Annotated in this window: 115 protein-coding genes, 1 pseudogene, 1 riboswitch and 1 other annotated feature (2 of these 118 only partly in view); of the genes and pseudogenes, 17 read left to right on the top strand and 99 right to left on the bottom strand. The window is 28.6% G+C overall.

Features of this window, described 5'->3' with window-relative positions:
- The 34 genes from TEGL_RS08860 to TEGL_RS08695 all read right to left on the bottom strand — a co-directional run.
- Nucleotides 1-245, bottom strand: the 5' portion of a protein-coding gene (locus TEGL_RS08860) for a hypothetical protein (protein ID WP_018591170.1). It extends 214 nt beyond the left edge of the window; the window shows 245 of its 459 coding nt (coding positions 1-245); the start codon lies at nt 243-245; its stop codon lies beyond the left edge, outside the window.
- A gap of 124 nt (nt 246-369) precedes the next feature.
- Nucleotides 370-912: an NADH peroxidase gene (locus TEGL_RS08855; protein WP_018591171.1), complete on the bottom strand. Its 543-nt coding sequence runs from the start codon at nt 910-912 to the stop codon at nt 370-372.
- A 109-nt stretch (nt 913-1,021) separates the two neighbouring features.
- Nucleotides 1,022-2,254: a VanW family protein gene (locus TEGL_RS08850; RefSeq protein ID WP_018591172.1), complete on the bottom strand. Its 1,233-nt coding sequence runs from the start codon at nt 2,252-2,254 to the stop codon at nt 1,022-1,024.
- A gap of 93 nt (nt 2,255-2,347) precedes the next feature.
- Entirely contained in the window at nt 2,348-2,845 is a 498-nt protein-coding gene (locus TEGL_RS08845) for a GNAT family N-acetyltransferase (protein WP_018591173.1), read from the bottom strand.
- 178 nt (nt 2,846-3,023) lie between these two features.
- Entirely contained in the window at nt 3,024-4,331 is a 1,308-nt protein-coding gene (locus TEGL_RS08840) for a protein kinase domain-containing protein (protein ID WP_018591174.1), read from the bottom strand.
- Between the two features lie 146 nt (nt 4,332-4,477).
- Nucleotides 4,478-5,452, bottom strand: coding sequence for an alpha/beta hydrolase (locus tag TEGL_RS08835; RefSeq protein WP_018591175.1), 975 nt, complete (start codon nt 5,450-5,452; stop codon nt 4,478-4,480).
- Nucleotides 5,453-5,560: 108 nt separating this feature from the next.
- Entirely contained in the window at nt 5,561-6,958 is a 1,398-nt protein-coding gene (locus TEGL_RS08830) for a protein kinase family protein (protein WP_020573095.1), read from the bottom strand.
- Between the two features lie 165 nt (nt 6,959-7,123).
- Nucleotides 7,124-8,503 (bottom strand): YjiH family protein, encoded by a 1,380-nt coding sequence (locus tag TEGL_RS08825; protein WP_018591176.1) that lies wholly within the window; start codon nt 8,501-8,503, stop codon nt 7,124-7,126.
- A 75-nt stretch (nt 8,504-8,578) separates the two neighbouring features.
- Nucleotides 8,579-9,703 (bottom strand): alanine/ornithine racemase family PLP-dependent enzyme, encoded by a 1,125-nt coding sequence (locus tag TEGL_RS08820; RefSeq protein ID WP_018591177.1) that lies wholly within the window; start codon nt 9,701-9,703, stop codon nt 8,579-8,581.
- Between the two features lie 255 nt (nt 9,704-9,958).
- Nucleotides 9,959-10,198 (bottom strand) — a binding site (T-box leader).
- Between the two features lie 110 nt (nt 10,199-10,308).
- Complete coding sequence (locus TEGL_RS08815; protein ID WP_018591178.1) at nt 10,309-11,619, bottom strand: DUF2812 domain-containing protein; 1,311 nt, start codon at nt 11,617-11,619, stop codon at nt 10,309-10,311.
- Nucleotides 11,606-11,932: a PadR family transcriptional regulator gene (locus TEGL_RS08810; protein WP_018591179.1), complete on the bottom strand. Its 327-nt coding sequence runs from the start codon at nt 11,930-11,932 to the stop codon at nt 11,606-11,608. The genes TEGL_RS08815 and TEGL_RS08810 overlap by 14 nt, the downstream gene beginning before the upstream one ends.
- A gap of 297 nt (nt 11,933-12,229) precedes the next feature.
- Entirely contained in the window at nt 12,230-13,348 is a 1,119-nt protein-coding gene (locus TEGL_RS08805; RefSeq protein ID WP_018591180.1) for an aldo/keto reductase, read from the bottom strand.
- A gap of 309 nt (nt 13,349-13,657) precedes the next feature.
- Nucleotides 13,658-14,008 (bottom strand): hypothetical protein, encoded by a 351-nt coding sequence (locus TEGL_RS08800; RefSeq protein WP_018591181.1) that lies wholly within the window; start codon nt 14,006-14,008, stop codon nt 13,658-13,660.
- Between the two features lie 431 nt (nt 14,009-14,439).
- Nucleotides 14,440-14,832 carry a hypothetical protein gene (locus tag TEGL_RS08795; RefSeq protein WP_018591182.1) on the bottom strand — a complete coding sequence of 131 codons (393 nt, stop codon included), beginning with the start codon at nt 14,830-14,832 and terminating at the stop codon, nt 14,440-14,442.
- Between the two features lie 93 nt (nt 14,833-14,925).
- Nucleotides 14,926-16,449: a murein biosynthesis integral membrane protein MurJ gene (gene murJ, locus TEGL_RS08790; RefSeq protein WP_018591183.1), complete on the bottom strand. Its 1,524-nt coding sequence runs from the start codon at nt 16,447-16,449 to the stop codon at nt 14,926-14,928.
- Nucleotides 16,450-16,611: 162 nt separating this feature from the next.
- Nucleotides 16,612-17,793 carry a S41 family peptidase gene (locus tag TEGL_RS08785; RefSeq protein ID WP_018591184.1) on the bottom strand — a complete coding sequence of 394 codons (1,182 nt, stop codon included), beginning with the start codon at nt 17,791-17,793 and terminating at the stop codon, nt 16,612-16,614.
- Between the two features lie 48 nt (nt 17,794-17,841).
- On the bottom strand, nt 17,842-18,045 hold the full coding sequence (locus TEGL_RS08780; protein WP_018591185.1) for a hypothetical protein: 204 nt from the start codon (nt 18,043-18,045) through the stop codon (nt 17,842-17,844).
- Nucleotides 18,046-18,551: 506 nt separating this feature from the next.
- The gene (locus tag TEGL_RS08775) at nt 18,552-18,965 is read right to left on the bottom strand and encodes a hypothetical protein (protein WP_018591186.1); all 414 of its coding nucleotides are present in this window, start codon (nt 18,963-18,965) and stop codon (nt 18,552-18,554) included.
- A gap of 114 nt (nt 18,966-19,079) precedes the next feature.
- Entirely contained in the window at nt 19,080-19,247 is a 168-nt protein-coding gene (locus tag TEGL_RS08770; RefSeq protein ID WP_018591187.1) for a hypothetical protein, read from the bottom strand.
- Between the two features lie 22 nt (nt 19,248-19,269).
- Nucleotides 19,270-19,812 (bottom strand): hypothetical protein, encoded by a 543-nt coding sequence (locus TEGL_RS08765; protein ID WP_018591188.1) that lies wholly within the window; start codon nt 19,810-19,812, stop codon nt 19,270-19,272.
- 60 nt (nt 19,813-19,872) lie between these two features.
- Nucleotides 19,873-21,369 carry a WD40/YVTN/BNR-like repeat-containing protein gene (locus TEGL_RS08760; RefSeq protein ID WP_018591189.1) on the bottom strand — a complete coding sequence of 499 codons (1,497 nt, stop codon included), beginning with the start codon at nt 21,367-21,369 and terminating at the stop codon, nt 19,873-19,875.
- Nucleotides 21,370-21,835: 466 nt separating this feature from the next.
- Complete coding sequence (locus tag TEGL_RS08755; RefSeq protein ID WP_018591191.1) at nt 21,836-22,603, bottom strand: 4Fe-4S binding protein; 768 nt, start codon at nt 22,601-22,603, stop codon at nt 21,836-21,838.
- Nucleotides 22,604-22,640: 37 nt separating this feature from the next.
- Complete coding sequence (locus TEGL_RS08750; protein WP_018591192.1) at nt 22,641-22,988, bottom strand: TIGR04076 family protein; 348 nt, start codon at nt 22,986-22,988, stop codon at nt 22,641-22,643.
- Nucleotides 22,989-23,297: 309 nt separating this feature from the next.
- A complete protein-coding gene (locus tag TEGL_RS08745) occupies nt 23,298-24,155 on the bottom strand; it encodes a hypothetical protein (protein ID WP_018591193.1) in 858 nt (285 codons plus the stop codon).
- A gap of 80 nt (nt 24,156-24,235) precedes the next feature.
- The gene (locus TEGL_RS08740; RefSeq protein WP_018591194.1) at nt 24,236-24,676 is read right to left on the bottom strand and encodes a helix-turn-helix domain-containing protein; all 441 of its coding nucleotides are present in this window, start codon (nt 24,674-24,676) and stop codon (nt 24,236-24,238) included.
- A 215-nt stretch (nt 24,677-24,891) separates the two neighbouring features.
- On the bottom strand, nt 24,892-26,679 hold the full coding sequence (locus tag TEGL_RS08735) for an aminopeptidase P family N-terminal domain-containing protein (protein WP_018591195.1): 1,788 nt from the start codon (nt 26,677-26,679) through the stop codon (nt 24,892-24,894).
- Nucleotides 26,680-26,931: 252 nt separating this feature from the next.
- Nucleotides 26,932-27,444 (bottom strand): hypothetical protein, encoded by a 513-nt coding sequence (locus tag TEGL_RS08730; protein WP_018591196.1) that lies wholly within the window; start codon nt 27,442-27,444, stop codon nt 26,932-26,934.
- Nucleotides 27,445-27,599: 155 nt separating this feature from the next.
- Nucleotides 27,600-27,746, bottom strand: a complete 147-nt coding sequence (locus tag TEGL_RS08725) for a hypothetical protein (RefSeq protein WP_018591197.1) — start codon at nt 27,744-27,746, stop codon at nt 27,600-27,602.
- A gap of 27 nt (nt 27,747-27,773) precedes the next feature.
- A complete protein-coding gene (locus tag TEGL_RS08720) occupies nt 27,774-28,181 on the bottom strand; it encodes a DUF3885 domain-containing protein (protein ID WP_018591198.1) in 408 nt (135 codons plus the stop codon).
- 243 nt (nt 28,182-28,424) lie between these two features.
- Nucleotides 28,425-29,570 (bottom strand): AI-2E family transporter, encoded by a 1,146-nt coding sequence (locus TEGL_RS08715; RefSeq protein WP_018591199.1) that lies wholly within the window; start codon nt 29,568-29,570, stop codon nt 28,425-28,427.
- Between the two features lie 166 nt (nt 29,571-29,736).
- Nucleotides 29,737-30,615 (bottom strand): DUF4085 family protein, encoded by an 879-nt coding sequence (locus TEGL_RS08710; protein WP_018591200.1) that lies wholly within the window; start codon nt 30,613-30,615, stop codon nt 29,737-29,739.
- Between the two features lie 97 nt (nt 30,616-30,712).
- Nucleotides 30,713-32,827, bottom strand: a complete 2,115-nt coding sequence (locus TEGL_RS08705) for a leucine-rich repeat domain-containing protein (protein ID WP_018591201.1) — start codon at nt 32,825-32,827, stop codon at nt 30,713-30,715.
- A gap of 165 nt (nt 32,828-32,992) precedes the next feature.
- Complete coding sequence (locus tag TEGL_RS08700) at nt 32,993-33,394, bottom strand: DUF2809 domain-containing protein (RefSeq protein ID WP_018591202.1); 402 nt, start codon at nt 33,392-33,394, stop codon at nt 32,993-32,995.
- Nucleotides 33,395-33,495: 101 nt separating this feature from the next.
- Nucleotides 33,496-34,065 (bottom strand): HD domain-containing protein, encoded by a 570-nt coding sequence (locus TEGL_RS08695; RefSeq protein WP_018591203.1) that lies wholly within the window; start codon nt 34,063-34,065, stop codon nt 33,496-33,498.
- A gap of 404 nt (nt 34,066-34,469) precedes the next feature.
- Between TEGL_RS08695 and TEGL_RS08690 the strand changes: the two genes are divergently transcribed.
- Nucleotides 34,470-34,718 (top strand): CD3324 family protein, encoded by a 249-nt coding sequence (locus TEGL_RS08690; RefSeq protein WP_081617897.1) that lies wholly within the window; start codon nt 34,470-34,472, stop codon nt 34,716-34,718.
- A gap of 107 nt (nt 34,719-34,825) precedes the next feature.
- On the top strand, nt 34,826-35,272 hold the full coding sequence (locus TEGL_RS08685; protein ID WP_018591204.1) for a GNAT family N-acetyltransferase: 447 nt from the start codon (nt 34,826-34,828) through the stop codon (nt 35,270-35,272).
- A 168-nt stretch (nt 35,273-35,440) separates the two neighbouring features.
- Here the strand turns inward: TEGL_RS08685 and TEGL_RS08680 are convergent.
- The 8 genes and pseudogenes from TEGL_RS08680 to TEGL_RS08645 all read right to left on the bottom strand — a co-directional run.
- Nucleotides 35,441-35,572: pseudogene (locus TEGL_RS08680) on the bottom strand (thioredoxin family protein); the annotation flags it as partial.
- Nucleotides 35,573-35,699: 127 nt separating this feature from the next.
- Nucleotides 35,700-36,236, bottom strand: coding sequence for a VanZ family protein (locus TEGL_RS08675; protein WP_018591206.1), 537 nt, complete (start codon nt 36,234-36,236; stop codon nt 35,700-35,702).
- Nucleotides 36,237-36,412: 176 nt separating this feature from the next.
- The gene (locus TEGL_RS08670; protein WP_018591207.1) at nt 36,413-36,748 is read right to left on the bottom strand and encodes a YcxB family protein; all 336 of its coding nucleotides are present in this window, start codon (nt 36,746-36,748) and stop codon (nt 36,413-36,415) included.
- A gap of 292 nt (nt 36,749-37,040) precedes the next feature.
- Entirely contained in the window at nt 37,041-37,358 is a 318-nt protein-coding gene (gene trxA / locus TEGL_RS08665; protein ID WP_018591208.1) for a thioredoxin, read from the bottom strand.
- A gap of 427 nt (nt 37,359-37,785) precedes the next feature.
- Nucleotides 37,786-38,829, bottom strand: coding sequence for a helix-turn-helix domain-containing protein (locus TEGL_RS08660; RefSeq protein WP_018591210.1), 1,044 nt, complete (start codon nt 38,827-38,829; stop codon nt 37,786-37,788).
- Between the two features lie 218 nt (nt 38,830-39,047).
- On the bottom strand, nt 39,048-39,257 hold the full coding sequence (locus tag TEGL_RS08655; protein ID WP_018591211.1) for a hypothetical protein: 210 nt from the start codon (nt 39,255-39,257) through the stop codon (nt 39,048-39,050).
- A gap of 516 nt (nt 39,258-39,773) precedes the next feature.
- On the bottom strand, nt 39,774-40,121 hold the full coding sequence (locus tag TEGL_RS08650) for a PqqD family peptide modification chaperone (RefSeq protein ID WP_018591212.1): 348 nt from the start codon (nt 40,119-40,121) through the stop codon (nt 39,774-39,776).
- On the bottom strand, nt 40,111-42,036 hold the full coding sequence (locus TEGL_RS08645) for an OPT family oligopeptide transporter (RefSeq protein WP_018591213.1): 1,926 nt from the start codon (nt 42,034-42,036) through the stop codon (nt 40,111-40,113). The genes TEGL_RS08650 and TEGL_RS08645 overlap by 11 nt, the downstream gene beginning before the upstream one ends.
- 370 nt (nt 42,037-42,406) lie before the next feature.
- Between TEGL_RS08645 and TEGL_RS08640 the strand changes: the two genes are divergently transcribed.
- Nucleotides 42,407-42,817: a hypothetical protein gene (locus TEGL_RS08640; protein WP_018591214.1), complete on the top strand. Its 411-nt coding sequence runs from the start codon at nt 42,407-42,409 to the stop codon at nt 42,815-42,817.
- Between the two features lie 82 nt (nt 42,818-42,899).
- Here TEGL_RS08640 and TEGL_RS08635 read toward each other — a convergent pair whose 3' ends face one another.
- The 7 genes from TEGL_RS08635 to TEGL_RS08605 all read right to left on the bottom strand — a co-directional run bounded on the left by TEGL_RS08635 (nt 42,900) and on the right by TEGL_RS08605 (nt 48,958).
- Nucleotides 42,900-43,073, bottom strand: a complete 174-nt coding sequence (locus TEGL_RS08635; protein ID WP_018591215.1) for a hypothetical protein — start codon at nt 43,071-43,073, stop codon at nt 42,900-42,902.
- A gap of 85 nt (nt 43,074-43,158) precedes the next feature.
- Complete coding sequence (locus TEGL_RS08630; protein ID WP_018591216.1) at nt 43,159-44,535, bottom strand: aldehyde dehydrogenase; 1,377 nt, start codon at nt 44,533-44,535, stop codon at nt 43,159-43,161.
- Nucleotides 44,536-44,706: 171 nt separating this feature from the next.
- A complete protein-coding gene (locus TEGL_RS08625) occupies nt 44,707-44,841 on the bottom strand; it encodes a hypothetical protein (RefSeq protein WP_018591217.1) in 135 nt (44 codons plus the stop codon).
- Between the two features lie 151 nt (nt 44,842-44,992).
- On the bottom strand, nt 44,993-45,337 hold the full coding sequence (locus tag TEGL_RS08620; RefSeq protein ID WP_018591218.1) for a hypothetical protein: 345 nt from the start codon (nt 45,335-45,337) through the stop codon (nt 44,993-44,995).
- A gap of 131 nt (nt 45,338-45,468) precedes the next feature.
- The gene (locus TEGL_RS08615; RefSeq protein WP_018591219.1) at nt 45,469-46,080 is read right to left on the bottom strand and encodes a hypothetical protein; all 612 of its coding nucleotides are present in this window, start codon (nt 46,078-46,080) and stop codon (nt 45,469-45,471) included.
- Nucleotides 46,081-46,310: 230 nt separating this feature from the next.
- The gene (locus TEGL_RS08610; protein WP_018591220.1) at nt 46,311-47,507 is read right to left on the bottom strand and encodes a DEAD/DEAH box helicase; all 1,197 of its coding nucleotides are present in this window, start codon (nt 47,505-47,507) and stop codon (nt 46,311-46,313) included.
- Between the two features lie 185 nt (nt 47,508-47,692).
- The gene (locus tag TEGL_RS08605; protein WP_018591221.1) at nt 47,693-48,958 is read right to left on the bottom strand and encodes a cation:proton antiporter; all 1,266 of its coding nucleotides are present in this window, start codon (nt 48,956-48,958) and stop codon (nt 47,693-47,695) included.
- A 404-nt stretch (nt 48,959-49,362) separates the two neighbouring features.
- Between TEGL_RS08605 and TEGL_RS08600 the strand changes: the two genes are divergently transcribed.
- Nucleotides 49,363-50,037: a hypothetical protein gene (locus TEGL_RS08600; RefSeq protein WP_018591222.1), complete on the top strand. Its 675-nt coding sequence runs from the start codon at nt 49,363-49,365 to the stop codon at nt 50,035-50,037.
- Nucleotides 50,038-50,288: 251 nt separating this feature from the next.
- On the opposite strand, the gene TEGL_RS08595 is transcribed toward TEGL_RS08600, so the two are convergent.
- Both TEGL_RS08595 and TEGL_RS08590 read right to left on the bottom strand, forming a co-directional pair.
- Nucleotides 50,289-50,489 (bottom strand): hypothetical protein, encoded by a 201-nt coding sequence (locus TEGL_RS08595; RefSeq protein ID WP_018591224.1) that lies wholly within the window; start codon nt 50,487-50,489, stop codon nt 50,289-50,291.
- Nucleotides 50,490-50,546: 57 nt separating this feature from the next.
- Nucleotides 50,547-52,187 carry an LTA synthase family protein gene (locus tag TEGL_RS08590; protein ID WP_018591225.1) on the bottom strand — a complete coding sequence of 547 codons (1,641 nt, stop codon included), beginning with the start codon at nt 52,185-52,187 and terminating at the stop codon, nt 50,547-50,549.
- A 322-nt stretch (nt 52,188-52,509) separates the two neighbouring features.
- Between TEGL_RS08590 and TEGL_RS08585 the strand changes: the two genes are divergently transcribed.
- Genes TEGL_RS08585 through TEGL_RS19795 form a run of 3 tightly spaced genes read left to right on the top strand, consistent with a single transcriptional unit; the run spans nt 52,510 to nt 53,149 of the window.
- The gene (locus TEGL_RS08585; protein ID WP_018591226.1) at nt 52,510-52,731 is read left to right on the top strand and encodes a DUF1659 domain-containing protein; all 222 of its coding nucleotides are present in this window, start codon (nt 52,510-52,512) and stop codon (nt 52,729-52,731) included.
- 31 nt (nt 52,732-52,762) lie between these two features.
- Entirely contained in the window at nt 52,763-52,987 is a 225-nt protein-coding gene (locus tag TEGL_RS08580; RefSeq protein ID WP_018591227.1) for a DUF2922 domain-containing protein, read from the top strand.
- A 15-nt stretch (nt 52,988-53,002) separates the two neighbouring features.
- On the top strand, nt 53,003-53,149 hold the full coding sequence (locus TEGL_RS19795; protein WP_018591228.1) for a YvrJ family protein: 147 nt from the start codon (nt 53,003-53,005) through the stop codon (nt 53,147-53,149).
- A gap of 65 nt (nt 53,150-53,214) precedes the next feature.
- Here TEGL_RS19795 and TEGL_RS08575 read toward each other — a convergent pair whose 3' ends face one another.
- Nucleotides 53,215-54,378 (bottom strand): aminotransferase class V-fold PLP-dependent enzyme, encoded by a 1,164-nt coding sequence (locus TEGL_RS08575; protein WP_018591229.1) that lies wholly within the window; start codon nt 54,376-54,378, stop codon nt 53,215-53,217.
- 187 nt (nt 54,379-54,565) lie between these two features.
- Here TEGL_RS08575 and yedE point away from each other — a divergent pair, with 187 nt between their 5' ends.
- From yedE to TEGL_RS08560, 3 genes are read left to right on the top strand one after another with little or no spacing between them, the layout of a single operon-like run.
- Complete coding sequence (gene yedE, locus TEGL_RS08570; RefSeq protein ID WP_018591230.1) at nt 54,566-55,651, top strand: YedE family putative selenium transporter; 1,086 nt, start codon at nt 54,566-54,568, stop codon at nt 55,649-55,651.
- Nucleotides 55,635-55,856: a sulfurtransferase TusA family protein gene (locus TEGL_RS08565; RefSeq protein WP_018591231.1), complete on the top strand. Its 222-nt coding sequence runs from the start codon at nt 55,635-55,637 to the stop codon at nt 55,854-55,856. The genes yedE and TEGL_RS08565 overlap by 17 nt, the downstream gene beginning before the upstream one ends.
- A 1-nt stretch (nt 55,857) precedes the next feature.
- A complete protein-coding gene (locus TEGL_RS08560; protein ID WP_018591232.1) occupies nt 55,858-56,100 on the top strand; it encodes a DUF3343 domain-containing protein in 243 nt (80 codons plus the stop codon).
- A 162-nt stretch (nt 56,101-56,262) separates the two neighbouring features.
- On the opposite strand, the gene TEGL_RS08555 is transcribed toward TEGL_RS08560, so the two are convergent.
- The 12 genes from TEGL_RS08555 to TEGL_RS08500 all read right to left on the bottom strand — a co-directional run bounded on the left by TEGL_RS08555 (nt 56,263) and on the right by TEGL_RS08500 (nt 68,244).
- Nucleotides 56,263-56,463: a hypothetical protein gene (locus tag TEGL_RS08555; protein WP_018591233.1), complete on the bottom strand. Its 201-nt coding sequence runs from the start codon at nt 56,461-56,463 to the stop codon at nt 56,263-56,265.
- Between the two features lie 73 nt (nt 56,464-56,536).
- Nucleotides 56,537-57,559, bottom strand: coding sequence for a DUF4179 domain-containing protein (locus TEGL_RS08550; protein ID WP_018591234.1), 1,023 nt, complete (start codon nt 57,557-57,559; stop codon nt 56,537-56,539).
- 12 nt (nt 57,560-57,571) lie between these two features.
- Entirely contained in the window at nt 57,572-58,069 is a 498-nt protein-coding gene (locus tag TEGL_RS08545; protein WP_018591235.1) for an RNA polymerase sigma factor, read from the bottom strand.
- 655 nt (nt 58,070-58,724) lie between these two features.
- A complete protein-coding gene (locus tag TEGL_RS08540; protein WP_018591237.1) occupies nt 58,725-59,405 on the bottom strand; it encodes a hypothetical protein in 681 nt (226 codons plus the stop codon).
- Nucleotides 59,398-60,276: a methylenetetrahydrofolate reductase gene (locus TEGL_RS08535; protein WP_018591238.1), complete on the bottom strand. Its 879-nt coding sequence runs from the start codon at nt 60,274-60,276 to the stop codon at nt 59,398-59,400. Before TEGL_RS08535 ends, TEGL_RS08540 begins: the two co-directional genes overlap by 8 nt.
- A complete protein-coding gene (locus tag TEGL_RS08530) occupies nt 60,260-62,662 on the bottom strand; it encodes a homocysteine S-methyltransferase family protein (protein ID WP_018591239.1) in 2,403 nt (800 codons plus the stop codon). The genes TEGL_RS08535 and TEGL_RS08530 overlap by 17 nt, the downstream gene beginning before the upstream one ends.
- Before the next feature lie 163 nt (nt 62,663-62,825).
- A riboswitch (SAM riboswitch) is annotated at nt 62,826-62,937 on the bottom strand.
- A gap of 139 nt (nt 62,938-63,076) precedes the next feature.
- Entirely contained in the window at nt 63,077-63,325 is a 249-nt protein-coding gene (locus TEGL_RS08525) for a Mor transcription activator family protein (protein WP_018591240.1), read from the bottom strand.
- A 46-nt stretch (nt 63,326-63,371) separates the two neighbouring features.
- Entirely contained in the window at nt 63,372-64,127 is a 756-nt protein-coding gene (locus TEGL_RS08520) for an ATP-binding protein (protein WP_018591241.1), read from the bottom strand.
- Between the two features lie 10 nt (nt 64,128-64,137).
- The gene (locus tag TEGL_RS08515; RefSeq protein WP_018591242.1) at nt 64,138-65,049 is read right to left on the bottom strand and encodes a phage replisome organizer N-terminal domain-containing protein; all 912 of its coding nucleotides are present in this window, start codon (nt 65,047-65,049) and stop codon (nt 64,138-64,140) included.
- 10 nt (nt 65,050-65,059) lie between these two features.
- Nucleotides 65,060-65,809, bottom strand: a complete 750-nt coding sequence (locus TEGL_RS08510) for an antA/AntB antirepressor family protein (protein ID WP_018591243.1) — start codon at nt 65,807-65,809, stop codon at nt 65,060-65,062.
- An 82-nt stretch (nt 65,810-65,891) separates the two neighbouring features.
- Entirely contained in the window at nt 65,892-66,560 is a 669-nt protein-coding gene (locus TEGL_RS08505) for a helix-turn-helix domain-containing protein (RefSeq protein ID WP_018591244.1), read from the bottom strand.
- Nucleotides 66,561-66,819: 259 nt separating this feature from the next.
- Entirely contained in the window at nt 66,820-68,244 is a 1,425-nt protein-coding gene (locus tag TEGL_RS08500; RefSeq protein WP_018591245.1) for a sulfurtransferase, read from the bottom strand.
- Nucleotides 68,245-68,535: 291 nt separating this feature from the next.
- Between TEGL_RS08500 and TEGL_RS08495 the strand changes: the two genes are divergently transcribed.
- From TEGL_RS08495 to TEGL_RS08480, 4 genes are all read left to right on the top strand, one after another.
- On the top strand, nt 68,536-69,162 hold the full coding sequence (locus tag TEGL_RS08495) for a TlpA family protein disulfide reductase (protein ID WP_161618783.1): 627 nt from the start codon (nt 68,536-68,538) through the stop codon (nt 69,160-69,162).
- A gap of 274 nt (nt 69,163-69,436) precedes the next feature.
- The gene (locus tag TEGL_RS08490; RefSeq protein WP_018591247.1) at nt 69,437-70,138 is read left to right on the top strand and encodes a response regulator transcription factor; all 702 of its coding nucleotides are present in this window, start codon (nt 69,437-69,439) and stop codon (nt 70,136-70,138) included.
- Between the two features lie 95 nt (nt 70,139-70,233).
- Complete coding sequence (locus tag TEGL_RS08485) at nt 70,234-71,304, top strand: HAMP domain-containing sensor histidine kinase (protein WP_338460421.1); 1,071 nt, start codon at nt 70,234-70,236, stop codon at nt 71,302-71,304.
- Nucleotides 71,305-71,452: 148 nt separating this feature from the next.
- A complete protein-coding gene (locus tag TEGL_RS08480) occupies nt 71,453-71,713 on the top strand; it encodes a hypothetical protein (RefSeq protein WP_018591249.1) in 261 nt (86 codons plus the stop codon).
- Between the two features lie 418 nt (nt 71,714-72,131).
- Here TEGL_RS08480 and TEGL_RS08475 read toward each other — a convergent pair whose 3' ends face one another.
- Together TEGL_RS08475 and TEGL_RS08470 are read right to left on the bottom strand one after the other, a co-directional pair.
- Nucleotides 72,132-72,836, bottom strand: a complete 705-nt coding sequence (locus TEGL_RS08475; protein ID WP_242827307.1) for a DUF4839 domain-containing protein — start codon at nt 72,834-72,836, stop codon at nt 72,132-72,134.
- Nucleotides 72,837-72,980: 144 nt separating this feature from the next.
- Entirely contained in the window at nt 72,981-74,237 is a 1,257-nt protein-coding gene (locus TEGL_RS08470; RefSeq protein WP_018591251.1) for a Gfo/Idh/MocA family protein, read from the bottom strand.
- A 236-nt stretch (nt 74,238-74,473) separates the two neighbouring features.
- On the opposite strand from TEGL_RS08470, the gene TEGL_RS08465 reads away from it, so the two are divergent.
- Nucleotides 74,474-75,520 (top strand): hypothetical protein, encoded by a 1,047-nt coding sequence (locus TEGL_RS08465; protein WP_018591252.1) that lies wholly within the window; start codon nt 74,474-74,476, stop codon nt 75,518-75,520.
- 122 nt (nt 75,521-75,642) lie between these two features.
- Here the strand turns inward: TEGL_RS08465 and TEGL_RS08460 are convergent, their stop codons facing one another.
- Nucleotides 75,643-76,236 (bottom strand): hypothetical protein, encoded by a 594-nt coding sequence (locus tag TEGL_RS08460; RefSeq protein ID WP_018591253.1) that lies wholly within the window; start codon nt 76,234-76,236, stop codon nt 75,643-75,645.
- Between the two features lie 380 nt (nt 76,237-76,616).
- On the opposite strand from TEGL_RS08460, the gene TEGL_RS08455 reads away from it, so the two are divergent.
- Nucleotides 76,617-76,742: a hypothetical protein gene (locus tag TEGL_RS08455; protein ID WP_018591254.1), complete on the top strand. Its 126-nt coding sequence runs from the start codon at nt 76,617-76,619 to the stop codon at nt 76,740-76,742.
- A gap of 214 nt (nt 76,743-76,956) precedes the next feature.
- Here TEGL_RS08455 and pepV read toward each other — a convergent pair whose 3' ends face one another.
- From pepV to TEGL_RS08385, 14 genes are all read right to left on the bottom strand, one after another.
- Nucleotides 76,957-78,306, bottom strand: a complete 1,350-nt coding sequence (gene pepV, locus TEGL_RS08450) for a dipeptidase PepV (RefSeq protein WP_018591255.1) — start codon at nt 78,304-78,306, stop codon at nt 76,957-76,959.
- A 711-nt stretch (nt 78,307-79,017) separates the two neighbouring features.
- Nucleotides 79,018-80,583 carry a deoxyguanosinetriphosphate triphosphohydrolase family protein gene (locus TEGL_RS08445; RefSeq protein ID WP_018591256.1) on the bottom strand — a complete coding sequence of 522 codons (1,566 nt, stop codon included), beginning with the start codon at nt 80,581-80,583 and terminating at the stop codon, nt 79,018-79,020.
- Between the two features lie 30 nt (nt 80,584-80,613).
- Nucleotides 80,614-83,667: a type III restriction-modification system endonuclease gene (locus TEGL_RS08440; RefSeq protein ID WP_018591257.1), complete on the bottom strand. Its 3,054-nt coding sequence runs from the start codon at nt 83,665-83,667 to the stop codon at nt 80,614-80,616.
- Nucleotides 83,668-83,669: 2 nt separating this feature from the next.
- Nucleotides 83,670-85,514 (bottom strand): site-specific DNA-methyltransferase, encoded by a 1,845-nt coding sequence (locus TEGL_RS08435; protein ID WP_018591258.1) that lies wholly within the window; start codon nt 85,512-85,514, stop codon nt 83,670-83,672.
- A 416-nt stretch (nt 85,515-85,930) separates the two neighbouring features.
- Nucleotides 85,931-86,461, bottom strand: coding sequence for an ECF transporter S component (locus TEGL_RS08430; RefSeq protein WP_018591259.1), 531 nt, complete (start codon nt 86,459-86,461; stop codon nt 85,931-85,933).
- A gap of 22 nt (nt 86,462-86,483) precedes the next feature.
- Nucleotides 86,484-87,626 (bottom strand): pyridoxal-phosphate-dependent aminotransferase family protein, encoded by a 1,143-nt coding sequence (locus TEGL_RS08425; RefSeq protein WP_018591260.1) that lies wholly within the window; start codon nt 87,624-87,626, stop codon nt 86,484-86,486.
- 240 nt (nt 87,627-87,866) lie between these two features.
- A complete protein-coding gene (locus TEGL_RS08420) occupies nt 87,867-88,082 on the bottom strand; it encodes a PF20097 family protein (protein WP_018591261.1) in 216 nt (71 codons plus the stop codon).
- A gap of 124 nt (nt 88,083-88,206) precedes the next feature.
- On the bottom strand, nt 88,207-88,989 hold the full coding sequence (locus tag TEGL_RS08415; RefSeq protein ID WP_018591262.1) for an N-acetylmuramoyl-L-alanine amidase family protein: 783 nt from the start codon (nt 88,987-88,989) through the stop codon (nt 88,207-88,209).
- Nucleotides 88,990-89,266: 277 nt separating this feature from the next.
- Complete coding sequence (locus TEGL_RS08410) at nt 89,267-89,596, bottom strand: DUF1904 domain-containing protein (protein WP_018591263.1); 330 nt, start codon at nt 89,594-89,596, stop codon at nt 89,267-89,269.
- A 249-nt stretch (nt 89,597-89,845) separates the two neighbouring features.
- On the bottom strand, nt 89,846-90,940 hold the full coding sequence (locus TEGL_RS08405) for an SH3 domain-containing protein (protein ID WP_018591264.1): 1,095 nt from the start codon (nt 90,938-90,940) through the stop codon (nt 89,846-89,848).
- A gap of 838 nt (nt 90,941-91,778) precedes the next feature.
- On the bottom strand, nt 91,779-91,979 hold the full coding sequence (locus TEGL_RS08400) for a cold-shock protein (protein WP_018591265.1): 201 nt from the start codon (nt 91,977-91,979) through the stop codon (nt 91,779-91,781).
- A 162-nt stretch (nt 91,980-92,141) separates the two neighbouring features.
- On the bottom strand, nt 92,142-93,872 hold the full coding sequence (locus tag TEGL_RS08395) for an ABC transporter ATP-binding protein (RefSeq protein WP_018591266.1): 1,731 nt from the start codon (nt 93,870-93,872) through the stop codon (nt 92,142-92,144).
- A complete protein-coding gene (locus TEGL_RS08390) occupies nt 93,872-95,620 on the bottom strand; it encodes an ABC transporter ATP-binding protein (RefSeq protein ID WP_018591267.1) in 1,749 nt (582 codons plus the stop codon). The genes TEGL_RS08395 and TEGL_RS08390 overlap by 1 nt, the downstream gene beginning before the upstream one ends.
- 16 nt (nt 95,621-95,636) lie before the next feature.
- Nucleotides 95,637-96,596, bottom strand: a complete 960-nt coding sequence (locus TEGL_RS08385) for an AraC family transcriptional regulator (protein ID WP_018591268.1) — start codon at nt 96,594-96,596, stop codon at nt 95,637-95,639.
- A 190-nt stretch (nt 96,597-96,786) separates the two neighbouring features.
- Between TEGL_RS08385 and TEGL_RS08380 the strand changes: the two genes are divergently transcribed.
- On the top strand, nt 96,787-97,155 hold the full coding sequence (locus TEGL_RS08380) for a metal-dependent transcriptional regulator (RefSeq protein WP_018591269.1): 369 nt from the start codon (nt 96,787-96,789) through the stop codon (nt 97,153-97,155).
- A 286-nt stretch (nt 97,156-97,441) separates the two neighbouring features.
- Here the strand turns inward: TEGL_RS08380 and TEGL_RS08375 are convergent, their stop codons facing one another.
- The 18 genes from TEGL_RS08375 to TEGL_RS08290 form a co-directional block, all read right to left on the bottom strand.
- Nucleotides 97,442-98,008, bottom strand: a complete 567-nt coding sequence (locus tag TEGL_RS08375; protein WP_018591270.1) for a hypothetical protein — start codon at nt 98,006-98,008, stop codon at nt 97,442-97,444.
- Between the two features lie 110 nt (nt 98,009-98,118).
- Entirely contained in the window at nt 98,119-98,820 is a 702-nt protein-coding gene (locus TEGL_RS08370) for a superoxide dismutase (protein WP_018591271.1), read from the bottom strand.
- 189 nt (nt 98,821-99,009) lie between these two features.
- Nucleotides 99,010-101,211: a catalase/peroxidase HPI gene (gene katG, locus TEGL_RS08365; protein WP_018591272.1), complete on the bottom strand. Its 2,202-nt coding sequence runs from the start codon at nt 101,209-101,211 to the stop codon at nt 99,010-99,012.
- Nucleotides 101,212-101,380: 169 nt separating this feature from the next.
- A complete protein-coding gene (locus TEGL_RS08360) occupies nt 101,381-103,120 on the bottom strand; it encodes an ABC-F family ATP-binding cassette domain-containing protein (protein WP_018591273.1) in 1,740 nt (579 codons plus the stop codon).
- 220 nt (nt 103,121-103,340) lie between these two features.
- Nucleotides 103,341-103,694, bottom strand: coding sequence for a carboxymuconolactone decarboxylase family protein (locus TEGL_RS08355; protein ID WP_018591274.1), 354 nt, complete (start codon nt 103,692-103,694; stop codon nt 103,341-103,343).
- 90 nt (nt 103,695-103,784) lie between these two features.
- The gene (locus TEGL_RS08350; RefSeq protein WP_018591275.1) at nt 103,785-104,216 is read right to left on the bottom strand and encodes a MarR family winged helix-turn-helix transcriptional regulator; all 432 of its coding nucleotides are present in this window, start codon (nt 104,214-104,216) and stop codon (nt 103,785-103,787) included.
- Between the two features lie 156 nt (nt 104,217-104,372).
- Nucleotides 104,373-104,945: a nitroreductase family protein gene (locus tag TEGL_RS08345; RefSeq protein ID WP_018591276.1), complete on the bottom strand. Its 573-nt coding sequence runs from the start codon at nt 104,943-104,945 to the stop codon at nt 104,373-104,375.
- A gap of 51 nt (nt 104,946-104,996) precedes the next feature.
- Nucleotides 104,997-105,836 carry a pirin family protein gene (locus TEGL_RS08340; RefSeq protein WP_018591277.1) on the bottom strand — a complete coding sequence of 280 codons (840 nt, stop codon included), beginning with the start codon at nt 105,834-105,836 and terminating at the stop codon, nt 104,997-104,999.
- Complete coding sequence (locus TEGL_RS08335) at nt 105,814-106,248, bottom strand: MarR family winged helix-turn-helix transcriptional regulator (protein WP_018591278.1); 435 nt, start codon at nt 106,246-106,248, stop codon at nt 105,814-105,816. Before TEGL_RS08335 ends, TEGL_RS08340 begins: the two co-directional genes overlap by 23 nt.
- 255 nt (nt 106,249-106,503) lie before the next feature.
- Nucleotides 106,504-108,573: a methyl-accepting chemotaxis protein gene (locus tag TEGL_RS08330; RefSeq protein WP_018591279.1), complete on the bottom strand. Its 2,070-nt coding sequence runs from the start codon at nt 108,571-108,573 to the stop codon at nt 106,504-106,506.
- Between the two features lie 258 nt (nt 108,574-108,831).
- Nucleotides 108,832-109,560, bottom strand: coding sequence for a TIGR02206 family membrane protein (locus tag TEGL_RS08325; protein WP_018591280.1), 729 nt, complete (start codon nt 109,558-109,560; stop codon nt 108,832-108,834).
- A gap of 310 nt (nt 109,561-109,870) precedes the next feature.
- Nucleotides 109,871-110,374 carry a CarD family transcriptional regulator gene (locus TEGL_RS08320; RefSeq protein WP_018591281.1) on the bottom strand — a complete coding sequence of 168 codons (504 nt, stop codon included), beginning with the start codon at nt 110,372-110,374 and terminating at the stop codon, nt 109,871-109,873.
- Between the two features lie 152 nt (nt 110,375-110,526).
- Nucleotides 110,527-110,727 (bottom strand): cold-shock protein, encoded by a 201-nt coding sequence (locus TEGL_RS08315; RefSeq protein ID WP_018591282.1) that lies wholly within the window; start codon nt 110,725-110,727, stop codon nt 110,527-110,529.
- 145 nt (nt 110,728-110,872) lie between these two features.
- Nucleotides 110,873-111,652 carry a 3-deoxy-7-phosphoheptulonate synthase gene (gene aroF, locus TEGL_RS08310; RefSeq protein ID WP_018591283.1) on the bottom strand — a complete coding sequence of 260 codons (780 nt, stop codon included), beginning with the start codon at nt 111,650-111,652 and terminating at the stop codon, nt 110,873-110,875.
- A 38-nt stretch (nt 111,653-111,690) separates the two neighbouring features.
- Nucleotides 111,691-112,428, bottom strand: a complete 738-nt coding sequence (locus TEGL_RS08305; RefSeq protein ID WP_018591284.1) for an aminotransferase class IV — start codon at nt 112,426-112,428, stop codon at nt 111,691-111,693.
- Nucleotides 112,418-113,767, bottom strand: coding sequence for an aminodeoxychorismate synthase component I (gene pabB / locus TEGL_RS08300; protein ID WP_018591285.1), 1,350 nt, complete (start codon nt 113,765-113,767; stop codon nt 112,418-112,420). The genes TEGL_RS08305 and pabB overlap by 11 nt, the downstream gene beginning before the upstream one ends.
- 1 nt (nt 113,768) lies before the next feature.
- Nucleotides 113,769-114,353, bottom strand: coding sequence for an anthranilate synthase component II (locus TEGL_RS08295; protein WP_018591286.1), 585 nt, complete (start codon nt 114,351-114,353; stop codon nt 113,769-113,771).
- 223 nt (nt 114,354-114,576) lie between these two features.
- Nucleotides 114,577-115,343: the 3' portion of an ABC transporter permease gene (locus TEGL_RS08290; protein WP_018591287.1), read on the bottom strand. 403 nt of this gene lie beyond the right edge of the window; the window shows 767 of its 1,170 coding nt (coding positions 404-1,170); its start codon lies beyond the right edge, outside the window; the stop codon is at nt 114,577-114,579.

The following is a 115,343-nucleotide window of genomic DNA, read 5'->3' as shown; positions in this document are numbered from 1 at the left end:
TCACTTTCAAACATAGCCTCAACTAAACAATCCCCTCCATCTGCTTCTGCTATTATATTTGTATCAATCATAATAGTAAGTATATCTCCACTTTTAATTTGTGATTTATCAACTTCTATCATATATCTGGCGTCAACCTTATAGTTGGAAATTTCTATAGGTTTTAATGGTAGTTCACTTATGTCGTATTTTACTTGTTCATTATTAATACATACATATAAAAGTCCCAGTGGCGTTTGTAACAATATGTATTCCCCCCTTTTAAATTCTATATTATAGTATATGGATGTGATTATATAAATTATCCCTATCATTTAAAAAGCCTCATACTATTTTTAGTATGAGGCTTCTATATAAATTATTTAATTCTTATCCGAAGTATCTTTCTAGTAATCCTAAGAATGCTTTACCATGTCTAGCTTCATCTTTACACATTTCATGAACAGTATCATGAATAGCATCAAGTCCTAGCTCTTTAGCTCTCTTAGCCAGCTTTAATTTTCCATCAGTTGCTCCATACTCTGCATCAACTCTCACTCTTAAGTTTTCTTTTGTATCAGCAACAACTACTTCTCCAAGTAATTCTGCAAATTTTGCAGCATGTTCTGCTTCTTCTAAAGCTATTCTTTTGTAAGCTTCTGCTATTTCAGGATAACCTTCTCTATCAGCTTGACGACTCATCGCTAAATACATTCCAACTTCAGTGCATTCTCCAACGAAGTTAGCTCTTAAGTCTTCTATTATTTGTTCATCAACACCTTGCGCCACACCTATTCTGTGTTCATCTGCCCAATTCATTTTTCCTTTCATTTCTTGGAACTTTTCAGTTCCTACTTTACAAACTGGACACACATCTGGTGCTTTTTCTCCCTCGTATATATATCCACATACTGTACATACAAATTTTTTCATTTTAAATACCCTCCCAAATTTTATAATATATTATAATTACTTAATTAATTATTAATTTATATTATATATATACCTTTAATTTGGTTAGTTTAAACAAAAAAATAAATTTTTAATTGGATTTATACACACTAGTATTAACTAGCTCTTTTTTCATAATATTATTTTCCTCGTCTAAAAATAATCTATATGTTTGTACAGTAATTTTATTTTTTGTATATTCCTCTACAATTTTTATACTTATTCGCTCTCTATCTACGTTAGACCCATATATTTTAGACGTTATTGCTCCATTTCCTACTATATTTTTTATATATACTGGGTGAGTAAATGGATTGGAGAATTTTAGGTCAGTATATCCATAAGAAACAGTAGCATCTCTTCCCTTTTGTGCATATCTGGATGGAAGGGAATGATTATGTACTTCGTCTATGGTAAGTCCTGACATCAAGGCTGCATTGTAAATTGTTGTAGAAACTTGACATACGCCTCCACCTTCTCCATTTGTAACTTTACCTCCTACTATTATAGGAGCACTTTTGTATCCGTTGACCCAATTTCTTGCTCCAGTACATTTATTGTAAGAAAAAGTATCTCCAGGCATTAATAAAATATCACTAGTTTGTTCTCCTGCCACATGAATATTACTTCCTCTGGAAGTTGAGTCATTGAAACTTGTACTAAATTCTCCTAATACTGAATTTATACTTTTAACTTGTTTTGTGGAAACATCTGGGTACAAGGTAATTACTGACAAATTGATATTTTCAATTTTCTTTTTATTAATCATATCATAAATATCTTCTTTTAATCTTGATAAATCAAGTTGTTTACCTTCTTTTGATTCTGTTCTTTTTAACTCTCCACTGAGTTCAACACGAAAAGTTGCATCCACAGCATCAACATTTATACTATTGCAAATTACCTCTAACTCCTTACTCAATTTTCTTTCATCGTATGTTGCTTTTAGCTTAATATTATGTGATTTCTTTAAATTAAGTTTGCTTTTTCTTTTTATATTTTCTATAGTAGAGCTACTTCTTGTATAATTAAAGGCTTCTTTTACCTTTTCTTCTATGTGATAATTAAGGTCTATACTTTCACATTTTATTGTCCACTTTTTATTATTATAGGTAATATTAAAATCCTTCAACGGATAAGTTGATTTAAGTTTATTTATTGCTTGTTTTTCAGTTAATTTTCCCACGTCTATATTTTGTATTGTAATATTACTATGAATTTTTTTGTCATTTTCTTTTGGCGCTAATCCGAGGGAAGTAAACCCTATTATAGCTATCATTACTAAATATGTTAATTTATTTAAAATACGTTTTTGTCCTCTCATTTTACTCTCCTAACTATAAAAATTATATAATTATGTTTTCCCATGAGAGTTTTTATATTCTAATGATTATTTTCATTTTAAATTTTATTTATATTAAGTTAATGCTTTTTCAAATAATAATATCATATCATTCCACTTAGATCCTCCATGAGAAGATATTGAAACACCCTCATGTTTAAATCCAAACTTTTCATAATAATGAATTAAATAGTCTTTACAAGTAAGAACTATACCGTTTTTTTCTCGTCTTTTAGAAAGATCTATATATGCTTCTAACAATATAGCTGCTGTACCCTTATTTCTATATTGTGGTAAAACATCCAGGCCAAATACCGTTTGATATTTCCCCTTTGGATTATGTAATGTAACATCATTATATAATTTATCAGGAAGGCAAGCCTTGTCTGTAGTACACCCATTTATAAATCCTACTATTTTATCATCTTCCACTGCAACTAAAAAATTTTCGCCGAAAGCTTTGAATCTCTCTTCCATAACTTCTTTGCTAGCTGCTTCTGATGGTGGAAAACAAATACTTTCTATTTTTATTATTTCTTTTAAATCATCTTTATGTGCTAGTCTAATCTCCATAAGTTCTCCTTTACAATTTTCTAGTTATCATATTTATGTACTATAAATTATAGCACAGGTTTATTTTATCATCTTTATTATAAGAAAAATTCGCCTACAGTAATTTATTCCAAATAATATAAAGCTAGTAAGTAACAATTTCTTTACTAGCTTATTAATATTATTCCTATTTTATTACTTACTTGACCACATTGTTGTTTTTATCTGAGTTTTTTTCATCATCTGGTTTTTCTTCATTAGAATTGTCATTGTCTGGTTTTTCTTCATCTGGTTTTTCTTTATCTTCATCATTATTATCTTTGCCAGGATCTTCTTTGTCATTATCCTTGTCTGAATTGTCTTTATCTTGTTCTTTTTTATCTGTTTTATCTTTATCCTTGTCTTTATTATTCTTATCTTTTTTACTTGTATTTTCTTTCTTGTCTTCTTTTTTAGTATTTTCATTGCTTTTATTACTATCACTTGTTTTTTCTTTAGTAGTTCCTTTTGAATCTTTATGTTTAATCATATTTTCTTCAATAGGAGTTAGATTTAATTCACTTTCATCCTCTGAACTTTCTTCTTGTTTATAAACAGCTTCATTTGTATTTTTATCTGCCACATTCTCTGACTTTTTGTTTATTACATATTGTGCTCCAAAAGCCGTAGTACAAAGTAGCATTACAACTGAACATGCTATAATCACATATTTTTTAATATTATATTTGGGATTTAGTCTATTATGTTCTTTTAAATTAACTTCTTCATTATTAATTAATTCTCCTCCACATAAATATAAATCTATGTCCTTTGAAAATTCATTTAAATCTCTATATTTATGTTTTGAAATATGTTTTTTATTTGTAGCTTTTGCTAAAATTTCACCAATGTCTTTATCCAAATTTTTATTTTCTTCTGGATTAAATATTTCTTTACCAGTAATCATATGGCATAAAATTTTTCCTATAACCTGCACATCTTCATTAGCTCTAAACTTTTTAGCATCATGAATTTTACAATTTATATGACCCTTATGATTATTAATAAATGATAAAGTATCAATTTTTATTATACCTTCACCATTTATTATTATATTTTCTATTGTTAAATCTTTAAAGTTTATTTTTTTATTATTAAATTCCTTAACGCCATTTATTACTTCTCTTATTATTTGTAAGCATTGATTATTATGAAGCTTATTTATTCTCATTAATTCATCTAATGTTAAACCTTCAAAATCTTCACTTTCAATATAATAATAAATTTTATCTTTATTTACATAAGTATTCATATTATTTATGGATATTACATTTGTACTATTTATGCTTTTTAGTAATTCTATTTCTTTTTTAAATACTTCTAAATTTTCTTCATTGTCTTCTAAATTTATAAGTATATTTATAATTATTTTTTCATTAGTTTCTTTATTTATGCCTGAATAAACATTTGACCATTTGGTTTTGTCAATGAAATCTCTAATTGTGTATTTATAATTAAAATCTCTCATATACTTCGCCTCTTTTTAATCATTATAATAAAATAATAATTGTATATAAAATATTTGTCTACTATATAATTATAACATTTTTAAAAACACCCCAATCTTTGAATTTTAAATCCAACAATTGGGGTATAATAAATTTTGTTTATTATTTATTTTAAATAATCTTGGGAAGCAAAGTAATTTTCAGTTGCATATTTAAAAGTTTCTAGCATTTCTTTAATAGCTTCTTTTCCTTGATGAGAATGAGAGCAAACTTTATCAAAAGAATGATAACATCCTTTATGGGTGTAAAAATGTGTCTTAACTCCAGCTTTTTTTAGATTTTCTATATACTGTACAGTTTCATCATAAAAAGGTTCTGCTTCTCCAATAAAAGTAAATATAGGTGGTAAGTTTGAATAGTCTGTTTCTCTTGAAGGTGAAGCATATTTACTTACTTTATCAGTTTCAAATAAATCGCTCAAGTATAACTTCCAAGCTAAATAATTACTTTTAGAATTCCATACTGGTGCATCATTATCTATAGCTGAAGGTGTATTCATTCTATCATCAAGCATAGGATATAGTGGCATTTGAAAAGCAACATTTACTTCTTTTTTATCTCTAGCATAAAGTACAGTACCTGCTGCAAGTCCACCTCCCGCACTTTTTCCTCCTACAAAAATTTGATTTTCTCTTATTCCTAAATCGTCAACATTGTTTTTCATCCAATAAAGAGTTTCATAACTATCATATAGTGCTTGTGGATATGGCTTTTCTAAAGAAAGTGTATAATCAGGTGCAACTATTATACAATTTGCTACAGATATTAGTTTTTCATAATATTGCAGATCTAACTCAGGTATTCCCATAGCATATCCACCACCATGAAGCCATAATAAGCCTGTTGCATTAGGTTTTTTATCTAATGGGCTATAAATGCAAACCCTAATTTTATTATTGTTTCTCGTTAGTATATGTTTTTCTTCACATAAAATTTTTTTACTTTTTTCGCCTCTTAAAAATATATTCATAACTTTATTATATTTCTCAAAATCATGTTCATCATTATATTTTACTAATCTTGCTAATACTTTCCCCTTAAGCCTAAGCTGCTTATCTATAAGTGCCTTGGTTTCGTTCATTGTGATCCTCCAAAAATATATTTTCTGTTTACTAATTATATCTTATAGTTTAGTAAAAACTAGAAAAATAAGCTGTCATGGAAAATACTATGACAGCTTATTTTATAATTATTCGCTTTCTGTACCAGATGATTCTGTTTTTTCATTTTCGCTACCAGAATTACTGTTATTTGAACCACTTGGTGGTGGTTTAACACCAGTATCTTTGTCCCCACTACCACTTCCATTATCTGGTTTACTTGTTGTATTGCCTGAGCCTCCATTGTTGCTAGGTTTACTTGGTTTACTTGGTTTACTTGTCTTATTTGGCTTGTTTGGTTTACTCGTATTACTGTTACCGTTATTTGAGTTATTACTACTACTATTACTTGAACTACCACTTGAATTATTCTTTTTCTTAGAAGTAGTAGTTGAACTATTATTTTTATTTGACTTACTTGTAGAAGAGTTCTTCTGAGTAGATTTATCATCTTTATTTTCAGATTTTCCAGTTTTGTCTTCCTCAGTTTTCTCTTCTTTCTTATCTTCTACTTTTTTCTCTTCTTCCTTTGGTTTAGTAGTTTCTTCTATTTTTGTTGCATTACTTTCTTCATCTTTTTTGTTTTTTTCTATTATGTCATATCCGTATACAGCTGCTCCACCTATTAAAGCAATTACTGCACAAACACCTAGAGTCTTACCTATTTTTCCTTTTTTTCTTTTCTTTTTCTTTGGTATTTCTTCTTGGACATCATAGCTTTCTTCACTAAGCACTCCATATTGTGAGTAAGATTTAAGATCTACTAAAAATCTGTTTATGTTATTATATTTGTTTTCTAAGTTGCTATTTGTAGCTTTTTCTATAATAGATACTAAATTTGAACTTGAAATTTGTTTTTTGTAATTTCTTGATTCAAAACTTAGCTTTCCAGTTAGTAGCTCATATAAAATAACACCCAAATCATGAATATCTTTTTGTGGATTAAATCTCTTTTCTTCTACTACTTTTTCTTCTATTTCTTCTGTTTCATCATGAGATAGTACAACAAAGTTTTTGTTTTCCAAATATGATAAAACATCTGTTTTAACCACTTCTTTAGAATTTATAAAAATATTACTTAAGCTTAAATTATTAAATTGTATATTTCTATTATGAAATTCTTTTAATCCTTCAGCCACAGTTTCAACTATTTTAATAGCTTCTTGTTCTTCTAACTTTCCAGATTGTAATTTTTCTTCTAAAGAAATTCCTTTAAAATATTCACCTTCGATGTAGTAATATGTTTTTCCACATCCACTATATTGAAACATATTATTCACATTAATCAAATTAGGATTTTTTATGTTTTTCAAAATTTCTACTTCTTTTAATAGATTATTAATATATTCCTCATCATTACTTTTTCTTACTAATACTTTTAGCGTTACTTTTTCTTCTGTACTTGAATGAATGGCTTTATATGTATCAGCCCAGTCATTTCTTGTCACAAATCTTCTTTTTATATATGTTTCATTAAAATACTTCATTACATTCCCCTTCAATTACTAAATTCTTTCATATTATAATTTTACCAATTTAATAATATTTGTAAATATTTATATTAATAATCCTTAATTTTACATATAATTTTTTTTAATTATAAGAGGGACAGTTTTCACTGCCCCTCATTTTTATAAATTATTATATTTTATCTAAAATAACATATGTGCAATAGGTGTAATAACTAAAAGGGAAATTACTGTTCTTATTAAGAATAAAACCATTAAATCTTTCAATTTAAGTGGTATTTCTGATTTTAGTATTACTGCACCTGTTTCAGTCATATAAACTAATTGAGAAATAGATAATGCTCCTATTATAAATTTAGTTATTTCTGCAAACCCATCTCCACTTACCATTACTGATGGTATAAACATATCTGTAAATCCAACAAGTACTGCTGGTGCTGCCTCGGCTGCGTTAGGTATTTTAAATAATTCTAATATTAATATAACTGGGTATGAAATCCATGTAAATATTGGAGTAAACTCAGCCAATGCTAAAGATATTGTTCCCCAAGCTAAAACTAGTGGTATTAAACTTATATATATATCTACTATATTCTTAAATCCATTTACTATTATTTCACTTAAAGTTGGTGCTTTTGCAGCTCTATTCATTGCATTGTTTAAACCTTGTTTGAATAATCCACCGTCTTCACTAATTTCTTCTACTTCGTAAGGAATATCGTTGTAAGTTTCATTTTTTATTTTACATAAAGGATAAATTCTTGGAAGTATCAGTGCACAAACAAGTGAAGCTGCACAAACTGTTAAATAAAATGGTACAAATTTACCCATAAGTCCTAATTGATCTGCTATAACTGTTGAGAAAGGTAGTGAAACTAGCGAGAAACAAACTGCTATTATACAACTTTCTTTTTTGTTATAGAAACCTTGCTTATACTGAGTATTTGTTATCATTATTCCTAAAGTTGCATCTCCAAGCCATGAAGATAAAGTATCTACTGAAGCTCTTCCTGGAACTAAGAATAAAGTTCTCATAAATTTAGATATCATTGTTCCGAAGAAATCCATTAAACCAAAGTCTAATACTAAAGGAAGCAAAAATCCTGCTATTAAAAATAATGCTATTAAACTTGGCATAATTCCTAAGATTACATGACCCGTATCTTCAGAAATTATAAATTCCGGTCCCACATTTGTGTATATCATAACCATGAATACTGCTCCAACTATTCTGAAGAATAACCAAAATGGTGGTACATCTAATATGTTTTTGAAAAATTCATTTTTTATATTTATAAACTTTGCTGCAAGTGATAAAACTGCTGATCCAACAATTATCACTAAACATATAGTTGGTATATAATCGCCTATGGCAAGTTTTAATAATTCTGAAATAAATCCAACACCTATATTTACTGGTGATACATCTGCCACATTAAATATTTCTCCAAAAGGTAATGGTATGATAAATAAAAATAATCCTAATAATGACGGTATAAAAAACTTTAAAAATCTTAAGATGCTGCTCGACTGTTCTAACGTGTAATTCTGTTCTGTATTCATAATAATTCCTCCATATAATTGTCTTTTTTGTAATTTTAAAATAATTTCAATTATTCCAATAATTTTTTATAATTTCTATGCGTATTCCTTTTCCAATTCTTCCAATTGAATGTATTGTTTATTTACGTATTTTGATGATGTTAAATAAAGTGCATTTGAATAAAACATTCCAAAGCTGATAATATCCCCTATTTGATAGTCCACCTTAGAGTTTTGTATATCTACTATAAGATGATCACTACTGCTTCCTGCTATTTCTATCCCATCTTCCAAAGGAACTAAGTCTCTATCATTGACAAAGTCTTGTTTTCCAACGGCTAATATTGCTCTTTTTCTTATGCCTTTGTCTTCATATTCAGGTTTATTTCCAAAAGCATCTAAGAACATTTCTCCAATTGGATAAGTTGGCTTTTCTTTTATTTCTATTATTTCAGCTTTTAAAATCATAGTGTCTTTGTGCATTTTATCTAAGTCGTAGCCCCAATAATCTATTAAATCTCTGCCTATAATTAAGGCTTCTCCTATTCGTAGATTATTTATTTTAGATGGCATTTTCTTATCAAATAATAATGGTAGTGATGTAGTTGATCCCCCTGATACTATGTCTAACTTTCTACCAATTTTATTTTCAACTTCCTCTGCTATTTCACATAAATAACTTAAATTCTCATATGATGGTTTAATTGATCCATAGCAACTTAAATTTGTGCCTATTCCATATAACTTTACATATTCTAAATTATTTTCAATGTATAAAGTAGTATCAATAAGTTCATCTTTATCAAAAAATCCTTCTCTCAAATCACCTAGATCCATCATAAGAATTATCTTATGTTCTTTCTTTTGCTTCTTGCACTCTTTTTCTAGCAAGTTTATTGTTTTGATTTCTGAATTTAAAGATATATCAATATGTTTAACTACTTCTTTAACTTCATGTTTCATAGGCATTCTTATTAGCATAGTTTCTTTTTCAATGTTTTTTTCTTTTAACCCAATTAATTGTTCTATTCTAGAGCTTGCTAAATATTTACATCCTCCATCTGCTAACACATCTACTACTTCTTGCTGTGCATTTACCCCTTTGATAACTCCTGCAATACTTATGTTATTTTCATTACATAAATCTACCAAGTATTTTGTGTTATCTGCTATTTTATTAAGATTTATTTCTAAAATTGGATATTGTTGTTTAGTATCCATAATCTTTTCCCCCTTTTTGATAGATTCATTTACTTTGAAGATATAATTTCCTACAAAAAAAGTCTCCTGGCTTTAAAAACCAAGAGACGAAATATTCCGTGTTACCACTCTTATTGATAAGTTCTCAATTAGCATTTCAGAATTTTATAAATTTTCAGTTTTTGACAAATGCAAACTGACAAATTTGTTTATTCTAAGTTATGTGTTTTTGCAAAATACTTTTTACACAATTAAAAAAGTCCCTTGGTTATAAAACCAAGAGACGAAATATTCCGCGTTACCACTCTAATTGATAAAATTCGCTACACTCAAAATTTGCTGCGAATAAAACTTATCCACTCTAATCCCTTAAGGCGGGATGTACCTAATATCCTACTATTAATTCAGATATTCTTCTCCAAAGCTCTCTTCAATACAAACATTGTTGCCAGGCTTCCACCAACCCCAGCTCGCTGAAACATGAATTATATCTACTTTCTTTTTCATCGAATTTAATTTATCTCTATTTGTTAATTATTATTGTAATTGTGTTTTTTTATATTGTCAATATATTATTTTTTTATTATATATAATTAAAACATATATTTTCTTGTAACTTATTTGCTTTACTGCCATGCAAGGCACTTATCTTTAATAAATTTTTTATTTTCTTTAGTAAAATCTATACTTCCTGAAACGGAAATAACTCGGTCTTTATATCTAAGTAGATACCCATTCTTTTCTTTATTGTTTTTATAAACTTTTATAGCACCCCAGTCCTTATCTTTTACTTCAACATAATCATGATACTTATAAAGCTTTAAATAAGAATTGAAAATCTTGTCTAATACCCATTCATATTTACTTTTACATATTTCATAATCAAAATATTCTTTACTATGGTCAGAAAGATAGTCATAATATTCAACATTATTAAATTTATCATAATAATATTTATAATTACTAGCAAGGAAAGATTCTGATCTTGCATAATATAAATTAGTATTTTTTATTTTAATATTTTCAAAATCATTTATACTCATAATTACTGGATGATTGGGATCTACCACATAATTTACCATATCTTTTCCAGTGAGAAAAATATTTGCAGACAAAAATACGCCAACTACAAAAATGATAGTACCTAATATTTTGCTTACTTTTTTATACTTTGATAATGTTATGTTTATAAATTTAATAATAAAAATGATAAGTAAAAATGTGACAATAGAAATATATACATAAGCTATATTATTTGTCTCATCACCTATTAAGCTTAAAATCATAAGGATACCTATACTTAGAAAAACTTTTGCATAAGCACTTTGTATTTTAAATGATTTACATGAAATATAATTTATATCTTCACCCATCTTTAAGGCTTTTTTAGATTTAAAATACCATATTCCATCTCTTATTGTTTGGAATATAAAAAAAAATATTGCTAATAAAATAGCCATCATTACAAATAAACTATTATTGTCTGATATTTCAGTGAAAAACCCATAACCTGTTTTAAATAAACTAATATATACCCATATTATAGACATAAAAATATAAAAAATCATATTTATCAATATGGATTTACGCACTTTCTTTATTATCATTTCTTCATCAGTATGTATAGGTGTTATGTTTTCATCTTTGGTATAAAATACAAGGTATTTGCCATAACTTGAACATAAATATGTCCATCCCCCTGCTTCACAATACTCTAAATATTCATGTATAGAACCAGTTTTAATATTATCAGCAAAGTTATCAACTACAAATTTACACTTAACTGGTGGTGATTTTTTAAAGATAAAAAGTCCACAACTTTTGTGAGATAACATCCACCCTTCTAATGCTTTTTCTTCTAAATATTCTTCTACAGCTTTACACTCATGTTCTCTAAAAAACAAAAATTCAACAAGCATATTTTTACTTATTCTCATGATTTCCTCCCATATACTTTGCCCCTTCATCTACCATGGATTTAAGTCGCATGTATTCTTTATTCAAAGCTTCATATCCTTCCTTGGTTATTATATAACTTCTCTTTCTTCCATCTACTGCTGTTTCCCTTATTAGACCAGAACTTTCAAACTTGCCAAGTAGGGCGTATAAAGTTCCGGGTCCTACTGATATTCTACCTCCAGATATGTGCTCGACTTTTTTCATAATGTCTACACCACAACATTCATTTGTTAAGGCTAGTAATATATAATACATGGGTTCTGATAGTGTCTGAAGTTGCTTTCTAGCCATTTTAAAACCTCCCAGTTATTCAATTTTAATTTATAATTATTTTAATAATTTTTACTAAATAAAAAATCACTGCTAATATAATTAATGCTGTACCTTAAAATTAATCATATTAATATCGAGTATCGATAATTATATTTAAAAAAGTCTTTGATTTGTATATTTAATTAAAGTTTAACATCGAGTATCGATATTGTCAATAAATTCTATTATTATAATATTAAATTTATGCATACTTCAAATATATCTTTTCCAAAAAATGAAAGACACCTTAAATATTATTTAAGATGCCTTTTGTTGCTATTTTTCAAAAGTTTTTGCAACTTTTTTTAATGCATTCGTTATATCAATATGTTGAGGACAGCTACTTTCACATTTTTTACATTCTATACAATCAGATGCCTTACCATAAGTTTTTGTGTAGTTTCCATAGTACATTCCTTGGGTAGAGAAACCTTTATTGTCAGATTGTTTTTCTGCATTATAAAGAGCAAAGTAATTTGGTATTGGGATGTTTTTAGGACATCCTTCTACGCAATATTGACATGACGTACAAGATATATCTATTGATCTATTTATAATTTCTATTGCTTTATTTATAATATTTAACTCTTCCTTATCTAATGGTTGGAAACTTTTCATATATGATGTATTGTCTAGTAATTGCTCCATAGATGACATGCCACTTAGTACCATCATTACATTTTCGTGACTTGCTGCAAATCTTATTGCCCAAGATGATACAGACATATCTTCACGATAATCTTTAAATAGTTTTTCTACTGGCTCTGGTACTTTTGCCAATGTTCCACCTTTTACTGGTTCCATAACAATTACTGGTTTATTGTGATTTGTGGCTATCTCGTAACATTTTCTAGATTGTATACTTTCATTGTCCCAATCTATATAGTTTAATTGTAATTGAACAAAATCTACTTCTGGATGAGCTATTAATATTTCTTCCAATAAGTCTGCTTTATCGTGGAATGAAAATCCTGCACTTTTTATTTTACCTTCTTCTTTTTTCTTTTGAACAAATTCAAATACCTTAAATTTCTTGGCTATTTCATAATGTGAAACTCCTAAATTATGTATTAGATAATAATCAAAATAGTCTACTCCACATTTTTCTAATTGTTCATTAAATATTCTTTCTAAATCTTCTTGTTTTTTTAGAAACATTGTTGGCATTTTCGTAGCTAGTGTAAAACTTTCTCTAGGATGACGTTTTACTAATGTTTCTCTTATAACTGTTTCACTTATAAAATTGTGATACATATATGCTGTATCGAAGTAAGTAAATCCCCTCTCTAAAAATGTATCTACCATTTTATTTACTTCTTCGTAGTTTACAGTTGTTGGATCCTCGCTATTTGTTACTGGTAATCTCATATATCCAAATCCTAGTTTTTTACTCATAGTACACTCCTTTTTATAAACATGTTTTTAGTAAATTTTTCTTACTTCATATTTATATCCTAGCACTTGGAGTTAACTCTAAGTCAACTGTTTTTAATTGATTTTTATTTATATCTATCCTTTAATTCTTTATACATATGTAGAAATTCCTTTATTATAATATAAAATGATACAATAATAATTATAAAAATTCCAATTATTAGAGCAATAGAAATAAATACGTTTAAAGTGTCTATAATTATTCATCCTTTCTACAACTATATTTTTAATATGATTACTGATTTAAATTATAGATTTTACTATCATTTATTATACTGAAAAATAGTCACCCCAGTAAAATATACCATGCTTAGTAATAACCCAACTATCCCACGGCATCTGTGTAAGTGGTTCAAATGGATAGTCTATCAAATCATATACTGTTTGATCTCCTTCTATTACAGCTTCTGGTGGTCGTCTACAACTCTTATAATCTACCTTTAAAGTTATTGATAATAAAAGTAAATTTTGTCTTCCTTTTAAAGTCGTTTCATATGACGTAAATGCTTGTCTAAATACTGCAAATCTCAAAGCTCCTATTGGTGTTAAAAATATGTAAGATAGTAACCCTGCTACAATAACTACTGGAATTACTACTTTATATTTCATTTTCTTCTTCAAATTATTCAACTCCTTATGATTAACTAAATTCTTAATTTTTTATATGTATTCATCAACACAATAATATCACAAACTTTCCTACACATTATATTCCTTACTGAATCGTTAGATTATTGTCTGTTATGAAATAACAAATATAATACACTTAAAAACAAAAAGCAGGAACATCTGCTCCTACTTCAAATTCATATTTATATTAATTTTATGGCAATATGCGCTTAAAATTTTAACTAATCTTTTCATATCTTTGCCATCTATTTGGTATCAAATCAAACAAAGGATAAGTTATCAGTATTATTAGTATTTGCAACTTAATTTGTAGCATAAAATTATTTAAAATAATAATATGATTAAATAGAATTATATTTGCAATTAAAATAATGCCAAAATATATTCCTCTATCTACATTGTGTTTAGGCTCATAAATTGCATTACAATATGAACATTTCAAATGTACTCAGTGTAATAAAAACTTTTAATCTGTCATAGAATGAAAAGTTCTTATTACACTGAGTACATTTGTTTATAAATACGCCCCTTTTTACTTTGTTTTTTAAAAAAGTTGGCTCTAGTAATAATTTGCTTGCTATTATACAAATTAATGTAGCAATAACTAATGGTAATGTTATAGGAAAATTCCCAGGTAAGCTTGTAAATACAGGTTCCATTAATAAAATCACTCCAAGCATCACAATTGCAACTCCTGCATAAGTAAGTAATCCATATCCTTTGATGTATCTTCCACCCTTACAGTTTTTTATAAGAAGATACAGTCCTGAAGCCAATATTAAAGATCCAATAAAAACTATAATCAATAATAGCATTTCAAAATCCCCTTTTCTATAAAGTTATATTTATTTTTCACATAGTATCACAATTGATATATTACTTTGTTATCATTAAGTTAAAGAAAAACTTTATTTTATTATTTTAGATTTGACCATCCCAATAATATAATCAGTTGAGTCAACCTTAAAAATTAATACAATTATACTATATGCAACTGCACCTATACTAACAGAAACTGCCAATGCTAATAATTCACTGATTAAGGATATTTTCGCAAATAATTTTAATACTATAAAAGCCATTACACATGATGCTGCAAATGTTTTTAGCAGTGTTATGAAAATACTCATTGCATTAAACTTTCCTATTTTCTTTCGAAGCTGAATAATTAAAAAACATACAGCTACTATTGCAGCCAAACTTGAACCTAAGGCAAGTCCTGAAACTTTCATTGTTTGAATTAATATTAGATTAAATAATATATTACATATGACACAGAGTATACTGTTCTTCATTGGTATTTTAGTATCTTGTAAAGAGTAAAATACTCTTACTAGAATGTCTCTCATTCCACTTGCAACCATGCCTATAGCATAGCAGGATAATACTTGAGCTGTTATAATAGTTGCATTTGAGTCAAAGGCACCTTTTTCAAAAAGCACTTTTACTATAGGTTTAGATAATATAAATGCACCAACAGAAATGGGCATGGTTATTAATATAACTGAATTTATTGATTTACACAATGTAATCTTTAGCTGTTTTAAATTTCTGTTTGCACTTAATTTAGAGAATATTGGGTACATTACTGTTATAATGGAAGCAACAAACACTCCTATAACAAATATATTTAATTTATAGGCAAAATTTAATGCTGATAAAGATCCTGTAGGTAAAAAAGATGATAGATTTTTATCTACCAAACTATTTATTTGATACGCTGATGCACCTATTAATACAGGAACTATGGCTAAGCCCATTTTTTTTACATTTTTATCAAGTAAATTTATATTAAATTTGTATCGAAATCCTTTTTTATAGCAAAATGGAATCAAAAATACCATTTGAACAAAAAATGCAAATACAGTTCCGTATGCCAAAATTTCCACACCAAAAGTTTTACTAAGTAAAACAGCTATTATTATAGAAATATTGTATGGTAGTGGCATTAACCCTGTAACTAGAAAATAGTCATGTATTTCCAAGTATGCTTTTAGTACGTATGCTATACATACTAAGCCAACTGAAAATAAAATGATTCTTGTTAATTGCATTGTAAGTTGGAGTCTTTCTCCCTCAAAACCCGTTGCAAATAATTTAACTAGTGGTTCTGTAAAAAACCAGCCTAAAACTACTACGATTAATGATGTTATAAATATAATATTTATAATATTACTTGTAAACTTTAGAGCTTTTTGTCTTCCTTCTTTACCTTCTACCTCTGTGTAGATTGGCATGTATGTACTTTGAATAGCAACGCCTAGCAATGCTATAAATGCTATTGTTATAATATTCAAAGCCATAAAATATGAATCAGCTATAACACCTATACCGTATACATATCCAATAACCAAGTCTCTTAAAAATCCAACAACTTTTGATATTATTGTGGCAACAAACAATATAGATACTGATTTTACTGCTTTAGACATATAGCTACCTCTTTTCATATTAAGTTATTTAAGTATAATAATTTTTCACATTATAACAAGAATTAAATATACATTATGATACTTTATTAAGTATAGATAGCTTTTATTTTTATTTCAACTTGTTTTCCATTTTATCACCTTAAGTAATTGTAATATTTAATACTATTTGTTTTCTAATTTTAAGACTTCTCTTATACATTCATCTTGATCACTAACATTGTTTTTTGATGTGTCTTTCACCTCTATATGAGGAGTAACTTTATCTTCTTCATCACATATGCCACTTTCAGTTAGATACATTGTTGATGACATTCTAACAATAAGACCGCTATTATTTAGCTTAAATAAAACAGGATCATATATATATCCATCCCCACCAGTTTTAGAACCAATTATTGTGGCAAAATTTTGTTCTTTACAAAATATAGAAAATGATTCTGCTCCTGAAAATACATGCTTGTCAACTAATAAGTATATGTTGCCTTTAAATGGTTTTTTAGATTTCCCTTTTACAACTAATTCATTGTACTCAAAATTTGTAAACATACTTTTTATTTCTTTTGGAGCATTATTTACTACATCATCAGGTAGTTTATTAATATCATTAAGTTTTGCTTTTCTTAATTTGGTATAATTATTGATTATATTTGAATTATTTCTAAATAATTTATATCCACCACATTTATAGTCTTTGTCTGAAAGTAAAGATACTAGTTCAATCCAGTATTCATCTGTTCCACCATAATTTCCTCTTATATCAATGACAAGAGATTTGTAGTCGTTTATTTTATTTAAATAGGATTCAATTCTTTTCATATCATCATCAATTGATCCATTGGCTGAATTCATTTGAGGTATAGATATGTATCCAATTTTATTTTTAACTAAGTCTTTTAACTGTATATCTTGAAAATTGTCACCTGCACTGTTCTTTTCACTTTTTAATGAATCATACATATTATTTACATTTAAATCGTCAAAAAAATCATACCATCCAAATTTTTCATATATTTCTTTTATTTCATTAAATTGATCTTTGTTATCAATTATAGAAGTATGATTGTTATTTAACTCGCCCATTACATTGTTTAATTCATCTGCAAATTCTTGATCTGATGAAGTGTTTATAATTTTTTTCTTAAAAGCTTCCTTTTTACTTAACCAATCAACATTGTTCAGCCTTTTGTTAACTTCTAGAAATGGATACCCCTCTTTAACTTCATTATACAATTGCTCAAAATCAGCTAATTTTTCCTCTTCTGATAATGTATTTGTACTTGTATTTGAACAACCAACTGTAAACAAAGATATTAATAAAACTATCATCAAAATTCTATGTTTCATAGTTCCCCCTATATAAATTAGATTTTTCTATTATTATAGAATATCAATCTATTGCTTTTTTTCTAATTTTTCAATCCTACCTTTTGTATAATCTAATTCATGATTTATAGTTCTCACTTTATGTTCTAATTCAGATATTTGATGACTCAAATATATAAATCCCCCAGCTACTACAATAAGTAAAATTAAAAATGCAATCATTTGTCTTTGCATTATTTTTAAAATCTCATCTTTATTTATATCTTTTTCCATTAGCATCCCCCTTGTATTTTCTTATATATTAATTTCATTATCATTTGATATTTTTCTTCTCTTTAATTCTGCACATTAGGAGAAGCATCCTTCTATAAACTTCTATAAATCGTCAATAGTCCAACAATTGATACTATGCAGTAAATAAAAACTAGCATGTATACTATTGATAATATATACATCATATTAATCACCTCAAGTATGAGTATTAACACTACTTATGTGATCTAAACGTTGTTGTCTATATATTAATGTTGCTCACCTTAACAATACGATAAATTGGAAATTTATAAATTTACTCCTCAAAAAATCTTTTACTTAATTGTGCAAATTCATCTTCCTTGCTTCCTGTTAATAAAATCTGTTATTGAAGAGTTTCTAAAGGTTTATGAAAAAATTTCCCAATAGTTCTATCATGTTCAACTATACTTCATATTTTCACCTCTAATACAAATTCCTATTATTTAGTTATTCGTTCATATTTGTGTTTTTCTCGATATTGATCATCATTCTGACTTTTTTAGTTCTATCAACTGATTAAAAATTTTCTTTGTAGTATCTGAATTATCTTCATTAAATACAATTACCGAATTTTTAGTTGTAAGCCTTATAAATGGACTTACATTTTTATGTATGCATACCCTAGATTTAAAATTATCACCATTAACTTTATATCGTCCGTTGTTTGTGTTTGCAGAATTAAAACCAGAACCTCCTGAAAGACTTACTTTATCTAATAATTCAACTTTCACAATATCATCAACACCATAAGCGTTATTCATAATTATGACCTCATTATTTTTTATCTCTACTGGTATTAATTTCGAATCACCTTGTTTTATTGCAAAACATATCAATAGACCTACTATTAAAAATATGCCTAATAGAAATACATAACCATATTTCATTACTTTTTCCATGAAAATTTATTCTCCCACCAAATTCCTATTTATCTATATCAGATTTAGGGTATATTTATTTACTTTTTTATAATTTATAACTATATTTATTATCTACATTCTTTACATCAACGGTTATTTCATGCCACATGCAGTAAGTATTAGTGGCATAGTTGCTATTGTTACTATTAATTTTATTTTTGATTTTAAGTTTCTTTTTGCTTTATACTCTTTCACTTGAACAAATGATAAATATAAACATCCTAAAATAATAAGTATTGGCCAGAATAACTCTTCACTCATATAAATTCCCCTCGTTCATCTTTTAATTTGATACATTACCTTCACTTATCATATCTTTTATTACTTTTATAAAATCTTTCTTTTCGTCTTCATCTTTGAAAACACTAAGAGGAACATATGCACATAATATATTTTCATTTGATATTATTCCTACAATATTTTCATCCATCATTATATCTTTTATGTCTTTTTCATTTGTCACCTTAACAGATGATGCGCCATGAAGTAGAAATTGATTGTCTTTTATTTCCAATGTTCTTTTGGCATATATTATTTCAGGATTCTTTTTTGCCATTATTTTAGCAAAAATCTTTGGGTTAGTTGATAATACACGATTTGATAATATAATAGAAGAAAAAATAAATACAGCGCCTACAGCTATTATAAATATATTACATAAAAGTTTGAGCTCTAATAATCTTAGTATTAAACTTATGCATATATAAATTAATGCAAATCTTAGTATAAGCTTTTTATCAATTACACTTTTCCCTTTCATTAATTTGAAGTTCATTTTTAAATAAGATACATAATCATCAAAACTAAATTCATATTCATACTTCATAATATTCTCCCTTTTATTTTTCAGATTTAATATTTCTGGTACTTATATATAAAAGCATTATTATATTGTTGATTTAGATTTTGCCCATGTTTTCCCATTATCTTTTGATTCGTATAGTACAGCTTTATCTCCTTTATAGTCACCATCTTGACCTTGTCCTACTATCATCTTTATCACTCTACCTTCTTTGTAAGGCACCGTTGGAAAATCAAAAATGCTTGTAGTAAGACCGCCTTCTAGCTTTTCTTCACCTTGATTAAACCCTACTATCTTAAATGTTTTCCCACCATTTTCACTACGATATAAAGTTGCACTGTCACCAGATCTATTTACGGTAACTATAAATCCAAGTTTTTCATTTATAAAGTTTATCCCATATATACTTCCAACAGCATCTCCAAATGGGTTTTCATTTATTTTCTCCCATGTAACACCACCATCACTAGTTTTTATTAATTCATAAAAAGTACTTCCAAGAGCTGCATCCACAGGATTTAGTTTATAACCTATTTTATCTGATAAGTAAAATTCCTCTTTACTTGATTTATTAGGATTATTAAATTCATCAGGTTTTTCTTCTTCCTTATTAAGATTTCCTCCAGGAAGAATGTTTTGACTTTTACTCCAGTCTGTATCATTTATTAAATTATATCTAAAAGGAGTTATCTCTTCTTTCTTATTTGGAATATATAAAGATACGCTATATCCAGTTATTTCTCCACTAAATTCTTCTAAATGCATATTATATATATCTTCCAGTTTAAGTTCATGACCATCTTCATAAATATTTATAAGACCTGTTGTATTATATCCCCAGCTTCTTTTGCCACTATAAAGCAGTCCATATTCTCTTTCATTATTTTTTAAGTAGGATTTTTTTATATTAATCGCTCTTACTGTTTCTACTAAAGGATCTAATAATTTGTTTTCGTTGTAGTCACCATTCACTACTCCATCCAGTCTTAGAGTCATTTTATTTGATTTGTTGTCATAAGTTATCAGGTAACTTTTCTCTTGTCCATATTTATTTTTTCCATAAACAAAAGCGTATAAGTCTGTAATTTTTCCATCAGAGTTAAACTTTAGCTGAAACTCATTGCTTATGTATAATTTCTTTGGCAGAGGATACTTTTCATTTATATCATTGAAAATTCCTGCCACACCATATTGGTAAAAATTATTGTGTTCAAATTCAACACTTCTTTCTGTTTTTGCCCTAAGTATAAGCCATGAAAGTTTTCCACCAAAATTTACTGAGCTTTTGTATATGTTGTACCCATAGAAGGATGTAATTGCTATGATCAATGCTATGGATGTGTATATCCAAGGTTTTGATGTTGCTAGTTTGCTTGGATTGTTCTTATTTTTTATAATTTTAATAGATGTAATTATAATAACAAGTACGAAAAATATAGTTAATAGTATTAATATTTGAAGATTGTAATTGTGTCTTCCATATTTGCAGATTTCAGCTAGTTTATAAAAGAAAAAACCGTATGCCATAAGCAGGATTGGGTTTGTTATTAGTGATACGAGTATTTGTTTTACTTTGTTCATATGTACTTCCTCTTTTCTCATATGATTAAATCTATATTTGTATATCAAATTTTAATATATTTTATAATCATAAATTTGCTTATTTATTTATATGATATCAAAAATATTTTCATTTCGCATTATTCATTGGTTTTAAAGTGTCATGCAATTAAAAAAGACCCATGGAACATATAACTATACTCCATAGGTCTATAATGTCGACATAAAACCCCATCATTATCATTATATCTAAAAATCCCGATAAAAAACAGTCTTTTTCTTATAACATTTTTCATATAAAATTAAGTAAATAAAGTTTAAAAGGAGAGATAGTCATGAAAAAGGGAATTCTTTTATTGTCGTCAGTAATTTGCGGGGTATTTTTTGTATTTAAACTATTTAATAGTAAGAAAGAAATGGCAAAAATAAAATAGTATAAATAATATAAAAGATATAGGATTCAGTATTATACTGATCCTATATCTTTTTAATATAAAAATAGTTCATTCATTTTTCTTTCTGAACATACCTTTTCTAATTTTTTTGAAATCGCCAAAATTAACTCTTCATCTACACTTCGAGCTTTATTTGGACAAATAGCTACACAACGCATACAGGAAATGCATTTTTCTTTCTCTACCAAAATTGGATTATCTTTTGAAATAGCATCAACTGGACATTTTATAGCACATAGACCGCATTTTATACATTCTTGTCTCACTTGTGGAACTAAAGGAATAACCTTATATTCTTTATATGGACTATTCCCCGGTACATATAAATCTTTAGTAGCTTTTCCCTGTTTCAGAACTTCTTTAATCTCACTAGAAAATTTTATTAATTCTTCTTTGTCTTGTAAGTCTGGTCTTCCAGTGGCAAATTGATGCATAATTGAATGTTCTGTAACTGAAGCAATTGCTGCAATGCAGAAAAATCCTAATGTTGATAATGTGTCCTTCAATTCTAACAATACATCTTCATATGCTCTATTCCCATATGTTGCTACTAAAATAACTTTTGATCCATTTCCCTTTAACTTCTTAATATTAGACATCGCTAACATTGGTACACGCCCACCAAAAGATGGAACTGCTATAATACAAAGGTCTTTTTCACTAAATGTAAATTTCGAAAAATCTTCCATGCTATTTGACAAATCTAATTCTGTTGTTTCAAAATCAAATTGTCCACTTATTAAATCTGCTATTTTTTTAGTTCCACCTGTGGGACTAAAATATATTTTAAATAGTTTCATATATGCTATATCTCCCCTCTAAATTTGAAAATCAAAACTACTCAAAAAACTTTCCCTTATAAAAATTCTCATTACCTAGTTTCTTGGCCGTAAGCCTGAACATGACGCAACCATCTGGACATACAATATCTTTGCTATATTTACTAGTTCCGCCGATATTCTCTAAATCTCCACCACTTCTGACAGCCTCCATTATAGGAAACATAATCATCATAGTTTTGGAGCAAATTCCCTGTCCATCAGCATTAACAGGACAGCCATAGGTGCAGGTATACTTATCTCCTATTTCCTCGCCATTTCGGCAATAATGCTCTGTTCTGTCACCACGCAGAAACCCTATTACCTCGATTTCCCATTCATACTCCTCATCATACCATTTTTTCATAATAAACCTCCAACCTCAAATTTATTTTCTCATTGTTTATAAATAATCTCCGCTACAAATTTCCATTTATCCCTTAATTATAGCAGAAAAGCCACTGATTTTATATCAATGGCTTTCTTATTCTATCATCAAAGATATCTCCTCTTCAGAAACAATCTTCCACATTGTCAAAATATATATATAAGGTCTGATGTCAACTGGAATGTCAAAATTATTGGAGTACTAAATTCTAGTTATAGTTTGACCTATGGTCTGAACCTTTGTCTACAAATAATGTCAATACTATGTTGTATAAGTGAAAAAAACATATTAATTTTCAAATGATATATCTATATTTTTTATCAACTTGTTACCGTAGTATACATGAATAGTAGTAGTTCCAAGACCTATCCCTGTTATCCTACATTTTTCAAATTCATCACTTACTTTACAAATGGACGTATCATCTACAACATAAGAAAGCTTTTTTTCATCTATCTTTTCTTCTTTATCACTTTCAAGAGTCAAATTCATTATTATAAAATCGCCCTTTTTAAAAACATATGTAGATTCATCTTTTTTATATTCCATATCAAATATGATTTCATTTACTTCTACCTTACTTGTGTTTAAACCTATGAAAATTGCTGTACCTATAATTCCTATAAAAACTAATATAAAAAAAGGAATCACGTAATTATGTTTTTTGTTTTCTGAGCTTAAACTCTGATCATTTTCTTGTAAGTCCTGAGAGTTTATATTATTTTCATCAGTATCATCGAGTTCATGCAAAATTTCTTCATGATTTAAATTACCCTCTAGTAAACACTTTTGTATTTTTTTATCTTTTACTTTAATATATTGGGGCCATTTTAGTCCATATTTCAAATTCTCCAATATGAAATTTATTCTTTTTTGTGGAATATGACTCTCTTCCATAATAAGTCTCGCTTTATTTATGGCTATTATTCTATTTAAATCATTTATGTTTTTATTGTCTAAAAGAATCTCTCCTATGCCCAGATCCAGTGCTTCTTTTAGCCATGCAGATTCTTCTGATAGATTTGGTCTTAATTCATTTATCATTATACTCACACGAGTAGAGTCTAACAATGAATTTTTCCCAAAATTTTTTATTATAAATCTTAATGCTCCACCAAGATTTTCTTCTAATTTTTTATCACTCATTTTACACCCCCTCATATATAAATTATTAATTGATTTATATGTGTAGAACTTTATTATTTTGAGAGAGGGTGTTATTTAATTTACTTATTTTTTTCTATTTTATATTTTTTATAAAGGATATCTTTTAAAACTAAGGCCGTATCTTGGTCGCTAAAATTAAATTCATCTTTGAACTCATCGTATAATTTTGATATTTTTTCGCAATAAGTATTTATGTTTTGCATTCCTTGATATGAATCTAAAATAGGATATTTTTTGCTCCATGCGCTAGTCCAATCAATTTCATCAACTATCATTTCTATACTCGTAATATCACCACTTGGATTACTCTTACTTATAAGATAATCATAACTTACATTATATAGCTGACTTAGTAATTTAATATTTTTTAACTCAGGAACTGTTTGATTTACTTCCCACTTACTTACAGTTTGTCTAGATACATTTAATCTGTTAGCAACTTCTTCTTGAGATAAGCCTGCCTTTTTGCGCAAACTTAATATTTTATCTCCTAATAACATAATAATTACATCCTTTCATTTCTTCAAAGTTAACTTGTAGGTATAGTATACTTTAGGGATAAATTATTTTCTACCAATTGAATTTGGAATTTTGTCAATTAGACTTAACATCTAATGAATTTATATAAATACAAATGCTTGATATTTGCATTCGACTATGGATAAATTAAAAATACACTTTCCAGCGATATACCACTGAAAAGTGTATTTATTAATTAGATTGCTCTTGTATATTTTTTTAACCACTCAGTTTCTTCTTCATTTAAGAATGGTGATATTTTTTCAAATACTTCTTGGTGATAATTATTTAATAGTTTCTTGTCTTCAGCTGTCATTATATCTGGATTGATTGCGTCTAAATCCATTGGAATAAATGTTATTGCTTCAAAATACATAAATTGTCCATATGCATTTTCAGTACCTTTTTTGCAAAGTAATTCATTTTCTAAACGTATACCATGAGAACCTTCAATATAAATACCAGGTTCATTTGTTATAATCATACCTGCATGGAATGGTTCTATTTCTCCTTTACGGTATTGCCAACGGAATCCTGTTGGACCCTCGTGAATATTTAAAAGATAGCCCACACCATGACCTGTACCATGGTTGAAGTTCATATCTCTATCCCAGAATGGTTTTCTTGCAAGCATATCAAGTGTCATACCTGTGCATCCTTCTAAGAATTTAGCACTTCCAAGCTGCATATTACTGATTGCAACTAGTGTAAAGTTATCTTTCATTTCCTGTGAAATTTCCCCAAGAGCGAAAGTTCTTGTTATATCAGTAGACCCTTCATAAAAACCTGCACCTGTATCTGATAGGTATAAGCTTCCTTCTTTTAATTCAACATCAGTTTCTGGACTTGATACATAGTGAACTATTGCACCATGCTCTCCAAAAGAAGATATTGGTTCAAAACTTGGGCGTATAAAGTTACCCATTTCATCACGAAGTTGGTCTAATTTTTCAGATGCACTAATTTCAGTAATTTTAGTTTTTGCCACATTTTCTTTTAACCATTTCATAAATCTTACATGGGCAACACTGTCTTTAATTTGTGCTTTTTTTATGTTTTCAATCTCTACTGGATTTTTGATAGCTTTGAATAAAATCTCCGGATTTCTTTGTTCTACTTTTAATACATTTGATGGAATATTATTATAAAGAGCATAGTTTACTTTTGATGGATCAAGAAGTACAACTTCATTTTCTCCAATTTTTCTTGCATCTTCATATACATTATTGTATGGATGAAGTACAACAGAGTCTTTAGCAAGATTTGCTTTCATCTCATCATCTAATTTATTCTCATCAATGTATAACTCAACAGTATCTTTAGTAATTATTGCATATGCAAGAACTAGTGGGAAGAACTCAATATCATTTCCTCTAATATTTAATGTCCAACATATGTCATCTAAAGTTGTAAGAACATGAATAGATGCCCCTGCTTTATCCATTTCTTCTCTAATTCTTTTTAATTTGTCTGATGTTGATTCACCTGTATATTTAACGTCCAATGCAAATGCTGGCTCTTTTGAAAGAACTGGTCTATCATTCCAAATTTCACTTATAAGGTCTTCATTATAATCAACTTTTGCATGATTTGCTTTTGCGATTTTTTCATATTCTTGACCTTCTCCTACTGATACTACACGTCCATCAAAACCTAATGTTTCTCCAGATTTTAATGTTTCTTTTAAATATTCCTCTATAGTTAAAACTCCTGGTTCACCCATTCTCATTAACTCAACTGTAGTTCCTTCAAGTTGTTTAGCTGCTTGTATAAAATATCTTCCATCTACCCAAAGGCGACCCTCAGTCTTTGTTATAATTGCTGTACCAGCAGATCCTGAAAATCCAGTGATGAATTTTCTAGATTTAAAATACTCTCCCACATATTCACTTTGGTGAAAATCAGCAGTAGGTACTATGTAAGCATCAATGTTTTTTTCTTGCATAACTTTACGTAAGTTTTCAATTCTTTCTACTATATTCATCTCATATTCCCTCTTCTTTTTTATTTTTATTGTCTTCTACTAAATCATATAGTTTTTTCTTAAATGTAACTTTTAATTTATATAACTTTATAAGTTAAGAAATGCATTAAAAGAATCAACTAATACCATATTGCATTATAGCAATTAAATTGTAGCACCAATTATTTATAAGTCAACATTAAATCTACAAAATAATATAGGTAAATATATTAATGTGGAGCACTAATAAAGCATATATTTTTAACTGGATATCTAATTTGTATTTTTCATCTTTAACCATTGTTCTATTTTATATCCATCACTTGTAAACCCTTTGTACGGACCATTATCGCTATACTTCATTGGCAATGCAGTTACTATAAATTGACCTATACTACATAGTAGTATCCCATTAAATATTTTCATTATCAAATAAGGTAATTGTATTATTTCTAAAGTGAGATATAATACAATTGAAGTACATAAAGATGCTATCGGACCACCTGCAATCATTATAATTGATTTGAATTTACTTTCTAGAGTTTCCCAATTAACATAAGCGTAAGATACATCCATTATAGACCTGTATCCATAAATATTTATGACTAACCTATTTAGTTTTACTTTCTTTATCAAATTATAATTTCCGATGTTTACACTAACTTCATTTTTTGTGAATATTAAAGCTGGTATAGCATGACCAAGTTCATGAATAAATGCCAACACAGGCATAAATATAATATATACTAACGGATATATTATAAAATTTATAAAACTAAAGCTCATAATCTCACCCCTAAATTAAGTATATCAAAATTAATAACCCCCTCAATTAGTAATATTTAAAGTGTTCACAAAAATATCTGTTCTAGTTGACACTTTAAATAACAAAAACATCACTGCCAAATTCCTATTTTTAGATATACTTCATTATATAAATTTTATTTATTCTTGCGTTTATTACTATCGAGTACTACTCCAATAAGTAAACCAAGAGACAAACCAATCGCTAAATTTTTAAATACTAAACCGAAAGTAACGCCAAAGCATAATCCTAATCCTAGATAACTTATATTTTCATTTTTCATATTTTCTGCTCCTTCAAATTCCTATTTCTATATTTCCTTAAATATATTATCAATATATACACGCCAGTAATCAACTAACCATTCATTATACCTTTGATACAAGTTAATTAACCTATCTTTTGAATTTGAAAAAATAATACATCCTCTATCATCATACATATTAAAGATAATATTCTTATTTATATTTATAAAATAAACACTTTGACAAATTGATGGCTCTCTACCTTGTTCATAGTTAGCTATTCCTTGTAAAATTTCTTTATATGGTATTGAAGATACCGTACTACTTAATATTTTTACTTTATATGGATATTTAATTTCTATTGTATTACCTTCTTTATTTATATCTTCATCATATGTATACTTAATAGTTTCTTCAAGTTTATGATGACTAATTATCTCATATAAATAATTTGGAGTTGTATTGCCAAGCATAATAACATTTTATTCCATATCTTTAATATATAAAATCATATTTCATCTAATTAGCACACCTATCCATTTCTACTGCAAATTTATTATTGCATTAAAATATTAATTGCAACATTTATTGTATTATAGCATAACGAGTTAAAATAGGTCTTTAGAGTAATGGTCTTTTAGAGAATTAAAAAGTTGCTTCGAAAAGCAACTTTTTTATACTTATATTATAGTAAAATACTCTTTTGATTGTATTTTTTATATAGATAATTGTTCTGATTCCAGTGAAGGATTACTTCCTTCTCTTTTATTCATATCCTTTTTCAACAATTGATAAACAATAGACACTGTAGGAATTCCAAATAAAACACCTTGAATTCCAAACAATCCTCCACCTATCATAACTGCTGCAAATACCCATATACCAGGAAGTCCAATAGAAGAACCTACCACCTTTGGGTAAATAAATTGATTTTCTAATTGTTGTAACACAACTATAAACACTAAAAATAACATTGCCTTAGTTGGTGATACTGTGAAAATCATAATAAATCCAACAATTGCACCAATATAAGCTCCAGCTATAGGAATCAAAGCCGTACATCCTATAAGCACTCCTACCATAAGTGCATATGGGAATTTTAAAATAAACATTCCTACTGTACAAAGTGTTCCAAGTATTAAAGCTTCTGTACATTGTCCAACTATAAAGTTGTGGAAACACTCATCAACTACTCTTAGCACATAAAATGTTCTTTCACTTATTTTAGGAGTTGTGTATGTGTTTATTAATCTAGTAAATTGATTACTTAGTTTTTCTTTTCCACCTAATATATAAATAGCAAATATTAACCCTACTACAAAATTAAATACTACTGAGAAGAAACCAGTTACATATTCTATAACAGTTCCTGCTCCAGAAGTAAACCACTTAAAACCATTATCGATTATTTCTTGCCAGTTTACCATATCCATATTAAAACTAGTTATATCTTTAGGCAACAAGTTTTGTATATTAGGATTAGAATTTAATAAATCAATCATATGATCTGTAAAAGGTGGAATACTAGAAATAAGTACTTCAATAGATGATTTTAGCTCAGGTATTATTAACCTTGCTATTAATATAAATATAATCACAACGCTACCAATTGATAAAAGTATTGATATAGTTCTTTTAAACTTAAGTAATACTTCATTTTTACAGTTTTTAAATAATATTCTCTCGTAAAACTTCATGATAATATTTAAAATATAAGCAATCATGCACCCAATTACTAGAGGGTTGGCTACTGCTATAAATGTCTTTGCTCCTGCCGAAATATTTTTCCAGTAATAAATCAAAAGAAATAGGGCTATTACTGAAAGTCCTATTTTCAAAAACATACTTCTTTCTTTTTTCATTGTAAATCTCCTTTTGCTAATAGGCTAATAGAGCGTTATACCTATTTCCTTAATTTTATATACATTGTTTTTATAGGTAATATTACAATAAATTTTATTTAAAATCAAGTAAAAAAGATATAGGATTTAATATTATACTAATTCTATATCTTTTTAATTTCTAAATTTATTCAAAATCCACATCACTTGCTCTTAAAGTTATATAATCGTAACCATACTCGTTGTTGCTGCTTATTCCTATGTGAAACTCATATAATTCATCCAGCTTATATATTTCATCATAAATCCAGTATGAGTTTTCCTCCAAATTATTTTCTATCATCTGGCCATTTCTATAAATTATCTTATTTATATCTGTAAAACCACCACTATTATCAAGGTCAAAGACAATATCATCTCCAACTTTTTTTATACTTAAAATCTCACAATCATGAAAATCATAATTATCCAATATTTTCTGTGAAATTTGATTTTCTATCATTTTAAAGTAATTAAAGTAGTCCTCCATTACTTTTTTTGTTGTTTTTTCATTTTCTTTACAATATTTTTCTATTCTCTTTTTAAGGTTTTTTGACACCTTATTAAGAGCTAACACTCTTATATCTGCCACATCTTCTAGAATGTCTTTTGGCAAATTGTTTTTTAGAAATTCTATTTCGTCCTTGTGATTTTGGGCAAATTTATTTGTTAGTTCTAACTCATCGTATTCATCCATTTCAAAATTTTCTAATGCTTCTCTTTCCCCTTCCAATATGCTGTTTCTAAGTTCTTCTACTTCTTCTTGTGACATAAATTCACTTACACTTACCATATTACCTTCTTCATCCATTACGGATATTTCATCCCAATCTGTTTCGTCAAATTCATCTTCTTCTGACATTTCACATAACTCTTTTTGCTCTTGTAAGAATTCTTTCAATTCTTTTTTATATAAATCTTGGTAGTATTTTTCATCAAATTTTTCTGCTTTTTTTGTAGCTCTCATTAGCATATGTATATCAGTTCTTCCCATATCTCTTTGATATTCTTTTGTAAAAAATTTCATAATAACTTCCCCTTTTTAATTTGTACTTATTGCAAATTAATATTTTTCCAAACTCTCTTTTACCAGAACCTAGCTTCAAATAGGTCAATTATTTAGTTTATTTTATTGCTACGGTCTTACTTTTGGTTGAATATCCTGATTTACTTATTTTCACTTCTACTTTTTTACCTTTTTTAAGGTTTTTCACACCAGTTATTTTATAAGTTCCATTTGAGCTTACTGTAACTGTTTTTCCGATTTGTTTTCCATCTATATAAGCCTTTATCGTTGCTGTTTTTAATCCTTTTCCACTTATTGATGTTGATTTAGTAGTGATTGAATTTACTGTAAATGTATTGAAAGTATTTAATACTGTTACAGTATTTTGTTTAGTTTCATAACCGTCTTTACTTATTTTAACAACTATTTTGCTACCAGCTTTCAGTCCACTTATGTTTTTTATAGTATAGTTTCCTGTAGAATCAACTTTAGCTGTTGTTCCTACTTGTTTTCCATTTATATAAGCTTTTACAGTTGCTGATTTTAATCCTTTTCCACTTATAACTGTAGATTTATTATTAATCGAGTTTACTGTAAATTTACTAAAAGTATTTCTTACTGTTATAGTTTTTTGTGTAGGCTCATATCCATCTTGGCTCATCTTAACAACTACTTTGTCTCCAGCTTTTAATCCACTTATACTTTTAATAGTAAAGTTTCCATTCCAGCTAACTTTAGCCGTTGTTCCTATTTTTTTATTATTAACATAAGCTCTTACTGTGGAATTAGCCAAACCTTTACCTGTGATAGTTGTTGAAGTTTTATTGATACTATTTACACTAAAATAAGACATCGGTGTAAGTAACGAAATATAAAAATCTCCTGTATAGTCTGTACCTGAAACTCCTAATTTATGAGAAAAACGATAGTCTACACTATAGAAAGGATTATTCCAAGTTATAGTATTAGAAGTTTTTGAATATGTACCACCATTTCCTACTCTGCTTGGAGCTATTGGCTTTCCATTAAGACCAATAAGTGGATTTTTAAATATAAATTTCCCCTCTTTTATTGACACTGGTCCTAATTCTATTCTTTGTGTTGATAAATGTAATTCTGTTATATTTGGCAATTTCCCTAAAGGACTTATATCTGTGATTTTATTTTGACTACCTCTAAAATGCTTTAATTTTGAAAAGTTTTCTACTACAGATATATCAGATATATTGTTTGAACCAAGGTTTAAATATGTTAAGTTCTTTAATCCTGATAAATAAAATATATTAGATATTTTATTTCTTTCTAAAATTAATGTATTTAATTTGCTTAGATTCTTTAAATTAGATACACTTATTATTTGATTTTGCTTTAAATATAATTTCGTTAAATTTGTTAAGTTCTTTATAAAAGAGATATCTTTTATATTGTTCTCATTTAAGTTTAATGTTTTTAATTTTGTTAGATTTGAAATAGGTGTAAAATCTTCAATTTCATTATTTTGTAAGAATAAATATTCCAAGTTTACACAATATTGTAAACCTTCTAAATTCTTAACACCAGCATCTTCTAAGTTTATTTCTTTAACTTGTGACATTCTATACTTTGTTACTGGAGTATAGGCCTCTTGGTATAGACTATCATTTATAGATTTGTGTAATTTTTTATCAGGTATGTTTACTACTTCTCCACCACCTTTATAAAAAGGATTTCGTACCTTAAATAAAAGTGTTCCACAGTAGTAATCATCATCTTTGTCCATAGATTTTCCTATTCTTGCATATATGTATTCTTGATCGTCGAAATATTCTCTATCTATTGTAGCTCTATGCCTATCTAAATCATTATTTAAAGTGAAATTTCTAGATGCTACGTATTCCATCTTATCTCCAAGTTTAACGAAAAACTCTATGGTTGTTATATCGTTGTAGATTTCATCTTTGTAAGAATATTCATCGAAGATAAAATTAATCATTTCATTACTACTATTTAATACTCCTTCAAATTGAAAAGCGAATACTTCTCCATTTTCATAATCGGCTATATTACCAATTAGTCCATCTTTTTCTACTTCAATATAGTTTTTGCTATCTTCTGTTTCCTCGTACTCTCTTGATGCGTTACTTTCACTAGCTTTTACTTCTTTAGTCATTTTTTCTTCTGCCCATGATATTGGTGTTATTTGCCCCATTATTATGGATAGAACTAAAATAAATGATGTTAATAATTTTTTCATTTTAACTATGCCTCCTCTTTTTAATCCCCATTAAAATTCTACATTATTTTCAGATAAATATAAAGAATATTCTGCCATAAAAAATACCCATTATATATTGTTTTGAGCATAGGCTAAAATTTTTAAAGCAAAGTTAAAAGGGATACACATTTTTGTGTACCCCTTCTATTTGCTTGATTCTTTTATAAATTTAGCATGATTTAAAACTTTATCTATTATTAAAGCAATTATAATACCTATAAAATAGCTTATTAAGTCTATCCATAAAAACCCATGTCCAAGTACTAAACCTCCAATAGTAGTTTTACGTATAATATTTATCCACTCAGCCTGATATAGCTGACTCGTCTCTATAGCAAAAGAAAAAATAAGTGCTATATTGAAACTTTTTAAAAGCTCTAACTTTGGAAACAAGAACCTAAAACCAAAGTAAACCATCATAGCCCATAACATATCTCCTACATATGGAGCAATGTGGCTTGGAAATATAAACATGAATTTTCTCGATAACAAACCCATTAACATTACTAGCACTGTGATTATAAAATATACTACTCTTTTAGTCATAATAATCAATTCTCCACAATTTTCATTTCATAATAATTTACACTACTAATCAAATTAGCATCCTTGCTTGTGAGATAGTCACTGTTATTTATTCTAAATAACTAAGATTCATTCTTTTGAGCTATTTTTTCTGTGGTTCTTTTGTCTATTTCTTTCTTAAGCTCTTTTAAATAAGGAGAAAACTCCACCTTATCTGCACCATAAGTAAACTGTAAGTCATATTCTAGCTCAATCCAAGTACTAATATCCGCCTCGTTATGCTGAATGACTGCTTCTAAATTATCTAATGCTTTATAAAGCTTTGCTTCATCAGTCTTGCGTTCATTCATTTCCTTTAGAAGCTCTGTGAATTCCTCATCATAAGGATTAGGAAAAGTTGAAATCCACTGGAAAAATATCTCATCCTCTTTTTCACTATCTTCTTCTTTCTTCTCAAAAGTAGGAATATCTCCAGTAAAGGCTTCCCCTAAATCATGAATCAAACACATACGAATTACCTTGTCCATATCAATCTCTGGAAATTCGTCACGCATTAATAATGCCATTAATGCAATACGCCAACTATGTTCTGCCACACTTTCATGACGTCCGTTTGATGTCCATGAGTGCCTAGTATTACATTTTAGTTTTTCTGCTACTGTTAATATTTCTAGAAATGTTGCTGTTTTCATACGAAGTCCCCCCTAGAATTTTTATTTATGAAACATTATTACAAACTTATATAAATAAGATTCTGTCCATTGATCTAAAAGTAAAATAAATCTGGTTAATTTAGATTATCTATTTTCTTCAAATATAATTTCTGAAGAATCTAAACGTAATTAAGTTTTCTTTATATTATAATAACTCAAATTCTGACCTCATATCAAGTTATACAAACTATTAATATATTTTATTTTAAGTTTTCACGAAAACATCTCTTTTACTAGACATTTAGTTTTATAATTTATGATATAATAACGTAATTAAGCAAGAAGGTAGGTGTCATCATGTTTTGTAAAATTAGATTAATTAATTTAGCTCCAAGCAAAAGCTGCAATAATATCAAAGCATAGTTTGTAAGGAGCGATAAAATATATTACCTAAAGATGTTTTAGATTTAGTTCAAAAATACATTGATGGTGATTATATATACATTCCAAAGAAAGATAACAGCAAAAAATCTTGGGGTGAGGTTAGTGGAATTAAAGCTGAGCTGAAAACAAGAAATTTTGAAATATATAGCAAGTACTTACAAGGAACATCAATTAAACAATTGTCTACAGATTATTTTCTATCTGAAAGTAGTATTAGAAGAATATTATATATCTATAAAAACAAATAAATATATTTAATTGATTATAGTTAGTACAGAAATATTCTTAATAAACTTTTTAAATCGTATTTAACATATAATATTAAGTGACGTACTTACTTAGGAGGAATTGTTAAATGATAAAAATTGAAAATTTAAATATTATTAATAATAAAGATATGGAAGAAATACTAAATACATGGGAATCATCAGTAAGAGCAACACATAACTTTTTAAGTGAAGAGGACATAATATCAATAAAGCCTCAAGTTATTGAAGGTGCTAAATACGTTAGTAAACTTTTATGTGTAAGAGATAAAAAAGATATGATAAAAGCTTTTATGGGAATACATGATTTTAAAATTGAAATGTTATTTGTAAGTAATGATAGTAGAGGAAATGGAATTGGAAAAAAACTTGTAGAATATGCAATAGAAGTATTAAATGCAAATTATGTAGATGTTAATGAGCAAAATCCACAAGCATTAGGCTTTTATAAACATATGGGCTTTAAAGTTTTTAAAAAATCTGAGTTCGACGAACAGGGTAATCCATTCCCTATATTGCATATGAAATTAAAATAGTAATCCAAATTATAGTATAATTTAATAAATAGAGTAATATGATTGAAAAGTATTACTCTATTTTGCGTTCACAAAGCCATATTAATTTATACATCTAAAAGGCCTAAGTCCAATTAATATAGGACTTAGGCCTTAGTTACTTAATTTTTACTATAAATATTCTTCTACTTTAGCTTTCATTTCTTCACCTATTGAGTCATATACTGGCGATAACATTTTACATGGGCCACACCAAGTTGCAAAGAAGTCTACCACAACTGTACCTTTATTATTTTCCACATCATTTTTAAATTCATTTATTACATAACTTTAATATATATAATATCATGCCATAGTTTTATAGATTAAAAAAAGCGCTTCATCTATCAAAGATAAGCACTAATTTTTTAAGTTTATTCTTCATGTAGTAGTTGCAAATTTTTGATCATCAAGAATCAATCCTAATGTATCCTTTATCGTGAAGTTTGAATACTAAAAAAGCAAATAAACATCCTATTACCATTCCTGAGGTATTCATTAATATATCTTCCAGTTGTACAAATCTTCCAGTAAACAATTGTAGTACTTCAATAGATACTGAAATGAAAAATCCCATCAAAGCCCCAGTTGTAAATCTTTTAAATATCATAGTTGTAAAAAAACCAAATGGAATAAATAGTATAATATTTAGTATTGTAGGAAGTGATAAACCATCTGATAAAATATTAAAATCAATATATGCTCTCCCATTTACTACTGAATCCACACTAAAATTGCCCTCTATTATACTTCCAATTATGCCTGTTATGTTCAAAATAGCCAATAACATAAGTAACCATAAAAATTCACATAAAATTTCTACTGAGTTCCACTCTATTTTTATTTTAAGTATATACCTTGTATATAAAAAGTAAGGTGAGAATATAATAAGTGCTACGGGTATAACTATTACAAACTCTGATATTCCTCTAATTAAGAAATTCATACATGCACCTCCATATAGTTAATATACTATATGTACATATAATTCCCTTTGTAAGTTCCTTATGGTATATCAACGTTTACATCTTTTTTTATAACATTATAAATGTAAATTATAACTTTTATTATTTTAATAATAGTTATTACAATTATAGATCGTTGAAAAAATAAAATACAAATTTATATATTTACACTTTTATATTTGTTTGTAAGATTTTTTATATACAAAGACCTTAAACTATGAATAACTTCACTTTCCATATCTTTTTTTCTTATTAAGCTTGCCTTATTGTCATTTAAATAAGTTATAAAATAATCCTTTGACTCAAATACTTCATAAAATTGAGCATATTTGACTTTTATTTCTCCTTCAAATACTTTACTTTTTACTATTAAAAAATCTTCGTAAAAGTCCAGTACTTCTTGCGAATCCCATAATCCTGTTTTATCAGTTTTTATTACTTTTTTAAATTTCATTTCTATTTTTAATATAGTAACTAAAATTACTACAATCATTAATATAATCCAATAATATACAAACCCTATTAAACCAAATTTATTTTCACTGTAAATAATTTGCTATAATTCATGTTTTTCTCCTTTTAACTTTATTATATAATACATTATAATATTAATGGAAAATATAGTAAATAATTACATTTGTAAACAAAAAAGTAAATTATCGCAGTGCCACTTACTTGTTATACAATTTGCTGCCAATAATCATCAGTCAAAATTCATATAGAATAAAGCTAAAAGGCCTAAGTCCAATTAATATAGGACTTAGGCCTTAGTTACTTAATTTTTATTATAAATATTCTTCTACTTTAGCTTTTAAACTGTTTTTAGGTATAAAACCTACTAATCTATCCATTTCTTTTCCCTCTTTAAAAACTATCACTGTTGGAACAGTTGATACTTCAAATTTTTGAGCTAACTCCATACTTTGGTCTATATCAACTTTTAAAAATTCTGTTTTATCTTTCATTTCTTCACCTATTGAGTCATATACTGGTGATAACATTTTACATGGACCACACCAAGTTGCAAAGAAATCTACTACAACTGTACCTTTATTATTTTCCACATCATTTTTAAATTCATTTATTCCTATTATTCTTGACATATTCTTACCATCCTTTTTTCTTATAGTTATTTGTTTACTTCTATGAATTAATAATAAACCTTGTAGAAAGAAACAACAATAAGGCACATTTTAGTGCCTAGTTACATTTAAGTTACCTAAGGAAATACTACATATTGAAATTTACTTAAGTATACATGTTTTTATAAATTTATAGTTGCATCATATTTTTGTTTCTTCATACTTTGTCTAGCTTCTATTTCATTCTTATATATTGTTCCAAATGTATTTAATATATTCTTATGTAGTATGTAAATAACTTCCCATGTATCCTAGTCAAAACTTTACAATGACCTGACTTTCTGGCATTATAAAAAATCTAAAAGAGGGGGTACACATTTTTGTGTATCCCTTTAACTTACTTACTATAATTTTACTTCCTATAGAGTTATTAAATACATCCATAAAATTAATCTTTATATGCATTTAATAACTCTATAAATTCAGGGTCACTTTTTAAAAAGTCTGCTTCTTCACTAGTTTCAAGCTCCCTAATTATACTATCAAGCATCATTATACCCATTTTACTATCTACACTTTTAGATTTAATATGTCTATAAAGTGGAGACTGATTTATCATCCATTGTTTTTTGATGGATGGTAATATAACTTTTAATGTATCCATACTCCTTTTTTTATCTTTTGTTTCTATTGCAAGTTGAAAATGGCCAATATATTTGTTATAATCCCATAATTCATATATTTCAACTGTTTGTTGTATTTTGTCAGCATAAATTGCTGCATATTCATGTCTACTTTCTTTTAAAGCAATATCAAGCATACTTATTAATGATGTTTGAATTTCATTAGCCATACGTAATAAATTTTGTTCTATGATTTCAGATGCTTCTGATATTTTACCCTGTTTAATATATAACTTAGATTGAATTTCATTTTTATTAATTGATATATTAGGTAAGGTATCAATAAGTTTTTGTGCACTATCATAATCTTCTCTTTCTATGTATCTAAAAATTAGTAATGATTTTGCATGATTGCATAACTCTGGATTATCGCAATTAGCTACACGTTCAAATAGCTTTTCAATTTCTGTTTCATACTTATATTTATCTTTCACACCATACATAAATAATGCGCCCTGCAAAACAGATGCAACTGAAAAAATTAACTTATAGCAATTAGGATAATTATATATTTTATCTATTCCTAATTGAAATCCATCATCATATCCTTTTTCATCTATAATAGCTGCTAGATCATTAGTGAATTTTCCAATTTCTTTATCTGTTAGTTCATCTTTAAATGATAGCAAAGTATTTAAATCAACTCTCAATAATCTTGCTAATGCAGGTAATATTGTAATATCAGGATATGAATTTCCTTTTTCCCATTTATTAACTGCAGGAGTTGTTACTCCTAAGTACTCCGCTATTTGTTCTTGAGTTAAATCCATTTCTTTTCTTTTTAATTTTATAATATCATTTATTTTCATGTATGCTCCTCTTAAAAATGGTAATGTTTGCTCTCCTACTTATATAATATCAATTTTAAATAATAACTACAATTAACCTGTAGTTAACTCCATAGCAATAATTTTAACTAATAGTTAAACATAAAAATGCACCCACATTTTTCGTAGGCGCATTTATTATTCTAACCTTTTGTAGGTTTCACTCATTCAATCTCTTCCTTTTTTCAGATATTTGGTGATTATATGTAGTATTGTTCTAAATCTATTTGTGGTGTAAATGTTTTGCAACCACATTCACATTTGTACACTTTTCTATTAGTTACCTTATCAATCTCTACTTCAATATCTAGTTCATTTTTAACAACCCCGCACTCGCTACATCTTAAATCCATTGTATTTTTATCCTTTGGTATAAGGTATATTACATTACCTTCTTTTATTTTTCTCATATTCATTTCTCCCTTCGTTTTTTACTATTTTTACTTTTGATTAACAGATACTTTATATTTTTCTAGTGTCTATTTAATATTTAATCTCTAAAATTCTATTAATTTTTACTTCCAAAATCTTTTTGTCATGTTTATTATACCCTTATTTTTTATCCTTAAAAGTCATCAATATATTTTGTAACTTTTTGTTTCTTCTTCATGTTTTATATTCAAAATAGTATATTGAAATAATAAATTACGGAAATATTATCACAATAAAAATTCGCTTCGCTCATATCGCCAACGAGATGCCTTAGCTACCGCTTCACGCAACTCCGTTGCTCAAAAATTCATTTTTAACATTTCCTCAATGAATTGATATACCTTAATTTTAGAGCTTATCAATAGCGTAAATCCAACTATAATTTCCTAACATGTAAAAATGACCTATGGAACATATAACGTTGTTCCATAGGTCTTAATTTTGAATATAGTTTATACCTATTTATGTCAATATCTAATATTTAATTCTTTTAATTAGCTATTAGTTCTTTCTATATATTTGCAATTTACTTCAATATGATTTAGGAAAAGTAATAACCTTTCATAAAGTGGATTTACTTTCTCTCCAAACTTAACCTCAAGTTTTTTCCCAACTTCTTCAACAGTTTTTTCACCGTCGATTTCTAAAAATACTGCACTACTGTATTCATCTAGTTCAATTTTTTTATGCGTAGGAATTTTAAACTTTAGTTTTCTAAAAAACTTCTGAATCTTATGGTCTTGTTTTTCAAGTATGGTAACTACTTTATCTTCGTTTACATCATATTCTATATTATCACAAATTTTATAAACAATATCTAAAACTTCTTGATTAGTTTTCATTTTTCTTAATTTTAGATACCATTATTGGCACAGTTGTAGTTACAACTAGTATAACTAATATTACTACTGCCATCATGTTCCCAGCTGCAAATCCAGTTGGAACTTTAGGAGTTATAACTCCAGATACTTGTAAGATTATACCTATTAGACCTATTATAGATCCACCAGCAACTAATCCTGAAGATAAACTTATACCGTTTGAAACTCTAGCTTCTCTCTCAGCAGTATCTTTACACATCTTCTCAACTAATACACGGATTAATGCTCCAACTAATATTATTGAAGTTGTTGATATTGGTAAGTAGAATCCTATAGCTATAGTCATTATTGGTAAGTTTAATAAGAATAAGAATAAAGCCATAACTACACCAGCTATTATCATAACCCATGGTAAATTTCCTGACATTATACCAGAAGTTAATGTAGACATTAAGTTAGCTTGAGGTAGTGCAAATTGTGCATCTGCTCCAGTAACAGCTAATTGATCAGCAAGTAACATTATTGTTCCTGTAACAACAATAACACCTACTACAGAAGCTATTGCGAAGTAGTTTTGCATTTCTTTCTTATTTCCACCTATTACATAAGTAACTTTTTGAGATTGAGTATATCCTCCAGCTGTTGATATTGCAACAACCATGAATGCAGCAAATAATAATAATGATTTATTATCAGCATTGCTAGTCCATCCCATTATAACGAATACTAATGTTAATATAACTAATGAAGCTATTGTCATTCCTGATACTGGAAGGTTAGATGTTCCTATTGTACCAGTTAGACGTCCTGCAACTATTACGAATAATAATGATAATATTAGAGAAACTATTGCTCCTACTATTGCCATTTTTACACTTCCAGATATCATAAATGCTGCTACAAATGCTATAACCATACTAGCTATAAGTATTAACATTTCTCCTGAACTACCTTCAGAACTTCCGTCTTTAGCAGATCTTGCATTTAAAGTTTCTTTTACAGAAACAACTATTGTTGGTATAAGTTTTATTGCTCCTATTATACCACCACAAAGCATCATACCTGCACCTATGTATTTAACATAACTTCCAGATATTGCATTTACATCCATTTGGCTTATAACTACTGATGCATCATTCCATGCGTTCATGTTGTTAGCAGCCATATCAGTGAAGTAACCTATTAATGGAGCTATACCAAAGTTAGATAATATAGAACCAGCAAACATAGTTAAAGATACTTCTAATCCAACTATGAATCCTATACCTAATAATAATGGGTTAACTTCCATAGAGAACTTCCATTTATAGAACTTACTTCCTAAGAATGTCATCGTGTTGTTAACTACATTAAAGAATGATCCTGTTAAAACATTTATAATACCACTTATTCCAAAACCTATTCCCATGAATTTGATAGCATCTCCGCCACCTTCAGATGCAACAAGAGTTTCTGATATTGCCATTGACTCTGGATACATAAGTTTTCCATGTTCTTCTACTATTAAGTAGTTGTAAACTAATGATGAACATCCTATACCGAATAAACATCCCCCTACACCTACTATTACTCCTTCAAAGAATGTTATTTGACTTCCTATAAGGATAACTGCTGGTAATACGAAAATCATACCACTTGCTATAGATTCTCCACCACTTGACATACCTTGGATTATATTTTTTCCAAGTATACCTTTTGACTTAGCGAATACTCCTATAAGCATAGAACCAATTATAGCTCCAGGAATTCCTGCTGCAACCGTTAACCCCGATTTCATACCAGAGTAAGCTGTAGATGCTGCAAATAGTGCTGCTAATACAATACCTATTAATAATACCGCAAGGTTTGTACCTTTTTTTGACTTATCGTTTATATATGGTACATAATCTTTACCATGAACACCACCATAAGCCTCTTTTGATAATTTCTTATTCATATCAATTATTTCCTTTCTTTTTTAATCGTTTTCCATTATAGCATAATTCGATATAATTTGATATGTTTTTTCAAATTTTTAAAACGTTTTTTTAAAAATTTTTATCTTTTCCATTACACTTTTTCTTTTTCCCCCTAAATTTCAACACTTTTAATCCTTTTTGCAAAGTTTATTTGCACAAAAAAACTCATACATTTGCATGAGTTTTTATATTTATTAAGTTTTTTATTGGTAAAAATACCTAATTATTTTTTATTAGGTTTACCTTTTCCTCTGAACACTTTTTTCTAGATGTCTTTTAATGTAAATTTGCCAATTTTTACTAATCATGATATTGTTATATAAAAATGCATAATATTAGGGGGTAACCATGACAAATGATAAATTAGTTAAATTCAATAGAATTTTCTTAGGAATAATAGTAACGTTGACTATTTTATTGATTTTAGTTTACATTTTTGAGAGCAAAATTAATGATGAAATTATACAGAAATTCCTTTCCATATACTTTATAAGCTTTTTATCATTTTTAGTTTGTATGCTTATAGCAACTCTTATACAACTTAAAAATTTAAGTAAAAGAGATTTAAAAAACAGAATTATTAAATTTATAAAAGGTTTTGTATGCTATTTTTTATTCTTAGGTTTGCTATCAGTATTTTTGAAACCTGACAATATTGATCTATTTAATATTGCAGCAATATCTTTTGGTGGATCATTTGGATTTAATTTTTTAGATTTATTATTTTTTAAGAAAACTAGTAAATTCAACTGCTCTTAAAATCACACTTAAAATACATAAAAAAAGAGTTAAAGTATTGAAATTAATGTATTTCATTACTTTAACTCTTTTTTATATTTTATTAATTTTTATTTTTTTTTAGTAAATTCATAATACTGGAAAGTACAAAACCAAATGAAATTCCTAATACCATTGCCCCCATCGTATCTTTGTAATATGATTTTGTTACTATAAACATAATTAAAATAATACAAACTATTAGTATTATGCCGTACATTTTTTTCATATTTTTCATAAGTTATCCCCCTTCATGTTCAGTTAAATATAACATTTTAATTAAGTAAGTTTTATATTTATCTAACACTTTATTAATATAAAACTTACTTCATTATCTTTTTAATTAGGTTTACCTTTTCCTTGTATGGCGGAAATACCAACTTAAGATCTAATTTAGTACTTTTTTTAACTATTGATTTAGCATGTGTAAAAGTATCAAAGCTGGCCTTTCCATGATAGTTTCCTATGCCAGAAGTTCCAACTCCACCAAAAGGTAGATGAGCTGATGCCACATGGCTTATGGTATCGTTAACGCAGCCTCCTCCAAAAGTAAATCTTCTTATTATGTCTTCACTAAAATCGTCATTTTCTGAAAAGACGTATAATGCCAATGGATTTTTATGTTTAGAAATATAATATTTTAAGTCTTCTAAATTTTTATACTTTATTACTGGAAGTATAGGTCCAAAAATTTCGTCTTGCATAACACTATCTTCCAAAGTTACATCTCTAATAATTGTTGGTGAAATATATCTTTGTTCAAAATTCACATCTCCACCAACTACTATTTTTTCTTTGTCATTTTCAAGTATGTTATTTAGTCTATTCATATGTTTATCGTTTATTATTCTACCGAACTCTTTATTATTTATAATATCATTACCATAAAATTCAGTTATAGTGTTTTTCAGTTCTTCTATAAGTTCTTCATATATATGTTCGTGAGCCAATAGATAATCAGGCGCCACACAAGTTTGGCCTGCATTTGTTAATTTACCCCAAAGTATTCGTTTTGCACTTATTTTTAAATCAGCAGTATTATCAACTATTACAGGAGATTTTCCTCCAAGTTCTAATGTTACTGGTGTTAAGTGCTTACTGGCTTTCTCCATTACTATTTTGCCAACATTTACACTACCAGTAAAGAATATGTAGTCAAACTCTAAATCTAAAAGATAACTATTTACTTTATAGTCCCCAGTAACAACTGCAATATATTCTTCATTAAAAGTTTCTTTTATTATTTTTTCTATTATAGCTTCAGTAGCAGTTGCATATTCAGATGGTTTTAAAATCACTGTGTTTCCTCCTGCTATAGCACCAATTAATGGTTCTATAGTCAATTGGAATGGATAGTTATATGGTCCTATTATTAATACGGCTCCATAGTGAGACTTATAAATATATGATTTGCCAGGAAGTTGAGCTGCATCATTTTTTACCTTTTTAACCTTCATCCATTTTTTCAAGTTTTTTATGGCAAAGTCTATACTTCCATAAACAAATCCTACCTCATTGGAATAAGCTTCAAAAATATGTTTTCCCAAATCTTTATTTAGCGCATCAATTATTTCGTCTTCGTATTTTTTTATTACTTTTTTTAATCTTTTTAAATTATCAATTCTTTTATCCACATCTATTGTTCCAAGATGAGATAAATAGTTTCTTTGACTTTCTAATATATTTTCATATTTACTCATAATTAACCTCTTTTATCCATTTATCATTTTAGTTTATATACATAATATTATACACATATTTTCAATGATTAAAAAAATCTATTTCCTATTTAATAAAACTTTAAGGAAATAGATTTATATTTCGAGTGTAATCATAATTATTTTGTTAAATTAAAAATTATTATTACTTTGTTAAAACTTAGAAACTTCACTATTAGTTGATCTATTTTTTGTTGCAGAAAATACAAATGCTACCATACTAGTAAGAGTTAATGCTAATAAAAACATGTTTATTGCGTTATAAAATGCTTCAACTGTAATAGACATTTCCCCACCCCCGTTTATAAATCAGAGTTATTATGTAAATATTTTCCAAATGTATATAATTAATTGTATCACTTTATCACTAAATTATCATTAATTTCTACAATTTTTGTAAATCTTTTAACAATCTTAATTTATTCACCTAAGTGTAATTCTATATCTCCGTTTCTAATTCTAAGTCTTCTGTAGTAGGAGCTTGTCGTTTAGCTTTTATTGATCTTTGTGTAAGAAGTGTTTGCATATCAGCTAACAAAAGTCCTAAAAAAACAAGGAATATGGCAATGTCATCTTCATCAAGCTCTTCAGCCAAACTATAAGATAATGTAGCAGCTAATACTATAAGTTCAGCATAACTAAAATCAGAAAACTTTATATTATCATTGCTTTTTTGCTTCGAATTGCTATTTTTTGAATTGCTATTTTGCTTTGAATTACAATTTCGGCTAGATTGCTTATTATTTTTCTTATCCGTGCTTTCCCTTTTTTTCTTTTTAGCCACCTTGACTTCCTCCTTGCAAATCTATACCTGTATATTAAAATCTACTTATTATTCATATGCTTTTTAATTTACAAAAAAATAGTACTCTTTAAAGAGTACTATTTTTTTTATATATTTATGAATTTATTTTTCTACTTACTAAACATTACACTTTCTCTTTCATCAGCTTCTCCAAGAAGCAAGTTTGTAATATCCGCATCAGATTTTATATTCCATTTATTATCTTTCTTAGTTAAGTTAATTTGTCCTGTTCTAGTTTCTGCTTTGCTATTTTTAATTTTAGCTTCTAAACTTTTTTCCACATCAGATTTTTTTACATCTTTTCCAACTAGACTTTCTTTCATGCTGGCTTGCATAACTTCCAACAATAAATTGCTATAATTAGGTGCTTTTACTTCCACTTTAACAGTTGCACTGTCTTCATTTACTTTTTCAGATACTACCTTAGCATCTATCTTTGAAAGATACATTTTTAGCGATCCATCTAAATTTTTGCTTTCTTTATTTGATTCACTAGATTTGTCAGATGTTTTGTTAGTTGTTGATACTTCACTAGTTGCTTCATTTAGTATTTCATCTGAAAGTGTGTTTTCTATAAGCTTTTCAGCTTCTTTGCTATCACTTTTCTTTATAGATGAAAAATATGTGTTTACCACATCTGTTGGCGTTTCAGTTTTACAACCAGTCATCATTATCGGTAAAAATAGCATAATCATAAGAAAAGTTAATACGTTTTTTTTCATTTGTTTTATCCCCTTTGTTCTTTTTTATTCTATTAGTCATTTCCCCTAATTTTGTTGAATAATTTGTATATATCTATTTTCTTCTATAACAGTGTAACATTTTTCTTATGTATAAATTGTTATATTATGGTGGATAAAACAAGAAATTATAGACTTTTTTTCTTATTATTTGATAAAAATAATCTAATTCCAAACTTATTAAATATAATTTGACTTAATTCAAAATTAATTTATTTTCTATCTTTATTTTCTCTTTTTGCTTTTGCTTCCTTTTTTAATTTTGTAAAGTCCACATCTACAAATTTACCTTCTTTTATTTCTACTGCATTCATATTTATTTTAAACTGTCTTTTGTAATCTCTAATTGTTCCTAAATTTTGATTAGTAACTATTGATATGGCAGTACCTTTTTTATCTCCTCTAGCACTTCTACCACATCTGTGTAGATATTCGTTTTTGCTAGGTGGAAAATCTAAGTTGAATATATGACTAACATCAGGTATATCTAGTCCTCTAGCAGATAAATCAGAAGAAACCAAAATAGTTGCTTTTCCATTTCTAAAAGAAGTCATTGCATTTTTTCTATCTTCTTTACTCATTTTACCTGATATACATACAGCTTTGTATTTATGGTAGTTTAATTTTTCGTTAATAACTTCTATACTATCTTCGTCATTTACGAAAACTATTGCTCTCTTAGCCTTAGCACTAGATAATGCCTTTCTAAGAATTGTGAACTTTTCTCTTCTATCACCATATATGTACATATGGTTTATTTTTGGATTTATAGCTGACTGATCATTAGCTTTTATAATTTCCATATCCTTCATCATATAATCGCAGAAACTCTCAGACTTTTCGTCTAAACTAGCTGTAAATCCTAAAAGTTGTCTATCTCTTAAAGTAGTTTTTATTATTTTTTCAACAATTCCTTCTCCTTTACCACTTACTAAACTATCAACTTCGTCTAGTATTATAGTCTTTACATCGTGTACTCTAAGTTTTTTTTGTTGAATTAAATCAAGAAGTCTACCAGCAGTTCCTACTACTATATGAGGCTTCATTGCTTTTATGTTTTTAATTTGTTTTTGGATGTTAACTTCTCCTATTATAGCAAAAGTAGTTACATCCATATTAGAGTTTTCTGCTAATAACTTAGATTGGTTAGCTATTTGCATTACTAATTCATGAGTAGGTGCAAGTACTAAAACTTGTGTCTCTCTCATTGTTATGTCTATTTTTTCAAACATTGGAAGTAAGTAAGCTAGGGTTTTTCCACTTCCAGTTTCACTATTTACTAGTAAGTCTTTATTTTCTCTTATTTTTTCTATTGTTAATGACTGAACCTTTGTTGGCTCTGTTATATTTTGCTTTACTAGTCCTTTTATAAGTTTTTCATTTATTACCAATTGATTAAATTTTTTCATTTGTTGCTCCTTTAAATATAGTTATCTTCTATTATACACTCATATAACAAAATATGTCCATGTCTCCTTTTCTTGCTATAACTTATTATGTCCAAATATTTACCTTGCTAAAAAATCAAAAGGCATATATTTTCCAAATTAGAAAATACACGCCTTTTGATTTAATTTCATTTTTAAATTAAACTCTATGCAACTTGAGATATTTTTTCCGTTTCTTCACTTTCTTCTAAAACACCAAGTTTTTTTGCAACCATTTTAGTAGTACTAGCTTGTACTATTAAAGTAACAAGTATTGTCATAAACACTACTGATGATATTATTTCGTATCCTGGAATTTTCATAGAAACTATTATTCCTGATAGGGCCGCTGGTATAACTCCTGTTTCCCTAACCCACATCATAAATAATCTATCTTTAAAAGTCCAGTTTGCACTTTTGTCAAAAGCTGTACATATTAAAACTACAAGTGGTCTTGCTACAAACATTAATACTAAAGCCATTAATAATGATGGTGCCCAGTATGTTGCAAGAGCTCCTAGGTCTACTTGTGTTCCAAGTACTACAAATATTGCCATACGACACATTGTACTTACACTTTCTGAAAAATGTTGTACTGATTGGAAGTCGTATTCTGGTATCCATAGTCCAAATAATTTTCTGTTTCCAGAAATTAAACCTGCTATAAACACTGCCATATATCCACTACCACCAAGCTTAATTGCTATTTCATAAGCTAGGGCAACTTTTAGTAAAGCCATTATTGGTGCATAAGAGTGGAATACTCCTATTTTTTTGTCTGACATAAATACTGTTAATAAGTATCCTATTACTACACCTACACCAATACCTACACCTGCTGATACAAGTAATTCTTTTACACTAGCACCAACAGAAAATTCACCACTAGTTAATACTCCTAATAATGTAGAAACTAATATAGCTCCCACTGCATCATTAAACGCTGACTCACTCACTACTGTTTGTTTTATTTTATCTTTTATAGTAACTTGTTTAAAAACTGGTATAAGAGCCGCTGGGTCAGTTGATGCTACTACTGATCCTAAAAGTAACGCTGTTACTATTGGAAGTCCAAAAACTTTTCCTGATATTACACCTACTACAACAGCTGATACTATAACCCCTACTGTTGCTAACATACCTACACTTATCTTAACCTTATTTAGTACTTTTAAATTTATTTCTTTTCCACCTTCAAACAATATGAATGCTGATCCAAATGTTAATATAAGGTTATTTTCCACTGGAAAAGATTGTACACTTATTATGTTTAAAACTGCTGGTCCTACTATTATTCCTGCTATTAAATAAAGTATTACATCTGGAATTTTTAATATTTCACTTAACCTTCCAAGCACTATTCCTGTAATACCTATTGTTGCAAATATTAAAATTAAATTATTAGTTGCAATTGCTTCTACTGTACTTTCCATATCTTTTTCTCTCCCTTTTCTTCATTGACAATTGCTAATTATATTCCTTTAATTTGATTAAGTCAATAAGAAAACTAAATATTTTCACCAATTTTTTCCTGGTATTTACAGTATATTTAGTAATTTTTTACAATATTTTCAAATATTTACCAATAAAATGTATAGATTTTTTAATTATAGTAAATACAAGGTAAAACCCAAGTTAGACTTTTCAAAATATTTTTAATAAATAGTTTTTCCTTTAGGATTTCACTATTCAATATATTCGTAGATCCAATGTCTCCAAAGAAAATATTTCGATTTCTTATCATTTCAAGTAAATTTACTAAAGATAAATTTTTATACGTCGTACACTTATATTGAATTATATTAAAAGGTATTTATTAAATAATAGGGGTGAATATATGAATATTTTAAATATAAATAGTGCTAATACTCTGTTAAAAAGTTACAACAGTAGTTCTTTTAAAAAAATACAAATTAATTGTGCTAACAATAAAAACATAGATATATCATTAAAAGAATTACATGTTATTAGTAAAGGTAAACATTTAGCTATAGAAAACTTAGATGCTACATACAATTCCAGTATAAATAAAAAGCTCCAGGAGTCTTTAGAACGCAAATTATCTCAACTTAGCGAAATAAAAGGAATGATTGAAAATAAAGATAACAAAAATGACGAAGGTGAAAAGGTTAAAGTCGATAAGCCTATTAAAGTTATCGAAAAAATTAAAAATAAAAAAGAAACTTCATCTGATGAAGAGGAAACTTTACTTAGTAAAGGACAGCTTACTCTTCAAGATATAAACAAAAAAATATCTGAAGCTCATATTGAGTTAAAGGACACTAAAAAGTTGGCTAAAGAGTTAAGTAAACAGTCAGAAATAATTGATGACAAAATATCTATGTATAAAAAAACATACGGTAATGATATATTCAAAATTGCTGAAAAAGAAGTAATTTTGAAAAAAGTCTACGATATTCGTAACAATCCATTAATCAAAGAATTAAAGAGTACTTTTAATGAGGTTATAGAACTTGAATCGCAATTAAAAGATCAATTATCTTCTAAATAAACTAGAAGTGTTAACTAGTCTTAAAATTTACGTTTAGTGGCTAATCTGCATATTTAGAATAAAGTTATACATCTGTAGATGTATAACTTTATTTAGTATCCTTGGCTAACAATTTTCTTATTGTTAGCTAATGCATATGTAGTTGTTTTTATCATAGAATTAGCAAATTCTATAAACTCTTCCTTTTCCAAACCCACTCTTTATACTTTCTGATAACTTGGAATGCATCCCCATAAAAACCTCCTGTTTGTCTAAATATTCTTAAATATCTGTGGTTTGTCTGCTATCAATTCTATTTTTCCACATTCAACGCAGACATAGCAAGAAACATTACTTACTTTTTCCGTCTCAAAAATACCTTTTTTCTTATACCATAGATAGGGCCATGTTGAAACAGCTCCAGTGGCAAAATTTACCTTCTTCATTTCATTTTTACACTTTGTACACTCCATATTATTTAATTCCCCTTTACTTATACATTGATTTAATTATTATAACAAATACATGAATTATTTATATGTCACTAAATCATTACTAAAAGTACTGTTCTTCTTATCATTGATAAATTCATCATTAAATAAATCACTATTGTCTCCCAATCCATTATTTACAGTATCAATACCATGCTCTTCAATAATAGTTTTCTTGTTTGAGTATAAATTAGTTCCAAGACCTAATCTATCTCCATCGATCTCCACTCCCAAAGTTGAAAGAATTGTAGGGAACATATCAAATGGTGCAAACTGTCTATTCTTCACATTATCAGTAGTTACAGGAGCATTTAGTATTAAATTAACTATAGTTCTTTCATAATTTGGATCAAAGTCATTAAAGAATTTTTTGTCCATACTTGGATGGTCACCAGTTATAACTATTGTAGTATTTTCATAGAATGGCTGTTTTTGAATCCATTTCACAAAATCAACTGTTTCTTTTGTAGAATAAGAAATAACATTTGCATATTGAGAATCATGTTTTTTCTCAGCTTTTTCTGATAAATAACCATCTGGGAAATGAGTATCCGCTGTTTCCATTGTAAAATTAAATGGTTTGTCTTCCTTAGAAAGTCTAGTTATTTCATTTTTTGCATACTCATAAAGCTTGTCATCTTCAAATCCCCACCATACATAATAATCTTTAGGTATTAAGCCTTTTTTCTTTGCCGCTTTATAATCAAATATATTAAATTTGCCATGGCTTGTAAAATAAGTTGTAAGTCCTCCAAAATCTGCATCTGCTCCAAACATTATTGTTTGATTGTAACCTTGAGCATGTAAAATATCTCCTATACCAACAGCTCCAGGTAAGAAACTGCCATCTTTTCCATAAGAGTTACGCCCCATAGGAATTTTTAATGGAAGTCCCATATCCATATTTATCATGGCTGCCACTGACCACTCAGAAGCATATGTAGTATGAGGTCCACCAAACTTATCCGTATTAGAGAATGATAAACCTTCTTTGTAAAGCTCCGTTAGTTCAGGCATTAAGTTTACATCCATATATCCGCCTAAATCTTTATCTAAATATGAATTTTCCACTGATTCTAAATAAATATGAATTAAATTTCTCTTTTTATTTGGAAAAGTCATTTTCACATCCCTAGGGTTCACATAATTATCAGCTAGATATGTGGATGAAGATAAATAAGCTTTGGCAATTTTTTGAAGTTGCAATTTGTTAATACCAAAACTTGCTCCACCTACCAAAGTAACAATTGATAAAAGTATAGATATAATTCTCACTCTTTTTTTATTTAAAATAGTTTTCTTTTCATTATTTTTATTAATTAGGAAAACATTATATTTCCAATTAATAAAAATTAAAAATGGTATGGTACAAATAACAATATTTAATACTGGTGATTTAAGTATTTCCTCTGTCATACCAAATTCAGTTCCTTTAAGTGGTGCTTTTAAATTAAATAGGAGTTGTTCTGGCGTTATTTTACCGAAAAATTCCACATACCACGTTGAGAAAAATACAAAAACAAGACCTAATATAAAACCTAATACTAATAAGGTTTTCACTATGTAATCTCTTTTCCTAGATTTATCCTTATCTTTTACAAAGATAAGCTTTCCTTTTGCAATTATACTTATTATTATGATAATTATTATACATATTATTAATTTGCCTAAAAATCTCATAAACACCTCCTATATTTATATAGTATATAAACTTTCTCCAATTATATATAATATAGTATTTTGTATGCTTATGTCCTATTTAATTGAATAATTACGAAATCTTAAAGAAGTATAAAAAATTTAAGTACTTAAAACTATGATTTATTACCTACTCTTACAAATTAATTTATAAAAGTTTTATTTAACTTTAATATAAATTCTTCTTCTATTATATAAGTAGAAAGTGAGCTCACAAAATTCGCAAAGCTCATATTGCCAACGATGTATCTTTGCTAGCGCTTCAGATAAATCCGTTGCTAAAAAAATTTAAGGAGGTAATAATATGGCAGTAGTTTCAACACCCAATGCTTCATCTGTAAAGGTTAAATTTGATCATGGTACAGATTTAAATGGAGACAGAATAGTAAAAACTAAGACTTTTTCAAGTATAAAATCAGGTGCTTCAAATGAAAACATTATGGCTGTAGTTAATGCCTTAGTAGATATGCAACAGCATACTTTAAGTGGCACAAACAGAGTGGACAACTCTTCTTTATCAGAGTAGTAAATTAATTTAATTTTTAGGAGGTTAAAATATGGATGAAAAAAAACTTGTAATGACTTTTAAAAATGCTTTAGGAAATAGCTTTTCTGTCACTGTTGAAGATCCAAGGGAAGACCTTGGAGAACAGGAAATAATAGATACTATGAACTTAGTAAAAGATAAAAATATCTTCCAGCCCAAGGGATATGACATAACAACTTGTGTATCTGCTAAAGTGGTTGATTCTAAAACTACTGAGTACGATTTAGAAGTGTAGTTTGAGGTGATATATATGGATAATATTCAATCTATTATTGCAAACCTGGGTTTTCCCATTGCAATTTCACTTTATTTGTTAGTGAGAATTGAAGGAAAGCTGCAAGGTTTGACAGATAGTATAAATGAGCTATCCAACAATATTATTAAGATGAATAGATAAAGCAAATTTCACATTTATATTAAAGGGGTGCACATTTCTGTGTACCCCTCTTTATTATCTATTATTTACATTTCAGTTTTATTGTTAATTATATTTCTTAATGATTCTAGTACATAGTCCATATCTTCCACTGTATTAAAATGTCCAAAACTAAATCTTACAGTTCCATTTGGAAAAGTACCCAAAGTTTTGTGAGCAGATGGAGCACAGTGAAGACCACTTCTTGTTTGAATATTATAAGTCTTGTCCAACTGATGACAGACTATGCCGTTGTCTAAATCTTTAAAATCAATACTAACTACAGCAGTTCTATTTTCTATATCTTTTTTACCTATTAATAAGCTTTCATCTATAGATAAAATGCCATCTATAAATCTTTTTGTTAAATACATTTCTTTTTCATATATATTTTTAATTCCTACTTCTTTTAAGTATTTTAAAGATGCGTTTAGGCCATATATTCCAGGAATATTGGCAGTTCCACTTTCGTATTTATCTGGCATGTATGTAGGCTGAACTTCTTCTTCTGAAAAACTTCCAGTCCCTCCTTCAATAAGAGAATCTACTAAAGGCACAATCTCATCTCTAATTAAAAAGCCACCTATTCCCTGTGGACCAAGAAGGCCTTTATGACCAGTAAAGCATAGTATATCAATATTATTTTTTTTCATGCTTATATCTACTATTCCAGCAGTTTGAGCACTGTCCACAATAAAGATTATATTATTATCTTTACAAATTTGACCAATCTCATTTATAGGAAGTAACGTTCCGCAAACATTAGATCCATGAGTCATAACTAATGCCTTTGTTTTTTCGGTTATGGATGATTGAATATCCTTTATGTTTATTTCACCTAATGAATTGCAAGGTATTTTAGTAATTGTAACACCTTTTTTGCTTAGGGAGCTTAAAGGTCTCATAACAGCATTGTGTTCCATAGAGGATACTATAACGTTATCCCCATGGGAAAGAAGTCCTTTTAGTACCATATTTAAACTAGCTGTAATATTAGCAGTAAATATTGCATTTTCAGGTTTATCAAAATCAAATAACTCACATAATAATTCTCGAGTTTCATAGACTATGTTTTCTGCCTCATAAGAAGATGAATAGGCCCCTCGATTTACGTTACAACCAATATTATTTATATAATTAATTATAGAATCACCAACTAAAGGTGCTTTTGGATAAGATGTAGCTCCATTATCACAATAAATTTTTCTCATAAATACCCTCCTATTATTATCTCTCAAATTTAATATAGCACTCTTTATATATAAAAAGGTTATAGATTTTTTCTATAACTACCACCATAATATTGAATCTTTACATACTGCCTCAAAACCATTTATTTCCTATTTTATTGTGATACCATATTAATTGAAATAATTTGTAATTTTAGGAGGGTAGTATATGAAAGAAAAAAGAAATATTATTATCGGGGGAGCTATTATAGGTTTATTAGCTGTAATTTCTGTGCTTTTAGGTAATCCAAAGAATATGGGGATTTGTATAGCCTGTTTCATAAGGGATATATCAGGTTCCCTAGGACTTCATAGGGCAGAAATAGTGCAATATACTAGGCCAGAAATAATGGGGATGATACTGGGAGCATTTATAATAGCTGTTACTAAAAAAGAATTTGCATCTCGTGGAGGTTCTTCACCTTTTATTAGATTTTGCTTAGGATTTATGATAATGATTGGGGCACTAATGTTTTTAGGTTGTCCTACAAGAATGGTACTTAGATTAGCAGGTGGGGATTTTAATGCCATATTTGGTATAGCTGGGTTTGCTGTAGGTATAGTGATAGGAATAGTATTTTTAAATAGGGGATTCTCATTAAAAAGAAATTATAAACAAACTAAGGCGGAAGGATATATTCTTCCAATTATAAACGTAGTTCTATTCGTAATGTTAATTACATCTTCTACATTATTAATATTCTCAAAAGAAGGACCAGGTTCACAACATGCACCAGCTTTTATAGCTCTAGGTATAGGTCTTGCAGTTGGTATTATATGTCAAAGAACTAGACTTTGCATGGTTGGTGGAATAAGAGACTTAATATTATTTAAAGATTCATACTTAATACTTGGATTTTTAGCAATGTTGGTAGCAGCTTTTGTTGGAAATCTTGTATTTGGATTTTTTACACCAGGATTTGCTGAGCAACCAGTAGCTCACAATGATGGATTATGGAATTTCTTAGGTATGGTAGTTGTTGGATGGGGCTCAATTCTTCTAGGTGGTTGTCCTATGAGACAATTAGTACTAGCTGGAGAAGGAAATATTGATTCTGTTGTTACAATCCTTGGGCTATTAGTAGGCGGCGCATTTGCTCATAACTTCCAATTGGCAGCTTCTCCAAAAGGTCCAACTCCAAATGGACAAATAGCAGTTATAATCTGTTTTGTTGTTCTTGGCTTAATATCATACTTTAGTTCAGAAATAGGAAAAGCTAAAGTTAAAGAGAAGGGAGATGTTAAAGTTGGGTAAAAAAGTAGATGCAAGAGGATATTCTTGTCCTCAACCAGTTCTTATAGCAAAAAAAGCATTGGAAGAAAACAGTTCAGGTGTAGAAGTATTAGTTGATAATAATACAGCTTGTATGAATGTGAAAAGATATATGGAAAACGCTGGCTACAATGTAAGCATAGAAAAATTCGAAGATGATGACTTTATAGTAACGGGTACAAAATAATATGAAATACTTTATTACATTTTTTACTCATTCTGGAGCAATTAAGTTTTCTAGATTGCTTAATAGAAAAAACATTTCAAACGAAACATCGCCAGTTCCTAGAAAAATAAGTTCCAATTGCGGTATAGGAGTAAGTTTTACATATGAAGATGATGTTGAAGCATTATATATAGAAGATATTGAAAGAATTTATCATGTGTTAAGTGATAAATATAGTCTGTATAAAGATTTTGATGAGTCTTAAAATAAAGATAAATAGGGTTTGCCAATAAGAGTGTGTAAGTAATTTTTTATATTGAGACTGTCCTTAGATTTGTGTAAATATAATATGTATACTAAAGGGAGTATAGATAGATTTGTTTTTACACAAATCTATCTATACTCCCTTTATAATTAAACATTTATGTTAATACTTATAGATATAAACCCATTTATACCCCAAAAATCTACCTGCAACTGGGTTTATAGGACATTTAATAGCTTTACAAGCTCTAAAAGGTTCCCCTAACTTACATATATAACGCCCTTCATCTAATTCAAAAATTGGTTCCATACTTTCTTCTATAATTGTTATACATTTTCCTTCTCTAGAAAAATAATTTATCAACTCATCAGTAAATTCTCTATCTGTAGTAATTGGATTACTTGGCTCAAAGTATAACTCATAATTATAATCTTCATTATTTTAATGGAACTTTAAACTCACTAATTACATCTTTCTCCTGTTTGCTCTTATCTATAACTTGTATCAAAATATATTTTGAGTCTTTTGAAATAGGCTCAAACTTATCATATTCTATCGTTCCTAAATCACTTTCTAAATAATAGCTAAAAGTAAGATTGTCTAAAAATTTACCTTTATCATCATAAGCCAATATATATGGATGGGGAGCATCACGTGGAACATCCATCTCTATCTCTGTAGTATTTGGTGTTAAAAGTATCTTATTTAATTTAAATTTATTATTTTCTAAATTTGGTTCATAAGCTATATTTTTACTATCATCCTTTTTAACAGCTATGTTATAACTCCAATTACCTTTTACAATCTTATCTCCTTCCTTAGATGTATATCCTCTGAGTTTTGATATGTTAATACTTAAATTAAATCTTGGTGTTACATCAACACCTTTTTTTACAAGGGGCATTAAATCGATACACTGAATTATTGCATATGTGTTTTTATCTATTTTTTTGCTTACAGTATTATCAACTTGTAATTTTTCATTACTAAAACTAGCCATTACATCCCCATCATTTTCAGCATCATTTAAACGGATACGATCCATATCATCTAATTGCCTATTTTCCGATTCTAATAAATAGCTTATATATATGTTACTTCCGTCACAGTAAGCCTCTTGTACTGTAATTCCTATATCTTTGTTTATAACTTTTTCATTCAATGCACTTCCATTTTTGCTATTAATATTCTTGATAAATGGTTCTTTCTCTGATAAATCTTTGTCTTTTTTCAAAGTATTTATTATATTTCCTAAAAAAGGCACCTTATCTGCTAATGCTGGATTTAAAATAGTCACTCCTAAAAATATAACAACAGTAGCTGCTACTGATAAACATGCATTTTTAATCCTTTTTTTCTTTATATTTTCTTTTCTAATTAAATTTCTTGCTTCATCTATTTTTGTATTTACACAATTTGGGATTGAATTATCATCTAAAAATTTATTGTTTTTGTTCATTTTCATACCTCCTTATCTCATAGCAAAGCTTTGTCTTAGTTTTATTTTAGCCCTTGATATTCTGGACTTTATAGTACCCTCTGGCTCTTTTAATATTTCGCTTATTTCCCTAGTATTAAACTGCGATATATAATAAAGAGACACAACTAACTTTTGTTCTTTTGATAAATCATTTAGCATATCTTCTATTTCAATTTTACTTAAAAACTCTTGTACATATCCTTCTTCTACATAATCATCTAATATTACTGTTTCTTTATTTTTAGAGATTATATCCTTGCATTTATTGATTAATATTTTAGTTAACCATGTTTTAAAATATGAATCATTCTTAAGAGACTTTATATTTCTATAAGCTGCTATTACTGTTTCTTGTATGGCATCTGCTACATCTTCATCATTATTTAATATAGCTCTTCCTGCCTTATACAATGAGATTTTATTTATTTCCATAAGATTAAAGAAGGCTTCTTCATCTCCTTTTTTGGCCTTTTTGATCAAATTTTCCATTATTTCCTCCTGATTTAATATGTACATATTACTATTCAAAATTTTGATTTATTTCTTTTTCACTTATTAGACTAGTGTTTTTCCCTATATAGTTGCATTCATTTTTAATTAATCATATTTATTCTAGCTCCCAGGTTATATTTTTGAGATTATTTTCTATTATATATTATTTAAGTGTATACATATGGAGATAATGTTGAAATATAAAAATAAGGTAAATTATAGTAGGTATAATTCACCTTATTTTTTATATCTGTAATTACTTAGCATACAAGTAAATTATGTTATAATTTATTTAATGTTATATGATTTTTATATTTACCTAAGAGGGGGATAATATTATGATTACCATTTCATGGGAATTATTTTTCCAAGTACTAAACATTGTATTGTGGACTTCTATACTATTTATAGGATATAAGCTTATTTGCCATTTCAGTGACTTTTTATGTAAAATAGTAAAAAAATAATTTGAAATAGCTACTCATATTGTAATGAAAAAAATAAACCCTATATCTTAATTTACTATAGTATTTAAGATATAGGGTTTATTTTACAAGTAATTAAAGTATTAATATCCTTTTAAAAATTACGCTCTGTTTAAATATAATGTTGAAAAATCAGGTAGTTTTATTCATTTTCACGTCTTCTCTTTTTATTTTTTACAAGCCCAAGTTTTACAATTCTCACAGCTATTTTTACCTTGGCACAATCCCTTTTTCTTTTCTCCTTTTGGATATTTTAACTCTCTTGGATAAAAGGACCAACCTATAAGTGCTGTAACAGTTTTTTCTGGACTTAACATATAATTTTCATTTACTTTAATTTCTGAATGGATTTTTAAAAGATTTATAATCTTTATTTGGTTTTTCAAGTCCAAATCTCCATATCCAGGGCTAAATCTAGGTGTAGCATATAGCCCTTTTGTCATATTTCTCTGTAAAAGATGCTTATTAAACTTATCTATTAGTTCTTCTACTGTATAAGACCCTAAAATATCTGAAACTGTGCTCTTATAGCTTTCCCCATTTTCCATGCATATTTTACTGTAATCTGGAAGACCATTCCCTATAGTTGCACAGGCTATGGTTATCTTGTGGCATTTTTCTAACCCTTCACAAATATATGAACTTTTTATAATTATTGGTTCTTCATCTTTTACATCTATCACTATTTGACCATCACTTATATACTTTATATTAAGGTCTTTCCAATACACCTTTGGATGAATATAATTTTTAAGTTTTTTTACTTCTTCTTTTGAACCTTTTAACTCTTGTATACTGTCACAAACCCTTTCTATATCTAAAGGAATTGTAATAAAATTACTACTCATTATAAGCAGCTCCTTCTTCAAATAACTCTCGAACTAAATCTATATCCCCCATTGGAAAAATGTGTACCCCATTTGTTATTTTTCTTAATTTATTTAAAATTTCCCTTCCTATTTCTAATGATGCAATACGCCCTTTTTCTTCTATTCTATTTATAAATTCATTTGGTACATCTATGCCCGAAACATTATTGTTTAAATACCTTGCAAATTTTGCACTTTTAAGTGGCATAAATCCATAAAGTATAGGTATATCTATATTTTTAGTAGCATTAATAAATTTTTCCAACTTATTTATATCAAATATAGGTTGAGTTTGAATAAATTCTACACCAGATTCTATTTTTTTATGAAGTTTTTCTACTTCTTTTTCTAAATCATCAGAACCTGGATTTGCAACTCCTCCTATTAAAAAATTAGCACTACCTTCTATAACATCTCCCTTTTGATCTAATCCACTATTTAAATTTACAATGGTTCTTACAAGTTCAATTGAGTCTAAGTCAAATACCCCTTTTGCATTAGGATAATCTCCTGCCTTTGGGTCATCTCCAGTTAATGCTAAAATATTGTTTATTCCTAAAGCACTTGCTCCTAATAATTCAGATTGAATAGCTAAAATATTTCTATCTCTACAAGAAAAGTGGAATATTGGTTCTATATCTAGTTTATTTTTTATTAAATAACCTAAAGATATAGGACTTATTCTCATTTTAGCCATTGGATTATCTGGAATATTTATTGCATCAATATAATCCTTTAATGGATAAATACTGTCATATGCCTTTTGTAAATTTAACCCCTTTGGTATGTCTATTTCCATCGTTACAGCAAATTCTTTATTTACAAGTTTTTCTCTAAATGATTTTTTCATCTTCGCTCCTACATTCTATTAATTTCTTTATTAGCTTAACTGCGCCTACCGCATCTTCACTATATCCATCTGCCCCTGATAATCGTGCATAATCCTTAGTTACTACAGCACCACCTACAATAATCTTGATATGAGGTAATTTATTTTTGATATATTCTATTGTATTTGGAATTTCTATCATTGTCGTTGTCATTAAGGCACTAAGTCCTATAAAATCAGCATTTTCATTTATAGCTGCTTCTAAAAATTCTTCCTTTGAAACATTTTTGCCTAAATCAACTACCTTATATCCATATGTCTTTAACATAACCCCTACCATATTTTTACCTATATCGTGTACATCGCCTTTTACAGTTCCAATTATAATAGTACTTTTTCCGTTTAAAGATTCATTGTCATCTAAATATTTTTCAAGTAATGTAAATGTATTTTGAGCCACTTCTGCACTAAGCATAAGTTGTGGCAAATAATACTCTCCTGCTTCAAATTTCTCCCCAACTATATTTAATCCTGGAATTAATCCTTCATTGATGATTGTAATTGGCGATATTTCTTTATCTAGTAATTCTTGTGCAATATTAGTAATTTCATGAGAACCTCTTACTACTAAATTCTTAACTGTTTCTATAGATATACTTAATTTATCTATTTCTTCTTTTTTAGATGCTTTTATATTTTTTGCTATATAGTTTTCAGCATTTTTATCCCTGCCTGCTAATAATGCTGATGATTCCCAAGTATCTATAATATTTTCTTCAAGGGGATTTAAAATAGCTAAATCAAGCCCATTTAAAATAGCCATAGAAAGGAAAGATTTATTAATCTTATTTCTATTTGGGAGACCATGAGAAACATTACTTACTCCTAAAACTGTATTTACACAAAGTTCTTCTTTTATCTTTTTCAACCCTTTTAAAGTCTCTATTGCTGCATGTGTATCTGTTCCAACAGTTAATGCAAGAACATCTATATATATATCTTTCTTTGATATATTATATTCTTCACATTTTTTTACTATTTTTTTAGCTATTTCAAGTCTTGTTTCTATATCATTTGGCACTCCGCTTTCATCTAATGTCAAACCAATTACCCCTGCACCATACCTTTTAACTAGAGGTAGTATAGTATCTAAACTTTCCCTTTCTCCATTTACAGAATTTACTAATGCCTTTCCATGATAATTTTTAAGTGCTGCTTCTAAAACAATTGGATTTGTAGAATCAATTACAAGAGGAACATCTATATTTTGTTGAAGAATATAAATTGCATTTTCCATAGTAACTTTTTCATCAATTCCATGAGTCCCTATATTTACATCTAACAAATGAGATCCCTTATTTATTTGTTCGTATGCTTCCTTTTGTAAAATTCCAAAATCATTATCCCTTAGGCTTTGTGCTAATTTTTTTCTAGCTGTAGGATTAATTCTCTCACCTATTATTTTAGGAAGATAATTATCTCCTATCTTTACAACCTTTTCTCTACTTGCCAAAGTACTTATTTCTTCATTATTTCTACTAGGAATATTAACGTTATCTAATGTACTTATTAATGCTCTTGTATGTTTTGGACTACTACCACAGCAAGAACCAAATAATGTCATTCCTAAATCAAAGTATGGCTTGATATCATCTATAAAGTCATTATCATTAAGTGGATAATGTACACATCCATCTTCAAATACTGGTAGACCTGCATTTGGCTGAACTAAAACCGGTAATTTTGTATTTATACATAATTCTTTTACTACTGAAAATAACTCTGTTGGCCCTCCTGAACAATTTGCTCCAATAGCTGATGCTCCTAAGCTTTCTAGTATAACTGCTGCACTTGATGGACTTGCCCCTGTTAATGTTCTTGCCCCTTCATAGGTAAGACAACATATTACAGGAATATTGCAAACATCTTTTGCTGCTAAAAGCGCTGCACGAATTTCTCCTAGGTCACTAAAAGTCTCAAGAATAATAAAATCTGGTTTTCCTTTGGATAGTGCATATATTTGTTCTTTGAACACTTCATGCAATTCTTCAAAAGACTTATCTCCTAGTGGCTTCATAAACTGTCCTGTTGGCCCTACTGACGCTGCTACATATTTATTTTTTTTGACTGCTAGTTCTCTTGCAATTTCTACCCCCTTTTTATTTATTTCATATACTTTTTCACCTAGTTCATATTCACCTAGCTTAATTCTATTTCCACCAAATGTATTAGTAGTAATTACATCTGCTCCTGCTTGTAAGTAAGCCTTATGTATTTCCCCTACCTTTTCTGGGCTAGATATATTCATAAGTTCTGGGCAATCTCCTGGATTTAATCCTCTTTCTTGAAGCATTGTTCCCATTGCACCATCAAATACAAGTACTTGTTCTAATATATTTTTTTGCATTGTGTCACCCCTTCTTCACACTAAAAATTTCATACCTTCATCTCTTAATCAGTATTGATAAGTATGTCTCTTGCTCAAATTTATCAGTTAAAAATTAAAAAAGGCCTTCTCTAGATAAGTAGAGAAGGCCTCAGAATATACACACAATAATAATGCAGGCTTCTTCTTATCTTTCAGAACAAATTGTTCTGTTGGAATTGGCACCTTTTCAAACAAATAGTTTGATGGTTGCCGAGACTTCACAGGGCCATTCCCTCCGTCTCTCTGGATAAAAAGTTTCGTATATTTAATTTTTGGTTAAAATAATACTATATCAATATACATAAATTGTCAATAATATAATTAATTTTTTTATTTTAAATTTATATTTTTAATACATTTATAACCTAATAATTTAATATGAATTTATATAAATCATTTTCCCACTAATTTTTTTAATTGTAGCTCTGTCATTCCATATTTTATTCTAAGCTGATTAATATTTTTGCCGTTATATGTTCTTGCAATTTCTCTGTTTCTATCTCCCATAGTTACTCTGTGGTAGACTGGTATGTACACATTACTTCCTCCATACAGTTTACTTAATTCCAAAAAATTCTCCATTCCTATAATTTCCACCATTGTATGTAAGTTATAAGGTATATCATCCATTAAAATATTCATAATTTCTCCCCTTTTTATATTAAAATATATTTTAAATTATTTTCTACTAGGTATTATTTGGATTTATATAGCTTTTTAGTCTGTAGTTATTACTTCGTTCACTGAAAGTTATAATATTGTCTTTTGCCATTTCCACAAGTCTACTTCCCACAGCCTCGTCCCAGCTAATTATTTCTTCTATGGTTTTTTCTGTTGAAATAATTAGAGGCATGTTTTTTAAATATCTACTATTTATGATTCTGTAAATATAATTAAGATCTGCTGCTGTAATTTTTCCCTTCAAAAAATCGTCTATAAAAAGAACTCTTGGATTTAAGTACTTGTTCATTTCTCGTATGAAATTCTCCTCATCAGTTACACATTGTTTAAGATTCATCATCATGGAATTGTACTCCACGTAGCGACAGCCCACATTTTGATTTATTAAATTGAGCATGGCAGCTATTCCCAAATGTGTTTTTCCTGAACCTGGGCGACCACAAATTAAAAGAGATGAATTATTATCTGCAAAATCATTACAAAATTTAAGTGCCTGATGTCTTGCCTTAATTTGATATTTCTTTTCACAATTATAAGAGCTAAAGGTTTTTTCCTTAAAAGCTTCACTTAACCCGCATTTTTTCAATTTTTCTAGTGATTGTTTTTTAGCTAAACATTCACATGGTATGGCAACTTCACAGTCATGGTTGTTTTTCTCAAATATGTACCCAAAGTCTCTGCATTTTTCACAATCATAGTTATCTTCCACAGTTTTGCAGCTTTCCATTAGCTTTTTCATTCTTTCAAGTAGTTTTGCATCCATCTGCTCCCCCCTACACTACTCCCAGCTTGGTCTCAAGCTCTTTAATTTCTTTTAACATTTCCTCGTCAATTTCTTCATCATAATCCTCATGATTTTCTTTATTCAAAAGCTCTATTTCCTTAGCTTTGTACTGATCTAGGGTAAATATTTTATCATTTGTCCATTTTCTGATTATGCCTTTTAAGTAAGATGGCGTTACAACAGACTTATTAATACATATTTCTATGGCTTTGTTAAAAAGGTCTGCCTCAATTTTTTCTGATATTTCAATAAACCAGTCTCTACTTGCTGGATAAATAGGCCCTATATTCGCTTCATAAAGTTTAGTGATTTTGCTTAGATTTTTATTGGCAGTTTTCGTTTTTTTATTTTTGTCACTTAAATAAGTTACACATGCTTTTTCTTTGTTTTTGTTTTTATCTATTTCTTTTTCTATCTCTTTGTCTATATCTATATCTTTCTCTAGCGTTTCATTTTTGTTACCATGTGTTTCATCAGCGTTACATACTGTTTCATTTTTGTTACAGTGTGTTTCAATTTCTTCTATTGTATTATCTTTTTTATTTTCTCTGTGTTTTCGAACGCGTTTAGTAGTTTTATCTTCACTACCTGTTAATTCAAAAGCCTCCAAAAGTACATACTCACTTTCACTTACAGATTCTATAAGGTTTTGACTTTTTAAATAGTCCAATGTTTCTTTTACTCGCTTTGGATCTTCATCTATTTCAAGTGCTAAGTCTTCTGCAAAAGTATCTTCCACATATTCAAATATTAATTTGTTGTCATTTTCCAAAGATAAAGCAAGTAACTCCAAATATATAAGCACCTTTTCGTTTCCATTTTCACTTTGCTTTAGCTTTTTCACTGATTTTTGTCTGAAAAAATTTCTTTGAACTTTTAACCAATAATATTTTTTCCCCATTTTCTTCTCCTTAGTTTAATAATTTTATATCCTCATTTTTAATTACATTTTCATCTATTAATAAAGCTTTAAATACTTCTCTTCCTCTTGAGTTAATCATAGTTTGTATTCCACTATGGTTATGTTCTGTTGTATAAAATCTGAAAGTGAAGTAGTCCATAACATGACCATAAGGTTTAAGATTGTCTGAGGCATCTCTGTAACAATAATTATTAAGAAGTAGCCAGCTGATAAACAAGTTTTCCCTAATACCTATTATCTTTGCTGTGTCTCTAAAGTTTGTAGATAAATTAATAGAGCTTTTTTGACTTTTGTGTGTGGAAGTTCTTGTAGTAGGATAAGTTTCAGTATTACCCTTTGTAAATGGTGATGTGTTTTGATTTTTCATTTTATCTTTTAGTTGTATCAGTCTAGCAATAAGTGCTTCTGGTGAGTTAAATTTCTTTTCCATTTCAATAAAATGCTTTCTTGCTTGTCTTCCTCTTTCACTTCTTTGAATCATACAAATTTCCTTTGCCATGTCTATTTTCAATATATAATCTGTTTGATTTTGAACTCCTCCAGGGGTGTCACATTTTTGTGTAACCCTTTGATAATCTTCATCTTCCTCAAATCCATATTCCAACATTCTAAGTATCCATACCTTATATCTTGTTTGAATATGTAGGTATTGGTGCAAGTCTCTGGAGCTTATAATTACCTCCTCTTTTTCATTCATTGTTACTGGTACTAGTTGCTGTATGTTGCGCATAGTTTCCATAATTTTTCCTCCTTAGTTTTTAGAAATTATATAAAAAAAACTGCCATACTAAAAATTAATATGACAGTTTTTTGATGATATTTTAATTATTTGATTTTCTAATTGGCATATCTATACATAATTCGTCTGCTATTTCAGAATAATAAAGTTTATTTTTGCTTACTCTAGAGTTTTCTATTAAATCTTTTATTGTATAGTTTTTCATTTTGTCTTTTGTTTGTATATTTAAATTTTTTAATTGTGCTAAACTACTTTCTTTAATCTTTTGTGCTTCACTATTGTTTTTATCATTATTAAGTATTTTATTGCAGTAATTAATAGATTTTAGATGTCTTCCTAATTTTTGATAAAGAAGTGCACATGTTATTAGGTAGCCGCTATCATGTGCCAATGTATCGAAAAATGATAAGTAAATTTTTAAAGATTCTTCAAACTGTTCATTTTTCAATAAATCTTCTGCTTCTCGTAGTTTTTTATCTACTTTTGTTTTTAACTTAGAAGTTTGATTTTTATAAAGTTCTTCATATTCACCTAGTTGCTTAGCTGATTTATCATTTACAGCAGCTTCATATTCATCGTAAGACATATCTACTTCTAAAAATTTTAATACACTGTCCAAAGTTTCTTTTTTAACTAGCTTTTTATAGTTTTCTATGATGTATATATTTGTTACGGAAACATTAGCTTGGACTGATAATGCCTCTTGAGAATAACCTTTGCTTATTCTTATTTTTCTTAAGTTCTTCCCCATAATTACTTTATCCACCCTTTTTATATAAAGTTTATTATAAATAAATTATAATTAATTTTTTTTAAAATGTCTCGGTAGAAAATCGGTAGATTTATAATGATGACCATAAAAATAATAAATTTTTCCATTAAAATATGCTCCTCTCATGATAACAGTCTTATTATTTCAACCAATTATCATAAAAGGAGCACATCATAAGCCACTATTACTAATTTTTATATTTATTATTAAAACATATGTATTTTATAAAATTTCTTTATTAAAAAAATGAATTAGGTTCACTCTCAGGTGCATCTTCTGGTAGACCCTCTTCTTTTTTAGGAGAATCTTCTTTTAGATGCCATTCATACCATCCACCATCATAAACGCATATATCCTTATATCCCATAGATAAAGCATAAAAATAGGTTTCACTAGCTCTCCATCCTGTTCCACAATGGAAAGATATATTTTTATCAGAAGTGATACCCCACTTGTCCCATCTCTGTTTAATAAAATTATAATTAAACATAGTGTCATCTATATTTCTATAATCTTCCATATTATATGGGTCAGATCCTGCATATGCAAATCTAGCATTTTTTATTTCACCAGCATCTTTTATATAAGTGTAACCACTTTTTATACACTTGTATTCTTCAAAACTTCTAACTGAAGCTATAACAGAGTCTTTTGTATCATTGACCATTTTAAGTTCTTCTTCATAATCTATTAAAATTCCTGGGTTTTGAGGAACATCACTACCAAAATCCTTAACAGACTTATATTCATTAACTCCACTTTCTAAAGGCATATTCATACTATTGATTAATTTTTTGCCACCATTTAGAAGCCTTACATCCTTAACTCCTGCATACTTCATAACTACACCAAGTCTAGCTGCTGCTGTTGTATTTGATCCATATACAACTACAGTAGTATCTTTAGTAATCCCCATTTCCTCTAATTTTTGTTTTATCCATTTATCCTTAGGTCTATTCCAATAACTAAATTTCTTTTCATCACTCATTTTATCATAGTTTGGAAGAATTCTTTCCCCTTCTATATGATTTAAACTATCATCAATTGTAATTGCAGATGGTATATGACCTTTATTGTAATCTCCCTTATCTTTACCAAAATCAATTTCTACAACTTTAAATTCTCCACCTTTAAATGTATCTGGATTTTTCCCCTCAACCAAATCATATACCCACTGTGGATGAACTAGTGTTTCATAATTTTTCATTTTTTCAACAGGTAATTTTTCTGATACATACTCATTAAATCCACCTGTTAATATACTTAAATCCGTAAACCCAAGTTCTTTAAATTTATTGTATATCTCTTTATCTACCTCATTGTTTGAATATATTACAGTTTTTTTGGACTTATCAATTTCTCTTCTTTTTAACTCTATGTTTATCTTAGAGAAATTACTTTCTATATCTAACCAAGAAGCTGGAAAATCAATAGAACCATCTATGTGCCCACCTGCACCTTCTTTATTATCCCAACCTATATATTGGTATTCTTCTCTTATGTCTATTACTTGTGTTCCTTTATCAATTTCCTCGTTTATTTGTGATACCTTAATACTTTTAATATCATTATTATCTTCTTGCTGTGTGCTAGAACATGCAACCGTTATCATAGACATACTTAATAATGAGATTACCATTAATACCTTTTTTGCTATATTCATTACTTTCCCTCCTAGTTTGTAAAATCCTGCATTATTAATGCTATCACAGTAGTAATCCCACCTCAAATAGAATATTTCTATAAATTACCATTTATTATAGATTTTTTATATGAATTATGATGCATACTCAAATCTGTTGCAATTTTGTTGCAATTTTGTTGCAAAATAATTGCCTATTTGTGAGGTAGTATATCTTATTTTATTTTATTATGAAAATACACAAATAAAAAATGAAATGAGGTATTCGATATGAAAAAGAAAAAAATGATTGTATTTACATTATGTTCAATTATGTCAATTGGGATTCTTGCAGGTTGTAGCCCTAAAAAAGCAACTTCAAATGAAAATAAAACAACTACCACTGAAAAAAAAGTAAATCCCAACGAAAAAAATGCAACTTCAAATGAAAATAAACAAGGAAGTTCCACTACAAGCAAACATGGAAGTATAAAGAATTTTTCAGCGAAAACGCTGAGCGGAGGTACTTTTACACAAGATAATCTTAAAAAAGCAGATATTACAGCAATTAGTTTTTGGAACACTAGTTGCAAATCTTGTGTTAAGGAAATGCCGAAACTTGCCACTATCGCAAAGGGATTACCAAAAAATATTAACATGGTTACAGCTGTCCTAGACGGAGACAGTAACAAAGAAGTCGCAAAAAAAATCTTATCTAATGCAGGATTTAAAAATACAACTTTGACAAGCGGAGATGGTGATTGGAGTTCTATTACAAAAAAAATACAATCTACACCTACAACTATTTTTGTAGATTCAAGAGGTAATATTGTAGTAGAGCCACTTGTTGGATCTGCTGGTGAGCTTTCAAAAACCTATAAATCTAGCGATCTTGCAAAAATCTATAAAGATAGTATAAACAATGCTTTAAAATCTATTGGAAAACCAGCTCTTAAATAACGGTTGACAGTAAAAATTCTAAAATTCAAGTTGTCTTAACAATATGGAGGTTGCTGGTTTTCTCAGCAGCCTTCTTTTCTGTGAAATTCTACGAAAAGAAAATTTGGATCGCTCCAATTCTTATATTCTTTATAAGAATTACATTTGTAGGGTAATATTTCTGCTTGATCAAAGTTAGATGTGTACTCTTGCAGACCTCAGTGTAAATGTATCTCTAACTGTTTGTAGTTTTATGTTATAATTTTGTTAATTACATTTTGTAAGGAGGTTCACAATGGCAAAAATATATTTAGCAGATGATGAAAAAGAAATCCGAAATATCCTTTTCGCTTTTCTAAAAAACGAGGGGCATGAAGTAACCGCCTTTGACACGGGAGACCTGTTACTGGAGAACTTTAAACAGTCACAATGTGATCTAGTTCTCCTTGATATTATGATGCCTGGATCAGATGGAATCAGCATACTTATGTCGTTACGCGAAATCTCCAAAGTACCGGTTATTCTGATTACAGCTAAGGACAGTGACAATGATTACTATAGTGGTCTATCCTTAGGTAGCGACGATTACATCACAAAACCGTTTAAGCCCATGTTGCTTTCTGCAAAAATTAAAGCATTGCTACGCCGAATTGAATTTGAAGCTCAAAATGCCCAGCCTCTTGATACAGATAAATTATTTTGCGGAAATCTCTTCTATTGCGGAAAAACCCATGAGTGCTCTGTAGATTGTCAAATCATCAATTTGACACCTACTGAAATAAAATTCTTAACTTACATGATGCGCCGATTTGGCGATGCGGTGAGCCGTGACGAAGTTCTTGAGGAAGTTTGGGGTATGAATTTTGAAATTGAAACCCGCGTAGCTGACGAAACCAACCGAAGAATACGAAAAAAGCTCACAGCTGCTGGAGCAGATGTTTATATTCAGACAGTATGGGGTTATGGATTTAAAATGACTAGAAAGGAAGATGCTTAAATATGTTACGAAACAACCATAAGGCACTATACTTTCTAACGGGACTTTCCATATTTTTCGGAGTTTTAATTATTGTAATGTTTTATACACTAGAAATGAACCACATAGAAAAAAGTACTGTTACAGCACTAAATCAATACTTAAAAAATAAGAAAAATTCAGATGATATTCTTCCTGATGTTTTTATTCTTCATATGGAAAATCTAGATAAAGATACGTTTCCTAATCCGGAAATGAAAATGGTTTCTTATTATCTTGCAAACAAACAGAAAATGCCCTTTGGAAACGTGCAAAAGTTCCAACAAAACAGAGATCTTTTGTATTTTATACCTACAACAGAGAACCTGTCCAAAGTAGATAACTCCACCTCTGGTAAAGAAGCCATACTTATTTATGTGGATGTTTCATTTGAACGTTATCTGGTAAAAACAACCACACTGATTCTTATAGGAATCATGGTTGTCATATCCCTTTTACTTTACTTTGTAGCTAGGCATGTAGCAAAAACTTTGGATGAGAAAGAACGAACTATAAAATACTTTTTCGAAAATGCCTCCCACGAACTAAAAACGCCTCTTATGGCTATTAGAGGTTATGCAGATGGAATAATAAGCGGTTTTGCTTCCCAAAAAGGTAGCTGCGAGATTATTGTAAAAGAAACGGAGCGAATGAACAGTCTGATTGAGAATATCCTACGACTTAGCAAAGTAGACAGTGGTATGACAGTTCCAAACATAAATATATATGATGTCAGAGAAATAATTTATGACTCTATTCATATAATAGAGCCCTCACTACAGAAAAAAGGGCTGAAACTGTTTCTAAATCTTCCAGATCCCCTTATGGTTCACTGTGATGAAGATATGGTGTTTTCTGCAATATCCAATATTTTAACAAATAGCACAAGATACACAAATTCCGCCATATGGATTGAGGCTTCAAAAAAAGACAGAGCAATTGTAATAAAAATTTCCGATGATGGAACAGCACTCTCTTCCGAAGATCAAGAACATGTATTTGACAGATTTTATAAGGGTGCTAAGGGACAAATTGGCATTGGAATGGCCTTATCTCAAGAGTATATCCGCCTTCATAAAGGTGAAATATTTTTGGAAAGAACAGATAAAACCATGTTTATCATCTGTCTGCCAATAAACTCAAAATAAATATTGATTTAAAAGCCAACTGTTTACTGACTACTCTAGATAGAAGTAAAAAAAACGATAAACAAGAGTTTCAGCTTTTATGAGAATATCAATTCAAAGCTGCTGGCTGAAAAAATATTTCGACCATGTTCCAGGTTGAAATATTTTCATGGCCTTGATTGAAGAAACCAGCAATAACTTGAAACAAATTGTTAATGACATCGATAACTATCCTGATAAAACCACAGAAGGCACCGTAGCAAATCTCTATCTTACAGCAATGGATAAAAAAGACAGGAAAAAGGCTGATCTAAGTTCTCTTAAGTCCTATTTGAAGGCTACTACTCTTGGAATAGCGCTCCTTATTATTGATAAAATAAGATTGTCATTAGGATACCCCCCAATCCCTAGTGTGTATAATAATAAATAATATAATATTAGCTATTATTACAACGTTTCTAACTATATTATTTCTCATGTCTAAATAATCAGACGCAATATTAAAATTATTACGAAATGACCTGTGAGAAATAAAATAGCATTAATTAATTGCCCCCTGTGTTTTTTCCTTATTTACAGTGTTTATAAATCCTACTTAAAATAATTTAATTACTCTAGTTTTATTTTTAATCATGACTACCCGTGTTAAAAGGCTATATTTATTACGAAATCGTTAAGTTATTCTTCATTAAAATAAGGCATGAAAAAATCCTTGCATCCTCTCATGCAGCTTTGTTCAGTTAAAAAATTAATATTATTTGTTATTTTTACATAATATAATCTCTTTCAGCAACCATAAGGCGAAAGTAATTATTTAAAAACTTTTTTACATTAACCACTTTATGGATTTATCGTGCTGTAACGGATACAGGATCAAGAAAAAATAGACCAGAGTTACTATCAAACTCCTCTACCTTGGCAACAATTCGTACATTTTTTCCCACTTTAATTTCAGATTCTAAATCTATAGTATCCAAATCCAAATCATAAGCAGCCACATTCTTAAATTTAAATGCTGGCCCAGTTTGATGATCAGGATCATAATCACCTGTACTCACAAGAATATCATATCTTGTATCATAATTTTCATAATTCATTAAATGATCAATTCTACCATCAAATTCAATAGTTTTTCCTTTATATTTTTTTGCAAAACTTGAATATGATTCATCTATATCGTCTTTATTTGATAGCATATTAGCAAGTTCCTCACAATTATCAATAGTTAACACTTTATTGGATATATCTTCTTGCTCCATATTTTTGCCATCCTTTTCAGTACTCTGTTCTTGCTTTGTGTTTTTTTCTGATTTCTTTTGTGTTTGTTCACTTTCTTTTTTTGGGAAAGCATGATATCTTATGATAACTTGGGTGTCAGCCCTAACCCACTTATCTGGGGAATAGTCAAAATCTCCTCCTACAGAGACATCTTCTACTTCACCTTCTTTTGTCAACAAGCCAGTAACCAAGTCTTCTATTTTTTCTAGCTTGATATTAGTAAAACCATTCTCCTCGAATGACTCTTCCACACTTTTGTAATCTCGCCCATTCATTGCAGATGGACCTGAGGGGGTTTTAGCCTCCCCCTTATGATCACTACTATCACATGCAACAACAGTGATACAACAAATGATTGCTATTAAAATACACATAAATCTTTTCATAATTTTCCACCTCAACCATTAAATTCATATTTATTATATTTGATTATTCCAAAACTTTTTCACATTAACTACTTCATGATTTAATCTAGAGTATTCCCCTGCAAATGCCATTACATGACTTTCCACAGAAGTAATTGCACCAGTTTTTACTTCCTTATTATTTAAACTTACGGCTTTAACAAATTCCTCCATTAGCTTAAAATCTCCCCCACCATGACCACTTTTTATCACTTTAGGATGAATTACTGTGTGGTGATTATCTCCAAATTTATGCACCTCTATCACATTCTTGTGAAAATCTCCACCCACTTCTCCATGAGAAAACATAAGCTTTATGGTTCTTGTGCAATCCTTTGTAAATGCTGATAAGTTAAAAGTGGCAGTTATATTGTCTTCAAACTCGAATATACTTACCATATGATCCACCACGTTGTTGTCACATTTGTACACACATCTTCCATAAGGGCCAGTAGTTATAGCCTTTGCCAAATTTTCTTTTGTAGGGTTGGCATCCACTGCGTATAAAGATGCCTTAAGTACATCATCTTCCAAATATATTTTCTTCGCACTATAGGGACAGGCTCTTTCAGCCTTGCAGTCTACACATTTATTTGCCATGTTTTCTTTGAAGCTTTCTTCTTTCATATGACTTAAACTTCCAAAGGAAGATATATATTTGCAACTTTTCCCTGTTAACCATAATAATATATCCATATCATGACAACTTTTAGCCAATATTAGCGGACTTGTTTCATGGCTATTTCTCCAGTTTCCACGTGTATAGCTATGTGCAAAATGGTAGTATCCTATGTTTTCATTGTGTTGTATGCTTATAAGGTTGCCTAATTCTTTGCTGTCCACTATTCTTTTTAGCTCACTGAAAAATGGTGTATATCTTAGAACGTGACATATGACAAACACTTGGTCTTTGTGTTTTTTTGCCAGTTGTCCTAGTTTGATTACTTCCTCCAGTTTATTTGACATGGGCTTTTCTAGTAACACATGATATCCTTTTTCTAGGGCTGTTTTAGTTGGTTCAAAATGGGATTCATCACTGTTGGCTATTATTATTGCGTCTGCTAATTTAGGTTTTGATAAGAGTTCTTCATATGAGGAATATGTATTTTCTTCTTTTATGTTGTATCTATTTTTAAAGTTATTTCTTTTTTCGTCCTTGGGTTCTGCTACTGCTACTATTTCTCCTAGGTTGGGGTTTTCCAGTAGATAGGGTGCGTAGGCATTCATCCCCCTTGATCCTGCTCCTATTACAGCAACTGATATTTTTTTCATATTATCTCCACCCTTAATTTGTATTATAGGTAATTGTTTCCTTCTATTTATATATTCATATAAACATAATTAAAATGAGGAAAATTTAAGCTTTTAATTAATATTTTTGTCTTAAGATTTGTTTAGATACTGAACAATTTGTTGTTCTTATCAAAACTCATTGTTACAATATGGTTGAAATGTGTTTTTTACATTATTGTAAATATTATAATTTATTCTAAAGGAGTATAAAGTTCATGAAAAAAAAATTGGTAATTCCATTTATAGTTGTACTTAGTCTATTTTTTTATATAGTATCCTCAAATATTAATAAAGAAGTATCTGATTATGACTATGGTGTAGTATATAGCTTGACTCACTCCAAGTCTAGAATAGTAACATATGATAAAAGTGGGAAGCTAATCGACGATAAAAAATTGAAATTTAGAGGAATTAATCTAGGTGGTTTTACTGAGGTCGGTTTAAAAAACGGTGATGATATTTATTATGCAGATCCAATTTATAAAAACCATATTAATAATTATATAGTTAAAATAAATATGAATACATTAAAAGCCAAGGAAGTTGATGCTTATAATATTTCTCCTACAATTTTTTGCATAGATGATAAATACGCTTACACAGGTGCTTCTAATGCACAAGGAACACAAATTAATAAAACAGATATTAAAAAAAATCAAGTGATTGAATCTACACAAATTGATGATGCAGGATGTTTCTTATTAGAAAATAAAGATAAGCTTTATTCTATAAATAATGACGATGATGCACCAAAGAATTGTCATACTAATTTATATATTTTAAATAAATCTAATTTAAAAGTTAGTGATACTATTGATTTAGGTGAATCAACTTATGTATCTGATGCTAAAATAATAGGTGAAAATATGTATGCATTGCTATATTGTGATGGAAATGATGAATTCTCAAACATAATGCTGAAAATAAATTTAAAAGAAAAATCTATAGAAAAAATCAAATTACCATTTAAAAATTTAGGGCGTATGCATTTACATAATAATAATCTATATGTAGTTGAATATGATTCACACGATAATGATACTGGAAATAGAATTGCTAAAGTTGATTTGAATAATATTGAAAATATCAAAGTATTTAAAAGTAAAAACAAAAACAGTTGTAGTTATATTCATGACAATAAATTTATATCTTGTGACGGAGAATATATATATACTTATAATATTGATGATTTTAAACTATTAGATAAATTCGAAATTAAGCAATTTGATGATTTGAATTTTGTGTCTTTTTACATAAAATAAAGAATGCCTAAAATTAAGGCCCTTTAAATCCGAATAAGTGGATTTTAAGGCCCTTTTTAGCATTTTACGAATTTTTTGTAGGATTGACATCCACTGAATATAAATATGTTTTAAGTTTCTTTTTATTCATGAAAGTAATGATATGGATCATCAGGATCTAAATATCCTGGATTTATAACATTGCAATATTCATCTCTACCATTATCATCTCTATAATCATCATATGGACATTCATTTTCCCATTCAAAATACAATGTTTCTTTTATATCTTCATGAATTTCATCTAAGGTAGCTATTAAATTGTTCACGTTTTTAAAATAAGTTTTCATTCTTTCAATTTCGAATTTTGTGAAATAGTGATTTATATTTACAGCCTCAGGCCTTTTATTAATGCTTATTGTTTTATATGTTTCTGTTATTGCATTTACATAATCTCTTTGCCTTTTACTTCTATCTTCTGTATATTTATATAATTCATATTTTACACTACTTTTAATATCTTCCTGTGTTACATTGCATAATCTGTTCATTATTTCTGATAACTCAGAAGTTATAAGTCTTACCTCTCCACATAATTCATAGCATATAATATCATATATTTTGTCATATAATTCTTTATCTGAAAATTCTTCTCTAATTTCCTCGTGTATATCTTTAATTCTTCTTCTAGTAGATTGTCCACTTAAATTTGGATTTTCATCTGAACTTTCCAACATAATGCATACCCCCTAATAATAATTATTTGCACTTACAAGTTCTATCCGGTTTGCCTAATAACTCTATATTCATATGTTAATTTATTTACCATTATGTTACTAAAAATTTAAATAAATTTATGCGCTTCCGAAGCTGTATATAAGCATGCACTTGAAAATTACGAGGCTATACATATAGATTTATAATAAAATTTGATTAGATAACTCTCTTAATAATAAAAGAGAACTATGGTATTTAAAAGTATATAGGTTACTTAATATATTCTAAAATCAAACAGGTATCTAATATTACTTAGTTATGTAAGATATTTGTTTGATTTTTATGCATTATGCTATGACTAAATTAATAATTAATATAAATAAAAAAAGGGGGATTTATTATGGAATTAGCAAATAGCACTTGTTATGCCTTTGGAATATCTACAACTTTTGTTTATATAGCTTTAAGCATAGTAATTATAGGTGGTGGAGTTTTTTTATATAAAAAATTAAAGAATAAAAAGTAATATTTTTTGAAAAGAACACCATACTTGTAATTTTAAGATATTGTATCACTCTATCCTTTGAAGTTTCTGTAAAAGTTTGTTTTTAAGATATTATTCTCATTTTCTATAATTTTAGATATAAAAATAAGGCAAGTCATATTTTATATAACTTGCCTTACTCTTATTAATTTTATACGATAGCTGCCTTTTTAATAACTATATTATCTCAAATACATTACTTTGAAAGTAACTCAAGTGCATTGGCATATATTTTAGCCAAAGTTATCAGATGATCTATTTTTATATATTCATGATTAGTATGTTCCACAACTTCCTCTCCTGGAATGCATGGACCAAATGCTACTATATTATTAAGGTGTTTTGCATAAGTTCCTCCACCAATTGCAGTAGCAGTACTATCTCCACCGTAAAATTCACTATATACATCTGTTACAGTTTTTATAAGTCTACTATCCTTGCTCACATAAAGTGGTTTTGCATTTTCCACATTCTCTGCATCAAATCCTTGTAACTTAGCCAAGAAAGTTTCCAATATTCCTTTCTCAGTCTTTGTGCATGGGTATCTTAGGTCCATATGTACACGAAGTTTTCCATCTACAACCTCTACAATACCCATATTCATTGTTAATTGTCCTGTTTCATCTTCCATATCTACACCAAGCTCAGCTCCAAAAGTTCCTTCACATAAATACTTACGTATAAATGCAAGTTCTTCTCCTTCTTTGCCTTCAACAAGGTTGTTATCTACTAAATATTTAATTAATATGCCAATAGCATTTTTGCCTGTATGTGGTATACTTCCATGAGCAGGAATACCCTTAGCTGATACAGTTACGCTTTTATCAGCATTTTCTTTGCAAGTAATGTTTTGTGTCTCTGGACACGTTTTCCCAGTAATAATGGCTTCGGCTTTATCAGGAACAGCATTTACCACTATTCCACCAGCTATGCTCTTAATGTTTGAACCATCTGTCAAATCAAATGGAGTAGTTAGTTCAAAACGAAGAATTCCTTTTTCACCATAAATTGCTGGAAAATCAGCATCTGGTGTAAATCCGTAAATAGGTGCTTTTTCTCTTTCATTATAATACTCCATATCTTCACAACCTGTTTCTTCATCACATCCAAAGATAATTCTAATTTTCTTAGAAGGCTTAAACCCAGATTCTTTAAGCGCTGCTAATGCAAACAAGGCTGCATTTATAGGTCCTTTATCATCAACAGTACCTCTTCCCCATAATTTATCATCAACTATTTCACCAGAATAAGGCCCATATTGCCATCCATCTCCCTCTGGAACTACATCCAAATGACCAAGAGCACAAACGTATTCTTCCCCTTCACCATATTCTGCATATCCATAGTAATTGTCTACGTTGGTTACTTTAAACCCTAGTTTTTCAGCAATCTCAAGTTGTTTATTAAGGGCTTTGCATACTCCTTCACCAAATGGCATTCCTTTTTTAGGTGTATCTCTTACACTTTTAATTTTAACCATATCTTGTAGGGCTTTGATTAATTCTTTACTGTTTTTTTCAACGATTTCGTTTAATTTATTATTCATTTCTTATACCTTCTTTCATAAAATAATCATATTTTATTTCATTTAATCAGTAGTTATATCTTTTTGTATAACTTAAGTGAAATTCTTATAATAATAAATCCTGCTCATAAGTATTATGTTAGCTATTTTGTAATATACTACCATTTATTATAGTCCTCAATCTAGTCAAGAGTCAATCGAATGGCATTTTTAGAATATTTACCCACATACACATTACCTGCATCCCATGATTCATGCCTTACTGGAAACAAGTAGCTAAAGACCTTCTTTTTAATTACTTTAGCATATCCTGTAGATTGTGTGAAAAGTCCCTAAATCTGGCATGTTAATGCATTGGATTTGCTATTTTCTTGTTTCCACTCACCTCTCAAGTCAGCTATTTTCTTTTGATTTGATCACTATGTATATTATAATTTATAAAAATAGCTATGATCTCATAACCATAGCTATTTAACATGAAACTTCTTAAATTACACGTCTCCATTTCCACTCTTAATTTGTTTATAATTTACTAAAACAAAAATTATTCTTTCCTCATTTCATAATCCTCTTCCAACTTCATCATTCACATAATTTGAGGCAAATTCTTATGATATGCCAAAATTATAGCACAATAGAATTATTTTCAAGTTATGCAAAATCTTGAAACAAACACTCTGAGTTTGCACTACTGTACACACCTATTCAAAACATATAAATGTCTTGAATTTACTACTTATTATAAAGTGATTTATGATCTTTTATTGCAAAATTATCTGTCATGCCTGAAATATAATCACATATTGTTCTCATCAATGCATTTTTATAGATGTCTTCAATGGTAAAACCATGTTTCATTATTTTATAATGTAAGTCAGATATAAAATCTCTTTTATCTCCAGTGTTTTTTACCTTTTCAAAACTATCTAATACATTTCCTATAAATTCTTTTTCACCTTTATCCATATCATCATTGAAAATTTGTTTTAAGTCACTTTTTTTGTCATGTATATTTTTAAATAATTTATCTATAGTTTTATCTCTAAGTTGTTGAGGATTATGAGTATATGCTTCAAATAACTTTGTTATTATATAACTTCCTACTCCATCCATTCTTTGTGCCTCAAATGATTTTAATATTCTATTCTTCAAAAACCTTTGAAACTCTTCATCTGCTGCTTTTACATCTTGAGAAAAACTAACAATACTCAATATGTAACTCTTTTCTTTTTCTTTGTTTTCTATTGGTAAATTGCTAATTTTCTTTCTACTATTATAAAAGTCACTATTTGAACCGATATTAAATTTTCCTTTCATCTCTATAAGATTTGCTTTAGTTTGATTTATTAAATCTGTAGTCAAAAAATCCACAATAAATTTAGAAAACTTAGCTATCGCTTTATACTTATTATCTTCATTTTCTAACTCATCAAGTGAATATCTTTGATTAGTGTATTCATATTTTTTAAGAATCTCACTAAATCTCTTACTTATTTCATCATATATATCTCTAATACTTAATATATTAAATTCAATTGCATCTTCAATATCATGGTGTCTTTGTGCAATCTCATCTGCCAATGCTACTACTAAACCTTCAATAGTCCAAAATTTATCATGTTCTAATTTGTTGAGATAATTATCATAGTACTGTAAAGATAGATTATAACCACAATTGTCATGCTTTGAATTTTTATGTTTTAAATTACAATTAACAAAATCATCCTTTTTTAAATCTAAGCATTTTTTATATTTTTTAGAACTATGATTTACAATTCCCCATATAGTTTCTTTAGTAAGATTTAAAGGCTCTTCCTCAAGTTCATTTACTACTCTTATTCCTTGTAAATTATGTTTGAATCCTTTATTTTCATCTAAAATATTTTCATTAAAATCCGATATTTTGTAGCATCCATTCATTATTTGATTTAATGTTCTTTCTCCTACATGACCAAACGGTGTATGCCCTAAATCATGTCCTAATGCTATTGCTTCTGTTAAGTCTTCATCTAATCCTAATTCCTTAGATATAGTTCTTGCAATTTGAGAAACTTCTAAAGTATGTGTTAATCTTGTTCTTATATGATCATCATTAGAAGTTGTAAACACTTGAGTTTTACCACTTAATCTTCTAAATGCTCTAGAATACAATATCCTATCTCTATCCCTTTGAAAATTATTTCTTATTGGATGAGTAGGAACAGGCTCAATAGACCTCTCTACTTCTTTCTCGTTTGCCCTAAATATTTGTTTACTTTTTATATCTTCATATTTAATATTTAATTCTTGTGTTTTCATTCTTACACTCCCTACTTTATAAAATATAATTTAAGCCTCTTCCAACGCTCCTCTAACCTTTTCCATAAATTCATGAGCACTTTTCTCAGGTCCTCTAAATTCAACTTCTTCGCCAAGAGCTTCAAAGTGCTTTCTTGCACACTTAATCTTAGCTTTTTCCTCTTCTCTAAGAAGATTAATATCACTTTTACCTTTAGTTTCAACTACAAAATACAGTCTTTCTTCATCAAACTCATTTATTACAACTGCCCAATCAGGGTTGTAACTTCCAATAGGAGTTTCTATCTTAAACCAGCTAGGAAGTTTAACATAAACCTTAACTTCTTCTCTCTCTTCAAACTTTTTCGCAAATTCTATCTCCACATTGGAATCACAAATAGCATAGTTATAAGGAGACTTTTTACTTTCTACGATTTTGTCGTTTAGGTAAGCTAGAAGTTCACCATCATTGAACATTTCTATGGAATAATAATCTCCACCTCTAAACTTAGAATAACTTATACCATCTACTACCATAAGTCTTAGATTTTTTCTAATTATTCTAGTTACTTCTTCTATGTATTTTTGAGGATTTCTTTTAAAATCTTCAAGCCTTTTAGAATTAATTAACATATCTATTATTGTTTTTCTAGTTAAGTTAGTTTTATTTTGCAAATCAGTTATTATATCTGGTAGCTGGATATTGTACTCCAACTTGTCTTCATCTTCTCTTATGGTTCTTCCTTGTAAACCTGTTTCTCTCTCCATTTTGTCTATGGTATCTTTTGATGAAAATATTCTAGGTGAGTTTATTTTAGGCATTGCTTTTATGTCTTCTATAGATTTTCTTATTAATTCTTTGCTGTCAAATTGTAAACGGTAAATAGTTTTAGCTTTTATTTTGTTCCACAGATTCACAAACTCTTCACTATCTAACACAGCCTTGTTAAGTTGAACTCTTTTTTTCTTAGATGCATCTTTAATTTCATAGCCCTTAGTTCTTTTTTTCAGTTCTTCATGTATTCCAATATAAAAATCCATAAATTCATCATCTAGTTCTAAGCTATTTTCACTTCCAGCTTCAGAATCTATGGCAATTTTTAACTTATCTGTAACATTACCTTTTTCAGTTATATATTCTTTCTTCACTAGATACTGGTAAAGTTCTTGTGACTTATCATATCCCATATAAATATTTTCACCAAAGTTATTATTATCAGCTCTCTTCACATTGGCGAAACTGTGTTTTTCAATTACACCAAATCTTATATTAGTATCTCTTTCAATTTCACTTTGAAGTCCACTTACAAACTCAGAATAAGACTCATTTGCCATAACAGTTAGCCTATTTACTCCGTAGTCCTCTACCCTTTCACCTTCTTGATTTACACAAAGTCTAAGACCACGACCTATTTCTTGTCTTCTACTTATATATGTCCCTTTTGACTCTTTTAGCGTACATATTTGGAAAACATTAGGGTTGTCCCATCCTTCTCTAAGAGCAGAGTGGGAGAAAATAAATCTAAGAGGATTATCCATACTTAGAAGTCTTTCCTTATCTTTCATAATTAAGTTGTAAGCATCATCATCAGCCTTGGTATTTCCCTTAGTATCTTTATAAACTATCTTTCCTTTTTTCTTATCTGAAGCAAAATAACCATTATGTGTAAACATTACATCTATATCTGTATTTTCATTGTCTTTGTATTTATCTAAAGTAATCATCTTAGTATATTCTTCTTCAAACATTTTGGCATACTTACCTTTTGTAGGGTTATTGTCTTTGTCGTATTCTCTATAATTGGAAACTTTATCAATAAAAAACAAACTAAGTACTTTTATTCCCTTTTTATTAAGCATTACTTCTTTGTCCAAATGTTCTTCTATGGTTTTCCTTATTTGAAATCTTTTAACAGCATCTTCGTCCAAATCGCCTATACACTCATTAAGATAAATTACTTTACCATTTTTAAACTCAACGTATGATTTATTACTATTCCAGTCCATATCTGTGATTTTATAATCATTATACATTTCACGACCATTTGATAATTCTTTCAAATCATCACCATATTTAAAAGCTACTTTCTTTCTTTTTACTACACCAGTTTTTTTGTCCTCCACATCTATTTCAGCTTTACCTTTTCTCTCTCCTACTTCCACAAGCTTTATATATGGTAAGTTGAAAGAATCCTCACTTCTAATAGATAATACTTCTATCCTTTTAACAAGCTTACTTTCATAAGCATCTACAGCATCAAGTCTATATACCATGTTATACTCATGTACGTGAGTAGCAGAATATCTTAGAGTACACAGTGGATTTAAAGATTTTATAGCTTCTTTAGATTTATCTGTGGTGTCCACACTTTGTGGCTCATCTATTATAACTATGGGATTAGTATCTTTAATCAAATCTATTGGCTTTTGACCATTTAGCTTATCTTGTGGTCTATGTATTATATTAGATTGATTTTCTTTAGTACGGTCATCAAAACTCTTTTTAAAAGCATCTATATTTATAATCATTATTTCAATAGTATTTGAAGTGGCAAAACTTCTTACTTTATCCAGCTTATTTGAATCATAAATAAAATAGTTTGCAGGCTCATTATTGAATATAGAGTTAAAATGCTCCTTTGTTATTTGCAAAGTTTTATACACTCCTTCTCTAATGGCAACAGAAGGAACTACTATTACAAACTTAGTAAATCCATAGTTTTTATTAAGTTCATATATACTTTTTAAATAGACATAAGTTTTTCCCGTACCTGTTTCCATCTCCACAGTAAAATTACTTCCTATAGGCTTTTCATTTCTATTTAAAACGCCATCTATACCTTTAAGATCTTCACTTCTTTTTAAATTATTTTTCATTTGAATGTTTTGGACATTTTCTAAAACAGCATCATAAGTTAAATCCAAACTATTTCCTATTCCTGTATTTGTATACACTACACCCATTTGCTCTTGTCCACTATTTATATTATTGCTATTTAAAACTGTAAAATTTGATTGTCTACTTTGCTGTCCTTTGAAGATATATACTATGGAAGAAATTGCATCATTTTGATACTGTAGATTAGACTGAAATTTTAATTTCATAACTACACACTCCTTACATCAGTTATCTTAAATTGTTTTAAGTTTTGAATAGCATTTATTTTAGCATCATCACTCATAAATCCAGCTTCTTTGAAGATTACCTTAGTTTCCATAAATAGCGCTTTGTGTTTTGGTATTTCATCTATAACATCTTGTGTGATTTTATCATCTAAACAAGCAAGTAATGCTCCACAACCTATATTGTAAAGATTGTTGTATCCTACTACGATTTTTTCTATTTTTGCAGTTAAATCTATACCACTTTTTAGCAGTATTTCATATAGCAAATCTTCACTTGTTCTTTCTTCTTTAAGGTTAGTATTCATTTTCTTAAGTTGATTTTCTAAGTCGTTCACATCACACATACTCGAATCCCAAGATTTTAAATTAGAAGAGTCTAGCTTAAATACTTTAAATCCTATATCAAGATTCTCTATTCCTTCTTTGTCTTTGTTTTCTGATATTACTTTTTCTCCAGCTCTTCTTATACGCTCTTTTCCTATTTCGCAGATATTTTTATATCCTGATTTATATGCCTCACTTTTTTCGTCTACTAATTCTGGTATTTGTACCATAACAAATTGTAAATTTTTATTTTCCTCTATATTAATTTTCATAACGGCTTCTGCTGTAGTAGATGATCCTGAAAAGAAGTCCAATACTATACCATTATTAAATCTTGGTAGTTCAAGTATCCTATTCATTAATTTAAGAGATTTGGGATAGTCCATTATAGCCTCACCATCAAATAAATCTTTTAACTCCCTTTTAGCATCCTGAGAATGACCTACTTCTGCATATGGCCATATTGTTAATGGAGTTGTTGTGTTTTTCACCTCGCTTAGAAAACGTTTTAGTGAAGGCACATTATTTCCATCTTCTCCAAACCATATTCTATTATCTTTGTTAAATTCATCAAATCTTTCTTTTGATAATAGCCAACATCTTCCTTTAGGAGGTAATACTCTTCTTCCACCTGGCGTTATAATTTGATACACTTTAGATTCTACTACTGGCCCTACAGAAAAATTGTCACTTTTCCAAGGCCCTCTAATATCATTGTCTGGGTTTTTATATCTATCATTTGTATCTTTACTTCTAGGAAGACCAAATTCATTTGTACTATCTAATGATTTTGCATAACACAATATATAATCATGATTTGGTGATGAAAATTTATTCATATTTACTGGAGCGTAAGCTCTTTGCCATATAAATTGAGAAATAAAATTTGACTCTCCAAATATTTCATCACAAGTTTTTCTTATATTACATATTTCTTTATCATCTATGCTTATAAATATTACTCCATCTTCTGATAAAAGATTTCTAGCTAACTTCAACCTTGGATACATCATATTTAACCAATCAGTATGATATCTGCCATTAGTCTCAGGATTAGCCTTAGTACTTTGATTTGTAATCTCCTTATAATTAGCAATATTATCCCTAAAATTATCCTTATAAACAAAGTCCTTCCCCGTATTATATGGAGGGTCTATATAAATCATTTTTACCTTACCAAAGTAACTCTTTTGCAGTAGCTTAAGCACTTCCAAATTATCTCCCTCAATATAAAGATTTTCCGTATCGTCCCAGTTTTTACTGCTTTCCTTATCAGGTCGCAAAGTTCCAGTGGAAGATGTTTGAGCTATTCTAATAGCATTACTCTTGCCATTCCAAGTAAACTCATATCTTTCTTCTTTGTCTTCCACCTTATCCCCAAGAAACAATCTCAATTTTTCAAAGTCAATCTTTTCTTCACAAAATACCTCAGGAAAAATCTCCCTCAGTTTATCCAAATTATATTTATTTAAATCTAAACTTATCCCCTTTAAAGCTTTCATTTCTTATTCCCCTTTTATTAAACATATTTCAATATATTTTTACTTTCTCTTAAATATTAATTTATTTCCAATATATTTTCTACCAATTTAAAGCAATTAAAGTTTTTAGCTATTTAATTTTAATTATATATAAAAATCAGCTACTTGAAATGTTTTATCATAATAGGTGGCTCCCATTCAAATTTTCTCCACTTCTGGATTAAATAAAGTTTTCGTAACAATATTCACACCTTTTTTCTGTATTAATTATATATATATAAAGAAGGTATTACCTGATTTTAGGTAATACCTTCTTTATATATTATTTGAATTAGATTTTAAAGTTATTTTTGTTACACCATTACTTCTAGTTACTTGAAGAGATTCTTTGGTAGACAAGAACCCACATATCTATCAAAACAACAAGGACTTTAGCTTTATCTAATATATTTCTTAACAACCTTCGCTACAGGAACACCTATAATTAACCCTACAACTATCTGAGTAATATTTCCTGGCACAGATGCTAAAGGTTGTATATAGTTTCCATATAATATTATCTCTGTTACATAATACCCAAATATCATCCAAATCCCTGACACTGCTATGGCAAAAACATTAGTTAAAACACTGTTTCCTTTTTTATTATTAGACCAGGCAATACTTCCTATAATATATCCCATTACCCCTCTAACTATAAATGTAAAAGGTGCCCACATTGCCCATTCTGACAATAGATCAAACAATCCCATACCAAAAGCACCAGCTAAAGCACCCTTTTTCTTGCCAAATACAATTGCTGAAATAAATAACATTGTATTTCCTAAGTGTACTAATCCTCCACTTGATGCTATGGGCAGTCTTATGTTAATAAACCTTGTTGCTATAAATACCAATGCTATAAGTAAAGCAGTTTCTACTAAATCTCTAGTTCCTATAGTTTTTCTACGTTCATTTGATATTTGCATTTTATATCCCCCACACACATATTTATTTGTAGTATTTATTAAACAAACTTACTAAAGATCCATTTCCTTTAAAACCTAAATCTTTTAAACTATTATCTAAAATATCTAATATATATATTATTTTATCTAGTTTTGCATTTTCTCCCATATGGCCAATTCTAAGTAATTTGTCCACATATTCTCCCAGTGATGTTCCAATTATTGTGTTGTATTTTTCACCTATATACTTAGTTAAATTTAGGGCTCCTATATTTTCAGGTATAACTAGTGCTGTTACAGTATTAGAATATCCACTATTTAAAAATAACTCTCCACCATATTCTTTAAGTGCTTCTCTTGTAGATTTTGCAATTCTTTCATGTCTTTTTATTGTATTTTCTATTCCTTCTTCTAATATATTTTCCAAAGCTCTATCCAAACTTATAATGTCACTTATAGGCATTGTATATGGGAAATATTTTTGTTCATAGTAATCTTCCCATATTGTTAAGTTGCAGTAAAAACCTATTATTTTACTTTTTCTATTTTTCATAGTATTTTTGGCATCTTCACTTACACTTACTATACTAAGACCTGGTTGAGCCGATACGGCTTTTTGAGATCCACCAAGTACCATATCTATTTGCCAATCATCTACTAAAAGTTCTTCTCCAACCATGGCTGCCACTGAATCTACAACAGTAAGTATGTTGTACTTTTTAAGTAATGGACATATTTTGCTTAAATCATTTAAAACTCCTGTTGGTGTATCACAGTGGACTATAGTTGCATATTTAAAATCATGGTCTTTTTCTAAAAATCTTTCTAATTCCTCCACGTCTATAGCCTTTTTATAGCTTTTGCTAAAAAGTACAGCTTCCCCACCATACATAGTTACAAAATCCTCAAAACCTTTTCCAAATACACCATTATCTATAACTAAAATTCTATCGTTTTTCTCTGTCAATGATGCACAGGCTGCTTCTAATCCCAATATACCTTCTCCACTTAGTATGTATACGTCGTTTTTAGTGTTTATTATTTTTGCCATTTTATCACAAGTATTTTTATAAAATTCCACAAAATCAACATCCACATCTGGATTTGTAGTTTTTATACTTCTTGCTTGTCTTACATTTTCCCTAACATTACTTGGTCCTGGCATATATACATTTTTATTGTTCATAATTTTCTCTCCTTGTTAAAATACTTATGAAATAATTATATATGATTTTTTTATTCATATCATACAATTTTACTCTTTTTAAGAATTGTATTAATACATTTTTGTAATAGAAGGATAAATAAGTGCATAAAAATCCATGGAGAATACACAAAAAAGCTGCTTATCTCAATTGATATGCAGCTTTTTATATTTTGTTATATTAAACTATTATTCTCATTTTATCAATTCATCAACGGTGTGCTATAATTGTTTTGGCACATCGATGGTTATCTTGTTGCATTCTTTACAATAATAACCTTCTACTTTTGAATCCAGCCACTCTAAAATTTTAATTCCCTTTACAAAATTGGATAAAATCACACCTTTATCTTTTTCTTTTGGTATCCATTTAATAGAATCTCTACCTCCACGTATAACCCCTAATATCATATCATTATTACAATATGGACACTTCATAATTTACACCCCACTTCATATATAAAAATTAAATTTTCACTTATTTTAATATTATATTATTTAATTCATTATAACAATTTACAATAATGTAAAAATTGATATGCCTAATAAATAAACTATTTCACTATTCAAAGCATTTATTAATTCCATCAGCTATAGCTTTTGCTATTTTAGGATGATTTTCTGTATTACTAACAAATATATCATCTTCTTTATTAGACAAGAATCCCATCTCTATCAAAACAACAGGCACTTTAGACCAGTTAAATCCTGTCAAATCATCTCTTTCTATAACTCCTCTATCCTTTATACCGACTTCCTTAACATATGTATTAAGTATTTTTGTTCCATAAGATTTACTAACTTTATAAAAACTTGATGTGTATTCATTATTAGCTGGAACATGCATAGATGCACCATTCACACTACTATCTTCACAAGAATCTCCATGAATTCTCACTACCAAATCAGCACTATTTTTGTTACCAACTTCAGCTCTTTCTATATTACTTTTAGACTCTGATACATCATTTTTAGTTAGAATCACATTATAACCCTTTGACTCCAGTTCCTTTTTTAGTAATGATGCCACAGACATGGTAGTTTTGTGCTCTGGTATATTTGTGAATGATCCTGTTGCTCCTAATCCATCTTTTAGCTTTGTTTTAGAAGAATTTGGTGATACTGGTTCATTTCCTGATGTTCCTGTTGATGAATGCCCTGGATCTATAACTATAGTAACCTTTGAATTATTATCTTTGTCAGAGTCATTATTTTTATCACCTTGTGTATCTTCTACCTTATTTTTTTGATCATCATTATTTTCACTAGAATTAGTTTTTGCACAGCCAGTAATCAAAGCTAACATGCTTACTGCAACAAATAATAAAATAATTTTCTTTTTCATATTATCGCCCCTTTTTTATTTACTCTTTATTTGTATTCTATATATTTTAAATATAAAACTTTGTAACTTAGTAAAACAATCTCTTTTTCTATTGTACAATAAATCTGGTTTTTATAATAGGAATAGGATAAATTAAACATAGCACAAAGCTAGATATGTATAATACAAAAAGGTATACACATTTTTGTGTATACCTTTTTGTATTATATTAACTTATATTTTATAATTCTATCTAAATAAAGTAATATAACTTTTTAGTTAACAAATTTACAATTTTTTAGAAGTGCTCTCCATTTTCATAATACTTCTCTTTTTCAAAAACTGTAAAAGCCAAATCCATACTTTCTATATTTAGATTTTCTCTTATATTGTTAGTGATTATTTCAGCTACTGTATCTTGCACCTCTTGACCTCTATCAAACCAAGCCACCTCTACAAATGGATATACATCTGCTATCTTACCATTTCTTATAGCAACAGACTTTATACATTCTATTTCAAAATAATCTCTTGGGCATTTTACTGCTTCTACTAATTCATCAATCATCTTTTCACTTATCTTGCAGATGTCGTTTTCATTTATTCCTCTTACTTTTATTTGTGGCATAACTTTCCTCCTGTTGTTGAATTTATTACTTATATTTATTTTGCTATTTAGACCATGTTTCCCATATAGGACAATCTTGTAATAGATATATTATAACAAATTATTAAAAAAAATTAATATTAAAAAATCAGGTAGATTAATTTTATCTACCTGATTTACAAAATAAAAACTACTTATACACTTTTATTGACAAACCCGAAAATACTTCGGTACGCTAACACTAGCGCCCATATATCCCTTTAATTTATATTAATCTAATATTTGTATAGATATGTTTCTAACTCCCCAGCTATTACACTGTGACTCTGAATTCATAAATATATCTATTTTATTTCCTTTTATTCCTCCACCACAGTCTTCTGCAATGAATGTTTTTCCAAATCTAGGTATATAGACTTTTGTTCCATAAGGTATAACACTTGGATCTACAGCTATTGTTCCCCATCTAGGTTTTGTTCCTGTTGCAGTTACACCATCTCCACTATAAGCTGTAGCTGATACTACTATACTTTTCTTTGATGAAGATGAAACTTCTGAATCTAATAATTTATCTTTTGATGATTCTTTAGATGATTCTTTTTTGTTTGATGATTCCTTTACACTTGATGATTCTTTTGAATCAGAGCTTTTTGAAGTTTTATTTACTGTCATTAAAGCCACATCAGTATCTAAATGTGAGCTATGTACCCATCCTGTTTTTCCATCTGAAGTTTGAAGTTTATACCATCCATCTAATGATGATATTACTTTTACCTTTTCTCCTTCATCTAAAACTTTTATAACGTCATAATTAGTTGATGCCCCTTTTCTCATATTAGCATTGTCTTTTAAAGTTCCATTAGCATCACTGTCTGACCATGCAAATTCAGCATCTGATACTTTTATATATTTTCTATATGACCAACCTACTTCGCCATTTGAAGCTTTGACTTTGTACCAGTCACCTTTTTTTGATAAAACTTTTACACTTTCGCCCTTTTCATGAACATTAATTATTTCATCTTCAATTGATGGACCTTTTCTGAAATTCAAATATTCTGTTACTGTTCCTGTAACAGCACTTGCTTCTTCCTTTTCTTTTTTTGAAGCATCTACATACTTACCATATGACCAACCAGTTTTATCGTCTGAAGTCTTAACTTTGTACCAACCATTTGACTCTGATAATATTTTTATATTTTGCCCTTGGTCAAGTACTTCTTTAACATTATGTTCAGTAGATGCACCCTCTCTAAGGTTTAGATCTTCCTTTACTGTTGCCGCTTGAGATTCAACAGAAGCACAAGCCCCTAGTGCCATTGCCATTGATGCAAACGCTGTTGCTTTTAAAGTATTTTTTAACATATATTTTCCTCCAATATTGTGTTTTAGAATAATCTTTCTAAATTAATTATTGTGTTTTTAATCACTTAAATTTTAAATCTATACTTATATGTTATTACAACTTTGTAACTTTTGGAAGTGTTTTTTGAAAATTATTTACAAATCATTAACAAAATATATGTTTAAATTCTAATTTATCATAGCTAAAACCTAGTATTTTCAATATATAGGCGATTTTTATATTTTTTCCATTTTTTTCTTTTTTGTAACTTTTGTAACTTTTATAAAATAGCTCTTTTTTTAAATATTGCTAACCATACTAATATATTCTACGTGTAAAAAAATATGCTTCTTTAATAATAAATTTTCATCTATTATCACCAGATCTTTAATGTTGCACTTCCATAAAAATTAGCACTATTACATGGGATTTTTTCAGTATTTTACTTTTAATAATCTAGCCCCTATTTTTAATATTTGATTTTTATCATGCTATCTCCTTTAATTTTAAGTAAATATACTTTCCATGCTTTTTAATTTTTAACAATCATTTTGTTACTGAAATTGCTTATAATAAAAATAACATCCCTATTACAGTCTTTTGAATATATGTATGATAAATTTTCTCTACCCACGCCATAACAGCATTGTGGTGCATAAGCTCCAAACCAAATATAATCATTTTTCTTAACAGTTATCCATGTATTGTCTAAATATTAATGCAGTGAACAGTGTATTTGCAACATTTGATAAATTTCTAAAGTCTGATGTAGTTATAGTGAGTGGACATATGGCAGATTATTTTCTAAATAAAAAAAGACCCAATGGGTCTTTTTTCTATACAATCTATATATAAATATTATAATATAGTTATATTTTCAGCTTGAGGTCCTCTAGCACCTTGTACTATATTAAAACTTACTTTTTGTCCTTCTTCTAATGTCTTGTATCCATCAGTTTGTATAGCTGAGAAATGTGCGAATACGTCATCTCCACCTTCTACTGATATAAATCCAAATCCTTTGTCATTGTTAAACCATTTTACTGTTCCGTTAGTCATCTAATAATTCTCCTTAACCTTTTTATAAAGGCTTTAATATATTTTTTTTATTACACATTCTATTATATACTATTTTAACATAATTTACACACTTTTTTGAAATATATTTCAATAATTTATTTTATTTAATACTTTTACTTGATTTTAATACTTTTTATATCACTAAAGTTGCCATCCAACAGCTTCTTTTCTTACATCAATAAATTGTTTGTATATACCTTCTTCTTTAATTAAACTATTATGATCTCCTCGTTGTACAATTTTCCCATCATCCACAACCAAAATTTGATCTGCATTCCTAACAGTTTTTAATCTATGGGCAATCATAATTATAGTCTTATTTCTTGTTAATTCTTCAATAGCATCTTGAAGTTGTTTTTCATTTTCCGCATCGACATTTGCTGTAGCTTCATCCAAAATTATAATCGGTGCATCTTTAAGCATAGCTCTAGCAATAGATATTCTTTGTTTTTCTCCTCCTGAAAGTGAGGCTCCACCTTCACCAATTAGAGTATCATATCCATTTGGTAGATTTATAATAAAGTCATGACAACTAGCCTTTTTAGCTGCTTTTATTACGTCTTCTCTAGATGCATTATTAGTACCAAATTTTATATTATTAGCCACTGTGTCCTGAAATAAATAAACATCTTGAAATACCATACTAATATTTTTTAGTAAACTATCTAATTTATAGCTTCTTATATCATTTCCTCCCAATGTTATTTTTCCCTTATCTACATCAAAGAATCTAGCTATTAAGTTGCATATGGTAGTTTTACCTCCTCCAGAAGGTCCTACTATTGCTGTAGTTGTATTTTGTGGAATATCAAACATCATATTATCAATTACTTTTCTATTTTCATAACTAAAACTTACATTATGAAAATTAATATCATAATTTTCAGGAATTATTTCACTACCATTCACATCTATTATAGGAGTATCAAATACTGTATTAACCCTATCTACACTATTGTCCATTACTCTAAGAAGAGCAGAATAATTACCTGCTGACTCCAATTGGGCGTAAATTATAAATGAACAGATTATCATTAATATACAATTTATAAGAGTCATTGAATTATTTGTATAAAAATAAATTGAAGTTAATATTACTAATATTCCCATAAACTTTAGTACAAAAGTTTGAAGTCCCATAATAGGTATAAATGTTTTTTCCATTTTATAATTTATTTCATTATTATCATCAATAGCTTTTATTACTTTTTGATTTGATTGATGTGATAAATTATAAGATTTCACTATGGAAATTCCTTGTATATATTCTAGTATTTTCTCTACTAGTCTACTATCACTTTCAGTTTTAACAGGTGATAATTTGTTGGATTTTTTTTGCATAATATTGTTTACACCAAGAAAAATTAATATTCCTAAAAATATAAGAATACCTATTCTATAGTCATAAATCAAGACACATATTCCTATAATACACGTATTTATAAAACCTTGAGTAGATAACATTATAACCCTTGTTGCCACATCTTGAAGCATCTCCAGTGTATTAGTAGTAATAGAAGTTATATATCCTAAACCATTATCATTTAAATAACCCATTGGCACATATTTTAAATGTTGTGCAATATCAATACGTTTGTTGGCACATAATTCATATCCACCTATGGTTTGCTTCATTGTGATTTTGTTTTTTAATATGGAACAACCTACTATACTTACAGTCATAATTCCTAAACTTAAAAATATGGTTTTTTCCGTCATATTATTTTCTAGCATATCTTTAAGTACAATGGCTATGGCAGGAATTCTTATTGCTTCAAATATGGAATAAAAAATACTAATTACAATAGAATCATAGAAGTATTTTTTATATTTTCCAGAAAAGTTAAAAAACTTATTAAATATTTTCAACATTATATAGCCACCTCTTTTCTATCTTTAACACTATTATGAGCTATCCACATATCTTTATATAATTTACACTTTTTAAGTAGTTCCTCATGTGTTCCCTTACTTTCTATTTTTCCATTATTAACTACTATAATTTGACTAGCATCTATAATAGTAGAGAGTCTATGAGCTATAACTATCAATGTCTTTCCTTTTACAAGTTTTCCTACAGCTTTTTGCAAAATAACTTCATTTTCTGGGTCCGTATATGCAGTTGCTTCATCTAAAATTACAATATCAGCATCTTTTAGCATGGCTCTTGCAATACTAATTCTTTGTCTTTCTCCTCCTGATAAATGACCTCCACTAGATCCAGTAATTGTGTTATATCCATTTTCAAGCTTTAAGATAAATTCTTCGCATCCACTTTTTCGTGCTACTTTCTTTACATCCTCATCTGAGGCTTTTAAATTTCCCATACGAATATTGTTCATTATAGTATCATTAAATAAATAATTATCTTGAGATACATAAGCTATTTTTTCATTAAGTATTTCTAAAGGTATATCTTTAATGTTTATTCCACCAATTTCTATACTCCCTTTGTCCACATCCCAAAGTGAGGCTATTAATTTAGCTATTGTAGACTTTCCTCCGCCAGATGGTCCAACTAGTGCATTTACTTGACCACCTTTTATATTTAAGTCCACGTTATTTAATACTTGTTTTTTATCATAAGAAAAGCATACATTTTTTAGCTTTATATTATTAAATGATAATTTTTTATTTAAAACTTCTGGTCTATTTAGATTATCTTTTTCTAATACGCTATTAATATCACCTATTATTGTTTTTATTTTAGCTATGTCATCTGAATATGACACGGCTGTTATAAGTGGTGTCATAACTCCTAGGGCTAAAATTATAATATTTATAAAATTTTCTGAGGTTAAACTTCCATTTATATAAAACATGCATCCAATAGGTAGTACTCCAATTAGTACTGCTGGAAATACTGATAAAGCAATTGAAAAGTAAATATTGCATTTTTCCATCCAATCTATAGCTGAATGAGCTGCTTCATATGCCGCTTTAGTGAATTTTTCATAAGACGATGCAGATTGATTAAAAGCCTTTATAACTTGTATTCCTGCCACGTACTCAACTGATGTGGCATTTAATATTTTGTTTTTGTTAATGTAATTTCCATAATTTTTTTCATAATCTTTCATCATCATCATATAGCATAATATTCCAAGGGGAACTGTTATTAAAGATGCAAGTGCCATTCTCCAATCTATGGTAAAGATGTAAATAACAATTGCAAAAGGAACAAGCAAATTAGATGTTATCTCTGGAACAACATGGGCTAGTGTTGTTTCTATACTATCTATCTTTTCTACTATGATTGATTTCATAGTCCCTGAAGGTATATTTAAAACATCTCCAAGGGGCATATTAGCCAATTTTTCAATAGATCTTTTTCTCACATTAGCTATTACTGTAAAAGTAGCTTTATGAGATAAAGTAGTTGATATGCTATGAAATAATACTCGTAAAAACCAAGACACCATACATATAACACAAAGATTAACATAATTATTAAAATCCTTAACTCCATTAACTAAATCAACAACTATTCTTGCAACCAAATAATATGGTAATATACTACAAGCAACTCCAATTACTGCACATATAACTGAAATTATATAGTACTTTTTGTGATCACTTGCAAAATCAATAAGACTTGCAATAGTGCTTTTTTTATTCATTTATACCACTCCCTTATTAAAATTCTTTATTTCTATATTTTAATGGTGTAAACCCAATAACAGATTTAAAAGCCGCCGCAAATTTACTTGGGTTATCATATCCTAAATAACTAGCTATATTGCTAATATTGTCATTGGTTTCCTTCAATAAAATGCATGCTTCATTCATTCTATAGGATTTCATATAGCTATATATGGAATCTCCATATACCTCTTTGAAACATTTTTTCATTGAAGTTAGTGAATAATCAAATTTATTAGATAATTCTTCTAAAGTAATGTGTTTATCAATATTTTTAATCATATATTTTTCAATTTCTTTTACTTTATCTACTTGAGATTTGGTAAAATAATTTCTTTCTTCTTTATCTTTACTTACATCTAAAGTTTTGAAAAAAAGTAACAACTCTAAGATTTTTATTTTTAAATAAGAATCTCTTATCTGGTCATCTACTTGGTACAATTCATTAAACACATGCTCTATTCCACTTTTTGTTCTCATTATAAATGGTTCATTTTTGGGGCATAACTTGTCTTTTAAATCATATAAATCCACATCAAAATTATTTAAAACTTTCTTTATGCTCTGATTAGCTTCGTCTAAATAAAAAACCACTGTTATACCACTATATTTTTTTATGGGAAATTCAAATTTTTTTCCATGATGTTCTATTATACTTATTTGCATATCTCCCTGTTTCAAATACAAATAATCATTATTGTGACATATCCACTCCATTCTGCCTTCTTTGCAATAATCTATACAAAACATATTAATGTCACTTTTAAAATTAGATGTGCATTCGCTCATATTAAATTCATTATAAGTAATATAAACTCCAGGAAATACTTTATATGATTTAAATCCTCCACTACCTGTGTTATTTCTTATCTTGAATATTTCTGGATTATTACCTTCTATAATTTCATAAAAACTTTCAAATACTTCAAATGAATATCTTTGTGATAAAAACATCCCCACCCCTCCTATTAGATTAATCTTTCTCACGATACAGTTAGTTTCGACTAACTATATAGTAGCAAATATATTTGTCTTTCTTCAACTCCATATTGGTTTTTATAATCCATTTGGACATTAACTTTAGACTTATTGTTTTTATATAAAATTTATGATAATGTAATATTAATAGAAATGGAGGTTACTTATGAAAAAACAAGAATCTGTAGAAAACTATTTGGAAACCATTTTAATATTGTCAAATAGATTAAGTTCAGTTAGATCCATAGATATAGTTAAAGAACTAGGTTATAGCAAACCCAGCGTTAGTGTTGCCATGAAAAACCTTCGTACAAAAGGATACATAAACATGGATGATGATGGTTATATTACTTTAACTACTGAAGGTAATGCCTTAGCTAAATCAATTTATGAGCGTCATATAGTTTTATCTAAAGCTTTAATGTCAATTGGTGTAAATGAAGAAACTGCAAAAGAAGATGCCTGTCTTATAGAGCATATTATTAGTGAAGAATCTTTTGAAAAAATCAAATTATTTCTTAATAAAAAAACATAGAAATATTATTTATAATACTTGATGATATTTCTATGTTTTTTTATTGTACTTTTCCATATCATATCTAACTATAAAAATAATAACGACGTTTTTCATACGCTTCTACTCCTATGCTACACCTAGACATTTTTTATATTTAATAAAAAGATGATTACTAGAACTACCTATATAATTCTTAGTAACTAAGTTTCTGATATTTATAAAAATATAAATGATTGTATTAAAAAAGTGATATAACCCATAAAGTTTCATGGATATATCACTTTTATTATTAAATATGCTATTTCTATTTTATCTCTTTACTATAATCTATTCCAACTATTTTATCCTTACTTACTATCTCCTCATTTTCATCATTAAATTCATATCCATAACACAGACCTACTCTAAAATTACCTTTAGTTGATTCATAATAAATATATTCCTTATTTACTTCTTTATCTTTTTTTAAGGCCACTTGTTTTATGTCATCTGGAAGAACTTTTTTTACTAATTCTATAGACTTATCATAAGGTACATTAGTTGGATTTATCTCAGAAAAATATGTAAATCCAAGTAAAATACTTTTATATGAAGTATCATCCTTTATTGAATCAGCTGGATGCACCTCTGTTGACACTTCCTTACCTTCCTCTTTGTTATCATAACTTAACTCTTCTTTTTTTACATTTTCATATCTTTCATCAACAATAGAATTATCAATTTCATCCATATTATCATTCACATATGGTATATGATTTTCTATATTCTCAACACTTGAATCATTCTTATTTCCTTCACTATTACTACTACATCCTACACTTAATGTTAATCCTAGACACATAATTATTATAATTTTATTATTTATTTTCATATATTCTTTCCTTTCTTTTTATAAATTCTTTATGATCCATTTATTAGACTAGAATTTACTAAAAAAAGTTTTGATTTTATTAAAAATAATAAAAACAGTATATATTTTAATTATTGTGCCACATTAGTATAGTTCTCCAAAGCTTTTTTCCAATTAATAACATTAACCCAATTATCTATATAATAAGCCCTGTTGTTTTTATATTGCAAGTAGTAAGCATGCTCCCATAGGTCTATGCAAATAATTGGTGTTAAATTATTTGATATAGGTGAGTCTTGATTAACTGTTGTAATTACAGATAATTTTCCATCACAGTCAGATACAAGCCATGCCCATCCTGAACCAAATACACTTGATGCAGCTTTCTTAAATTCATCCATAAAATTATTATAAGTTCCAAAATCTCTTTCAATTGCCTTTTTCAATTCATCAGAAGGAGCAGTTTTACTAGGTGTCATAATAGAAAAGAAAAACTCGTGATTATATACTCCACCAGCATTATTTTTTAAAGGTGTATAGATTTCCTTTGGTAAGGAATCTATATTTTTCAAAAGTTTCTCCAAAGAATAGCTTTGGTATTTCGGATAATTTGCCAAAGCTTTATTTAAATTATCTACATAAGTTTGGTAATGTTTACCATGATGATAAGCCATAATTTCCTTGCTTATAAATGGTTCTAAGTCATCGTAGTGATATGGCAATGGCACTGCTTTAAATTGTTGAATGTCCTTCATCCCCAAGGAAAATATACTTATGTAGGTTGTAAAAAGAAGTAAAAATCCAAATCCTACTGCTAATAATTTTTTTCTCATATTTATATCACCTCAACAATAGTATTTCTTAAATAGTCTGAAAATATTTCACATTATAAAAGGCCTATCAAATTTTCATAAGCCCTTATAATCATTACAACTACTTTCTATCTTCAGTTTTTAAATTTATAACTAAGTATCAACTAGTTAAACTTTTACCTTCACACTTATTCAATACACACTAATGTCTTAGCACATATCATAACGATCTGCGTTCATTACTTTATTCCAAGCATATACAAAGTCCTTTAAAAATTTACGTTGAGAACCTTCACTTGCGTAGACTTCTGCTATAGCTCGAAGTTGAGCATTAGATCCAAAAATAAGGTCAACTCCTGTTCCTTTCCACTTTAATCTTCCTGTTGTTCTGTCACGTCCTTCAAATATGTGTTCATCGTTAGAACTAGGTTGCCAAACTGTTTCCATATCTAAAAGGTTTACAAAGAAATCATTTGTAAGAGTTTCTGGTCTCTTTGTAAAAATACCATACTCAGATTTTTTATAGTTGGTATTTAATACACGCATACCACCTATTAAAACAGTCATTTCTGGAGCAGTCAAAGTTAGAAGCTGGGCACGGTCAACTAATAATTTTTCAACAGGAACTGTGTAATTGGATTTTACGTAGTTTCTAAATCCATCTCCTTTTGGCTCAAGTACAGCAAATGATTTAATATCAGTTTGTTCTTGTGATGCATCACTGCGTCCTGGATTGAAAGGAACTCTGATTTTATATCCTGCTTTTCTTGCTGCTTTTTCAATGCCTACGCATCCTCCAAGAACAATCAAATCTGCTAAAGATACCTTTTTATTTATTTTATTTGATTTTAACTGTATAGAGTTAAAGTCTGATTTTATTCTTTCAAAAATCTGTAAAACATTGTCTAATTGCTCTGGTTCATTAACTTCCCAAAATTTCTGCGGTTGTAGACGAATTCTTGCTCCATTTGCACCACCACGTTTATCAGAACCTCTAAATGTGGATGCAGATGACCAAGCTGTATAAACAAGGTCTGATACTGATAAATTAGAATCTAAAATTTTATTTTTAAGACATTTGATATCATCTTCATTAATTAACTCATAATCAACCTTTGGCAAAGGGTCTTGCCATATAAGTTCCTCTTTTGGAACCTCGGGTCCAAGATATCTTGAAATAGGACCCATATCACGATGTGTCAATTTAAACCAAGCACGTGCAAAGTCATCAGTAAATTTGTCAGGATTGTCTAAATAACCTTTAGCAATTTTCTCATATATTGGGTCAAATCGAAGACCTAAATCAGCCGTCGTCATCATAGGACGATGCTTTATAGATGGGTCATGTGCATCTACAATCATATCCTCCTCAGCTACATCCTTAGCCAACCACTGATATGCTCCTGCAGGACTCTTAACCAACTCCCACTCATACTTGAACAATGTTTTAAAATAACCCATATCCCATTTTATTGGATTTTGCTTCCATGCGCCTTCAATTCCACTACCAATTGTATCTATACCTTTACCTGTTTTATAACTGTTTTTCCAACCAAGTCCCTGCTCTTCAATGCTAGCTTCATCAGGCGGAGGACCAACATATGTGGCAGGACCTGCTCCATGGCATTTGCCAAATGTATGACCGCCAGCTATAAGTGCCACAGTTTCTTCGTCATTCATAGCCATACGAGCAAATGTTTCTCTAATATCCTTTGCAGAGCCAACTGGATCTGGTTTTCCATCAGGACCTTCTGGATTTACATAAATTAATCCCATCTGAACTGCAGCAAGTGGATTTTGAATTTGACCTGTACTAGAAAGTTTATTAGTCCCAAGCATCTCTTCAGCAAAACCCCAGTAAATTTCTTGTGGTTCCCAAACATCCACACGTCCACCGCCAAATCCAAATGTTTTAAGACCCATTGATTCAAACGCACAATTACCTGTTAATATCATAAGGTCTGCCCAAGAAATCTTATCACCATATTTCTGTTTAATTGGCCAAAGTAACCTACGAGCTTTATCTAAATTAACATTATCAGGCCAACTATTTAATGGTGGAAATCTTTGCAAACCCTCTCCTGCTCCACCTCTACCATCCCCTATTCTATAAGTTCCTGCACTATGCCATGCCATACGGATAAACAGTGGTCCATAGTGACCAAAATCTGCTGGCCACCAATCCTTTGAATCCGTCATTAAATCATATAAATCTTTTTTTAATCCATAATAATCAAGTTTTTCAAATTCTTTAGCATAATCAAACTTAGTTCCCATTGGATTACTTAAGCTGGAGTTTTGATGAAGGATGTTTAAGTTTAATCGATTAGGCCACCAATCCTTATTTAAGGTTTCACTGTCCGACATAGTTTTGTTTGTTCTTCCAGTAACCGGGCATTTCATTTCTCGCATGTAATAATAAGCCTCCTTTACTTTTTTGATGTTTTAAATGTAAGTACAGAATTAACAACTACAATTTTATTAAATAATATGTAAATACATTTTTACTTATGCCGATTGCCTGGAATTAAACAAACTCAAGGGGTGTATCAAAGATGATACACCCCTTGAGTTTGTTTATTTAAAGTAACTTAATCAACTCTTCTAAATCTTCAGATAAAGTTCTTGCACGTTCAAAATCAGTATCTGCTAAAGCTAATGCTACCTTTGTCTCAACTGTTTTTTTCTTTTCTTCAATTGCTAAATAGTCTTTATCAAAATGATTAGCATAAATCATTCTTCTAAATTTTTTCATACTCATTTTTCTAATCGTCTTATCTTCAATAAATAAAACATAATCTGCACAATTAACTATAAAATGATAATCATGAGAAATCATTAAAATAGCACCTTTATAATCTTCTATAGCTTTTTCTAAAGCCATTTGTGAATAAATATCTAAGTGACTTGTAGGCTCATCCATTAGCAACATATTTGCCCTACTTGCAGAAACCTTAGCCAGTTGAAGAATATTTTTTTCTCCACCAGATAAAGATTCTATCTTTTGTGTAAGAATATCTGCATCAAAACCATATTTTCCAACATATCTTCTAATCTCGCCATAAGTTTCAAATCCTACGTCGTAGAACTCTTGAAGTATGGTATTAGATTCATTTAACACTTCACCTTGATCTTGGGATAAATAAGCTACTTCAATGTTTTCATTTATTTTAATCGTTTGATTATTATTTTTAAATATTTCTTTTAATAAAGTAGTTTTTCCCACACCGTTTGTACCAATTATAGCTACTTTATCAGTAGATTTAATTTCAAAGTTAACATTTTCTAAAAGCACTTCATCAAAAGCGACGCTGTAATCTTCAACTTTTAAAGCAATAGTTTCTTCAATTTCACTATTAGTAACTAAGTTAATATATGGTTGTTTTATATCTACAAATGGTGCTTTAATTCTACGCTCTTCTAATCTTTCTTGAATTTTAACTCTGGCTTTTAAAGCTCTACCTCTAGAAGCATCTGCATTGTAAGTTGCTTTTTCTCTCAATATATCAATTAAAGCTTCATTTCTAGCAATCTCTTCCTCATCAGCAAGAGCCATTTCTTGTAACTCTATTTTAGTTTGAAGTAAAGATAAATTATAATCAACATATCTTCCATCAAATTCTTGAATTTCCGTATTTTCAAGATGCACAATTTTATTAAAACAATGATTAAGCAAATATCTATTGTGTGTAATAACTAAAATTGTTTTTTTGTGAGAATTAATTAAATTTTTAAGAGAATTAAGATTTTCAAAATCTAAGAACACATCTGGCTCATCCATAATCATTAAATCTGGATTATTAAGCATTTCCTTAATAACTTGAATAAGTTTAAATTCCCCACCACTAAGTTCACATATATTTCTATCTTTATGCTTGCTTAAGTTTGCAAGGTTTAGTTTCTTGTTAATGTTACTTTCAAAATCATCCCCATCAATTGCCTCAAACGCGTCTAATGCTTCTTGGTACTTTTCTAATAAAGTCTCAATATCATCAGAAGTTCCCATTTCAGAGCAAATAGATGATATTTCATCTTGTAGCTTAATAAATGGTTCAGCTATATATTCAAAAACTGTGATTTCCTTTGTTTTGTCTATCTGTGAGAACTGGCTTACATACCCAATTCTACAGCTTGGATCCATTTCTAACTTCCCATCAAACATATATCTTTCTGGGTCCATAATTATATCTATAAGTGTACTTTTTCCGCTACCACTTGCTCCTATAAAGGCGCAGTGTTGATTTTGTTCTAATGTAAATGAAACCTTATTGTATAGATCTTTTAACGGAAATGAGTAGGACAAGTTGTCAATTTTTATCATATTATTACCTCTCTTTATGATTTAAAAAGAGCTTATAAAAATAAGCTCTTTAATATATATAGTAACGACATTTTTTTAAATTTACTTTTGATAGCATAACATTTTTTACAACTAATTTCAATCATTTTATCTCTTGGTAACATTAGTAAAAATAAAAAGCTAATAATTTCAGTAGCTGAAATTATTAGCTTAACAAAGTATTTTATTTAGCTTTATATTATTATTTAAAATCCTTTTCAAATTCATCTATAGCATCTTTCAATAAAGTTACGCTATAAGCCATAGATGGTCCTCCACCAAATCCTACAGCAACCATAGCTGCCTCTATTATTTCTTCTCTTGTAGCTCCAAGCTCCAATGATTTATAAACATGATAAACTATGCAGTATTCGCAACGGTTATACACTCCAATAGCAACACTCATAAGCTCCTTAGTTTTTGTACTTAAAGCACCTTCTTTATATCCAGTATTTAAAAGTCTCATAAATGCATTAACATTTGACTTATTAGTTTCTGCAAGTTCCCCTAACCCCTGAGTAAATGAATTTAATATCTCTCTAACATCTCTTTTCATAATATCCTCCCTAATTTAATGCTATAGCAATAATTGCTATAGCAAGTATTTAAGAGAATTGTAGCACCGAGTGCTACAGTTGTAAAGTATTTACTGTGATTTATTTAGATTTTTTACCATTTTATTTAAAACTTCTTTGAAAGTTTCCAAATCTTCTTCACTTATTCCTTTGATACAATCTTTCGAGAACTTATCTCCTATAGGCAGTATTTCATCTCTTTTCTTCATTCCTTCTTCTGTAAGAAATAACTTTGTAATTCTTCTGTCAGCTGGATCTTTTTCTCTTCTTACTATGTCTTCTTTTTCCATACGATCTACTAATCTAACAATTGATGATTCGTTGGAATCTAGTGTTTGAGCTAAGTCTCTTTGCGTTATTCCTTCATTTTTCCCTATATAAAATAAAGCCGTCCATTGAACTCTTGTAATATTATGGTCTTGAAGTCTTTGGCTAAATAAATCAGTAATCTCTTTGTTGTATTTGTTAGTCATAAAGGCTATACAATCTTCCAGATTAAACATATTTATCTCCTCTTTTATATTTGTTTTTCATTTTAAATTTATTATATATTCAATACATACGGATGTTATTCATCTGTTATATTATATAGTATAGCATATCATTTTTTGAACTTGCCATTCCTACCAACTACATTACTAACTATATTTAGGCAATAATTATTTTACTATTTTTACTCTTTTTGAAATATCCTCTTTTTCCTTTTCAGCCGGATTAGAGCTAATTCCACCAAAAGGCATTTGTGCATTTAGAGCATAGCTTTCTGGTAGATTAAACATTTCTTTAACCATATCATCTATAACTGGGTTATAGTGTTGAAGTGAAGCACCTATTCCTAACTCTTTTAAACCACTCCATATACTTAATTGAAGCATACCAGATGACTGTGAGGCCCAATCCGGAAATCTATCTGCATATGTTGAAAATTGACTTTGTAGACTTTTCACAATATCTTCATCATAAAAATAAAGAATTGTTCCATAACCACTTTTAAAACTATCAATTTTCTCTCTTGAAACCTTACCTTCAAATACTTCATAAATATTATCCCATAATTGATCTTGCTTTTCTCCTGTTACAACAATAACTCTTGAACTTTTCATATTGAAAGCATCTGGAACTAATTCTGTAGCTTTCTCTACTAAATCAAATACTTCTACCTCATCTACTGGTAAGTCTCTATTTATATCGTAATATGATCTTCTTTCTTTTAATGATTCTAAAATTTTCATAATTATTTATTCTCCCTTTTCATAAAATTGCGAAGTTCTTTATTATTTTTATTAATAATCTACTTTTTCTTTTAAAAAACTTCCATCTCTTAATTCCCTAAATGCCAAATCTAGTTCTTCTCTAGTGTTCATTACTATTGGTCCTCCCCAAGATACAGGTTCTTCTAATTTATCTGAACTTATAAATAAAATTTGTATATCTTCGTGAATAGACTCAATATCTAACGAATCTCCATTTGTTAACTTAACTGCTGTCTTCTCACTTATAGTTTCTCCTGCTACCTTAGCATCTCCAGACAATAAAAATACCAATACTGATTTATCCTTCTCAGTTTCAATAGTAAACTTATTATTTGCATTTAGTATTATATGATAATAATCTATTGGTAAATATTTACCCATAAAACCTTTATGCTCTTTATATTGTCCACTTATAAGTCTCAAAGTTCCTCCATCTATAGGAATCTCTTTTATTTCTTCTTTCTTTATACTATGATATTCTGGTGGAGCCATTTTATGTTTTCTAGGCATGTTTAACCAAAGTTGAACTCCAAGCATTTTATCTGAAGCAGGTAGTTTTTCTTCATGTAATATTCCAGATCCTGCTGTCATCCATTGAACTTCTCCATCTGTAATTCCATCTTCATTTCCTAGACTATCTTTATGAACCATATTTCCCTTAACTACAAGACTTATAGTTTCTATGCCTCTATGAGGATGCATTGGAAAACCTGCTGTATATTCTTCAGGATTTGTGCTATCGAAAGAATCTAACATTAAAATAGGATCATAAGTCTCAACTGTAGTATTTCCTAAAACCCTAACTAAACTTACCCCTGCTCCATCTGTAGTTCTAAAACCTCTAACTTTATTTTTTATCATTCTTTTCATCTTCTACACCTCCAAATTTTCTCATATATTTTAGTATCTCTTCCTGCTCTTCTTTGTTCCAAATATTCATCATAGAAATGATAATTGCTTCATTTTCTGGATATACAATGTCCATAAGTTCTCTACCTTTTTGTGTAATATGGAGTATAAATCTTCTCTTGTCGTTATCATCATTGCGCTTCTCTAAGAAACCTTCTTTCTCTAAATTCTTTACTATAACAGGAATGGTTCCACTAGTGCTCAATATTTTATCCTGAACCTCTCCAACAGATAAATCTCCTTTATGGTAAAGAGCTTCTAATACAGCAAATTGAGCACTTGTTAAGCCATATTTTGTATAAACCTTGTTAGTAGCTCTATTTATTTTATTTAATGCTCTACTCATTCCTATAAATATTTTAAGTTCTGTCATATCTATAACCTCACCTTGTAATATAATTTAATCATACTTAATATCTCTAATTAGAGATATTTTACTCTAGTTAGAGATATTTGTCAAGCCTTTTTAGTTATTTTCTATTTTATATCTAAAATACTTATTATATTAAATTAAAAAGGAGCCCTTTAGGCTCCAATAAATCTCTAGTACTAATTCTTCTTTTGAAATATGGCAAGCTCTTGACATAAACCGTCAAGAACTTCACCCCAAGATGTATTTGGCTATATACTAATTATTTACATTTTTATCTTTTGAACACAATTTAAATCTAGAGATTAACTCATTCATTGCAAATGATTGTCCTGTTAATTCCTCACTTGCTGCTGCACTTTCTTCTGAAGTAGCAGAGTTAGATTGTATAACTGCACTAACTTGTTCTATAGACTCTCTTATTTGGTTTGCAGACGCAGATTGATCTGATAAATTACTAGATATATCATCCACTATTTTAGTTGCTAAGTTTGTATTACTTACGGATTCCTCCAATGATTTCGCTGTATCTTCAGCGATTTCACTTCCTACATTTATAGCATTTACAGTTTCTTCTATAAGTAGAGCAGTATTTTTTGCTGCTTCAGCACTTTTAGCTGATAAGTTTCTTACTTCATCTGCAACAACAGCAAATCCTTTACCTGCATCTCCTGCTCTTGCCGCTTCCACTGCTGCATTTAATGCAAGTATATTTGTTTGGAAAGCTATATCATCGATTATTTTTATTATTTTACTTATCTCATTAGATTTTAAATTTATTAATTCTATTGCAGACATCATCTCTTTCATTTTTGCATTACTATCTTGCATTTTTTCGCCAGCTTCTTTTACTACCTCATTTGCTTTATTAGCATTTTCAGAACTACTATTAATCTTGTCTGAAACATCTTCTATTGATGCTGATAGTTCTTCAACACTGGCTGCTTGTTCTGATGATCCTTGTGCCAATGATTGTGCTCCCATAGAAACCTCATTTGCTCCAGATGCAACTTGGTTAGATGTAAGTGTTATATCTTCCATTACTTCATTTAATGATTTGATTATATTGTCTGAAGAATTTTTTATACTAACAAATTCGCCAATGTAATTAGCATTTGTTTCAACAGTTAAATCTCCCTTCGATATGGATGTTAATACTTCGTCTATATCGTATATTATTTCTGACATATTATTTACAAGGTCAGATGTTGCACTTGCTAAAATTTCTATTTCATCATTCGTAGTTACAGATGGTACTGGTGATGATAAATCTCCTTGTGCTAGAAGTTTTATTCTATCAACACAAGCTATAATAGGGTTTACTATATTATTTGCTGATCTTAACGTTATATATATTCCTAAAGCTAGAGCTATTATTATAAATAATATTATTATTTTTCCTCCATCTAAAATAGCTTGCATAAATTCAGATTTTTCTGCTGTTATTGCAATATTCCATCCATTCGTATTATCAATTGGTGCATATCCTACAAATTCTTTTCCATTTGCACCTTTAAACTCTTTAACTCCTGTATTTCCACCAATCATGTCTTTGTATATTTCTGCTAAAGGCTGTAGTGACTTGTCTTTATTTGCTGCCTCAATTACATTGTATTCTTCTTTTACCAGTTCTTTATTGCTGTTTCCTATATCAGTTCCTTTAGAGTTTACAATCGCTACCCTTCCCGTTTCTCCAATTTCTACATCTGTGGCAATTTCAGATAAAAACATTGCATCAGTGATAACACCTACAACTCCTTGAACTTCTCCATTTACTATTATAGGTGCAGTTGTAGTTAAAATAGCTTTACCATCTTCTTTATTTATTACAATGTCATTTGTTAATGCTTTTTTCTTTTCCATTGTGTCTTTAAAATACTGTCTATCTGAAAGATCCAAACCACTTATTAGATCCACACCATCTTTCCCAATTATGACCATATCATAGATATCTGGGTGCATTTCATGAATTTTATTTACTTTATCAAGCATCTTTTGTTTATTTTTCTTTGATTTATCACTTGTCACATTTATAAATGCATCATGGGCAGACATTTCATTTGCCAATTTTCTATATACTTCTAACATATTATCAATTCTGTTTGATGTTGTTTCTACTGTTTCTTCCAGTATTTTTTCTACACTTAATTCCGTACTTTTATATGAAGTTAATAACGATACTGTACCAATTACAACAGCCATAACCATAAGTGTAATAATTGATGAGAATAATAATTTTTGCTTTATTCCAAGCTTAATATCATTTTTAACCTTATTTTTTTTAAAAAATTCTCTCAAATTTTCTAATTTAAATTTTTTATTTATCATGCTTTTTCTCCCTTAGTTGATTTTATATTTTCAATTTTATAGTATGATAAATTTAATACACCCCTTTCCTTAGATAATATCTCGTAACTATAAAGACCCTTTATTCATTATCGGAAGCCATAAAACTTACTTTATAGTTAAGTATAAATTTTAATAATTAAATTTCTAAACTTTATTCTTAATAGATTAATAATTAAACAAGGTATACACAATTTTGTGTATACCTTTGAAATAAAAAAAGGAGCCTTTAGGCTCCAATTAATCAACTAATACTAATTCTTCTTTTTCTTTTGTTGTAACATTTAATACATGATAAATTATATTTATAACTATATTAGAAATTAATATAACTATGACACCATACATAAAATGATTAAGGTTATTTCCAATTTGTATAGGTGATGAATTCATAAATCCGTAATTTGAATTTGCTAAGTAATTAAATATATATATAGCTACACAGTATACATTAGTAAATACTAATATTTTTTTTAAGTCTATTTTTGTTATTCCTATCTTCTTCACATATAAAACATATATACTTCCCCATAGCAAGAACATATGACCTACAAAGAAAGATACAGACGTTATATGTGGAAATATAAAAGGATCTATATCTGCTGGAATTAATAAGGCAATTATTGAACCAGCTATCCCCCAATAAGCTCCAAGTTTCATTAAAATTAACTTATTAAAAAGTAACCCTGTGCTTAGGAATAATATTGCTATTCTACAGTGATATAAAGGAAGTCCTTGCGTTAAAACATAGTAGTCATTAGTAATATACCAAATGTATAATACTATTTGCTGAATAATTAGAACTCTTCCTATAAAAATTTCAAACCTACGATTTTCTTCTTTATGTTTAATAATTATATAACTTATTAGGGTTGACACTATTAATATCCATATATGAAATAATCCAAATTGTACAAATTTTGTATTATCAGGAATTCCTCTAAAAAAGTATTTTATATTATGCATCATATTTGCCCCCTTTCTTTCTAAAATATTTTCTTTGATTATTTATATTTAAATCTCTACCAATTGATTTCATCACAATGCATATTCAATTTATATGAATATATTAAGAAATTTAAAACTTAAGTTAAATGCATTGAATATTATATCATAAATTTATACAAGTACAAGTTTGATAAAGTTATATTTTTATGTTTTTTAAATTATTTTTTATCGTCTAAATATTAATAATATAAAAAGTTCTTGATAAAATATCAAGAACTCTTTGATTTAATATAAATTAAAATTATTTATAGATACTAATAACTTACCCCTATTACATCTTCTTTAAACTATCATCAATATATAACTCTACATCTTCTTTTTCTATTCCTAATACAATTGAAAACTCAGCTTCAATTAAATTTTTAGCAGCTCTCATAAACTTATCATCCATTTGACTAAGTTTTTTGCCATTATTAATTGCAGTGTTTTTCTTGTCTTTAAGAGTTATCATTACAGTCAATAAATCCATACAATCATGATTTTTTATTAATTTCTTATAATACTCTTGCCATTCCCTTACACTTTTTTTATCATGGTCAATTTCTTTTATTGATGGAATCTGTTCAATTAATTTATGAACTTCTTCATATGATACAATTGGTCTCATAAATACAGTAGTATCAATAGGTGCAAATACTGTTCCATTATCATGCATTGGTTTTAATGTATAATAAGTTTTTCCTTTACTACTCCCACCAATACTTAATTCACTTATATCATCTACCCTACAAACACCTTCATTTCCATAAACAATAAATTCTCCAATTTTATACATATTCATTCTCTCCCATCTTACTTATTTTTTTATTCTCTAGAGGTGGTACTTTTAGCAATAATTACTTTTCTAACTAATCTACAAAGTGTTTAAAAAAAAAGACCCCATAAAGGATCTTTTCCCGAAACAATGTATATTAACAATGTATATTATTATAATATAGTTATGTTTTCTGCTTGAGGACCTCTAGCACCTTTAACTATATTAAAGCTTACTTTTTGACCTTCTTCTAAAGTTTTGTATCCATCAGTTTGTATAGCTGAGAAATGAGCGAATACATCTTCTCCACCTTCAACTGTTATAAATCCAAAACCTTTTTCACTATTAAACCATTTTACTATTCCGTTAGACATATTAATTCTCCTATCAAAACCTCTTGCAAGATTTTTTTACCATTTTGTATTACTACAATAATTATATTATAGCACAGTTTGAAATAAATAGATACAATAATTATAAAATACTTAATATTCTATTTTTTCATTAAGTTTTCACATATTATTTTAAACTATTAATTAAATCTTCAAATTCATCAAAATGAAGTGATTGCATTCCATCTGACAATGCTTCACCTGGATTTGGATGAACTTCTATCATTAAACCGTCAGCTCCACAGGCAATCGCCGCAAGGGACATTGGTTTAACCAGTTCTCTAACTCCCGTTCCATGACTCGGGTCTACTATTACAGGTAAACCAGTTTCTTTTTGTATAATTGGAACTGCAGCTAAATCAAGTGTGTTCCTAGTATAATCGTTGTAAGTTCTTATACCTCTTTCACACATTATAATCTTTTTATTGCCCTCGTAAGCAATATACTCAGCTGCTCCAATCCATTCACTTATGGTTGCTGAGATTCCTCTTTTTAGCATAACAGGCTTGTCTTGTTTTCCTACTTCTGTAAGTAAACTGAAGTTTTGCATATTCCTTGAACCTATTTGAATTATGTCACTTACTGCATAGAGTTTTTCCAAATCTCTAACATCCATAAGTTCTGTGATTACAGCTAGTTTTGTTTCTTCTTTTACCGCTTTTAAAATTTCTAAACCTTCTTCTTTTAATCCTTTAAATGAGGATGGTGAAGTTCTTGGCTTAAAAGCTCCACCCCTAAGTATATTCGCTCCTTGTGATTTAACAAATTTAGCAGTCTTTAAAAGTTGATCATAACTTTCTATTGCACAAGGGCCTGCCATTATTACTTTATCCTTTTTGAATACAATTGTGTTATCACATGAGACTACTTCTAAATTTACATCCTCATGGAAAAGTGTTTTTTTCATGAATATTAAGCTCCTTAGTTTTTCTTTAGTAAATATATTTATATATAGGATATTATCTTTTTAAATATTTCATTATTTGAAGGATAAGATATCTCATTAATTCGTGAGATTTTAATAGCTTTCATTAAACTGTTTGATATAAATGCAAAGTCAAAGTTCTTGATGTCTTTCAGTTTTATTTCTCCTTCTATAACTTCAATATTTAATTTTTTACAAGTATCTAAGATTTTTATTTTCATTATACCATTTAAAATAGGTAACTCATTATGTGGAGTATAAATTTTATCTTCTTTTATAAAAAATATATTACTCATAGAACATTCTAATATAATATTTTCATAATTTACAAATAATCCATCGTCAAAATTATTTTCAGTAGCATATTTTTTAGTATAAATATTTTCATAGTAATTTGTAGTTTTATGCTTGTATATTATACTATCTCCTCTTTTTATGGGGGATATCGTTAGCTTAAATCCTTTATTATAAGTTTCTTCATTATAAGTTATAGGTCTAGTAGAAATATTATAACCTTCATCAAATACAGTTATTCTTAATGCTTTGTTTTTTATTTTATTATCATCTATATAATTTAAAATAGCTTGTGTTAAATATTCCTTATGATATTTAATATTCATATTTAGTGACTCAATAGATTTAAACATTCTATTCATATGTAAATCCAAATCAAGAGGACCTTCTTCAACTTTTATAGTTTCAAATAAGCCAATACCAAATTTGCTTAACTCACTATTAAAACTTACATTATTCTTCATAGTAACCTCTTAAAGCTTTCATTATAGACTTTGCTTTATCAAGTGTTTCTTGATATTCTTCACTCGGGTCGGAACCCCATGTCATACCTCCACCTACTTGAAAATACACATCCTCTTCTTTTTTTACTACAGTTCTTATGGCTATATTTAAATCCATATCTCCATTAAATCCAATATAACCTATTGAACCTGTGTATGCATTTCTTTGAGTTGGCTCTAATTCATCTATAATTTCCATTGCTCTAATTTTGGGTGCTCCAGTTATTGATCCTCCTGGGAAAGTAGCTTTTATTGCATCTACTGCATCTTTGTCATCATCTAACTCTCCTACTACTGTTGCAACTAAATGATTTACATTGGCATAAGGCTCTATAACAAATAACTCTGGTACTTTAACACTTCCTATTTTTGATATTCTTCCTATGTCATTTCTTTCTAGATCTACTATCATAAGTAGCTCTGCCTTATCTTTTTCGCTATTTCTCAATTCTTCTTGAAGTTTTAAATCTTCTTCTTTATTTTTCCCCCTAGGTCTTGTTCCTTTTATTGGTCTTGTTTCTAATTTTCTGTCTATACATTTTATGAATCTCTCAGGAGAATTTGACAAAATATTAAAATCATCGAAGTTTAGGTATGCTCCAAAAGGTGCAGGACTTACTTTTCTCAAATCTCTGTATAATTCATAACTGGATAAAGTAGTTTTACCACTAAATCTTTGCGTTAAGTTTGCTTGATAAATATCTCCATTTTTTATATATTGTCTAACTTTTTCAACTGAATTTTCAAATTCTTTTTTTGTAAAATTAGATGAAAGCTTTGTTGGAAGAACTTCTTTTTCTTCATAGCAAATTGGGTTTACTCCATTTGTTTCAGCTTCATTAATTTTATTTTCAATATTTAAAAGTATATTTTCTTCTTTTTTTATATCTAAATTTGGTGTTGCTATATATGTTTTTTCTTTTAAATGATCAACTACTATTGCATGATCATATAAACCAAAGTACAAATCATAACCATTTAAATCATCTTTTGCACTTCTTGGTAGATTTTCTATGTAATTTCCTAAATCATAAGACAAATAACCTACTGCTCCTCCTACAAAAGGAAGTTCCGTGTTATTTTCTACTTTATATTTATTTAACTCTTCTTGTAAAAAATCAAGTGGGTTTTCTTTACTGTTTTTATATTTTAAAGTTTTGAATGGATTGCTACTAATAAAAGAATATCGGCCCAATTTATTTTTATCCATAGCACTATCTAAAATAAAACTATCTTTTTCATCTTTAAATATGGTAAATATCTCAAAAGCACTTAGTTTTGTATTAATTTCTTTTATCATTTTACACACATACCCTTTCTCTAGCTTCTTTTATAAAGTTTCTAAGTATTTCATGACCTTGCTCTGACAAAATAGCTTCTGGATGAAATTGTACCCCTTCTATAAGGTAATTTTTGTGTCTAAGACCCATTATCTCTCCTTCATTTGTCAAAGCAGTTATTTCTAAATCATGAGGTAAATTTTCTTTGTCTACTACTAAAGAATGATATCTTGTTACATTTAGTGGGTTATTTAAATCTTTAAATACACCTTTATTATTATGTTTTATAGAATGAACCTTTCCATGTACAGGCTCCAATGCTTTTACTACACTTGCTCCAAAAACATGTCCTATAGTTTGATGCCCTAAGCATATACCAAGAATTGGCTTTTTCCCCTTAAAATGATTTACCACATCTATACATATTCCGGCCTCTGTAGGCGAACATGGTCCTGGTGATAAAACTATTATTTCTGGATTTAAAGTTTCAATTTCTTCTAACGTTATTTCTTTGTTTCTTCTTACTACGATTTCTTCTCCCAATTCTCCTATATATTGAACTAGGTTATATACAAATGAGTCGTAGTTATCAATCATAAGAATCATGTAAGTACCCCCCTAATGAAATGTGTAATTTTTAACAATCATCAATATAATTATAGTATAGTTTTCCTTGTAATGTGTTTATATGTTCAAATTTATTACAAATGATTTTTATGTCTTATTTCCTTCACAAACATTTCACATAAACAATTTTCTACATACATGTAATTTTTAACTTAAAAAAGGAGCCACTTAGGCTCCCATTAATCTAAATATATACACTATTTTAACTACTAAATCTTTTCTGTTTCATAATAACAAGAGTTACTGATAATATGGCTACTGCAAACCCAAGTACAATAAGCATGCTATAAATTATAGGCGTTACATTTGTCTCAGTAAAATTAACCAATACTGAAATTTCTTCATTTGCTTTTATATACCAGTAAGTTGGGTTAAATTTTGCTATAGAAATCACTGCTTTTCCTAGATATTCCTGTGGTACAAATACTCCACTTATAAAACAAAATCCCAAAGATACCACATTGGCTGCTGCTGACATTGCACTTCTAGTTTTAACTATGGTAGAAATAAGTAGACCTACACTTAGTGCTGCTAAAGTAAATATAAATGAGTTTACTAAAAATAAAATTCCATTCATACTAAACATATAACCTTTGTACATTACGAAGCTTGCTAATATCATAATAAGCCATGCAACAATTGCATAACTAATATTTCCTAATACTAGTTGAAAATTCATACTTCTCATGGTTAATGCAGAAGATAAATTTCTCATTTTTAAATCCTTGTTTTCAAATGTTAACATAACTGCTGTTACTCCAAGTATTAATATTGCAAACATGGAATAGGCTAGATAGTTATAATAATTTTTACATCCTGTATTGCTTATATATCCATTTTCATAAGTGCTTACTTTTACCTTTGTGCTATAGTCTAAATCCTCACTTATATACTTTACAAGTTCTGACTGAGATATATTTCCTAAAGCTAAAGTATATGTTTTTGCAGTGTTTAAATATCTATTTACTA

The organism is Terrisporobacter glycolicus ATCC 14880 = DSM 1288 (genome assembly GCF_036812735.1).
GTDB lineage: Bacteria > Bacillota > Clostridia > Peptostreptococcales > Peptostreptococcaceae > Terrisporobacter > Terrisporobacter glycolicus.
The sequence above is the reverse complement of the archived record's forward strand: the minus strand, read 5'-3'. Positions and strand labels throughout refer to the sequence as shown.

Excerpts from the sequence above, each read along its gene's own strand:
- TEGL_RS08400 (WP_018591265.1), bottom strand. The coding sequence starts at position 91,979 with ATGACTAACGGAACAGTAAAATGGTTTAACAATGACAAAGGATTTGGA.
- TEGL_RS08625 (WP_018591217.1), bottom strand. The coding sequence starts at position 44,841 with ATGTCTATTACAGTTGAAGCATTTTATAACGCAATAAACATGTTTTTA.
- TEGL_RS08370 (WP_018591271.1), bottom strand. The coding sequence starts at position 98,820 with ATGAGAAAAAAATTATTAGCAGTAGGATTTGGATTTTTACTTCTTTTT.
- TEGL_RS08500 (WP_018591245.1), bottom strand. The coding sequence starts at position 68,244 with ATGAATATAGCAAAAAAGGTATTAATGGTAATCTCATTATTAAGTATG.
- TEGL_RS08705 (WP_018591201.1), bottom strand. The coding sequence starts at position 32,827 with ATGAAAAAATTATTAACATCATTTATTTTAGTTCTATCCATAATAATG.
- TEGL_RS08315 (WP_018591282.1), bottom strand. The coding sequence starts at position 110,727 with ATGTCTAACGGAATAGTAAAATGGTTTAATAGTGAAAAAGGTTTTGGA.
- TEGL_RS08495 (WP_161618783.1), top strand. The coding sequence starts at position 68,536 with ATGTCAATTGGGATTCTTGCAGGTTGTAGCCCTAAAAAAGCAACTTCA.
- TEGL_RS08815 (WP_018591178.1), bottom strand. The coding sequence starts at position 11,619 with ATGAGAATAAGTAAAAATATGCTTGTTGAATTTTTGTTTTTTAGAGAA.
- TEGL_RS08295 (WP_018591286.1), bottom strand. The coding sequence starts at position 114,353 with ATGATTCTTATGATTGATAACTACGACTCATTTGTATATAACCTAGTT.
- murJ (WP_018591183.1), bottom strand. The coding sequence starts at position 16,449 with ATGTCTAAAGCAGTAAAATCAGTATCTATATTGTTTGTTGCCACAATA.
- TEGL_RS08410 (WP_018591263.1), bottom strand. The coding sequence starts at position 89,596 with ATGCCACAAATAAAAGTAAGAGGAATAAATGAAAACGACATCTGCAAG.
- TEGL_RS08840 (WP_018591174.1), bottom strand. The coding sequence starts at position 4,331 with ATGAGAGATTTTAATTATAAATACACAATTAGAGATTTCATTGACAAA.
- TEGL_RS08695 (WP_018591203.1), bottom strand. The coding sequence starts at position 34,065 with ATGAAAACAGCAACATTTCTAGAAATATTAACAGTAGCAGAAAAACTA.
- TEGL_RS08710 (WP_018591200.1), bottom strand. The coding sequence starts at position 30,615 with ATGAAATTTTTTACAAAAGAATATCAAAGAGATATGGGAAGAACTGAT.
- TEGL_RS08445 (WP_018591256.1), bottom strand. The coding sequence starts at position 80,583 with ATGAAAACACAAGAATTAAATATTAAATATGAAGATATAAAAAGTAAA.
- TEGL_RS08515 (WP_018591242.1), bottom strand. The coding sequence starts at position 65,049 with ATGGGGAAAAAATATTATTGGTTAAAAGTTCAAAGAAATTTTTTCAGA.
- TEGL_RS19795 (WP_018591228.1), top strand. The coding sequence starts at position 53,003 with ATGGATAATATTCAATCTATTATTGCAAACCTGGGTTTTCCCATTGCA.
- TEGL_RS08765 (WP_018591188.1), bottom strand. The coding sequence starts at position 19,812 with ATGAAGTATGAATATGAATTTAGTTTTGATGATTATGTATCTTATTTA.
- TEGL_RS08760 (WP_018591189.1), bottom strand. The coding sequence starts at position 21,369 with ATGAACAAAGTAAAACAAATACTCGTATCACTAATAACAAACCCAATC.
- TEGL_RS08725 (WP_018591197.1), bottom strand. The coding sequence starts at position 27,746 with ATGAAAAATGAAAATATAAGTTATCTAGGATTAGGATTATGCTTTGGC.
- TEGL_RS08825 (WP_018591176.1), bottom strand. The coding sequence starts at position 8,503 with ATGAATACAGAACAGAATTACACGTTAGAACAGTCGAGCAGCATCTTA.
- TEGL_RS08645 (WP_018591213.1), bottom strand. The coding sequence starts at position 42,036 with ATGAATAAGAAATTATCAAAAGAGGCTTATGGTGGTGTTCATGGTAAA.
- TEGL_RS08490 (WP_018591247.1), top strand. The coding sequence starts at position 69,437 with ATGGCAAAAATATATTTAGCAGATGATGAAAAAGAAATCCGAAATATC.
- TEGL_RS08565 (WP_018591231.1), top strand. The coding sequence starts at position 55,635 with ATGTTAAAGTTGGGTAAAAAAGTAGATGCAAGAGGATATTCTTGTCCT.
- TEGL_RS08590 (WP_018591225.1), bottom strand. The coding sequence starts at position 52,187 with ATGAGATTTTTAGGCAAATTAATAATATGTATAATAATTATCATAATA.
- TEGL_RS08670 (WP_018591207.1), bottom strand. The coding sequence starts at position 36,748 with ATGATTGTAGTAATTTTAGTTACTATATTAAAAATAGAAATGAAATTT.
- TEGL_RS08610 (WP_018591220.1), bottom strand. The coding sequence starts at position 47,507 with ATGAAAAAATTTAATCAATTGGTAATAAATGAAAAACTTATAAAAGGA.
- TEGL_RS08810 (WP_018591179.1), bottom strand. The coding sequence starts at position 11,932 with ATGGCTAGAAAGCAACTTCAGACACTATCAGAACCCATGTATTATATA.
- TEGL_RS08345 (WP_018591276.1), bottom strand. The coding sequence starts at position 104,945 with ATGAAAATTTTAGAATCATTAAAAGAAAGAAGATCATATTACGATATA.
- TEGL_RS08435 (WP_018591258.1), bottom strand. The coding sequence starts at position 85,514 with ATGAAAGCTTTAAAGGGGATAAGTTTAGATTTAAATAAATATAATTTG.
- TEGL_RS08395 (WP_018591266.1), bottom strand. The coding sequence starts at position 93,872 with ATGTTGAAAATATTTAATAAGTTTTTTAACTTTTCTGGAAAATATAAA.
- TEGL_RS08735 (WP_018591195.1), bottom strand. The coding sequence starts at position 26,679 with ATGAATATAGTAGAAAGAATTGAAAACTTACGTAAAGTTATGCAAGAA.
- TEGL_RS08575 (WP_018591229.1), bottom strand. The coding sequence starts at position 54,378 with ATGAGAAAAATTTATTGTGATAATGGAGCTACATCTTATCCAAAAGCA.
- TEGL_RS08340 (WP_018591277.1), bottom strand. The coding sequence starts at position 105,836 with ATGAAAAGAATGATAAAAAATAAAGTTAGAGGTTTTAGAACTACAGAT.
- TEGL_RS08730 (WP_018591196.1), bottom strand. The coding sequence starts at position 27,444 with ATGAGCTTTAGTTTTATAAATTTTATAATATATCCGTTAGTATATATT.
- TEGL_RS08630 (WP_018591216.1), bottom strand. The coding sequence starts at position 44,535 with ATGAGTAAATATGAAAATATATTAGAAAGTCAAAGAAACTATTTATCT.
- TEGL_RS08375 (WP_018591270.1), bottom strand. The coding sequence starts at position 98,008 with ATGAAAATAAATAATAAAATTATAATAATTATGTGTCTAGGATTAACA.
- pabB (WP_018591285.1), bottom strand. The coding sequence starts at position 113,767 with ATGATAAAAGAAATTAATACAAAACTAAGTGCTTTTGAGATATTTACC.
- TEGL_RS08595 (WP_018591224.1), bottom strand. The coding sequence starts at position 50,489 with ATGGAGTGTACAAAGTGTAAAAATGAAATGAAGAAGGTAAATTTTGCC.
- TEGL_RS08845 (WP_018591173.1), bottom strand. The coding sequence starts at position 2,845 with ATGGAGATTAGACTAGCACATAAAGATGATTTAAAAGAAATAATAAAA.
- TEGL_RS08520 (WP_018591241.1), bottom strand. The coding sequence starts at position 64,127 with ATGGATGCAAAACTACTTGAAAGAATGAAAAAGCTAATGGAAAGCTGC.
- TEGL_RS08460 (WP_018591253.1), bottom strand. The coding sequence starts at position 76,236 with ATGTTGGAAAGTTCAGATGAAAATCCAAATTTAAGTGGACAATCTACT.
- TEGL_RS08685 (WP_018591204.1), top strand. The coding sequence starts at position 34,826 with ATGATAAAAATTGAAAATTTAAATATTATTAATAATAAAGATATGGAA.
- TEGL_RS08510 (WP_018591243.1), bottom strand. The coding sequence starts at position 65,809 with ATGGAAACTATGCGCAACATACAGCAACTAGTACCAGTAACAATGAAT.
- TEGL_RS08745 (WP_018591193.1), bottom strand. The coding sequence starts at position 24,155 with ATGAGTGATAAAAAATTAGAAGAAAATCTTGGTGGAGCATTAAGATTT.
- TEGL_RS08485 (WP_338460421.1), top strand. The coding sequence starts at position 70,234 with ATGAACCACATAGAAAAAAGTACTGTTACAGCACTAAATCAATACTTA.
- TEGL_RS08740 (WP_018591194.1), bottom strand. The coding sequence starts at position 24,676 with ATGTTATTAGGAGATAAAATATTAAGTTTGCGCAAAAAGGCAGGCTTA.
- TEGL_RS08660 (WP_018591210.1), bottom strand. The coding sequence starts at position 38,829 with ATGAAAATAAATGATATTATAAAATTAAAAAGAAAAGAAATGGATTTA.
- TEGL_RS08820 (WP_018591177.1), bottom strand. The coding sequence starts at position 9,703 with ATGGATACTAAACAACAATATCCAATTTTAGAAATAAATCTTAATAAA.
- TEGL_RS08700 (WP_018591202.1), bottom strand. The coding sequence starts at position 33,394 with ATGACTAAAAGAGTAGTATATTTTATAATCACAGTGCTAGTAATGTTA.
- TEGL_RS08480 (WP_018591249.1), top strand. The coding sequence starts at position 71,453 with ATGGCCTTGATTGAAGAAACCAGCAATAACTTGAAACAAATTGTTAAT.
- TEGL_RS08830 (WP_020573095.1), bottom strand. The coding sequence starts at position 6,958 with ATGAAGTATTTTAATGAAACATATATAAAAAGAAGATTTGTGACAAGA.
- TEGL_RS08335 (WP_018591278.1), bottom strand. The coding sequence starts at position 106,248 with ATGACAGAACTTAAAATATTTATAGGAATGAGTAGAGCATTAAATAAA.
- TEGL_RS08605 (WP_018591221.1), bottom strand. The coding sequence starts at position 48,958 with ATGGAAAGTACAGTAGAAGCAATTGCAACTAATAATTTAATTTTAATA.
- TEGL_RS08550 (WP_018591234.1), bottom strand. The coding sequence starts at position 57,559 with ATGAACAAAAACAATAAATTTTTAGATGATAATTCAATCCCAAATTGT.
- TEGL_RS08530 (WP_018591239.1), bottom strand. The coding sequence starts at position 62,662 with ATGCAAAAAAATATATTAGAACAAGTACTTGTATTTGATGGTGCAATG.
- yedE (WP_018591230.1), top strand. The coding sequence starts at position 54,566 with ATGAAAGAAAAAAGAAATATTATTATCGGGGGAGCTATTATAGGTTTA.
- TEGL_RS08580 (WP_018591227.1), top strand. The coding sequence starts at position 52,763 with ATGGATGAAAAAAAACTTGTAATGACTTTTAAAAATGCTTTAGGAAAT.
- TEGL_RS08755 (WP_018591191.1), bottom strand. The coding sequence starts at position 22,603 with ATGAAACTATTTAAAATATATTTTAGTCCCACAGGTGGAACTAAAAAA.
- TEGL_RS08505 (WP_018591244.1), bottom strand. The coding sequence starts at position 66,560 with ATGGGGAAGAACTTAAGAAAAATAAGAATAAGCAAAGGTTATTCTCAA.
- TEGL_RS08600 (WP_018591222.1), top strand. The coding sequence starts at position 49,363 with ATGAATATTTTAAATATAAATAGTGCTAATACTCTGTTAAAAAGTTAC.
- TEGL_RS08635 (WP_018591215.1), bottom strand. The coding sequence starts at position 43,073 with ATGAAAAATATGAAAAAAATGTACGGCATAATACTAATAGTTTGTATT.
- TEGL_RS08455 (WP_018591254.1), top strand. The coding sequence starts at position 76,617 with ATGGAATTAGCAAATAGCACTTGTTATGCCTTTGGAATATCTACAACT.
- TEGL_RS08540 (WP_018591237.1), bottom strand. The coding sequence starts at position 59,405 with ATGAGTAGTAATTTTATTACAATTCCTTTAGATATAGAAAGGGTTTGT.
- TEGL_RS08405 (WP_018591264.1), bottom strand. The coding sequence starts at position 90,940 with ATGTTAAAAAATACTTTAAAAGCAACAGCGTTTGCATCAATGGCAATG.
- TEGL_RS08650 (WP_018591212.1), bottom strand. The coding sequence starts at position 40,121 with ATGAAAACTAATCAAGAAGTTTTAGATATTGTTTATAAAATTTGTGAT.
- TEGL_RS08615 (WP_018591219.1), bottom strand. The coding sequence starts at position 46,080 with ATGAAAAAAAACGTATTAACTTTTCTTATGATTATGCTATTTTTACCG.
- TEGL_RS08835 (WP_018591175.1), bottom strand. The coding sequence starts at position 5,452 with ATGAACGAAACCAAGGCACTTATAGATAAGCAGCTTAGGCTTAAGGGG.
- TEGL_RS08545 (WP_018591235.1), bottom strand. The coding sequence starts at position 58,069 with ATGGAAAATTTGATCAAAAAGGCCAAAAAAGGAGATGAAGAAGCCTTC.
- TEGL_RS08785 (WP_018591184.1), bottom strand. The coding sequence starts at position 17,793 with ATGAAACATAGAATTTTGATGATAGTTTTATTAATATCTTTGTTTACA.
- TEGL_RS08415 (WP_018591262.1), bottom strand. The coding sequence starts at position 88,989 with ATGAAAAAGAAAATTATTTTATTATTTGTTGCAGTAAGCATGTTAGCT.
- TEGL_RS08350 (WP_018591275.1), bottom strand. The coding sequence starts at position 104,216 with ATGTTTAATCTGGAAGATTGTATAGCCTTTATGACTAACAAATACAAC.
- TEGL_RS08385 (WP_018591268.1), bottom strand. The coding sequence starts at position 96,596 with ATGTTTTTATCACAAAGATATTCATTTGAAGTATTTGAAAGTTTTTAT.
- TEGL_RS08715 (WP_018591199.1), bottom strand. The coding sequence starts at position 29,570 with ATGAAAAAAGAAAGAAGTATGTTTTTGAAAATAGGACTTTCAGTAATA.
- TEGL_RS08795 (WP_018591182.1), bottom strand. The coding sequence starts at position 14,832 with ATGCTATTATTGATTATAGTTTTTATTGGATCTTTAATATTGGCTTCA.
- TEGL_RS08360 (WP_018591273.1), bottom strand. The coding sequence starts at position 103,120 with ATGATAAAAATTGACAACTTGTCCTACTCATTTCCGTTAAAAGATCTA.
- TEGL_RS08425 (WP_018591260.1), bottom strand. The coding sequence starts at position 87,626 with ATGAACAATAAAAATGTATATATGCCAGGACCAAGTAATGTTAGGGAA.
- TEGL_RS08420 (WP_018591261.1), bottom strand. The coding sequence starts at position 88,082 with ATGAAGTGTCCATATTGTAATAATGATATGATATTAGGGGTTATACGT.
- TEGL_RS08525 (WP_018591240.1), bottom strand. The coding sequence starts at position 63,325 with ATGAATATTTTAATGGATGATATACCTTATAACTTACATACAATGGTG.
- TEGL_RS08330 (WP_018591279.1), bottom strand. The coding sequence starts at position 108,573 with ATGATAAATAAAAAATTTAAATTAGAAAATTTGAGAGAATTTTTTAAA.
- TEGL_RS08780 (WP_018591185.1), bottom strand. The coding sequence starts at position 18,045 with ATGGAAAAAGATATAAATAAAGATGAGATTTTAAAAATAATGCAAAGA.
- TEGL_RS08470 (WP_018591251.1), bottom strand. The coding sequence starts at position 74,237 with ATGAAAAAAATATCAGTTGCTGTAATAGGAGCAGGATCAAGGGGGATG.
- trxA (WP_018591208.1), bottom strand. The coding sequence starts at position 37,358 with ATGTCAAGAATAATAGGAATAAATGAATTTAAAAATGATGTGGAAAAT.
- TEGL_RS08855 (WP_018591171.1), bottom strand. The coding sequence starts at position 912 with ATGAAAAAATTTGTATGTACAGTATGTGGATATATATACGAGGGAGAA.
- aroF (WP_018591283.1), bottom strand. The coding sequence starts at position 111,652 with ATGAAAAAAACACTTTTCCATGAGGATGTAAATTTAGAAGTAGTCTCA.
- TEGL_RS08440 (WP_018591257.1), bottom strand. The coding sequence starts at position 83,667 with ATGAAATTAAAATTTCAGTCTAATCTACAGTATCAAAATGATGCAATT.
- TEGL_RS08475 (WP_242827307.1), bottom strand. The coding sequence starts at position 72,836 with ATGAATGGGCGAGATTACAAAAGTGTGGAAGAGTCATTCGAGGAGAAT.
- TEGL_RS08770 (WP_018591187.1), bottom strand. The coding sequence starts at position 19,247 with ATGAGTGAAGAGTTATTCTGGCCAATACTTATTATTTTAGGATGTTTA.
- TEGL_RS08305 (WP_018591284.1), bottom strand. The coding sequence starts at position 112,428 with ATGAAGAATAATGTAAGTTTTAATAGTGAGTTAAGCAAATTTGGTATT.
- TEGL_RS08720 (WP_018591198.1), bottom strand. The coding sequence starts at position 28,181 with ATGCTTGGCAATACAACTCCAAATTATTTATATGAGATAATTAGTCAT.
- TEGL_RS08390 (WP_018591267.1), bottom strand. The coding sequence starts at position 95,620 with ATGAATAAAAAAAGCACTATTGCAAGTCTTATTGATTTTGCAAGTGAT.
- TEGL_RS08320 (WP_018591281.1), bottom strand. The coding sequence starts at position 110,374 with ATGTATAAAATTGGAGAATTTATTGTTTATGGAAATGAAGGTGTTTGT.
- TEGL_RS08775 (WP_018591186.1), bottom strand. The coding sequence starts at position 18,965 with ATGGAAAAAGTAATGAAATATGGTTATGTATTTCTATTAGGCATATTT.
- TEGL_RS08850 (WP_018591172.1), bottom strand. The coding sequence starts at position 2,254 with ATGAGAGGACAAAAACGTATTTTAAATAAATTAACATATTTAGTAATG.
- TEGL_RS08465 (WP_018591252.1), top strand. The coding sequence starts at position 74,474 with ATGAAAAAAAAATTGGTAATTCCATTTATAGTTGTACTTAGTCTATTT.
- TEGL_RS08675 (WP_018591206.1), bottom strand. The coding sequence starts at position 36,236 with ATGAATTTCTTAATTAGAGGAATATCAGAGTTTGTAATAGTTATACCC.
- TEGL_RS08640 (WP_018591214.1), top strand. The coding sequence starts at position 42,407 with ATGACAAATGATAAATTAGTTAAATTCAATAGAATTTTCTTAGGAATA.
- pepV (WP_018591255.1), bottom strand. The coding sequence starts at position 78,306 with ATGAATAATAAATTAAACGAAATCGTTGAAAAAAACAGTAAAGAATTA.
- TEGL_RS08325 (WP_018591280.1), bottom strand. The coding sequence starts at position 109,560 with ATGATGCATAATATAAAATACTTTTTTAGAGGAATTCCTGATAATACA.
- TEGL_RS08355 (WP_018591274.1), bottom strand. The coding sequence starts at position 103,694 with ATGAAAAGAGATGTTAGAGAGATATTAAATTCATTTACTCAGGGGTTA.
- TEGL_RS08655 (WP_018591211.1), bottom strand. The coding sequence starts at position 39,257 with ATGAGAAAAATAAAAGAAGGTAATGTAATATACCTTATACCAAAGGAT.
- TEGL_RS08585 (WP_018591226.1), top strand. The coding sequence starts at position 52,510 with ATGGCAGTAGTTTCAACACCCAATGCTTCATCTGTAAAGGTTAAATTT.
- TEGL_RS08380 (WP_018591269.1), top strand. The coding sequence starts at position 96,787 with ATGAAAAAACAAGAATCTGTAGAAAACTATTTGGAAACCATTTTAATA.
- TEGL_RS08535 (WP_018591238.1), bottom strand. The coding sequence starts at position 60,276 with ATGAAAAAATCATTTAGAGAAAAACTTGTAAATAAAGAATTTGCTGTA.
- TEGL_RS08805 (WP_018591180.1), bottom strand. The coding sequence starts at position 13,348 with ATGAGTAAAAAACTAGGATTTGGATATATGAGATTACCAGTAACAAAT.
- TEGL_RS08560 (WP_018591232.1), top strand. The coding sequence starts at position 55,858 with ATGAAATACTTTATTACATTTTTTACTCATTCTGGAGCAATTAAGTTT.
- TEGL_RS08750 (WP_018591192.1), bottom strand. The coding sequence starts at position 22,988 with ATGAAAAAATGGTATGATGAGGAGTATGAATGGGAAATCGAGGTAATA.
- TEGL_RS08430 (WP_018591259.1), bottom strand. The coding sequence starts at position 86,461 with ATGCAAATATCAAATGAACGTAGAAAAACTATAGGAACTAGAGATTTA.
- katG (WP_018591272.1), bottom strand. The coding sequence starts at position 101,211 with ATGCGAGAAATGAAATGCCCGGTTACTGGAAGAACAAACAAAACTATG.